This is a genomic window from Marinobacter sp. LV10R520-4, assembly GCF_002563815.1.
In the GTDB taxonomy this organism is placed as follows: Bacteria; Pseudomonadota; Gammaproteobacteria; order Pseudomonadales; family Oleiphilaceae; genus Marinobacter.
Window position 1 is genome coordinate 2,974,522 of the sequence record NZ_PDJM01000001.1, and the last position, 114,431, is coordinate 3,088,952.

105 protein-coding genes, 2 tRNA genes and 3 pseudogenes (2 of these 110 only partly in view) are annotated in these 114,431 nt (G+C 54.8%); 68 read left to right on the top strand and 42 right to left on the bottom strand.

All coding sequences use genetic code 11. The features are described 5' to 3' along the window. Positions 1-137: the end of a BCCT family transporter gene (locus ATG98_RS14495; RefSeq protein ID WP_098417865.1), read on the top strand. Its footprint begins 1,465 nt before the window's first position; 137 of the gene's 1,602 nt are visible here — the last part of the coding sequence; its start codon lies beyond the left edge, outside the window; it ends in the stop codon at positions 135-137. A 365-nt stretch (positions 138-502) separates the two neighbouring features. After that, positions 503-640: pseudogene (locus tag ATG98_RS22995) on the top strand (BCCT family transporter); the annotation flags it as partial. A 21-nt stretch (positions 641-661) separates the two neighbouring features. On the opposite strand, the gene ATG98_RS14500 reads toward ATG98_RS22995, so the two are convergent. The 3 genes from ATG98_RS14500 to ATG98_RS14510 are packed head-to-tail and all read right to left on the bottom strand — an operon-like array spanning position 662 to position 3,673. Then, positions 662-1,609, bottom strand: a complete 948-nt coding sequence (locus ATG98_RS14500) for an alpha-L-glutamate ligase-like protein (RefSeq protein ID WP_098423639.1) — start codon at positions 1,607-1,609, stop codon at positions 662-664. Between the two features lies 1 nt (position 1,610). Continuing rightward, the gene (locus tag ATG98_RS14505; RefSeq protein ID WP_098423641.1) at positions 1,611-3,128 is read right to left on the bottom strand and encodes an inactive transglutaminase family protein; all 1,518 of its coding nucleotides are present in this window, start codon (positions 3,126-3,128) and stop codon (positions 1,611-1,613) included. Then, entirely contained in the window at positions 3,125-3,673 is a 549-nt protein-coding gene (locus ATG98_RS14510) for an ATP-dependent zinc protease (RefSeq protein ID WP_228706150.1), read from the bottom strand. Before ATG98_RS14510 ends, ATG98_RS14505 begins: the two co-directional genes overlap by 4 nt. A gap of 563 nt (positions 3,674-4,236) precedes the next feature. Between ATG98_RS14510 and ATG98_RS14515 the strand changes: the two genes are divergently transcribed. Next, positions 4,237-5,580, top strand: coding sequence for a DNA recombination protein RmuC (locus ATG98_RS14515; RefSeq protein WP_228706273.1), 1,344 nt, complete (start codon positions 4,237-4,239; stop codon positions 5,578-5,580). A gap of 49 nt (positions 5,581-5,629) precedes the next feature. On the opposite strand, the gene ATG98_RS14520 is transcribed toward ATG98_RS14515, so the two are convergent. After that, the gene (locus tag ATG98_RS14520) at positions 5,630-6,955 is read right to left on the bottom strand and encodes an RNA-guided endonuclease InsQ/TnpB family protein (protein ID WP_228706151.1); all 1,326 of its coding nucleotides are present in this window, start codon (positions 6,953-6,955) and stop codon (positions 5,630-5,632) included. A 291-nt stretch (positions 6,956-7,246) separates the two neighbouring features. Between ATG98_RS14520 and ATG98_RS14525 the strand changes: the two genes are divergently transcribed. Beyond that, entirely contained in the window at positions 7,247-7,759 is a 513-nt protein-coding gene (locus ATG98_RS14525; RefSeq protein WP_228706152.1) for a hypothetical protein, read from the top strand. Between the two features lie 17 nt (positions 7,760-7,776). Here ATG98_RS14525 and ATG98_RS14530 read toward each other — a convergent pair whose 3' ends face one another. Then, on the bottom strand, positions 7,777-8,550 hold the full coding sequence (locus ATG98_RS14530) for an enoyl-CoA hydratase (protein ID WP_098423645.1): 774 nt from the start codon (positions 8,548-8,550) through the stop codon (positions 7,777-7,779). A 203-nt stretch (positions 8,551-8,753) separates the two neighbouring features. Here ATG98_RS14530 and ATG98_RS14535 point away from each other — a divergent pair, with 203 nt between their 5' ends. Next, entirely contained in the window at positions 8,754-10,274 is a 1,521-nt protein-coding gene (locus tag ATG98_RS14535) for a fumarate hydratase (protein WP_098423646.1), read from the top strand. Between the two features lie 36 nt (positions 10,275-10,310). Here ATG98_RS14535 and ATG98_RS14540 read toward each other — a convergent pair whose 3' ends face one another. Then, positions 10,311-11,768 carry a protein adenylyltransferase SelO gene (locus tag ATG98_RS14540; protein ID WP_098423648.1) on the bottom strand — a complete coding sequence of 486 codons (1,458 nt, stop codon included), beginning with the start codon at positions 11,766-11,768 and terminating at the stop codon, positions 10,311-10,313. Between the two features lie 202 nt (positions 11,769-11,970). Here ATG98_RS14540 and ATG98_RS14545 point away from each other — a divergent pair, with 202 nt between their 5' ends. Continuing rightward, positions 11,971-13,155: a tRNA-queuosine alpha-mannosyltransferase domain-containing protein gene (locus tag ATG98_RS14545; protein ID WP_098423650.1), complete on the top strand. Its 1,185-nt coding sequence runs from the start codon at positions 11,971-11,973 to the stop codon at positions 13,153-13,155. Positions 13,156-13,194: 39 nt separating this feature from the next. On the opposite strand, the gene ATG98_RS14550 is transcribed toward ATG98_RS14545, so the two are convergent. Then, positions 13,195-14,091 (bottom strand): DUF1853 family protein, encoded by an 897-nt coding sequence (locus tag ATG98_RS14550; protein ID WP_098423652.1) that lies wholly within the window; start codon positions 14,089-14,091, stop codon positions 13,195-13,197. Between the two features lie 112 nt (positions 14,092-14,203). Between ATG98_RS14550 and ATG98_RS14555 the strand changes: the two genes are divergently transcribed. The 3 genes from ATG98_RS14555 to ATG98_RS14565 all read left to right on the top strand — a co-directional run bounded on the left by ATG98_RS14555 (position 14,204) and on the right by ATG98_RS14565 (position 16,502). Beyond that, positions 14,204-14,644, top strand: coding sequence for a VOC family protein (locus tag ATG98_RS14555; RefSeq protein WP_098423653.1), 441 nt, complete (start codon positions 14,204-14,206; stop codon positions 14,642-14,644). Between the two features lie 59 nt (positions 14,645-14,703). Continuing rightward, on the top strand, positions 14,704-16,065 hold the full coding sequence (locus tag ATG98_RS14560) for a hypothetical protein (RefSeq protein ID WP_098417875.1): 1,362 nt from the start codon (positions 14,704-14,706) through the stop codon (positions 16,063-16,065). 62 nt (positions 16,066-16,127) lie between these two features. Then, positions 16,128-16,502 carry a hypothetical protein gene (locus ATG98_RS14565; protein ID WP_098423655.1) on the top strand — a complete coding sequence of 125 codons (375 nt, stop codon included), beginning with the start codon at positions 16,128-16,130 and terminating at the stop codon, positions 16,500-16,502. Between the two features lie 114 nt (positions 16,503-16,616). Here ATG98_RS14565 and ATG98_RS22860 read toward each other — a convergent pair whose 3' ends face one another. Beyond that, complete coding sequence (locus ATG98_RS22860) at positions 16,617-17,207, bottom strand: cold-shock protein (RefSeq protein ID WP_098417877.1); 591 nt, start codon at positions 17,205-17,207, stop codon at positions 16,617-16,619. A 122-nt stretch (positions 17,208-17,329) separates the two neighbouring features. Here ATG98_RS22860 and ATG98_RS14575 point away from each other — a divergent pair, with 122 nt between their 5' ends. Then, positions 17,330-17,548, top strand: coding sequence for a SlyX family protein (locus ATG98_RS14575; protein ID WP_098417878.1), 219 nt, complete (start codon positions 17,330-17,332; stop codon positions 17,546-17,548). A 56-nt stretch (positions 17,549-17,604) separates the two neighbouring features. Here the strand turns inward: ATG98_RS14575 and dapE are convergent, their stop codons facing one another. The 6 genes from dapE to map form a co-directional block, all read right to left on the bottom strand. After that, a complete protein-coding gene (dapE, locus tag ATG98_RS14580; protein ID WP_098423657.1) occupies positions 17,605-18,753 on the bottom strand; it encodes a succinyl-diaminopimelate desuccinylase in 1,149 nt (382 codons plus the stop codon). Between the two features lie 11 nt (positions 18,754-18,764). Beyond that, entirely contained in the window at positions 18,765-19,793 is a 1,029-nt protein-coding gene (gene dapD / locus ATG98_RS14585) for a 2,3,4,5-tetrahydropyridine-2,6-dicarboxylate N-succinyltransferase (protein WP_098423659.1), read from the bottom strand. Positions 19,794-19,866: 73 nt separating this feature from the next. Next, positions 19,867-20,211 carry an ArsC family reductase gene (locus ATG98_RS14590; RefSeq protein ID WP_098421603.1) on the bottom strand — a complete coding sequence of 115 codons (345 nt, stop codon included), beginning with the start codon at positions 20,209-20,211 and terminating at the stop codon, positions 19,867-19,869. Beyond that, on the bottom strand, positions 20,211-21,416 hold the full coding sequence (gene dapC / locus ATG98_RS14595) for a succinyldiaminopimelate transaminase (protein ID WP_098423661.1): 1,206 nt from the start codon (positions 21,414-21,416) through the stop codon (positions 20,211-20,213). Before dapC ends, ATG98_RS14590 begins: the two co-directional genes overlap by 1 nt. Next, positions 21,413-24,058 carry a [protein-PII] uridylyltransferase gene (locus tag ATG98_RS14600; RefSeq protein ID WP_098423663.1) on the bottom strand — a complete coding sequence of 882 codons (2,646 nt, stop codon included), beginning with the start codon at positions 24,056-24,058 and terminating at the stop codon, positions 21,413-21,415. The genes dapC and ATG98_RS14600 overlap by 4 nt, the downstream gene beginning before the upstream one ends. After that, complete coding sequence (gene map, locus ATG98_RS14605) at positions 24,059-24,829, bottom strand: type I methionyl aminopeptidase (protein ID WP_098417883.1); 771 nt, start codon at positions 24,827-24,829, stop codon at positions 24,059-24,061. A 269-nt stretch (positions 24,830-25,098) separates the two neighbouring features. Here map and rpsB point away from each other — a divergent pair, with 269 nt between their 5' ends. From rpsB to ATG98_RS14685, 16 genes are all read left to right on the top strand, one after another. After that, positions 25,099-25,842 (top strand): 30S ribosomal protein S2, encoded by a 744-nt coding sequence (gene rpsB / locus ATG98_RS14610; RefSeq protein ID WP_098417884.1) that lies wholly within the window; start codon positions 25,099-25,101, stop codon positions 25,840-25,842. 115 nt (positions 25,843-25,957) lie between these two features. Continuing rightward, the gene (gene tsf / locus ATG98_RS14615) at positions 25,958-26,827 is read left to right on the top strand and encodes a translation elongation factor Ts (protein WP_098423665.1); all 870 of its coding nucleotides are present in this window, start codon (positions 25,958-25,960) and stop codon (positions 26,825-26,827) included. Positions 26,828-27,016: 189 nt separating this feature from the next. Beyond that, the gene (gene pyrH, locus ATG98_RS14620) at positions 27,017-27,745 is read left to right on the top strand and encodes a UMP kinase (protein WP_098423667.1); all 729 of its coding nucleotides are present in this window, start codon (positions 27,017-27,019) and stop codon (positions 27,743-27,745) included. A gap of 102 nt (positions 27,746-27,847) precedes the next feature. Beyond that, the gene (gene frr / locus ATG98_RS14625; RefSeq protein WP_098423669.1) at positions 27,848-28,405 is read left to right on the top strand and encodes a ribosome recycling factor; all 558 of its coding nucleotides are present in this window, start codon (positions 27,848-27,850) and stop codon (positions 28,403-28,405) included. Positions 28,406-28,471: 66 nt separating this feature from the next. Further along, positions 28,472-29,239 carry a polyprenyl diphosphate synthase gene (gene uppS, locus ATG98_RS14630; RefSeq protein WP_098417887.1) on the top strand — a complete coding sequence of 256 codons (768 nt, stop codon included), beginning with the start codon at positions 28,472-28,474 and terminating at the stop codon, positions 29,237-29,239. 24 nt (positions 29,240-29,263) lie between these two features. Further along, positions 29,264-30,106 carry a phosphatidate cytidylyltransferase gene (locus tag ATG98_RS14635; RefSeq protein WP_098417888.1) on the top strand — a complete coding sequence of 281 codons (843 nt, stop codon included), beginning with the start codon at positions 29,264-29,266 and terminating at the stop codon, positions 30,104-30,106. Beyond that, a complete protein-coding gene (gene ispC / locus ATG98_RS14640) occupies positions 30,106-31,290 on the top strand; it encodes a 1-deoxy-D-xylulose-5-phosphate reductoisomerase (protein WP_098417889.1) in 1,185 nt (394 codons plus the stop codon). Before ATG98_RS14635 ends, ispC begins: the two co-directional genes overlap by 1 nt. Before the next feature lie 54 nt (positions 31,291-31,344). Continuing rightward, entirely contained in the window at positions 31,345-32,694 is a 1,350-nt protein-coding gene (gene rseP / locus ATG98_RS14645) for an RIP metalloprotease RseP (protein WP_098423671.1), read from the top strand. A 42-nt stretch (positions 32,695-32,736) separates the two neighbouring features. Then, the gene (bamA, locus tag ATG98_RS14650; RefSeq protein ID WP_098423673.1) at positions 32,737-35,073 is read left to right on the top strand and encodes an outer membrane protein assembly factor BamA; all 2,337 of its coding nucleotides are present in this window, start codon (positions 32,737-32,739) and stop codon (positions 35,071-35,073) included. Positions 35,074-35,122: 49 nt separating this feature from the next. Next, the gene (locus ATG98_RS14655; RefSeq protein WP_098423675.1) at positions 35,123-35,620 is read left to right on the top strand and encodes an OmpH family outer membrane protein; all 498 of its coding nucleotides are present in this window, start codon (positions 35,123-35,125) and stop codon (positions 35,618-35,620) included. A gap of 52 nt (positions 35,621-35,672) precedes the next feature. After that, on the top strand, positions 35,673-36,698 hold the full coding sequence (gene lpxD / locus ATG98_RS14660) for a UDP-3-O-(3-hydroxymyristoyl)glucosamine N-acyltransferase (RefSeq protein ID WP_098423677.1): 1,026 nt from the start codon (positions 35,673-35,675) through the stop codon (positions 36,696-36,698). Between the two features lie 11 nt (positions 36,699-36,709). Next, positions 36,710-37,147, top strand: a complete 438-nt coding sequence (fabZ, locus tag ATG98_RS14665; protein WP_098417894.1) for a 3-hydroxyacyl-ACP dehydratase FabZ — start codon at positions 36,710-36,712, stop codon at positions 37,145-37,147. Then, a complete protein-coding gene (gene lpxA, locus ATG98_RS14670; protein WP_098417895.1) occupies positions 37,147-37,938 on the top strand; it encodes an acyl-ACP--UDP-N-acetylglucosamine O-acyltransferase in 792 nt (263 codons plus the stop codon). Before fabZ ends, lpxA begins: the two co-directional genes overlap by 1 nt. A 15-nt stretch (positions 37,939-37,953) precedes the next feature. Continuing rightward, positions 37,954-39,120 carry a lipid-A-disaccharide synthase gene (gene lpxB / locus ATG98_RS14675; protein ID WP_098423679.1) on the top strand — a complete coding sequence of 389 codons (1,167 nt, stop codon included), beginning with the start codon at positions 37,954-37,956 and terminating at the stop codon, positions 39,118-39,120. Beyond that, positions 39,110-39,763, top strand: coding sequence for a ribonuclease HII (rnhB, locus tag ATG98_RS14680; RefSeq protein ID WP_098423681.1), 654 nt, complete (start codon positions 39,110-39,112; stop codon positions 39,761-39,763). Before lpxB ends, rnhB begins: the two co-directional genes overlap by 11 nt. Positions 39,764-39,850: 87 nt before the next feature. Next, a tRNA-Met gene (locus tag ATG98_RS14685) sits at positions 39,851-39,927 on the top strand. Positions 39,928-40,013: 86 nt separating this feature from the next. Here the strand turns inward: ATG98_RS14685 and cysD are convergent. From cysD to ATG98_RS14700, 3 genes and pseudogenes are all read right to left on the bottom strand, one after another. Next, positions 40,014-40,505 (bottom strand): annotated as a pseudogene (gene cysD, locus ATG98_RS14690) (sulfate adenylyltransferase subunit CysD); the annotation flags it as partial. Then, entirely contained in the window at positions 40,502-41,869 is a 1,368-nt protein-coding gene (locus ATG98_RS14695; protein WP_098423682.1) for a HipA domain-containing protein, read from the bottom strand. The gene ATG98_RS14695 and the pseudogene cysD, both read right to left, overlap by 4 nt. Then, entirely contained in the window at positions 41,866-42,276 is a 411-nt protein-coding gene (locus ATG98_RS14700) for a transcriptional regulator (RefSeq protein WP_228706153.1), read from the bottom strand. The genes ATG98_RS14695 and ATG98_RS14700 overlap by 4 nt, the downstream gene beginning before the upstream one ends. 459 nt (positions 42,277-42,735) lie before the next feature. Between ATG98_RS14700 and ATG98_RS14705 the strand changes: the two genes are divergently transcribed. Continuing rightward, complete coding sequence (locus ATG98_RS14705; RefSeq protein WP_098417898.1) at positions 42,736-43,704, top strand: ABC transporter substrate-binding protein; 969 nt, start codon at positions 42,736-42,738, stop codon at positions 43,702-43,704. 351 nt (positions 43,705-44,055) lie between these two features. Here the strand turns inward: ATG98_RS14705 and ATG98_RS14710 are convergent, their stop codons facing one another. Further along, positions 44,056-45,333: a glycerophosphodiester phosphodiesterase family protein gene (locus ATG98_RS14710; RefSeq protein WP_098423684.1), complete on the bottom strand. Its 1,278-nt coding sequence runs from the start codon at positions 45,331-45,333 to the stop codon at positions 44,056-44,058. Between the two features lie 246 nt (positions 45,334-45,579). On the opposite strand from ATG98_RS14710, the gene ATG98_RS14715 reads away from it, so the two are divergent. The 3 genes from ATG98_RS14715 (at position 45,580) to ATG98_RS14725 (ending at position 49,162) form a co-directional block, all read left to right on the top strand. Further along, complete coding sequence (locus ATG98_RS14715; protein WP_098423686.1) at positions 45,580-46,539, top strand: TAXI family TRAP transporter solute-binding subunit; 960 nt, start codon at positions 45,580-45,582, stop codon at positions 46,537-46,539. 179 nt (positions 46,540-46,718) lie between these two features. Beyond that, positions 46,719-47,117, top strand: coding sequence for a DUF1850 domain-containing protein (locus ATG98_RS14720; RefSeq protein WP_228706154.1), 399 nt, complete (start codon positions 46,719-46,721; stop codon positions 47,115-47,117). Between the two features lie 26 nt (positions 47,118-47,143). After that, positions 47,144-49,162, top strand: coding sequence for a TRAP transporter permease (locus ATG98_RS14725; protein ID WP_098423688.1), 2,019 nt, complete (start codon positions 47,144-47,146; stop codon positions 49,160-49,162). Between the two features lie 98 nt (positions 49,163-49,260). On the opposite strand, the gene ATG98_RS14730 is transcribed toward ATG98_RS14725, so the two are convergent. Then, on the bottom strand, positions 49,261-51,378 hold the full coding sequence (locus ATG98_RS14730) for a NosR/NirI family protein (protein WP_098423690.1): 2,118 nt from the start codon (positions 51,376-51,378) through the stop codon (positions 49,261-49,263). A 210-nt stretch (positions 51,379-51,588) separates the two neighbouring features. On the opposite strand from ATG98_RS14730, the gene ATG98_RS14735 reads away from it, so the two are divergent. From ATG98_RS14735 to ATG98_RS14750, 4 genes are all read left to right on the top strand, one after another. Next, positions 51,589-52,014, top strand: a complete 426-nt coding sequence (locus ATG98_RS14735; RefSeq protein WP_098417904.1) for a hypothetical protein — start codon at positions 51,589-51,591, stop codon at positions 52,012-52,014. A 274-nt stretch (positions 52,015-52,288) separates the two neighbouring features. After that, positions 52,289-53,398: a porin gene (locus ATG98_RS14740; protein WP_098417905.1), complete on the top strand. Its 1,110-nt coding sequence runs from the start codon at positions 52,289-52,291 to the stop codon at positions 53,396-53,398. Positions 53,399-53,642: 244 nt separating this feature from the next. Further along, on the top strand, positions 53,643-54,806 hold the full coding sequence (gene nosP / locus ATG98_RS14745) for a nitric oxide-sensing protein NosP (protein ID WP_416376579.1): 1,164 nt from the start codon (positions 53,643-53,645) through the stop codon (positions 54,804-54,806). Next, positions 54,778-57,003, top strand: coding sequence for a NahK/ErcS family hybrid sensor histidine kinase/response regulator (locus tag ATG98_RS14750; protein ID WP_098423694.1), 2,226 nt, complete (start codon positions 54,778-54,780; stop codon positions 57,001-57,003). Before nosP ends, ATG98_RS14750 begins: the two co-directional genes overlap by 29 nt. 57 nt (positions 57,004-57,060) lie before the next feature. Here the strand turns inward: ATG98_RS14750 and ATG98_RS14755 are convergent, their stop codons facing one another. Next, positions 57,061-57,738: a response regulator gene (locus ATG98_RS14755; RefSeq protein ID WP_098417908.1), complete on the bottom strand. Its 678-nt coding sequence runs from the start codon at positions 57,736-57,738 to the stop codon at positions 57,061-57,063. Positions 57,739-58,001: 263 nt separating this feature from the next. Between ATG98_RS14755 and ATG98_RS14760 the strand changes: the two genes are divergently transcribed. Genes ATG98_RS14760 through ATG98_RS14770 form a run of 3 tightly spaced genes read left to right on the top strand, consistent with a single transcriptional unit; the run spans position 58,002 to position 60,413 of the window. Next, on the top strand, positions 58,002-58,964 hold the full coding sequence (locus ATG98_RS14760; RefSeq protein WP_098423696.1) for an ABC transporter substrate-binding protein: 963 nt from the start codon (positions 58,002-58,004) through the stop codon (positions 58,962-58,964). Next, a complete protein-coding gene (locus ATG98_RS14765) occupies positions 58,961-59,752 on the top strand; it encodes an ABC transporter permease (RefSeq protein WP_098423698.1) in 792 nt (263 codons plus the stop codon). The genes ATG98_RS14760 and ATG98_RS14765 overlap by 4 nt, the downstream gene beginning before the upstream one ends. After that, positions 59,745-60,413 carry an ABC transporter ATP-binding protein gene (locus ATG98_RS14770; RefSeq protein ID WP_098417911.1) on the top strand — a complete coding sequence of 223 codons (669 nt, stop codon included), beginning with the start codon at positions 59,745-59,747 and terminating at the stop codon, positions 60,411-60,413. The genes ATG98_RS14765 and ATG98_RS14770 overlap by 8 nt, the downstream gene beginning before the upstream one ends. A 40-nt stretch (positions 60,414-60,453) precedes the next feature. Here ATG98_RS14770 and ATG98_RS14775 read toward each other — a convergent pair whose 3' ends face one another. Genes ATG98_RS14775 through ATG98_RS14790 form a run of 4 tightly spaced genes read right to left on the bottom strand, consistent with a single transcriptional unit; the run spans position 60,454 to position 64,168 of the window. After that, positions 60,454-61,257, bottom strand: a complete 804-nt coding sequence (locus tag ATG98_RS14775; RefSeq protein ID WP_098423700.1) for an ABC transporter permease — start codon at positions 61,255-61,257, stop codon at positions 60,454-60,456. After that, positions 61,254-61,979 carry an ABC transporter ATP-binding protein gene (locus tag ATG98_RS14780; RefSeq protein ID WP_098417913.1) on the bottom strand — a complete coding sequence of 242 codons (726 nt, stop codon included), beginning with the start codon at positions 61,977-61,979 and terminating at the stop codon, positions 61,254-61,256. The genes ATG98_RS14775 and ATG98_RS14780 overlap by 4 nt, the downstream gene beginning before the upstream one ends. Beyond that, positions 61,976-62,950: a YVTN family beta-propeller repeat protein gene (locus tag ATG98_RS14785; protein WP_098417914.1), complete on the bottom strand. Its 975-nt coding sequence runs from the start codon at positions 62,948-62,950 to the stop codon at positions 61,976-61,978. The genes ATG98_RS14780 and ATG98_RS14785 overlap by 4 nt, the downstream gene beginning before the upstream one ends. Before the next feature lie 42 nt (positions 62,951-62,992). Then, positions 62,993-64,168, bottom strand: a complete 1,176-nt coding sequence (locus tag ATG98_RS14790; protein ID WP_098417915.1) for an ABC transporter substrate-binding protein — start codon at positions 64,166-64,168, stop codon at positions 62,993-62,995. Between the two features lie 164 nt (positions 64,169-64,332). Between ATG98_RS14790 and ATG98_RS14795 the strand changes: the two genes are divergently transcribed. Together ATG98_RS14795 and ATG98_RS14800 are read left to right on the top strand one after the other, a co-directional pair. After that, entirely contained in the window at positions 64,333-65,562 is a 1,230-nt protein-coding gene (locus ATG98_RS14795; RefSeq protein ID WP_098417916.1) for a sensor histidine kinase, read from the top strand. Then, complete coding sequence (locus ATG98_RS14800) at positions 65,559-66,215, top strand: response regulator transcription factor (protein WP_098417917.1); 657 nt, start codon at positions 65,559-65,561, stop codon at positions 66,213-66,215. Before ATG98_RS14795 ends, ATG98_RS14800 begins: the two co-directional genes overlap by 4 nt. A gap of 9 nt (positions 66,216-66,224) precedes the next feature. On the opposite strand, the gene ATG98_RS14805 is transcribed toward ATG98_RS14800, so the two are convergent. Both ATG98_RS14805 and ATG98_RS14810 read right to left on the bottom strand, forming a co-directional pair. Further along, positions 66,225-66,767, bottom strand: coding sequence for a pentapeptide repeat-containing protein (locus tag ATG98_RS14805; protein ID WP_218925871.1), 543 nt, complete (start codon positions 66,765-66,767; stop codon positions 66,225-66,227). Between the two features lie 69 nt (positions 66,768-66,836). Then, on the bottom strand, positions 66,837-68,654 hold the full coding sequence (locus ATG98_RS14810) for a methanol/ethanol family PQQ-dependent dehydrogenase (RefSeq protein WP_228706275.1): 1,818 nt from the start codon (positions 68,652-68,654) through the stop codon (positions 66,837-66,839). 396 nt (positions 68,655-69,050) lie between these two features. Between ATG98_RS14810 and pedF the strand changes: the two genes are divergently transcribed. From pedF to ATG98_RS14870, 12 genes are all read left to right on the top strand, one after another. Next, positions 69,051-69,479: a cytochrome c-550 PedF gene (gene pedF, locus ATG98_RS14815; protein ID WP_098417920.1), complete on the top strand. Its 429-nt coding sequence runs from the start codon at positions 69,051-69,053 to the stop codon at positions 69,477-69,479. A gap of 77 nt (positions 69,480-69,556) precedes the next feature. Beyond that, on the top strand, positions 69,557-70,513 hold the full coding sequence (locus ATG98_RS14820; protein ID WP_098417921.1) for a substrate-binding periplasmic protein: 957 nt from the start codon (positions 69,557-69,559) through the stop codon (positions 70,511-70,513). A 212-nt stretch (positions 70,514-70,725) separates the two neighbouring features. Then, on the top strand, positions 70,726-72,501 hold the full coding sequence (locus ATG98_RS14825; RefSeq protein ID WP_098417922.1) for a PQQ-dependent methanol/ethanol family dehydrogenase: 1,776 nt from the start codon (positions 70,726-70,728) through the stop codon (positions 72,499-72,501). 192 nt (positions 72,502-72,693) lie between these two features. Continuing rightward, entirely contained in the window at positions 72,694-74,214 is a 1,521-nt protein-coding gene (locus tag ATG98_RS14830) for an aldehyde dehydrogenase family protein (RefSeq protein ID WP_098417923.1), read from the top strand. Between the two features lie 305 nt (positions 74,215-74,519). Beyond that, positions 74,520-74,591: a pyrroloquinoline quinone precursor peptide PqqA gene (pqqA, locus tag ATG98_RS14835; protein WP_007153157.1), complete on the top strand. Its 72-nt coding sequence runs from the start codon at positions 74,520-74,522 to the stop codon at positions 74,589-74,591. Positions 74,592-74,647: 56 nt separating this feature from the next. Continuing rightward, positions 74,648-75,580: a pyrroloquinoline quinone biosynthesis protein PqqB gene (gene pqqB, locus ATG98_RS14840; RefSeq protein WP_098417924.1), complete on the top strand. Its 933-nt coding sequence runs from the start codon at positions 74,648-74,650 to the stop codon at positions 75,578-75,580. After that, positions 75,577-76,332 carry a pyrroloquinoline-quinone synthase PqqC gene (gene pqqC, locus ATG98_RS14845; protein WP_098417925.1) on the top strand — a complete coding sequence of 252 codons (756 nt, stop codon included), beginning with the start codon at positions 75,577-75,579 and terminating at the stop codon, positions 76,330-76,332. The genes pqqB and pqqC overlap by 4 nt, the downstream gene beginning before the upstream one ends. Beyond that, positions 76,332-76,625, top strand: coding sequence for a pyrroloquinoline quinone biosynthesis peptide chaperone PqqD (pqqD, locus tag ATG98_RS14850; RefSeq protein ID WP_098423702.1), 294 nt, complete (start codon positions 76,332-76,334; stop codon positions 76,623-76,625). The genes pqqC and pqqD overlap by 1 nt, the downstream gene beginning before the upstream one ends. Beyond that, positions 76,622-77,779 (top strand): pyrroloquinoline quinone biosynthesis protein PqqE, encoded by a 1,158-nt coding sequence (pqqE, locus tag ATG98_RS14855; RefSeq protein ID WP_098417927.1) that lies wholly within the window; start codon positions 76,622-76,624, stop codon positions 77,777-77,779. Before pqqD ends, pqqE begins: the two co-directional genes overlap by 4 nt. 70 nt (positions 77,780-77,849) lie before the next feature. Further along, complete coding sequence (locus tag ATG98_RS14860) at positions 77,850-79,655, top strand: prolyl oligopeptidase family serine peptidase (protein ID WP_098424466.1); 1,806 nt, start codon at positions 77,850-77,852, stop codon at positions 79,653-79,655. Between the two features lie 49 nt (positions 79,656-79,704). Further along, complete coding sequence (ercA, locus tag ATG98_RS14865) at positions 79,705-80,868, top strand: alcohol dehydrogenase-like regulatory protein ErcA (RefSeq protein WP_098423704.1); 1,164 nt, start codon at positions 79,705-79,707, stop codon at positions 80,866-80,868. Beyond that, positions 80,852-82,600, top strand: coding sequence for an ATP-binding protein (locus ATG98_RS14870; protein ID WP_098423706.1), 1,749 nt, complete (start codon positions 80,852-80,854; stop codon positions 82,598-82,600). Before ercA ends, ATG98_RS14870 begins: the two co-directional genes overlap by 17 nt. Before the next feature lie 54 nt (positions 82,601-82,654). Here the strand turns inward: ATG98_RS14870 and ATG98_RS14875 are convergent, their stop codons facing one another. Continuing rightward, on the bottom strand, positions 82,655-83,080 hold the full coding sequence (locus ATG98_RS14875) for a GFA family protein (protein WP_098417930.1): 426 nt from the start codon (positions 83,078-83,080) through the stop codon (positions 82,655-82,657). Between the two features lie 174 nt (positions 83,081-83,254). Then, complete coding sequence (locus tag ATG98_RS14880; RefSeq protein WP_098417931.1) at positions 83,255-84,217, bottom strand: IS1595 family transposase; 963 nt, start codon at positions 84,215-84,217, stop codon at positions 83,255-83,257. Positions 84,218-84,325: 108 nt separating this feature from the next. Here ATG98_RS14880 and ATG98_RS14885 point away from each other — a divergent pair, with 108 nt between their 5' ends. Beyond that, positions 84,326-85,075 (top strand): CLCA_X family protein, encoded by a 750-nt coding sequence (locus tag ATG98_RS14885; RefSeq protein WP_098417932.1) that lies wholly within the window; start codon positions 84,326-84,328, stop codon positions 85,073-85,075. A gap of 38 nt (positions 85,076-85,113) precedes the next feature. Here the strand turns inward: ATG98_RS14885 and ATG98_RS14890 are convergent, their stop codons facing one another. Then, on the bottom strand, positions 85,114-85,464 hold the full coding sequence (locus ATG98_RS14890) for a hypothetical protein (protein ID WP_098417933.1): 351 nt from the start codon (positions 85,462-85,464) through the stop codon (positions 85,114-85,116). A 196-nt stretch (positions 85,465-85,660) separates the two neighbouring features. Here ATG98_RS14890 and ATG98_RS14895 point away from each other — a divergent pair, with 196 nt between their 5' ends. Next, a complete protein-coding gene (locus ATG98_RS14895; protein WP_098417934.1) occupies positions 85,661-85,951 on the top strand; it encodes a DUF6482 family protein in 291 nt (96 codons plus the stop codon). 162 nt (positions 85,952-86,113) lie between these two features. Here ATG98_RS14895 and ATG98_RS14905 read toward each other — a convergent pair whose 3' ends face one another. The 4 genes from ATG98_RS14905 to ATG98_RS14920 form a co-directional block, all read right to left on the bottom strand. Beyond that, a complete protein-coding gene (locus ATG98_RS14905; RefSeq protein WP_228706155.1) occupies positions 86,114-87,976 on the bottom strand; it encodes a sensor histidine kinase in 1,863 nt (620 codons plus the stop codon). Between the two features lie 58 nt (positions 87,977-88,034). Beyond that, positions 88,035-89,690 (bottom strand): FecR family protein, encoded by a 1,656-nt coding sequence (locus tag ATG98_RS14910; protein WP_228706156.1) that lies wholly within the window; start codon positions 89,688-89,690, stop codon positions 88,035-88,037. Beyond that, entirely contained in the window at positions 89,680-90,441 is a 762-nt protein-coding gene (locus ATG98_RS14915; RefSeq protein ID WP_098423708.1) for a response regulator transcription factor, read from the bottom strand. The genes ATG98_RS14910 and ATG98_RS14915 overlap by 11 nt, the downstream gene beginning before the upstream one ends. 114 nt (positions 90,442-90,555) lie before the next feature. Beyond that, positions 90,556-92,745, bottom strand: a complete 2,190-nt coding sequence (locus ATG98_RS14920) for a DNA topoisomerase 3 (RefSeq protein ID WP_098423710.1) — start codon at positions 92,743-92,745, stop codon at positions 90,556-90,558. A 260-nt stretch (positions 92,746-93,005) separates the two neighbouring features. Between ATG98_RS14920 and ATG98_RS14925 the strand changes: the two genes are divergently transcribed. Beyond that, on the top strand, positions 93,006-93,356 hold the full coding sequence (locus ATG98_RS14925; protein ID WP_098417938.1) for a BolA family protein: 351 nt from the start codon (positions 93,006-93,008) through the stop codon (positions 93,354-93,356). After that, entirely contained in the window at positions 93,353-93,973 is a 621-nt protein-coding gene (locus ATG98_RS14930) for an L-threonylcarbamoyladenylate synthase (protein WP_098423712.1), read from the top strand. The genes ATG98_RS14925 and ATG98_RS14930 overlap by 4 nt, the downstream gene beginning before the upstream one ends. Before the next feature lie 12 nt (positions 93,974-93,985). Here ATG98_RS14930 and ATG98_RS14935 read toward each other — a convergent pair whose 3' ends face one another. Then, complete coding sequence (locus ATG98_RS14935) at positions 93,986-94,639, bottom strand: hypothetical protein (RefSeq protein ID WP_098417940.1); 654 nt, start codon at positions 94,637-94,639, stop codon at positions 93,986-93,988. Positions 94,640-94,915: 276 nt separating this feature from the next. On the opposite strand from ATG98_RS14935, the gene ATG98_RS14940 reads away from it, so the two are divergent. Beyond that, positions 94,916-96,538, top strand: a complete 1,623-nt coding sequence (locus tag ATG98_RS14940) for a methyl-accepting chemotaxis protein (RefSeq protein ID WP_098423714.1) — start codon at positions 94,916-94,918, stop codon at positions 96,536-96,538. 17 nt (positions 96,539-96,555) lie between these two features. Here the strand turns inward: ATG98_RS14940 and ATG98_RS14945 are convergent, their stop codons facing one another. Next, positions 96,556-97,629, bottom strand: a complete 1,074-nt coding sequence (locus ATG98_RS14945; RefSeq protein WP_098424467.1) for a YeiH family protein — start codon at positions 97,627-97,629, stop codon at positions 96,556-96,558. Positions 97,630-97,729: 100 nt separating this feature from the next. On the opposite strand from ATG98_RS14945, the gene ATG98_RS14950 reads away from it, so the two are divergent. Next, positions 97,730-98,629 (top strand): LysR family transcriptional regulator, encoded by a 900-nt coding sequence (locus ATG98_RS14950; protein WP_228706157.1) that lies wholly within the window; start codon positions 97,730-97,732, stop codon positions 98,627-98,629. A 39-nt stretch (positions 98,630-98,668) separates the two neighbouring features. Here the strand turns inward: ATG98_RS14950 and rnk are convergent, their stop codons facing one another. Continuing rightward, positions 98,669-99,052, bottom strand: a complete 384-nt coding sequence (gene rnk, locus ATG98_RS14955) for a nucleoside diphosphate kinase regulator (RefSeq protein WP_018403333.1) — start codon at positions 99,050-99,052, stop codon at positions 98,669-98,671. Positions 99,053-99,526: 474 nt separating this feature from the next. On the opposite strand from rnk, the gene ATG98_RS23000 reads away from it, so the two are divergent. Next, positions 99,527-99,598 (top strand): hypothetical protein, encoded by a 72-nt coding sequence (locus ATG98_RS23000; protein WP_416376600.1) that lies wholly within the window; start codon positions 99,527-99,529, stop codon positions 99,596-99,598. On the opposite strand, the gene ATG98_RS14965 is transcribed toward ATG98_RS23000, so the two are convergent. After that, positions 99,579-100,220, bottom strand: coding sequence for a DUF938 domain-containing protein (locus ATG98_RS14965; protein WP_098417942.1), 642 nt, complete (start codon positions 100,218-100,220; stop codon positions 99,579-99,581). The two genes, ATG98_RS23000 and ATG98_RS14965, sit on opposite strands and share 20 nt — an antisense overlap. A 153-nt stretch (positions 100,221-100,373) precedes the next feature. On the opposite strand from ATG98_RS14965, the gene ATG98_RS14970 reads away from it, so the two are divergent. The 4 genes from ATG98_RS14970 (at position 100,374) to ATG98_RS14985 (ending at position 103,934) form a co-directional block, all read left to right on the top strand. Beyond that, positions 100,374-101,537 carry an ADP-ribosylglycohydrolase family protein gene (locus tag ATG98_RS14970; RefSeq protein WP_098423716.1) on the top strand — a complete coding sequence of 388 codons (1,164 nt, stop codon included), beginning with the start codon at positions 100,374-100,376 and terminating at the stop codon, positions 101,535-101,537. Positions 101,538-101,577: 40 nt separating this feature from the next. Next, on the top strand, positions 101,578-102,243 hold the full coding sequence (locus ATG98_RS14975; RefSeq protein ID WP_098423718.1) for a DUF2238 domain-containing protein: 666 nt from the start codon (positions 101,578-101,580) through the stop codon (positions 102,241-102,243). A gap of 106 nt (positions 102,244-102,349) precedes the next feature. Then, positions 102,350-103,312 (top strand): XdhC family protein, encoded by a 963-nt coding sequence (locus ATG98_RS14980; protein ID WP_098423720.1) that lies wholly within the window; start codon positions 102,350-102,352, stop codon positions 103,310-103,312. Further along, entirely contained in the window at positions 103,296-103,934 is a 639-nt protein-coding gene (locus tag ATG98_RS14985; protein WP_098417946.1) for a nucleotidyltransferase family protein, read from the top strand. Before ATG98_RS14980 ends, ATG98_RS14985 begins: the two co-directional genes overlap by 17 nt. Here the strand turns inward: ATG98_RS14985 and ATG98_RS14990 are convergent. After that, positions 103,912-104,487 carry a demethoxyubiquinone hydroxylase family protein gene (locus ATG98_RS14990; RefSeq protein ID WP_098417947.1) on the bottom strand — a complete coding sequence of 192 codons (576 nt, stop codon included), beginning with the start codon at positions 104,485-104,487 and terminating at the stop codon, positions 103,912-103,914. The genes ATG98_RS14985 and ATG98_RS14990 overlap by 23 nt on opposite strands. 335 nt (positions 104,488-104,822) lie before the next feature. Here ATG98_RS14990 and ATG98_RS21885 point away from each other — a divergent pair, with 335 nt between their 5' ends. The 3 genes and pseudogenes from ATG98_RS21885 to ATG98_RS15000 all read left to right on the top strand — a co-directional run bounded on the left by ATG98_RS21885 (position 104,823) and on the right by ATG98_RS15000 (position 108,127). Beyond that, positions 104,823-105,047 carry a hypothetical protein gene (locus ATG98_RS21885; RefSeq protein ID WP_179888176.1) on the top strand — a complete coding sequence of 75 codons (225 nt, stop codon included), beginning with the start codon at positions 104,823-104,825 and terminating at the stop codon, positions 105,045-105,047. After that, a pseudogene (locus ATG98_RS14995) lies at positions 105,044-106,716 on the top strand (ATP-binding protein). Before ATG98_RS21885 ends, ATG98_RS14995 begins: the two are co-directional and overlap by 4 nt. 340 nt (positions 106,717-107,056) lie before the next feature. Further along, positions 107,057-108,127, top strand: a complete 1,071-nt coding sequence (locus tag ATG98_RS15000; protein WP_098423722.1) for an RNA-guided endonuclease InsQ/TnpB family protein — start codon at positions 107,057-107,059, stop codon at positions 108,125-108,127. Between the two features lie 189 nt (positions 108,128-108,316). Here ATG98_RS15000 and ATG98_RS15005 read toward each other — a convergent pair whose 3' ends face one another. Both ATG98_RS15005 and ATG98_RS15010 read right to left on the bottom strand, forming a co-directional pair. Next, positions 108,317-109,066, bottom strand: a complete 750-nt coding sequence (locus tag ATG98_RS15005; protein WP_098423724.1) for an IS5 family transposase — start codon at positions 109,064-109,066, stop codon at positions 108,317-108,319. Positions 109,067-109,223: 157 nt separating this feature from the next. Continuing rightward, positions 109,224-109,300 (bottom strand) — tRNA-Arg (locus ATG98_RS15010). A 62-nt stretch (positions 109,301-109,362) separates the two neighbouring features. Between ATG98_RS15010 and ATG98_RS15015 the strand changes: the two genes are divergently transcribed. Next, positions 109,363-110,109: a TIGR04283 family arsenosugar biosynthesis glycosyltransferase gene (locus tag ATG98_RS15015; protein WP_098417950.1), complete on the top strand. Its 747-nt coding sequence runs from the start codon at positions 109,363-109,365 to the stop codon at positions 110,107-110,109. Continuing rightward, entirely contained in the window at positions 110,102-110,743 is a 642-nt protein-coding gene (locus ATG98_RS15020; protein ID WP_098417951.1) for a TIGR04282 family arsenosugar biosynthesis glycosyltransferase, read from the top strand. The genes ATG98_RS15015 and ATG98_RS15020 overlap by 8 nt, the downstream gene beginning before the upstream one ends. Before the next feature lie 54 nt (positions 110,744-110,797). On the opposite strand, the gene ATG98_RS15025 is transcribed toward ATG98_RS15020, so the two are convergent. Further along, positions 110,798-113,746, bottom strand: a complete 2,949-nt coding sequence (locus ATG98_RS15025; protein ID WP_098423725.1) for an insulinase family protein — start codon at positions 113,744-113,746, stop codon at positions 110,798-110,800. Position 113,747: 1 nt separating this feature from the next. Continuing rightward, a complete protein-coding gene (locus tag ATG98_RS15030) occupies positions 113,748-114,047 on the bottom strand; it encodes a hypothetical protein (protein WP_018403832.1) in 300 nt (99 codons plus the stop codon). A gap of 174 nt (positions 114,048-114,221) precedes the next feature. On the opposite strand from ATG98_RS15030, the gene ATG98_RS15035 reads away from it, so the two are divergent. Next, positions 114,222-114,431, top strand: the start of a protein-coding gene (locus tag ATG98_RS15035) for an SDR family oxidoreductase (protein WP_098417953.1). 1,776 nt of this gene lie beyond the right edge of the window; only the first 210 of its 1,986 coding nucleotides appear in the window; its start codon is at positions 114,222-114,224; the stop codon falls past the right edge of the window.

Consider the following 114,431-nt stretch of genomic DNA (forward strand, 5'->3'; position numbering starts at 1 on the left):
CCTTGAGCGCGCTGCAAGCCGGCGCGGTCAGTGTTGGTCTGCCGTTCACCTTCGTGCTGTTGGCGATGAGCTATAGCTTGATGAAAGGATTGAACCATGAGCGCCGCCTGCTGATTGCAGAAGGCAAAATGACGTAACCAAGGAAGGCCGACGATTAGCCGGCCCTTTTCACTGCTAATACCTTTAGCGTTTAAATAAAAAAGCAAGAAAAACAAAAAAGGGGCCTTCTTCAAAGGCCCCTTTTTTGTTGCAACCAGTTTTATTACAGCCCATTGCTATAAATATCCAAACGCCGCCGTAGCATACTTGACCCATTTCTCGGGCGAATAGTGCGGTCTTCGCAGCGCCTCCACTTTCTGCAACCGTGGCCTGAGACCCCGGCTCACCATCTGGATTGCCAACCCGGGGCGAGTATTGAGCTCCAGCAGCAGCGGTCCCTGCTAGACAATGGCAACATCAGGTGCACCGCCCAATGAATAGAGCCCGGCAAGAATATTCGAGAGGTGGCAAAACCGATGCACCCACAGCCCAGCGTGTATTCTGGGTGGTGATGGAAGGCGCAATCGCCGCGGTGTTGATATTCGGCGGCGGTGATGGTGCACTCGGAGCTATTCAGGCTGTTTCGATCAGTGCCGGGCTTTTGCACGAATGCCGATGTGCTCTAGCGCTTGTGAAATTCTTCCATTGCAAAGCGAGCGCGGTCACCGGGGGTGAAGTGGGGGCGTTTCAGATTTTCAATGGCACGCAAGCGCGGCAGTAGGCCGCAGCCGTTGGCCATTTGAATGGCCAACCCGGGGCGCGCGTTCAACTCCAACAGCAGCGGGCCTTCGTCCACATCCACCACCAGGTCTACGCCCATATAGCCTAGCCCGGTCGCTTCATAGCAGCGGGAGGCCATTTCCAGCATTTCATCCCAGGCGACAATATGGATATTGCCCAAAGATAAGCCGGTGTCCGGGTGCAGAAGAATGGGGCGATTGAACTGAACCGCGTTCAGACTTTTCCCTGTGCCGATGTCTAGTCCTACGCCTACAGCTCCCTGATGTAGGTTGGCCTTGCCGTCTGACGCTTTGGTGGCAAGCCGCAGCATGGCCATTACCGGGTAGCCTTGAAACACAATAATGCGGATGTCTGGTACGCCCTGAAACGAATAGCGCGCCAGATCCGGTGTGGACTGCACCAGGTTTTCGACAATGGCCACGTCAGAGGCGCCTGCCAGCGAATACAGCCCCGCCAGAATGTTGGTCAGGTGCCGTTCAAGCACATCTACGCCAATACGGGCGCCGGAGGCTTTGACGAATTCGTCGCCATCGCGCCCGGTGACGACGGTGATGCCCTTACCCCCAGAACCCTTGGCAGGCTTTATGGCAAAGCCGGCCAAATCCGCAGACAGTTCACGGAAGTGGGAAATTTCGTGTTGTTGGCTAACAATCTGCAAAAGGCGCGGTGTTTTTACACCGTATTCAGCCACCACCAATTTGGTTTTCAGCTTGTTGTCGACCAGCGGGTAGGAGGACCGATCGTTGTAGCGGGCAATATAGTCTACATTGCGCCGGTTCATGTTCAACATGCCCAGGCGGTTCAACGTAAACGGTGATATCCAGTCCATATTAGTCGTACACCTTCATCGGTGTGAAACGGCGCAGTTCGCTGAGTTTGTAGCCGGTGTAATTACCCATTAGCAGAATCAGGCCCAGAATAACCAGGTGCAATTCGGGGAAGTTGAAGGTCAGGTGTCCGGCTAAAGGTGCGCTCATCAACAGGTAGGCGCAAATGGCGACAAACAGACTGCCTGAGCCTTGTCTCATGACTTCCCGCGCGCCTTCTTCTTCCCACAAAATCGACATTCGCTCAATGGTCCAGGCGATAATAACCATAGGGAAGAAAGTCACCGTCATGCCGGTATTAAAGCCCATCTGATAACCTACAACGCTCAAACCGGCGGTAATGAATATCACCAGGATGATCAACGCCGAGATCCGCGAAACCAGCAGCAGGTTCAGGCTGGAAAGGTAGCTGCGCATCAACAGGCCAATGGCGACCACCGACAAAAATGCCACCAGCCCGGGTATCAAAGTGGTCTGCACAAACGCTACCGCAATCAGTACTGGCATGAAGGTGCCGGACGTGCGAATACCGATCAACATGCGCATGAAGGCCACCACCAGTGCCCCCAAAGGCAAAAGCAGCAGCATGCGGAACATGCCCTGTTCTTCAATCGGCAGTTCGTAAAAACTCAGAAAGCCGAGGCCGGTCTCTTTAGATTGCATGGCTGCCAGCTGGATGGCGGGAATGGTCTGGCGCAGCATAGAGAAGCTGATTTCGGAGTTGGCGCCGCCTACTACGTCCAACAGCGACGCGGATCCCTGGCGCCACAACAACAGATCTTCGGGCACGCCCTGTTCAGCGGTGCGGGGGTCAAAGGTTAGCCATTTTTCGCCGGTGTGAATTTGCAGGAACGCCAGCAGCGGTTGGCGCCGGCGAGCATCTTCCAGCTTCAGGCCATCGGCGGCGCGAGCGGGTATGCCAGAGAAGTTCAGCATGTCGACCAGTAGGTCGAGATAGTTTTCGCCGGCAATCAGAAGGGTGGTGTTCTGGGTGCCGGTGTCTGGTTGCATCAGCCGGATCAGCTCACGGGTCATGCTTTGTGGGTTACTGGAACGTTGCCTGGCCTGCTCCAGTATTTCCCGAACAGCGGTGGCTTCGGGTTCTTCCCAAAACACGGTGCGCGCCACCGGTTTTACTTTGGCGGGTAAGCTGCGCACGTCTGGGTCTGGTATCAACTGGACTTTGTAGTACAGCGTTTGTGGACCGGTCACATCCCGTTTAGTCCACTCGGCGCGGCGCATGCCACCTTGTTCTAGAATAGAAAAGCCGTAGCCAGGGGAGGCGGCTAGTTCGCTCAGGGTATGAAAACCCGGGGGCTGATCGGGCACGTTCAGTGCCGCCGTCACGGAGCCGCCTGTGGCGTCAAAATCCACCCGTGCCTCTACCATCCACACCGGCCGTTGTTCGCCGGTCAGCCAGGGAATTCCCAGTTCAATGTGGCGCCACACCGCCAGGGAAATGCCGGTGGCAATAATCAGAAAAATAGCGATGTAAAAGGGTGTGCGCGATCGGGTACTCATAATGTACCGCCGTTGACCATGGTGTCGGGCAGTTCGGTTGCAAACTCTTTGCCGACATCAATCAACATCACATCGCGCAGTACGTTGCGGCCAATCAGCACTTGATGGGTAAGGTGCGAACGGTCGGTCAGGGTGAATTCGGCCACTTGTGTGTGGTTACCTATAACAAATTGCAATTCCACCACCACACGGCGTTCAGGGTCCTCGACGTTTGATTGAAGAATTCTCACCCGTCGCGAGACTTCTTTTTCCAGTGTTAGCAGCTCTTCGCTGCCGGGCTCTTTGTCACCAGGCTCTTTATTTCCAGGAACCGGCACATCAAAGCGTACCCAGTTGCTGCCGTCGCGCTCGAATCGCACAATATTTCGCGCGTCAATAGAAGAAGTTTCGGCGCCGCTATCGATACGGGCGTTGTAAACGGTTTCCGCTGCGGTCAGGAAGAACTTTTCAACTCCGCCCACAATGAGTTTGCCTTTGAGCTGACTGGCCACGGCCTTGGCTGCGGTAGCCGCGGGGCAAGCCCGCTGTTTCGGCACGGGGGGCATTCTGGTGCTTTAACTTGGGCGCTTATGGCTTGCAGAATGGTTTCGGTCGATGCGGTTTGATCGTTGATTGCTTGCTCGAAGCGTACCTTGGCGTTGTTCTCTATGGTGACCAGCGTAGCCCGCTGGTTTTGCACCGAGGTGTTCACGGTTTCCAGATTGGATTTGGGTACCATAAAGTACTGATCTGCCGAACAGCCGGCCAGGCTAGTTAGTATCACCAACAATGGCAGCGCCAAGTGGACGTTGCCACCAGGCTTTGACCCCATGAAACCCTTGAAACCCATGAACTACCCCCGAAGGAAATGACAAAAAAGTGCCTGAACTGACAGGTCAGCGGCACGAAATGATTGTGTGATGGTGTTTCGGCGCAGTATACAGCAACTCACGGTAGCGATTTGTTTACAGATGATTAAGGCAACGTGTACCCCGCCAGCAACAATGGCAAACGAATAGGTTAAACTTGTCAGCGAACTGTACCAATGATAATACCGCAGGAGTAAACGCCCGTGCTTGAAACCTTCAGCCAATGGGTGGCTGACCAACCCGTGCTTGTACTCTCGCTGATGGCGGCGATTTCTATTCTGGTACTGATATTAGCCGGATTGCTGCTGCGTGCCGGGCAAAATAACCGCCACCTGCTCGCCGACTACAACGATTTGAAACTGGCATTAAGAGAGCAGCAGATAATGCTGGCCCATGAGCGCCAGTCGGCGGCGGAGAAACTGGCGCTTCTGGAGCATAACCGCGATGCGTTAAAACAGGAATTCGAGAATCTGGCGAACCGTATATTTGATCAGAAAAGCGAGCGCTTCAGTCAGCAGAACCAGAGCAGTATGGATACGCTGCTAAAACCGTTTCGTGATCAACTCAGCGATTTCCGACAGCGCGTGGAAACGGTACACACCACCGAAACTCGCGACCGCCAGGCGCTGCGCAGCGAAATAAAATCGTTGCAGGAGCTTAACCGCCAGATTACCGAAGAAGCCTCCAATCTGACGCGAGCTTTAAAAGGCGATAAAAAAATACAGGGTAACTGGGGCGAGTTGATTCTGGAGCGGGTGCTGGAAAGGTCTGGGTTGCGTAAAGGTATTGAATACGAAACCCAGGGCAGCTACCGCGACAGCGATAATCAGCTGCTGCGGCCAGACGTAGTGGTGCATCTTCCGGATAGCCGCAACCTGGTGGTAGATTCCAAGGTGTCGCTGGTGGCTTACCAGCAGTGGGTTATCAGCGACGAAGGCAGCGCCCGTGATGCGGCGCTGAAGCAGCATATGGACGCCGTGCGCAATCACATTTGCAGTCTGAGCGATAAAGATTACAGCCAGCTCAACGGTTTGCGTTCACCGGATTTTGTGCTGTTGTTTATGCCCATTGAACCGGCTTTTGTGGCGGCTTTTCAGCATGACGACAGCCTGTTTTCAGAAGCCTTCGAGCGTAAGATTATTGTGGTGACGCCCACCACCTTGTTGGCCACTCTGCGCACCATCGAAAACATCTGGCGTTACGAGCGCCAGAGCCAGAACGCCCGACTGATTGCGGAACGGGCGAGCGCAGTTTACGATAAATTACGGGTGTTTGTAGAAGCTATGGAACGCCTTGGCGGCCAGTTGCATACCGCTCAGGGCAGCTACGACAGTGCGATGAATACCCTGACCCGCGGCCGCGGCAACCTGATTTCACAAGCCAACCGCTTTGTAGAATTGGGAGTGCGGGTGAAAAAAGAACTGCCCAAAGCCGTCACCGAACAGGCCGAAGTCGACCCTGAAACCGACTCCGACCTTGATTCCGGTTTTGACTCAGAGCCCGCCCTTGGCCCTAACAAGAGCGTCTCCGATACGCCAGGGCACACGGAGCCGGACGCCGGCGAATCCATTAAGGAAAACAGTTATGGCAGCAACACCGTGTGAACTACCAACACTAAATCGAAGATTTTGAGTTGGCATCTGGGTAAACCTACTACGCGGCGTTCTGATGCGCAGTATTTTCCCTTCTAATAACGACGGATTTGTGTGGCATAAGATCCATCATTATGGGGTTGGACACACACCCCTTACAGGCTAGCCCTAAGGCCTCACCCGTTGCTTTTCTGAGGATATTAAGAGCGCCGTTGATGTCGGCGTTTATGATCCCGTGTTTGCTTTGATACAACCCTCGGCGGATTCGCTTTCCGCTGAACAGTGGTACGACGTTTTCAGGATTGTTGCCGTAAACCGGCATGAAATCATTATTCAAGGCGGAGGCTTTGGAGGTGTACGACTCCTCCTGAATGACGGTGGTTATGCCGAGAGCTTGGCACTTATATTGGATTTGAGAAATCAAAATTGAGTGCGGAATACCGACAAATTTCTGGTTGTTCACGCGGCCAATATTGACGTCTTGTTTCCAGTGTTTGTTATAACCGATAACCAGTGTGCCGATATTGTTTTCCAGGCAATAAGAGGCAACCTTGCTGGACGCTCTGTGCAGCAGGTCTTTTATCCGGCGAGTGCGCTTATTGGTCACGGCGCGAATGTGGGCGTATTTGCCTTGGGAGCGAAGTTTGGCCACACGTTTGTTGTACCAGGCATTGATCGATTTCAGCGCTTTACCGTTGATCAGAACAGGACGAACGCCCGGCTGATCGGTTGCGAGTGCGATAAGGTTGTTGATGCCTAAATCGATCCCAGCCTTGCGGGATTGGTCGAGAAGACGGCAAAAGTTGCCCGCCTCCACAATTTTTGATTCGTTGTAGATGATTTCGATAATGAAGCAGTTGCCCCTGGGTACAATTCTGACTTCAAGCGCAACGGTGTCGCCGACAGACGCGTTCCATTTTTGTGAAAACCGAAACTGCGTTTTGATCGGTGGCAATACACCGTTGGCAAAATACAACGTGCCGTCAACAAACTTGAAGCCGTTTCGTCTAATGTGCACGGTGGCCGCTTTGTGGGCATAACCAGGCTTCTTCGGCTTGGCCTTGAAGTTGGAAGGCATCTTCTTGTACGCCCGCAGAGACGCAAAATAAGAGGTCCATTCCTGGCCGACAATCTGCGTGCTTCGCTGGGCAATAGCCGCTGGAAGCTTGGTGTACAGTTCCGAGTTGTTTCTTTTGAGCCATTTGTCAGCGTCGCGATGCGACAGCCTCTGATCTTTGCCGTCAGGATGGTGCTGCATTAGATAAGAGGTGGCGTTCTTTATCCTGCGAACAATCTGAGTGCAAACGCTGGCCCCGCGAAACGCCTCGTGATTCCTCCGAATGAGGATTTGCTGGGTGCGAATGTGGGTTGATTTCTCGTTGTCCATGTTAATAATATTACGACCTGACCAAATTGGTGTCAATCATTTATACAGTCGTATTTTTCGATGAAAAGAAGTCGCAATTCGCGTGTATATCGAAAGCCAAGACCGTCCCAAATAATCGCTATCCATCCAACACTAAATCAAAGATTTTGAATTGGAATTCCGCTCATTTCGTTAAACGAGGCCCAGGCCTCGCTTGAGGCGTATGTCACCCGCGCAGGCAAAGAGGGCCAGTACTACACACAGTCGCTGGAGCGCATTACGGAGATAGAGAATCTGCGCAAAGATCGCGCTGTGGCAGCGGTGACCAATAATCCGGCCGTGTTGTCGCAGCCGCGAATAGCCACCATTGAAGCCGCTGAAGGGCAAAGTGCAGCTGATCTGAAAAAACTGTATTTGGCAGACAGCGAGGAGCAGGCGTTATTGATGCACCTGAACAGTGTTTTGCAGTTGTCAGGTTGGCGCGAAGACAAAACCTTTGTGCAGTTGGATCAACCAGCAGACATTCGCTACCAGGTTGAAAAACGCAACAGCAGCCTGCTGGTCCAGCAAATTACCCGTCAGCAAGGCACTATGCTGCGCAAAAGCCAACAGATTGACGTTTATGGCATTAGCCCGTTGGTAAAATGGGATTGCGAACCAAGCCTGGCCACTTGCTGGGTGTATGACCCAAGGGACGGCTCGCGGTTGTTTCAGCTAGGCGCTAATCAAGGCCAGGCGGAAGACATTGCCCGCACGCTGGGGCGTCTTATCCGCAACTTGCAGGCCGCCGGCAGGCAGGTGGCCTTGCCACCTGTGTCCGGTTAAGCGCTGTTTCAGCAGGCTCAGCTAAAGCGTGAGAAGTCTGGCTTACGCTTTTCTACAAAGGCGCGAAAGGATTCGGCCGCCTCCGGCGACTTCAGGCGTTCGCCGAACAGCGCGCCTTCTACCCGCATGGTTTCTTCCAGAGCCTCCCGATTTGGCCGTTTTAGCAGCTCTTTGGTAGCCCGAATGGCCGCTGGTGCCTGTGCCGCCAGTTTCTGACAGGCCTCCCAGGCTACCGCTTCCGTGTCTTCAGGTTCGCACACGCGATTGATGATACCCAGGCGTAAAGCCTCTTCCGCACTAAAACGACCACCCAGCATCAGCAGTTCAGCAGCCCGTACGCGGCCAATCCACATGGGCAGTAAAATGCTTGAGCCACCTTCGGGACAAAGGCCAAGGCTGGCAAATGGCATTTGGAAACCGGCGTTGGTGCCTGCCATCACCATGTCGCAGTGCAGCAACATAGTCGTGCCAATGCCTACCGCCGGCCCGTTAACCGCCACAACCACCGGTTTGGTAGCGTTAACCAGCACAAACAGGAAACGGCCCACCGGGGTTTCGCGGAAATCACCGGGCAAGCCCTTGGTGAAATCGTTGAGATCGTTGCCGGCGGTGAAACACTCATTGCTGCCGGTAAACAGAATGCAGCGAATGTCCTTGTCGGCTTCGGCCTGATCGATTGCGTCGGCCATGCTGGTGTACATAGCGTGGGTAAGGGCGTTCTTGCGCTCCGGGCGATTCAGGCGAACGATTAAAACCTGGTCCTTTTTCTCAATCAGAATAGGGTCTGTCACGGTGTCTCCCGATACTTCTTTGTTAGTTTGCAATGCATCTTAACCGCTTTTCATCGCATTCTTCACGAATTTTAGCGCTTTTGAGTAATCAACAGGCGCAACGAATTGGCCGACGGTCGGATCCCGCGCGTGGATGAATTTCTGGTAAACTTTGGCTTTCGATTTGCCAATATACTCTTATAACGACCGTTGATGAGGCGACTATGACCACCCTGATCCGCCAGGAAGACCTGATTGAAAGCGTAGCCGACGCGCTGCAGTTTATTTCCTACTATCACCCGAAGGATTTTATTCAGGCGGTGTACGAGGCCTATAAGAAAGAAGAATCTCAGGCGGCTAAAGACGCTATGGCGCAGATTCTGATTAACTCGCGGATGTGCGCCGAAGGCCACCGCCCGATCTGCCAGGATACCGGTATTGTGACGGTGTTTGTGAATGTCGGCATGAACGTGAAGTGGGATTTTGAAACCTCGCTGGACGATGCCATCAACGAAGGCGTACGTCGCGCCTATACCCATCCGGACAACATGCTGCGTGCGTCGATATTGGCCGACCCGGACGGCAAGCGCGAGAACACAAAAGACAACACACCCGCGATTATTCATTACAAAATTGTGCCGGGTAACACCGTAGACATTCACGTGGCGGCCAAGGGCGGTGGTTCTGAAGCCAAGTCCAAGTTTGCCATGCTGAACCCGTCAGATTCGGTGGTGGACTGGGTGCTGAAGATGATCCCGCAAATGGGCGCAGGTTGGTGCCCGCCGGGCATGCTGGGGATTGGTATTGGCGGTACCGCTGAAAAAGCCATGGCAATGGCGAAAGAGGCGCTGCTGGAACCCATTGATATTCACGAACTGAAAGCCCGCGGCGCGTCAAACCGCGCTGAAGAGCTGCGTCTGGAACTGTTCGAAAAAGTAAACGAGCTGGGCATTGGTGCCCAGGGCCTGGGCGGCCTGACCACAGTGCTGGATGTGAAAGTGAAGGATTTCCCCACCCACGCGGCCAACAAGCCGGTGGCGATTATTCCTAACTGCGCAGCCACCCGCCATGCGCACTTTGTGCTGGACGGCAATGGCCCGTCACTGCAAACCCCGCCGAGCCTGGATGACTGGCCGGAAATTACCTGGGAAGTGGGTGAGAACGTGCGCCGGGTGAACCTGAACACCGTGACTCCGGAAGACGTAAAAGACTGGCAGCCAGGTGAAACCGTTCTGCTGTCGGGCAAGATGCTCACCGGCCGTGACGCCGCCCACAAAAAAATGGTGGACATGATCAACAACGGTGAAGAGCTGCCGGTGGATATGAAAGGGCGCTTTATTTACTACGTTGGCCCGGTGGACCCGGTGCGCGAAGAAGTAGTTGGCCCCGCAGGCCCCACCACAGCGACTCGCATGGATAAGTTCACCCACACCATGCTGGAAAAAACCGGCCTGACCGGCATGATAGGTAAAGCCGAGCGTGGTCAGGCGGGAATTGATGCCATTCGCGAATTTGGTGCGGTGTATCTGATGGCGGTAGGCGGTGCGGCCTACCTGGTGTCAAAAGCCATCAAACACGCCGAAGTGGTGGCCTTCCCGGAACTGGGTATGGAAGCCATTTACGAATTCGACGTGGAAGACATGCCGGTGACGGTTGCGGTGGATTCCCGCGGATCTTCTGTACACCAAACAGGGCCGGCTGAGTGGCACAAGAAGATCATCGCCGCCAAGGCTGTCGAAATCTAAAAGGGGACAGATTTCAAATCTGTCCCGGCGTTACGCTCAGCTCGAACAGCTGATGCTCATGCCCTTGCCCCAATCCGGGGGCAGGGCAGCGTAGCGTTCTTCGTACTGGGTTTGTTCATCAAACGGCTTCTTTAATACCGCCAGCAGCTCCTCCAGCGGCTGATAATCCCCGTTTTGCGCCTCCAGAATCACCTGCTGTGCCAAATAATTACGCAAAATGTACTTCGGGTTTACCCGGCCCATTGCGTCTTCCCGGGCATCGTGAGCCTGAGTTTCCTGCTTCAGCCTTTGTTCGTAACGGCCCAGCCAGGCATCTGCAATGGCGCGGTCGGTAAACAGGTCGCGCACCGGCCCGTGGCCGCGGCCATACAGCGTCGACAGGCCGCGGAAGAAGCGGGTGAAGTCGACCTTCTGTTCTTGCAACATGCTGAAGGTGTCCATAATCAGGTTCATGTCGCTATCATCTTCCTGCTGCAGTCCGAGTTTGTCCCGCATGTTTTGCAAAAAACGCGTGTTGTAGGCGCTTTCATAGTGTTTTAAACCTTCGTGTACGGCGTCTTCACCCATCACCGGTAATAATGCTCGCGCCAGGTAATGACAGTTTTCGAAGCCCATCTGCGGCTGGCGGTTGTAGGCGTAGCGGCCGCGCTCGTCGGTGTGATTACAGATGTAGCCGGCGTCAAAATCGTCCATAAAGGCGTAGGGGCCGTAATCGAAGGTGTCGCCAATAATCGATATGTTATCGCTGTTCATAACGCCGTGGCAGAAGCCCACGGTTTGCCAGTCTGCGATCAGCCGCGCGGTGCGGCCCACCACGGTTTCGAGCCAGCGCTGATGGCGCTCGGGTTCCGGCAGTGTGATCAGCTCCGGAAAATGCAGCGATATTACGTGCTCCAGCAGGGTTTTTACGGTGTCGGGGCCCTGGTGATGAGCGGCAAATTCGAAGTGGCCAAACCGGATGTGGCTGTGAGCTACCCGCATTAGCGTTGCGGCGGTTTCAATGGATTCACGGCGTATCGGGTCTTTGGCTTTCACCATAAACAGTGCGCGGGTGGTGGGAATGCCCAGCCCGTGCATGGCTTCGCTGCAAAGGTATTCACGAACGGTAGAGCGCAGCACCGCGCGGCCATCGCCAAAGCGGGAGTAGGGCGTCATGCCCGCACCTTTCAGGTGCCAGTCCCAGCGCTGACCGTTTGGTGCGATGGTTTCCCACAGCAACAGTCCGCGGCCGTCGCCCAGATCCGGGTTGTACATGCCGAACTGGTGGCCGGTGTACTTCATGGCGACCGGTTCCATGCCGTCCAGCAGCTCTGAGCCACCACCGACCTTTTCCCACTGGGCAGGGTTGTTACTGTGAAAACCCAGTTCCCGCGCCAGGTCGTGATTAAAACACACCATTTTTGCGTCTTTAAGCGGGCTGGGTTGCACGCGGGTGAAGAAGCTCTCCGGGAGTTCCAGGTAGCGATGCTCTATGCGAAAACCGTTGCTACTCATAAAACTGATACTCCCGTCTGGCATGAATTCTGAAAAAATAAAATTGTGTGTTCATCATCGTATCAGCAACAGGAATCTTAACGTGGCTTCCCGTGCTTTTAAACCAACTATTGATGCCCTGACTGAGCGGGAAGGGCTGTCTCGCACGGAAGCCGTATCAGAGTGTCTGGTTGTCTAATCGCGAGTAGGGCAAAATGCCTTCATGCCCAAAACGCCTGCCCTTCGAAAACCCAGAATACTCCTGCTCTCGGCCTATGACGCAGGCAGCCATCGTCGCTGGAGAGAGCAGTTGGTGCTCAGCCAGCCGGAATTTGAATGGCATGTGCTTGCCCTGTCGCCGAGATTTTTCCGCTGGCGGATTCGAGGTAATGCGTTGACCTGGCTGAACGAACCGCTGTTGAAGGAGCCTTGGGATCTGCTGCTGGTAACGTCTATGGTCGACCTGGCGTCGGTCCGGGGTTTTCATCCGAACCTGGCCCATACGCCGGCGCTTCTGTACATGCATGAAAACCAGTTTGCCTATCCGGCATCCGATGGGCAGCACAACAGCATTGACCCCCAAATGGTGAACCTATACAGCGCTATTGCGGCCGAGGCTATTCTGTTCAACAGCGACTGGAATCGGCGAAGCTTTCTTGAGGGTATTCAACAACTCTTCCGGCGATTGCCCGATGGTGTCCCGAATGGAACCCTCGAACTCATTGCCGTGAAATCCCGGGTTCTGCCGGTCCCCATCGATGACCATGTGTTCCTCAACGAAGCGGAGCGCCAGAACCCTGAGGCGGGCGAGCGTTTATGGCGCAATGGCCTTGAGCTCGGGCCTGGTGAATCACCTCTAAGGATTGTGTGGGCGGCGCGCTGGGAATACGACAAGGGCCCTGACCGACTGCTTGCGATTCTGCAGGAACTTGAGCGCAGAGCGGTGAATTTTCAGGTGTGTGTCCTTGGTGAAAGTTTCCGCAAAGTCCCCGAAGCCATGACGACTATCCAACAACAGTTTGCCCATCGGCTTGTGCAGTTTGGATATGCCTCGAGTCGCATCGGTTATTACGAGTGGCTGGGGAGTGCAGACGTGATTCTTTCAACTGCGTTACATGAGTTTCAGGGGTTGGCGGTGCTTGAGGCTGTGGCGGCTGGTTGTGTGCCCATTGTGCCGGCAAGGGAAGCTTATCCGGAGTTGTTTGCAGCGGAATACTCGTATCCGGACTGTGGCGACGACATTCCGGCCGAGGCGGCTCATGCAGCGGCGTTGATTGAAAAGCAGGCTATGGATGGCCGTGGTGAGCGATTACGTGGTGAGCGATTAACAGTGCCAGATGTGCAGCGCTTCAGCCTCTGCACATTGAAGCCGATATATAAGGCGTTACTGTCAGAGGTTATCTTTTGAAGCCGTGAATATCGAGTTCTTGCGAGAGAATGCCGCCATTCACGGCCAGGTTTCCGGCACAACAAACACCCGGTCTGCTTCCAGCCAGTTTCCCGTTTGGTGATCTGGCCGCATTATGGCGAACAGCTGCGGAACCACTTTGCTTTCCACACGTTCCAGCGCTTCCAGAACATGTTCGATATCCGGCTGTTCGCTTTGACACCAGTTGCCAATCCAGTGAGGTTTGTTGAGTACAACCCAATGTGATGTGTTCAGGGCTCTTGCGTCATGGGCGTACATCCAGCGCCCGCGCAAATGGTCGGCTGGAACATAACCCGGCGTTACCACGGGCTGGTCGTCTGGGTAGAAAAGATACCCCGGCATAAATATTCGCGGAGTCAGTGGGCCTGTTATATGGGATTCTGTGAGCAGGGCAAGAGTTTCCGGTAGTTGTGTGCGGCGGCTCTGTTGTTCCAGCAGGCTGGTTGTTTTTATGTCCAGCCGGTCATGAGCATTGGGGCCGTACCAGAGCTTTGAGCCGGTGAGTTCTGAAACGCCGAGATAAAACTTGATAGCGATCTCGTGGTGCTCAATGCGGTCGTCTGCGTGGTTGCGCACCACGAAATCCAGTTCGCCAATGGTGCGCCCGCGTGACTGGATCTGCTGGTTTTTTAGCAGGACGGGCCAGCCGAGCAAGTCTTCCAGCAAAACCTGATACAGCCGCTCGAAATAGAAGCCTAATCTGCGCTGTGGTGGTTCAAGCAGCATGGGTGGTGCAGTTTCTGTTTCCTGATCCCAGGCTTTAAGAGTATCGGTATAGTCCGAGGGCAGATACTGTGCCGGTGCAAAGGTGATTGGTGAACTCATCAGTTGTGGGGTTTGGCACAGCCATGCGAGATGCCTGATTGCCGGCGTTCGGTAAGTGTTGATTAAATGAGAGACGAGGTTTGCATCCATTCGCCCAGAATACCGTAAACTGTTTATTAATAAAGGTGCGAGTGTTCTGCGGGGCGGCCGCCGAACCGAGAAGACTTGCTGCATTAAGCAATAGAAAAGAACGGGAGAAAGTATGCAATACCTTCACACGATGATCCGGGTGAGCAATCTGGATGACACCCTGCATTTTTTCTGTGACTTGCTGGGAATGAAAGAGGTCAGTCGAAAAGACAGCGAAAAAGGCCGTTTCACCCTGGTATTTCTTGCCGCGCGAGACGACGAAGATCGAGTGAAAGCCGATCGCGCACCGTCGTTGGAGCTGACCTATAATTGGGACCCGGAAGAGTACAGCGGCGGCCGAAACTTCGGTCATCTGGCCTATCGGGTCGACGACATTTATCAGTTGTGCGAGCACCTGCAAGCCGGTGGCGTCACCATTAACCGCCCACCCCGTGACGGTTATATGGCGTTCGTGCGCTCACCCGACGGTATTTCTATTGAGCTGCTGCAGAAGGGTGAAGCGCTTGCGTCACAAGAGCCCTGGGCCAGTATGGAAAACAGCGGCAGCTGGTAACGGATAAGATAATCAGCGCGGGAATGGACTCCTGCGCTTGGCATACAAGGAGAGTAAGAATGGACGATTGGCAAGGATGCCTGGCACCGCAGTGCCAGAATGCGCTGGCAAATGCTCGTGTGCTGGTATTACAGCGCGGCGGAGCGGCGATTACCGTTGAAGATTTTTTGCTGGCTCTGCTCGACAGTTGCCACACCCTCAGCCATTTTTTGACAACCTGCAGCATCGACCTCGACGAGTTGACGCGCACGGTGCAGTGCGAACAGCCGATTGTTACCGGGGTGTCTGTGGAAGGTTTGCTGTCTAGCCAGTTGGTGCACTGGTTTGCCAGAGCGCGCGAGTTGAACGACGCGCCCTGGTTAGACTGGCCGGTGCTGCTGCAAACCCTTACCCACAAAACAGAACGCTTGCAGGAAAAAGCGTACGTTGCGGTGTTGGAACGGGTGTCAGCCTGGCCAGCCGGCGTTGACGAGCTGACGATGAAGGCAGCGTCTAACGCCGGCGGTGTGCCCACGATGATGGCGCAGGTGGACTGGATTGAGCTTGCGCATACCGTAGCGGTAGAAGTCAGCACAAACCCTGCAACATTGTTGTGGGTGAAAGGCCCTCGGGGCGGTGGTAAAACCCGCTGGCTGGAAAGTGTATTGCCATTGCTGGGTATCGATTACAAGCGACTGAATTTGCGCTGCGAGTCAGACGTGCTGACGGTTGCCGAAGGCGCCCGGCACAGGCTGCGCTCACTTCAACACTCTGGAGGGTGGCCTCTGTTGGTGATGGATGGCCTAGCGCCGCAGGATCTTTTGCGGCTGGTGGGCCGGCCTGGCAGTGCGGTGGGCGATGTGCTGGCTGCCTGGGGCGGGCCTATGCTGCTGCTGGCTGATGAGCGCATGAAAGCCACGGTGCAGCATGTTGATCAACTACAGCTGTGCCTGGGTCGCTCGCTGACCAGCGTGATGCTGCCGCCCTGTGGCGCCGGCCAGCTCCACGCTATTGTGGTGGCCCATCAGCCGGCGATAGAGCGCCAGTGGAATATAGAGCTGGAGCCGGCGGCGATTGATTTCGCTGTCGCACAGCGTCACCGGTTTGAGTGCTGCCCGGGCAAGCTACTGATGTGGTTGGAGCGTGCGGCTGCACGCTTGAATCTGTTTGCCTTGCGTGGCAGCAGCGAGGCTTCGGCTCTGGCGGCGCAAATCCAAACTCTGGAGTGTCAGCGCCTGGTGGCCCATGCGCGGCAGAGCAGTATTGGCGAGCCGGATCTGGCGTTGGAAAAGCTGGTTTGGCAACAACAGGTCGCAGCAGGCGAGTGGCACCAGCGTGATGCGCGCGGAAGCTTGCGAAAGCTGGGCGTTGCTGATTTGCAGGCCGAGCTGAAATGTTGGCTTGCAGCGAATTCAGCGGGCGTTCACACTGTTCATCATTAGACGCAACGATGCAGGTGTTGAACCCTTGTCATCACTTCTAAAATTGTTGGGAGATTGTTTGGGTGCAGGATTTGGAAATTTATATACGCGACCTTGAAGCCGGGGCGGTATCGCGCTGGCTGTCTGATCAATTAGGCCAGGTGTCGCTGGATGACGAAGTCATAACCGGCTTTGTGAAAGGTCACGCCAGTTACAATGGCAACCCGTTGTCGTTGTCGCTTTATCCGGGTGCTTTTGGCAAACGTTTCACGTGTCTGGTGATTGAGGGACCACTGCTGCCCTGGAACAGCGATCTGGATTGCGCTCGAAGTGCCTGGCGCGCCATCGGAGGCGAGCTACGTTGCAGCCCGGGCAATTGGGCCGAAGGCGACGACGCCACTGAAGAAAGATGGTGGCGAATTGATGAGCGTGGTGAGCATCAGGCCATATGGAATTAACTGAGAGCGGAATTAATAGAAGAGCGGAATTAATAACATTATCAAACTAAAAAAGGGATGGAGCTTGTGGCTCCATCCCTTTTTTTCTAACAGCGAATGAAAACCTGGTGTGGGTTAGTCGCTGAGAATTGACACGTTATCGGCCTGCAGGCCTTTGTCGGCGTCAATCACGCTGAAGCGCACAAGTTGACCTTGGCGCAAAACGCGGCGACCACTGCCACGAATAGCGCGGAAGTGAACAAAGATTTCATCACCGCTGTCGCGAACAATAAAGCCAAAGCCTTTTTTCACGTTGAACCATTTAACGGTGCCTTCTTCGTCGCCCTCTGGAGTGCTGTCGTCGAAGTCGTCATCGTCGTCGTGGTGCATGTTACCGTTTTTTTGAGCCGGTACAGGGGCACGACGAGGCGCAGCAGGTGCGCGTGGCTGGGCGGCTTTAGCGGGCGCAGCTTTCGGTTGTTTGGCGCTGACCGCAACGGTGATAAAACCGGCAATGGCAAATATCACCACGGCAATCACGTAAGCGGCGATACCCTGGGCGCTGCCCAGAACGAAGGGGGTGCTGTTGGCCACGGAACTGGTTTCAGACTGGGAAAGAATCTGGAACAGCTCCGGGGTAAAGGAAGCCAGCAAAAAACCGAGAACAAAGGGAGCGGGAATCGCGATCAATAAAGCAGCAACGATCGCTTTGGCTGGATTACGCATGTGAATTGAAAATCTCCTGAATGATAACGCTAACGATAAATAACCGGATATGGGGTAAAATGACACTTCCGGCTGCATGAAGGCGGCATCTTAACAGATAACGGCAGGAACTCACTAAAACCATGACGGATAAACCACTTGAACACCGGCTTGACGAGCTGGAAATGCGGATTGCGTTTCAGGACGATGTAATAAACACGCTGAGCGAGCAGATGGCGACTCAGGAGCTGGAGCTGCGTCAGCTGTGGGAAGCCAAGCAGTTACTGCATAGGCAGTTGAAAGAAGTGTCTGGTTCTAACCTTCGCAGTGAAGAGGAAGAAACCCCACCGCCCCATTATTGAGGCAGCAGAGCGCTACCGCTTTACATGGCCCGTGTATGAGCCAGGCAAGGTACGTTTCAGGCCAAAAGCTCCACCAGAATTTCTTCGTAAATCTGCGATAAGGTGTCCAGGTCGTCTGCGCTGACGCATTCATTCACTTTATGAATGGTAGCGTTTATGGGCCCCAGTTCCACTACCTGAGCACCCGTAGGCGCGATAAAGCGACCGTCGGACGTGCCCCCAGATGTAGACAGTTCGGTTTCACGGCCGCAGACCCTTTCAATGGCCGTTTTTGACGCCGACACCAGCGCGCCTCTGTCGGTCAGGAACGGTCGGCCACTCAAATGCCACTGCAGGTCGTAATTCAGCGAGTGTCGCCGCAATACCGCCACTACCCGCTCGGCCAGACTTTCGGCGGTGTTTTCGGTGCAGTAGCGAAAATTGAAGTGCACCAGGCATTCGCCGGGAATGATATTACTGCCGGTGCCGGCCTCCACCTTGGTAATCTGGAAGGTGGTAGGCGGGAAATGATCGTTGCCGTTGTCCCAGAATTCCTGCGCCAGATCGTGCACCGCCGGTGCTACTTTATGTATCGGGTTTTCGGCCAGGTGCGGATAAGCCACGTGGCCTTGCACGCCGTGAACCGTCAGGTAGCCGTGCAGTGAGCCGCGGCGGCCATTTTTGATCACATCGCCCACCTCAACCGTGCTGGACGGCTCGCCGATCAGGCACCAGTCGATCTTCTCGTTGCGGGCTTCCAGCGTTTTAATCACTTTTACTGTGCCATCGCCGGCGGGGCCTTCTTCGTCGCTGGTAATCAGCAACGCAATGGAACCGCGGTGGTTCGGGTGCTTGCCCACAAAGCGCTCGCAGGCGGTAACAAAAGCCGCAAGGCTGCCTTTCATATCAGCGGCGCCGCGGCCGTGCAGCATGCCGTCTTTTATAACCGCCTCAAACGGGGGGTTTGCCCAGTTTTTCTCCGGGCCCGTGGGTACGACGTCGGTGTGCCCGGCGAAGGCCAGAACCGGCCCTTCCAAACCCTTTCGAGCCCACAGATTGTCTGTGGTGCCAAAGCGCAGGTTTTCTTCAGCAAAGCCCAGAGGCGCAAGGCGCGACATCATCAGTGGCTGGCAGCCGGCGTCGTCGGGCGTCACCGACCGCCGGCGAATTAGATTCATCGCCAGCTCGATGGTCGGTGACAGGGCCTTATTTGGTAAAGCAGTCATAAAAGCCCCGATCAGTTGTTGGCGTGCAGTTCGTGGTTCAGCTCGATGGCCGACTTGTTAGTTTTGCATTCCACTGCACCGTTTTCACTGTTACGACGGAACAGCAGGTCTGACTTGTTGGCCAGATCGCGGGCTTTGATGACTTCCACCAGTTTGCCTGCGTCGTCTAGCAGTGCCACTTTGGTGCCGGACGTCAGGTACAGGCCGGCTTCTACGGTGCAGCGGTCGCCCAGGGGAATACCAATACCGGCGTTGGCACCAATCAGGCAGTTTTCACCCACTGAAATAGTGATGTTGCCGCCGCCAGACAAGGTTCCCATGGTGGAACAGCCGCCGCCCAGGTCAGAGCCTTTGCCAACCATCACGCCGGCTGAAATACGGCCCTCGATCATGCTGGTGCCTTCGGTGCCGGCGTTGAAGTTGATAAAGCCTTCGTGCATCACTGTGGTGCCTTCGCCTACATAGGCGCCCAGGCGAACCCGTGCAGTATCGGCAATGCGCACGCCCTGAGGCACCACGTAGTCGGTCATCTGCGGGAATTTGTCTACCGATTTCACTTCCAGAGTGCGGCCTTCAAGGCGCGCTTGCAGCTGGCGCTCAGGAAGCTCGGCCAGGTCAATGGCGCCTTCGTTGGTCCAGGCCAGATTTGGCAGCAGGCCAAATATGCCGTCTAGTTTCAGGCTGTGGGGCTTTGTCAGGCGGTGGGATATCAGCTGCAGCTTAAGGTAAACCTCGGGCGTGCTGCTGGCGGCATCGTCGGTTTCCAGTAAGGTGACGACAACCGGGCGTTCGCTGCGGGCGGCTTTTTCGGCTAGCGCGGCCTGATCGGTCTGGCCGATTTGACGCAGGCCGCTTGCCAGCTGGCTAAGTTGCTCGGCGTTGGCGCTGATGGCCTGATTGCCGCCTTGAAAGTCCAGAGCGCTGCGAACCACGTCTAGCAGCGTTTTATCGGGGATCATCAAAGGCTGTTGATAAAAAACTTCCAGCCATTCGCCCTGATTGTTCTGTGTGCCAATACCAATACCGAATGCAAAGCTCATTAGACGCGTGTTCCTGTTTGTTATCAGTGAATCGTGTTGTCAGTGAATTATGTTTTGCGATGTCAGGCCAATGTCATTGCTTAAAGCGCGCTGCCCAGTCATCGGCATTAAAGCCGACCGTCACCGCGCCCTGAAACTCCACCACGGGCCGTTTGATGATGGAAGGGTTGTCCAACATGACGCGGCGGGCAGAAGCGGCATCAATATTCTCGCGAATGTCTTCTGGCAGTTTGCGCCAAGTAGTGCCGCGGCGGTTTAGCAGGGTCTCCCAGCCGGCCGAATGCTCCCAGGTGGCGAGCAGTTCGCTGCTCAATCCGTCTTTTTTGAAATCATGAAATTGGTATTCAATGCCGTTCTCGCCTAGCCATTTTCGGGCTTTTTTCACCGTGTCGCAGTTGCGAATGCCGTACAGTTTTATCACGAATTTGCCCTTACGAACGCTACGATGCGCTCCGCTGCTTCAACGCATTCTTGTAATGGCGCGACGAGCGCCATACGTATGCGGTTTTCACCCGGATTATAGCCATCCACTGTGCGCGACAGGTAGCGCCCTGGTAGCACGTGCACATTCTGTTGGGCCGAAAGCTCACGGGCGAAAAGTTCGTCATTCATTCCCGCCGGAGTTTGTGGCCATAAATAGAACCCGGCGTCTGGAAAATCGACGTCCATCACTTGGCGCAAAAGTGGCACTACGGCTTCAAATTTGGCGCGGTAAGCGCGACGGTTTTCTTTTACGTGTTCTTCGTCGCCCCAGGCGGCAATGCTGGCCAGTTGGTTGTGGATGGGCATGGCGCAGCCGTGGTAGGTGCGGTATTTCAGGAAGCCTTCAAGAATGCGCGCATCACCGGCCACAAAACCCGAGCGCAGGCCCGGCAGATTGCTGCGTTTAGACAGGCTGTGAAACACCACGCAGCGGGCAAAATCGTTGCGGCCAATGGCGGCGCAAGTTTGCAGTAAGCCTTCAGGCGGGTTGGCTTCATCCGGGTAGAGTTCGGTATAGCACTCGTCAGACGCCACAATAAAGTCGTGCTCATCAGCCAATTCAAGCACCCGGGCCAGGGTGGCGCGCGGAATGACTGACCCGCTGGGGTTGCCCGGCGAGCATAAAAACAAAACCTGGCACTGCTGCCAGACCTGCGGGTCAATCGCATTAAAATCCGGGATGAAGCTATTGCTGCCGTCGCAGGCCAGGTAAACCGGTGTGGCACCGGCCAGGAAAGCCGCGCCTTCATAGACCTGATAAAACGGATTGGGGCTGACCACGGTGGCAGCCTTACTACGGTCGACCACCGCCTGCACCAGCGAGAAAATGCCTTCGCGGGTGCCGTTCACCGGAACTATGTGGTGGGCTGCGGTTAGCGAACCCGGTGCCAGTGTAAAGCGCTTTGTGGCCCACTGGCTGATGGCTTCGCGCAGCTCGTCCGTGCCTTTTGTGGTGGGGTAGTTACCAAGCCGGGCTAAATTATCTGCTACGACCTGCTTTATAAACGCCGGGGCAGGGTGTTTGGGCTCACCAATGCCAAGGGAGATGGGCGCCAGGTGTGCGGGCCCGGTTACGCCGGCTTTCAGCTGTGCCAGTTTTTCAAACGGGTAGGGGTGAAGTCGGTCTAAATCGGGGTTCATCGAATGTTATCCAAAGTTTTACACAAGTCGTCCTGCAAGGCCTGGCAGGCAGCGGGGTCGAATAGCGCGTCACCGTTTTCGTCGGTCACAAAGAATACGTCTTCTACCCGTTCGCCTAAAGTGGCAATTTTTGCGGTTGTCAGGCGTACCCGGTGTTCCAAAAGAATCTGACCGATACGAGCCAGCAGGCCGGGGCGGTCGGGGGTGACCACTTCCACCACGGTGCGCAGGTTAAAGCGGTCGTTAGACAGCAGTACCTCGGTAGGAAAAGCAAAGTGCTTCAACTGCCTTGGCGTGCGCCTGTGGATAATGTCCGGGTAGTCCTCGGGGTCGTCCAGTTCTTCAATCAGCCGCCTTCTTACCCGTTCTTTGCGATCCGGATCTATGCCCAGGGGTTGGCCGTGGTCGTCCAGTACCACGTAGGAGCTGATAGACCGAGGCCCGTCACTAGAGCTAATACGGGCATCCACAATGTTCAGATTTAACTGCTCCAGCACCGCCGTTGTGGCGGCAAACGAAGCGGTGCGGTTTTTCATATAAATGATAATCTGTGAATAACCGTCAGTCGGGCCACCGCGGGTATCACGAATAAGCACCAGCGGGTCGGCATCATCCCCGTGGCGGATAATGGCCGCGGTTTGCCAGGCGATGTCGATGGTGGAGTCCTGAAGAAAATAATCTTCGTCCACCGTGTTCCATAGGTTATCAATCTGGGCGTCGCTGAAATGCTGGGCGCGTAAAATCTCGCGGGCCTCGGATTGCGTAGCGTTTACCCACTCCTGGCGATCTATGCGGGTGTCGGTGCCGCGGCGCAGGGCTCTTTCAGTTTCGACATACAGCTGCCTTAACAGCGATGCACGCCAGGTGTTCCAAAGTTTCGGATTGGTGGCGCTGATGTCGCACACGGTCAGAATGTACAGGTAATCCAGGTGCGCCTGACTCAGCACGGCGCGGGCGAATTCGTGGATGATGTCCGGGTCGGAAATGTCTTTGCGCTGGGCCGTCATGGACATCAGCAGATGATTTTCCACCAGCCAGGACGCCAGCTGGGTGTCGCGATCGCTCAGGTGGTGGCGCTTGCAGAAGGCTTCGGCGTCAATCGCGCCCAGCTCTGAATGATCGCCACCGCGGCCTTTGGCCACATCGTGATAGAGCCCGGCAATAAACAGGGTTTCCAATTTTGGCAAGCGATGAATCAGCCTTGAGGCCAGCGGGTAGTCTTCACTACTGGCGGCGTTGTGCAGGCGCACCATGTTGCGGATAACGCCCATGGTATGCGCGTCTACTGTGTAAATATGGAACAGGTCGTGCTGCATCTGCCCTATAATGCGGCCAAATTCCGGCAGATAGTGGCCTAGAACGCTGTATTTCTTCATGGTAACCAGAGTCTGGTCGAGCTTGTCTGGCGTGCGCAGCAGCTCCATAAACAGCGAGGTCACCGCCAGGTCCGAGCGGAAGGCGTCGTCAATCAGGTGGCGGTGAGCCCGCAGTGAACGAATGGTGGTGGCGCGAATGCCGCGAATGGCCGGATTCTGCGCCATCAGCACAAACAGTTCCATAATCGCGAAGGGCGCGTAGGCGAATACCTGGTTGTTGATGGCTTCAATGTAGTGATTGCGAGTCTGGAAGCGCTTGTTGATGGGCTGGATAATATCTTCCTGCCCGCTGCCCAGAATGGCCTCGTCATAATGTTGCAGAATCACGTCGGTTAGCTCGGCCAGAGCCAGCACTGCGCGATAGTAGGACTGCATCATCATTTCAACGCCCAGGCGCCCACCTTCATCCTGATAGCCCAGCATGCTGGCCAGGCCGCGCTGGTGATCAAAGAGCAGACGGTTTTCATTGCGCTTAGCCAACAGCTGCAGCCCGTATCGCAACTGCCACAGCAGGGTTTCACCCTTGCGCAGGACCTGGTACTCGTCGTCGGTCAATACGCTGAACTGGGTCAGGTCAGCAGTGCTGTGCAAACCGAAATGACGTTTGGTAATCCAGCCAATGGTCTGGATGTCGCGCAACGCGCCGGGGGCGCCTTTAATATTGGGTTCCAGATTGTATTCGGTGTTGCTGTACTTGGTGTGGCGCTCTTCCTGTTCGGCACGCTTGGCAATGAAATACTCGCGGTCGGTGCTTATTTCATCCGAGAACGCCAGCTCTGACAGCTCCCTGCGTAAATCGTCTGGCCCGGCGATGGTGCGGGTTTCCAGCAGGTTGGTCAGAATGGTGATGTCGCCCCGAGCGGCATTGGTGCTTTCGTTAATGCTGCGCACGCTGTGGCCAATGTCCAGCTTCAAGTCCCACAGCAGGGTAATGAACGCGCTAAGGTCATCGCGCCATTCGGGGTCGGTACCCGTGCGGGTCAGAATCAGCAAGTCAATGTCCGAGTAGGGGTGCAGCTCGCCGCGGCCGTAACCGCCTACGGCAATCAGCGCCACGTTGTTGGATTGCGCTAATGGATAGCGATTCCAGATATGGCGCAATACCGTATCGACCGTGTCAGAGCGCGCTTTTACCAGCGCTCGAACATCTGCGCCCTGTTCAAAAGCGGCTGCGTCTGCCTGCTGTCGCTCCTGTAACAGCGTGCGGGCGGCGGAAACCGGTGAAGCGTCATGGCTAATGCGGTGTTCCAGCTCGCCCGGTGCCATTTAGAGCGACTCTTCTTTGCGTTTGGTCAACACTTCATGACCGTCAGCAGTCACCAGAATGGTGTGTTCCCACTGCGCTGACAGCTTGCGGTCTTTGGTAACCGCAGTCCATTCGTCTGGCAGCAGTTTGGTGTGGTACTTGCCCTGATTGATCATCGGCTCGATGGTGAAAATCATTCCTTCCTTGAGTTCCAGACCAGTGCCGGGTTTGCCGTAATGCATTACCTGGGGCTCTTCATGAAACACCTGGCCAATGCCGTGGCCACAATAGTCGCGCACCACCGAAAACCGGTGCTTTTCAGCGTGCTGCTGGATTACGTGGCCGATATCGCCCAGGCGGGCCCCGGGCTTAACCAGGTCTATACCTTTATACAGGCATTCCTGGGTAATCTGGATTAGCCGCTCGGTACCGGGCTTGGGTTTGCCCACCGCCCACATCTTGCTGGTGTCGCCGTGGTAGCCATCTTTTATGACGGTGATATCAATATTGATGATGTCGCCGTCTTTCAGCACTTTCTGCTCGGTGGGAATGCCGTGGCAAACCACGTGGTTTACCGAGGTGCAAATGGATTTTGGAAAGCCATTGTAGTTCAGCGGCGCAGGGATAGCCTGCTGCTCGTTCACAATGAAGTCGTGGCAGAGCCGGTTCAGATGTTCGGTGGTCACGCCGGGTTTGACGTGCTCGTCGATCATCTCCAGAACTTCCGCGGCCAGCCGTCCGGCTACGCGCATTTTTGCTATGTCTTCCGGGGTCTTGATGGTGACCTGCATCAGCTTTCCTATTAAAAGAAATGAATCGAGCGTCTATTTTAAGGCCCATGGCCATAAGGTACAACTTCAGAGGACAAGCAGCTCCGGTACAAAACTAATGGCATTACGCACCATAAATATGATATAAACGCGCCCGCTGGAAACAAATCCAGCAAATTCACACACGGGTCGACACGTTGCTCCAGGGTGCCTGCGGTTGTTGAAAATCGCACATAGGTTGGTGCAATCGGATTCGTGGAGGTCTAACCCGAAGTTACAAGGTAACTATAATGGCTCAAGTACATATGCGTGACCTGCTTAAAGCAGGTGCTCACTTTGGACACCAGACTCGCTACTGGAACCCAAAAATGTCGAAGTACATCTTCGGCGCCCGTAACAAGATTCACATCATCAACCTGGAACAGACCGTTCCAGCTATGAACGATGCTCTTAAATTCGTTGCGCAGCTAACCGAGAACAAGAACAAGATTCTGTTCGTAGGTACCAAGCGCGCCGCTGCGAAAATCATTAAAGAAGAAGCAGAGCGTTCAGGTCAGCCTTTTGTGAACCACCGCTGGTTGGGCGGCATGCTGACCAACTACAAAACCATTCGTCAGTCGATTCACCGCTACCGTGAACTGCAAGGCCATAGCAAAGACGGTACTTTCGACAAGCTGACCAAGAAAGAAGCACTTGAGCGCAGCCGCGAAATGGACAAGCTTGAGCGTTCCATTGGCGGTATCAAGGATATGGGCGGCCTGCCCGATGCCTTGTTCGTGATAGACGTTGACCACGAGCGTATTGCTATTAAAGAAGCCAACAAGTTGGGCATTCCTGTTATTGGTGTGGTTGACACCAACAGTAACCCTGACGGCGTTGACTACGTCATTCCGGGTAACGATGACGCTATCCGTGCTATCCAGATTTACGTGAAAGCGGTTGCTGACACCTGCCTGGAATCGGCCAACGCTGGCGCAGACGAGTTTGTTGAAGTTAGCGAAGAAGCTCCAAGCGCAGCGCCTGCTGCAGAATAAGGCTTTAGAGAGAAGCTTGAGAGCAACGCTAGATTTGCTCTGAGATTCAAAGCGTGCCCGGACAGGTTCCGGGCAGGTTTTCCTACCGAATTCGGAAATATTAAGAGGACCCAACATGGCTGCTATTACCGCTGCAATGGTCAAAGAGCTGCGTGAGCGCACCGGCCTTGGCATGATGGAATGCAAAAAAGCTTTGGTTGAATCGGAAGGCAGTGTAGACGCCGCGATTGAAGAGCTGCGCAAATCATCTGGCCTGAAGGCTGCTAAAAAAGCCGGCCGTACCGCCGCTGAAGGCGTTTCACTGATCAAGATTTCAGACGACCACACCGTGGGCCTGATTCTGGAAGTGAACTCCGAAACCGATTTTGTTGCTCGTGATGATAACTTCATCAACTTTGCCAACGAGGTGCTAGACGTTGCGTTCGCCAAGAACGAAACCGACGTTGCTCTGTTGATGGCGGGCGATCTGGAAGCCAAGCGTGAAGCGCTGGTCCAGAAAATCGGCGAGAACATCAGCGTACGTCGTGTTGTGCGCATTGAAGGCGCGGTTGTGGGCGGCTACGTTCACAGCACCAACAAGATTGCTGCCGTGGTTGCTTTGACCGCAGGTGACGCAGAGCTGGCCCGTGATATCGCCATGCACGTTGCTGCGGTAAACCCGCGCATCGCCAAGCCTGAAGATATGCCGGCTGAAGAGCTGGAGCAAGAAAAGGCGATCATCAAGGCGCAGCCGGATATGGCAGGCAAGCCGGCTGAAATCGTTGAAAAAATGATGGGCGGTCGCATCAAGAAATACTTGGCTGAAAACAGCCTGATCGAACAGCCGTTCGTTAAAAACCCGGAGCAAACCGTGGGCCAGCTGGTTGCAGCGGCCGGTGGCGAGCTGATTGGTTTCCTTCGCGTTGAAGTAGGCGAAGGCATCGAGCGGGAAGAAGTCGACTTTGCTGCCGAGGTTGCTGCTGCATCCGGTATCAACAAAGGCTGATTTCAGCTTCTGAAGCTGCCTGATTGATCGGCGGCTTCGTTCAAGTCTGCCACGTTAGCCGGTTTTCCGGCTCTCGTGGCGGGCTTGTATCTGAGATGCCCCTTTTTTGCCGAGGGTTATGTCAAATACAAGCCTGCCGCATCGCGCCGCCGCTTTGCGCCGCAGCCAATAGACCAGAAGGGGATCCGCATGTCGACAACGTCCAAAACTCAGCCCAGATACAAGCGTATCCTGCTAAAGCTCAGCGGTGAGGCCCTGATGGGTGATCTTGGTTTTGGTATTGACCCCAAAGTTCTGGACCGCATGGCGCTGGAAATTGGTGCGCTGATCGGTATTGGTGTGCAGGTTGGCCTGGTGATTGGTGGCGGTAACCTGTTCCGCGGCGAAGCCCTGAGCGCGGCCGGCATGGACCGCGTTAGCGGCGACCATATGGGCATGCTGGCCACCGTAATGAACGGCCTGGCCATGCGTGACGCTCTGGAGCGTTCCAACATCCGCACCCGTGTGATGTCTGCCATTCCCATGAGTGGTATTGTGGAACATTACGATCGCCGCAGCGCCGTGCGCGATCTGAAAGACGGCGACGTGGTTATTTTCTGTGCGGGTACCGGTAACCCCTTTTTTACCACCGATTCTGCGGCCTGTCTGCGCGGTATCGAAATTGAAGCCGACGCGGTACTTAAGGGCACCAAGGTAGACGGCGTGTATTCAGCCGATCCCTACCTGGACAGCACAGCGGTAAAATACGATTCCCTGACCTATGATGAAGTACTGGATAAAAAACTGGGCGTGATGGACCTGACGGCCATCTGCCTGGCCCGCGACCACGGCATGCCGCTGCGGGTATTTGATATGAATAGCCCCGGGGTTCTGACCCGCATCGTGACGGGCGAAAAAGTCGGTACTATTATTGAATAACCGATTGAATAACCGATTGAATAACCGATTGACTGATCGATTGGATAGTGGGTTGAATAATCCGGCAGGGTCCGGTTTTACGAACAAATCGAGGATAGGCAAGTGATTAACGAGATCAAAACGGAAGCTGAAACCAAAATGACCAAGAGTATTGAAGCTCTGACGTCAGCGTTTAACAAAATCCGAACCGGCCGTGCGCACCCTTCCATTCTGGACAGCGTGATGGTGAATTACTACGGCCAGGAAACGCCGCTGAAGCAGGTGGCCTCGGTGAATGTGGAAGACAACCGCACATTGACGGTGTCACCTTGGGAAAAAAATCTGGTTCCGCTGATTGAAAAGGCCATCATGACCTCCGACCTGGGACTAAACCCGTCTACCAGCGGTGACCTGATTCGGTTGCCTATGCCGATGCTGACCGAAGAAACCCGCAGAAACATGGTAAAGCAGGCTCGAGCTGATGCCGAACACGGCCGGGTTTCAGTGCGCAACGCACGTCGCGATGCCAACAGCACGCTGAAAGAGCTGTTAAAGGATAAAGACATCAGCGAAGACGACGAGCGCCGCGGCGAAGAAGAAGTGCAAAAGCTGACCGATCGCTTTATTGCGGAAGTGGAAAAGTTACTGAAAGCCAAAGAAGAGGATTTAATGGCGGTTTGATGCCGGCATTTTGAGCATACAACACTCACGGCTGCCATAAGGCGCGGCGGCCGCACAGGGGATGTTATGACCGCAACTGTTTCCGCAGCAATTCCGGAATCGGCACCAAGCCGGCCGAAACATGTTGCCGTTATCATGGACGGTAACAATCGTTGGGCCAAGGCCCGGCGCCTTAAAGGCGTGGCCGGTCACAAGGCCGGTGTGGATGCCGTTCGTGCTGTGGTAGAAACCTGTGCCCGCGAGGGTGTAAAGGTAGTTACCCTGTTTGCGTTTTCCAGTGAAAACTGGCGCCGCCCACAAGACGAAGTCTCTGCATTGATGAAGCTGTTTGTGTTCGCACTGGAGCGCGAAGTGCGCAAACTGCATCGCAACAATATTTGCCTTCGCCTGATTGGTGAACGCTCGGCTTTCAGCCCCCTGTTACAAGACTTGATGGCGAAAGCCGAAACACTCACCGCCAACAACACGGCGATGACCCTGGTGATCGCCGCCAATTACGGCGGCCAGTGGGACATTACCGAAGCCACCCGAAAAATTGCTGCAAAAGTCGCTAGCGGCCAGTTGCTGCCATCGGACATTACCGAAGACCTGATTCAAAGCCACCTGAGCCTGGGTGATTTGCCCATGCCAGACCTGATGATTCGTACCGCCGGCGAACAGCGCATCAGCAATTTTATGTTGTGGCACCTGGCGTACACGGAATTTTATTTCTCGCCGGTGTTTTGGCCGGACTTCAAGCAACCGCAGATGCAGGAAGCGTTGGCCGCTTATGCCGCAAGGCAAAGACGTTTTGGCCAGACGGATGACCAGGTCGCGGCCCGATCGTCGCTCTGATAACACAACAAGAGCAGGTTCACTGTGCTTAAAACCCGGATAATTACTGCGCTGATTCTGGCGCCCATTGCTATTGGTGGCGTTTTTTTCCTGCCGCCTGTGGGTTTTGCAATTTTTACCGCCGCATTGATTGCTTTGGGAGCCTGGGAATGGGCCAATATGGCGGGGCTGACAACGCAGCCCACCCGTGTTTGCTACAGCGCGGCTGTATTGCTGGTATTGGCGGCTTTATACGCGATAACAGCGCAGGGTGTGCTCTGGTTAGCGTTGTTTTGGTGGCTGGCCGGCTTTGGGCTGGTGGCTTATTATCCAAAAGGTTCTGCCCGTTGGGGCTCGGTTCCGGCACGAGCGGCCATGGGCTTGTTGGTGTTGGTGCCCGCCTGGGTTGGTTTGAATTATTTGCGCAGCGGAGAGTTCAAATTTGCGCTGACCGATAACAACCTGTTGTTGATTCTGTATGTGTTTGCGCTGGTGTGGGTAGCCGATATCGGCGCTTATTTTTCTGGTCGGAAATTTGGCAAGGCCAAGCTAGCGCCGCGGGTCAGTCCGGGTAAGTCCTGGGCCGGCGTGTGGGGCGGTTTGACGGCGGTTGCGGTTTTTTCATTGGTGGTTGGCCAGACACTTGGCGCCGGGGCTGGGCAAACCGTTGCCCTGATTATTATTTCCGTGGTTACCGCCGCGGTGTCGGTGCTTGGCGACTTGTTCGAGAGCATGTTTAAGCGCTTTCGCGGCATTAAAGACAGCAGTCGGCTGCTGCCTGGGCACGGCGGTATTATGGACCGTATAGACAGTCTGACCGCGGCCATACCGATATTTACTCTGCTCGTTATTCAACTTGGTTGGCTAAATGTTGGGCCCTTATCTTGATGCAACGCCGCTACCTATCTGTGCTGGGAGCCACCGGCTCTATTGGTTTGAGTACGCTGGATGTGGTGCGTCGTCACCCTCAGCGTTTTTCAGTGTACGCTCTGACGGCCTGTTCAAGTGTTGAGTCGATGGCGGCTTTATGCCGCGAGTTTGAACCGGCCATTGCCGTAATGGCCGATGGGGTGGCGGCTGAAAAGCTGCGTGAAGCATTGCGTGACTTGCCGAATATTCAAGTGTTGGCCGGTGAGGCTGGTCTGAGTGAAGCGGCGACAAACCCGGCGGTTGATACGGTGATGGCGGCCATTGTGGGTGCGGCGGGTTTGCCGTCAACTCTGGCCGCAGTGCGCGCTGGGAAGCGGGTTTTACTGGCGAACAAAGAAGCGCTAGTCATGTCCGGGCGTCTGTTCATGGACGCTGTGGACGAGTCGGGCGCGGAATTGCTGCCCATTGACTCCGAGCACAACGCCATCTTCCAGTGCATGCCGGCGGGCCGTATTCGCCAGCCCGATGCCGCAGGGATTACCCGTATTTTGCTGACCGCTTCGGGCGGGCCTTTCCGCGAAATGCCAGCCGCAGATATGGCACAGGTAACGCCTGACCAGGCCTGTGCTCACCCCAATTGGTCCATGGGTAGAAAAATTTCTGTTGATTCTGCCACCCTCATGAATAAGGGGCTGGAGCTGATCGAGGCTTGCTGGTTGTTCAATATCTCGCCGGAAAAAATTGAAGTACACGTTCATCCGGAGAGTATCATCCACTCTATGGTGGAATACGCTGACGGCTCTGTGCTGGCGCAGATGGGCAGTCCGGACATGCGCACGCCGATAGCCAACGGCCTGGCCTGGCCAGAGCGTATCGAAGCTGGCGTAGCACCGTTAGACCTGTTTGCGATTGGCCGATTTCACTTCGAGCGTCCGGATACCGAGCGCTTTCCGTGTTTGCGCTTGGCCGCAGAAGCCTTTAAAACGGGTGGTACCGCACCGGCAGTGCTCAACGCCGCCAACGAGGTCGCGGTGGAAGCTTTTTTGCGGGGCAGGGTTCGCTTTACTGACATCCCCGTTATTATAGACCAAACCCTGGCCGCTGTTGCTGCCGTTCCGGCAGACAGTTTTGACATTATTTTTAGCAAAGATTCTGAAGCGCGGCAGTTTGCCAGCGCCCGGGTGGCTGAGCTGGCATGCTGAAGTCAGAGTCGTGTTTTTGCTGTCGCTGCGGCAGTCATTATTCCAAGAGGCGCTATGCAGATCATTGAGACCATTCTTTCGCTGGCGTTAACGCTGGGCATTCTGGTGACCATTCATGAATACGGGCATTTCTGGGTAGCCCGCCGTTTTGGCGTAAAGGTCCTACGCTTTTCGGTCGGTTTCGGTAAACCTATATGGTCCTGGTATGACCGCCACGGCACTGAGTTTGCTGTGGCTGCGATTCCATTGGGTGGCTATGTAAAAATGCTGGACGCCCGTGAGGGGACGGTGCCGCCGGAGCTGAGCGATCAGGCGTTTACCTCGAAGTCGCCGTATCAGCGCATTGCCATAGCGGCGGCCGGACCCGCGGCCAACTTTATATTCGCCATTGCTGCCTATTGGCTGCTGGCGGTGGTCGGCGTGACCACGGTTGCGCCTATTATCGGCTCGGTAGCACCGGGCTCGGTGGCCGAACGTGTCGGCCTTGCGCCTGGTATGGAATTGACGGAAGTTGACGGTCACGGTGTCAGCTCTTGGCGCAGCGTTAACATGCGCCTGCTGGAGCGTGCCGGCGAACATGGTACAGTGACCTTCGCCGTAATCAGCGGCCAGGGCCAGGGCTTATTTCAGGGCGAGCTGGGCGGATGGAAGCTGAGCACCGATACGCCCGATCCGCTCAGCGAATTTGGTATTGTGCCCGATCGCCCGGCTATACCGCCGGTGTTGGGGATGATCTCCGCAGATGGCCGCGCCAGCGCTGCCGGACTTCAACCGGGCGACCGAATAATCGCGGTAGATGGCGAGCCGATTGAGAACTGGTTTGGCCTGGTTGAGCGCGTTCGACAATCGCCAGAGCAAAGCCTGGTGCTGCGTTTTGAACGCGAAGGCGCCGAGCGCGAGCTGAGTATTGTTCCAGCGGCAAAAACTACAGACGATGGTGAAATAATTGGCTTGATTGGGGCCGGTGTGCAGGTGCCGGAATGGCCGGAAGGCAGCCTGCGCGAAATCAGTTATGGCCCGCTGGCGGCATTTCCGATTGCGGTTGAAGAAACCTGGGCCGATACTCGCTTGACGCTGGTGGCCATCAAAAAAATGCTGACCGGATTGTTGTCGCCCAGCAATCTGAGTGGGCCCATTACCATTGCCCGTGTTGCCGAAGCCAGCGTGAGTTCCGGATTTGAAGACTTTGTGCGGTTTCTGGCCTACCTGAGTGTCAGCCTTGGTGTGCTGAATCTGCTGCCGGTGCCGGTACTTGATGGGGGCCATATTTTGTACTACACAATCGAGGCGATCCGTCGTAAGCCGGTGTCTGAGCAAATACAGGCCGTTGGATTAAGAATTGGTATGGCTTTGATACTGACTTTAATGGTGTTTGCTCTTTACAACGACCTTATGCGGTTGTGAGAATTGCGGCTCCTTAGCGCATTAACCAGGCGAAATATTTGAATGAGACTTACTCTTCTAGGTTTAGCCGTTGGCTTGACAGTGGCCACACTCGGTATAAAGCCCGCGCTTGCGGACACATTCACGGTATCTGACATTGAAGTGGAAGGCCTTCAGCGCGTATCTGCGGGTACGGTTTTTGGTTCCTTCCCGATCAATATTGGCGAACAGGTTGACGGCACCGAACTGGCAGCGGCCATAAAATCGCTGTTCGGCACCGGTCTGTTCACCGATATCCAGGCAAGCCGCGATTCCGGTGCACTGATTTTGACTGTGCGCGAGCGCCCGTCGATCAGCGCTATCAACATTGACGGCAACAAGAATATAGAAACCGATATTCTTACAGACGCGCTTTCGGGCGCAGGCCTCGAAGAAGGCCAGGTATTCCGCCGTGCAACACTCGAACGGCTAGAGCTGGAAATTCTGCGCTCTTACATTGGTCAGGGCCGGTACAACGCCCGTGTGAAAGCAACGGCCAATGAGCTACCCAGTAACCGTGTTGACGTCAGTCTGGATATCAACGAGGGCAGTGTTGCCGCGATTCATCACATTAATCTGGTCGGCAACCAGGAGTTTAGCGATGAAGAGCTAAAAGACTTGCTTGAGCTGCAAAGCACTGGCTGGTGGAACTCCCTCACTAACTCTGATAAATACGCCCGTGAGCGTTTGAGTGGCGATCTGGAAACCCTGCGCTCTTTTTACCTGGACCGTGGTTACCTCGATTTCAACGTCGAGTCCAGCCAAGTGTCCATATCGCCAGACAAACAAAAGGTGTTCATCGTTATCGCACTGAACGAAGGCCGCCAGTACACGCTGTCTGACATTCGCCTGCGGGGCAACCTTATTGTGCCGGAGCAGGAATTGCGTGATCTGATCCCGGTAACAGTGGGTGACGTGTTTTCACGGGCCCAGATGACCGCTATTTCCGAAAGTTTGTCATTCCGCCTGGGTCGCGAAGGTTACGCGTTTGCCGATGTGAACGCGGTGCCTGAAACGTCCGAAGACGGCACTGCAGCGGTGACCTTCTTTGTTGAGCCGGGCAAGCGCGCCTACGTGCGCCGGGTAAATTTCTCTGGCAACGTGTCCACTCGCGACGATGTGCTGCGCCAGGAAATGACCCAGATGGAAGGGGGCATTGCTTCTTCTGACCGGATTGAATACTCCAAAGTCCAGCTTGAGCGCCTGGGCTTTTTTAAAGGCGTGAATGTGGAGACCGTGCCGGTACCCGGCACAGATGATCTGGTCGATGTAAACTACAGCGTTGAAGAGCAGCCCACCGGCAGCCTGTCCGCTTCTGTTGGCTTCTCTCAGGATTCTGGCATTATCCTTGGCGCCAGCGTGTCTGAAAATAACTTTTTCGGAACCGGTAAGCGAGTATCGTTTGGGGTGAACTTCAGCGACTCTGTCAAGAGCGCCAACGTGTCTTACCTCGATCCGTACTACACCGTTGACGGTGTCAGCCGCGGTTTCAGTGTGTTTGCCCGTGAAACGGACTACGAAGAAGAAGATATCTCATCTTACTTGCTGGATGAGTATGGTACGCGCGTCACCTTCGGCTACCCCATTGATAACATTACGCGCTTGAACTTCGGCGCCGGTTACACCCTGTCAAAAGTGAAAGAAGGCATCTTCAGCGCCCAGGAAGTGAGCGATTTTATTGACGAAGAGGGTGACGCCTTCAATAACTTTTTCCTTTTTGGCAGCTGGCGCCAAAGCACCCTGAACCGCGGTATTCTTCCTTCGGACGGCTATAGCCAGTCGTTGTCGCTGGACGTCGCGGTGCCGGGTAGTGATCTGACCTTCTATAAGGTTGGGCACAAAACCGACTTCTACTTCCCGTTGACTGACTCCCAGAATTGGGTTCTGCGCACCCGCACCGAAATCGGTTACGGTGACGGCTATGGCGATCGAACGGTCATGCCGTTTTACGAGCATTATTATTCCGGTGGTTTCGGTTCGGTTCGCGGTTTCCGCGCCAACTCGCTTGGGCCCCGCGAAACGCCCCGCGGAACGTCCAATGGGGGTCTCCGAGATTTTTCTGATCCCGATCCGTTCGGTGGTAACCTGCTGACTGAGGCTGGCGTAGAGTTGATACTGCCGACGCCTTTTGCTGGTGATACCCGGTCTATGCGTACCTCGATATTTCTTGATGGTGGGCAGGTATTTGATACCGACCGCGATTTTGGTCCGGAATTGGGTGAAGTGCGCTTTTCTGCGGGTATTGGCTTCCAGTGGATTACTGCGGTGGGTCCTTTGGCGTTCAGCCTGGCCAAACCGTTGAACGACAAACCCGGCGACGATACCCAAGTGTTCCAGTTCTCACTGGGCCAGACTTTCTAGCGTGTTTTCACACAAGATTTACCACAAAACTGCAACAAGGAGAAAATCGATGTCCCGCATAACCCTGATTGTGGCTGCGGCCATAATGGCACTGTCGTTTCCCGCCATGGCTGAAACTCGTATTGGTGTGGTAGACCTGCGACAGGCCTTGTTTGCTTCAAGCAGCGCAAAAACCTTTAGCGAAAAATTGCAGCAGGATTTCGCCGGCGACGAAGTGGCGGTTCGTGAAGCGCAGGAAAAGGCGCGGGCGATGCAGGACCGCCTGCAAAAAGACGGCGCCATGATGAACGACAGTGAGCGGGATAAGCTGGCCGGCGAATTTCAACAGACCGTGCAACAGTTCAATGCCTTGAAGCAACGCCTGGATACCACCGTGTCACAGCGCAAGCAGGCGTTTCTTGAAGCGGCCCGCCCGCAGGTGGATGTCGCGGTAAAAGAACTGCTGGACGAAAACGACCTTGACCTGATTTTACCGAGCGAAGCTGTGGTTTACGTGAAACCTGATTTGAATTTGACCGAGCAGCTCCTGGAGAAACTGAACCGTTAAGTCGGGTTGTTATGAACCCATACTTTAACGGCGTAGCGCCAGGAGGCCCACGATGACAGCATCGTCTTATCTGTTGGGTGATATCGCCCGCGAGCTGGGTGCAGAACTGAGGGGTGATCCGCAACAGCGCATCACCGGATTGGCCACTTTGCAGCGCGCAGGCCCCGAGCAAATCAGCTTCCTGGCGAACCCGTCTTACGGCAAACACGTTGCCACCAGCCAGGCTGGTGCCATTATTGTTTCGCCCGAATTTGCGGCGTTGGCCACCTGCAGCGCGCTAGTGATGGACAATCCCTATCTGGGCTACGCCCGTTTGAGCCACTGGTTTGATACGACGCCGAAAGCCCCTGTAGGGGTTCATCCCAGCGCGGTGATTGATCCTTCCGCCAGCATAGGGGTCGGGGTCAGTATTGGTGCTCAAGTAGTCATTGAAGCGGATGTAGACATTGGTGAAGGCGTGGTTGTTGGCCACGGCTGCGTGATTGGTGCCCGCACCCGTATTGGGCGCGACAGCCTTCTGAGACCCCGGGTGACCTTGGCGCACGACGTGGTTATAGGGCAGCGTTGCCACATTCTCAGCGGCGCGGTGATTGGTTCGGATGGCTTCGGTTTTGCCAACGAGCGGGGTGTTTGGCACCGCATTGCACAGATTGGCCGGGTAGTTCTGGGTAATGATGTAGAAGTGGGCGCTAACACCACCATTGACCGCGGAGCGCTGGACGATACGGTCATTGGCGACGGCGTAAAACTCGATAACCTGATTCAGATCGCCCATAACGTTCACATAGGCGATCACAGCGCGATGGCCGCTAAAGTGGGTATTTCCGGCAGCACCCGCATTGGCAGCCACTGCGTATTCGGCGGTGCGGCCGGCGTAGCCGGACATCTGACCATCAGCGATGGCGTGCAGCTCACGGGTATGACACTGGTCACCGGTGACATCAGCGAACCTGGCGTGTATTCGTCTGGAACCAGCGCAGAAACCAACCGGCAATGGCGCAAAAACGCAGTGCGTTTCCGTCAGCTGGACGCCATGGCCAGACGGCTAAAAGAATTGGAAAAGAAATCAGAGGGCTGAGGCCGATCAACATGATGTATATTAAAGAAATTCTTGAATACTTGCCTCACCGCTACCCGTTTTTGCTGGTGGACCGGGTAACTAACATTGAAAGCGGCAAGTTCATCAAGGGCTACAAAAACATCTCGTTTAACGAGCAGTATTTTGCAGGCCATTTTCCTGACAACCCGATTATGCCGGGCGTGTTGATTATAGAAGCCATGGCCCAGTTGTCCGGTATTCTGGGTTTTGTCACGGTAGGCCGCAAACCGACTGATGGGCTGGTTCAGTATCTGGCGGGTGCCAGCAAAGTGCGTTTCAAGCGCCCGGTGCTGCCAGGCGACCAGCTATGCATGGAGTCTGAAGTTATGTCGACCAAGCGTGGCATCTGGAAATTCGAGTGCCGCGCCCTGGTTAATAACGAAGTGGTCTGTATCGCAGAAATCCTGACCGCGGAGCGAGAAATTTGATGGCGCCACGTGATTGGTCCGGAGTGCATCCCCAGGCGATTGTTGATGCCTCAGCCAAGCTTGCAGATAACGTGACCGTTGGCCCCTGGAGCTACATAGGCCCGGGTGTTGAAATCGGGGAAGGCACCGAAATCATGTCCCACGTGGTCATCAAAGGACCGACCGTTATTGGTCGCAATAATCGAATCTTCCAGTTTTCCAGTGTTGGCGAAGAATGCCAAGACAAAAAGTACGCTGGCGAGCCCACCCGCCTGGTGATTGGCGACAACAACACCATTCGTGAAAACTGCACCGTGCATCGCGGCACCGTGCAAGACCAGGGTGAAACCCGCATCGGCAACGACAACCTGCTGATGGCGTATGTGCATGTTGCCCACGACTGCGTGCTGGGGGATAACATCATTTTGGCCAACTGCACTACTCTGGCGGGCCACGTGACCCTGGACGACTACGCCATACTGGGTGGCGGTACCATGGTGCATCAATTCTGCCACATTGGCGCCCACAGCATGGCGGCTGGCGGCAGTATCGTGCTGAAAGACATACCCGCTTACGTTATGGCCAGCGGCCAGTCTGCGCAGCCCTACGGCATGAATGTGGAAGGCCTGAAACGTCGCGGTTTTGGTAAAGACATCCTGGCCAGTTTGCGTAGAGCCTATAAGGTGATTTATCGCCAGGGGTTAACCACCGAGCAAGCCATCAAGGCGCTGGAAACCGACTTTGCCGACGTGCCAGAAATTACACCGTTGATTGAATCGCTACGCCGGGCCGATCGCGGCATCATTCGCTGAACGGGTAGGCTGACATTGCAAAATCCCGAATCCTGCATCACCTTTGGCATCATTGCCGGTGAAGCCTCTGGTGATATCCTAGGTGCAGGATTGATTCGCTCCCTGCGCAAACGCTACCCCAACGCCCGCTTTGCCGGTATTGGCGGCGAAGAAATGATGGCCGAAGGCTTCCAGTCCCTGGTGCCCATGGAACGCTTGAGCGTGATGGGTCTGGTGGAAGTGCTGGGCCGTATTGGTGAGCTGGTGCGCATTCGCCGCCGCCTACTGGATTTCTTCCTGACTACGCCTCCTGCAGTGGTCATCGGTATCGATTCCCCGGATTTCACTTTGGCGGTAGAACGCCGCTGCCGCGAGGCAGGCATACCGGCGGTGCATTACGTCAGCCCATCGGTGTGGGCCTGGCGTAAAAAGCGCATCTTCAAGATCGCCAAATCCGTCGACTTAATGCTGACCCTGTTTCCGTTCGAAACCGACATTTATCACCAGCATAATATACCTGTGGCCTTTGTTGGCCATCCTCTGGCAGACCGTATACCCATGCGGCCAGATACCGCCCAGGCACGGGCAGACTTGGGGCTGGAACTCGCCAAGCCCGTTCTGGCCATATTGCCAGGGAGCCGTGGGGGAGAAGTGGAGCGTTTGGGTACACTTTTTTTAGAGGCTGCGCGCTGGCTGCAGCAGCGCATTCCCGATTTGCAACTGGTAATCCCTTGTGCCAACCGTGAGCGCGAAAAGCAGATTCGTGGCATCACTGAAGCTCTGGCGCTGAGCTTGCCGGTGACCATTGTGAAAGGCCGTTCCCGGGAAGTCATGGCGGCCTCTGATGTGGTTTTACTGGCTTCTGGCACCGCGACCCTGGAAGCCATGCTGCTGAAAAAGCCCATGGTGGTGGGTTACCGACTTAGTGACTTCAGCTACAAAATACTGTCGCGCATGGTGCAGATACCCCACATCGCTTTACCTAACTTACTCGCTCGCCAGGAACTGGTGCCAGAACTGCTGCAAGACGCCGCTACGCCGGAAGCCTTGGGAGCAGCCGTACTCAGCCAGCTTGAAGACACCTCAGAGCGCGAGCAGCTGATTGAAGCCTTCACCGAGCTTCACCTGACCCTGCGGCAGAACGCTGATGAGCAGGCGGCCACGGCCATTGCGGCGCTGCTGGCAGGTGCTTATGGCCGTTAAAACTCCCTTACCGCTTTTTGTATGTGAGTACCAGGGGGTGCTTCTGGCCGGTGTGGATGAAGTAGGGCGCGGGCCTCTGATCGGCGCGGTGGTTACTGCAGCAGTGATACTAGACCCGGCTCGACCAATTGTGGGCCTGGCAGATTCGAAAAAACTCAGCGAGAAAAAGCGCAACCAACTGTTCGACGAAATCATCGAGAAAGCCACCGCCTGGAGCCTTGGCCGTTGCGAAGCCGAAGAGATTGATCGCCTGAACATCTTCCAGGCCACCATGGTGGCCATGACCCGCGCCGTTGAGGGTCTAAATCCGCAACCCGAGTACGTGCTGGTAGATGGTAATCGCTGCCCGGATTGGCGCTGGCCCGCCGCGGCTGTGGTGAAAGGCGATATGCGAATAGCCGCCATCAGCGCTGCATCGATTCTGGCGAAAGTAACCCGCGACAGAGAATTACAGGCGTTAGACCAGCAATACCCGGGCTACGGCCTGGCGCAACACAAAGGCTACCCAACTCCGGCTCACATGGAAGCGCTGGCACGCCTGGGCGCCACACCCCAACACCGCCGCTCATTTCGCCCGGTTAGAGAAGCCCTGAACACCGTCGGCGACTTTAATCCCGACGCACAAGACGATTTTTTTGTATAAGGCGTTGACAACCCATCAGTCGGGTATTAGTATACGCGCACATTGATTGAGACGAGTTTGAAAAGCGCCTCACCAATACCAGTTTGATGCGGGATGGAGCAGTCTGGTAGCTCGTCGGGCTCATAACCCGAAGGTCGTAGGTTCGAATCCTGCTCCCGCTACCATATAGTGAAAAGACAGATCAGTTACCAACTGATCTGTCTTTTTTTTGGCTTTTAGAAAAGCTTTATGACGGCCAAGTGGTACATATAGGGCGCTGGTTTTTTGGATCCCAGCGGTGTTGCGCTGTTCTGAACGAAAAAATGCGCTCTTTGGCTCGGGACTTTTCTTCATCGCGGCGGGCACCGCCGAAGGCCGCATCAAAACCGTATTTATCCAGAGCCTGCTTTAGACACTCAGTTTTCATGATATCGGTATGTATGGCCGAGCCGTGGGCAAACGGGTTGATGTCTTTTTCAATGCCTTCCGGGTTGATGTGCACCAGCAGGTCCATACCCATTTGTTCCGCCATCTTGTCGCGGAATTCATACATGGCCCGAAACTTCCAGCGCGTATCAATATGCATCAGCGGGAACGGCGGTGGCGAAGGCGCAAATGCTTTGCGCGCCAGGTGCAGCATAACCGCCGAGTCTTTGCCCACGGAATACAGCATAACCGGGTTTTCAGTTTCGGCGACCACTTCGCGCATAATCTGAATGCTTTCTGCTTCAAGCCGCTGCAAATGAGTAAGTGATGTTGTCATCTGTGCCAACGTAAGGTGGAAGATGTGTTTTCAAGCGCAGCACTAGCGCGAAGGCTCTGTTCCATGTCGTTTAGGACAATATGCAGGATAGATAGAATCAGCTTCTGCTCGATGCCCCAATGCTTTTTGGCCTCGGCCGGATCGGGCGACTTCTCAACCAATCTCCCATGCTCCTCACAAATTCTTTTATAAAGGTTGTGGGCAGTTGGAAGGATGGTATCAAGCTGACGGGTAATTTCCCGCGACACGGTACCCTTCGCCAACCCCAGTGCCAGACCGGCACTCACCAGATCTTTGAAAGTGACTGCGCCGAAGCTCTTGGAATCGTCACTGATTTGAAGCGCCAGTTCAGATGACGGCCATCGTGCATTTTCTGAGGCAAGGGCTCTCGTCTCATAAACAGCTGTCGCCAAAAGATCATAAGCGGGGGCCACACGAATGCCTTCCCAATCAACAATGAACGATATGTTCTTCAGATGATTGTCACCGTTGCCCGTCAGAACATTAAAAATTAACCAACGGAATAATCCCAAACGAGCAACAGCTTTGCCTCGGCATTTCAAAATTGCTTTATTGAGGGACTCTGTATTTGCGCCGGTGTATTTGAAGGTCCTGTCTCTGTTTAAGAGCTGGCAAGTGTCGATCACATGAATGCGATGAACCACGCCCGCCACATCGGACCACCGATCAAACCGCTCAATGATGTACACAGGTTCGGGCACATAACGCATGCTGACATCAGGGACATCCAGCTTCATTTCCCGATCAAGTCGCATAATAAAATATTCATTCATTACCGAGGCTGGATAGTCTGGCCCCGGATGATTGGGCTTCAGAATATGTGTGGACGGCGTGCCCGCTTCCGGCTCATAGATTTCGTCCCCGTCCAGAACGATCAACATCTTGTGTTGAGCGCCGGCCAGCGACATCCGCTTTGGAGAGTCTTTCTGTAGAGAGGATCTGGAAAGATTTCCGATCCGTTGACTCAGCTGGTTGTTGGTTAGCTTCCTGCGCCCAGTTGGAAGATCTAACGAACATTCGTGTTCGAGTAAAACCAGAGCGCCGGCAGACTCGGCGCCGTAGTACTCCAAAAGACCAAAGGAATCTTCCCACTTCAGCCCTGCTTCTTTTGCGACGACCTGGCGCAAAGTCTCTTCTGGCAGAAGGTTGTCAAAGTACCACTGGACGGGGCGCGTTGATGAGCCATCTTTGATGGTTTTTTCATCTCTAGATAGTGCCGGAGAAAGATCGAACCCATCCACGAATGACAACCAGTCGTCAGCGTATGAAAATTCCCAGATGTTTTCTTGCTCAGACAGGAGGCCTACCGTTGCTCCGTTGTGATAAACCACCAGGCTTCTCATGTTTTACGGCTCGATGAGATTGGGCTTGAATCCTCTGCTTCTCGTTTTCTTTCGCGAGGTGGGAGTGGCTTCATTCCCGTCGCTTTCAGTTGTTCGTATTGCAGCAAAGCTGACTCGGGTATGTCGAACGTCACGCGGATTCCTAACTCGTCGAGTAAGCGTAGAAAACGACCGAATTCAATGGTCTCCTTACCTCGCTCGGCATCACGCACGAAGACGTGACCGACACCGGCACTTCCTGCCAGGTCATCTTGCCTCAGGGATTGGCTTTTTCGCACTGCCCGGACAAGCATTCCAGCCTGCTCAACGCTAGACACGGTCATTTTCATCATAAAACCTATATTCGATGCGCATGCATAGAATATAGCGCAGCCTGGCAAATTAAGCCAAAATTCGATGGGTTCCATTCGTTTCATGCAATAAACAAATCAAAATATACAAAATCGATTTGACCGATTCGATTCCGACACAGGAATTCGGTGGCCAGCAGCGCGAGCGCAGTTGGAGCGCCTTCTCAGATATAAACGTATGTACTCGGCGTGGATTGGGCCCCCTGTGACCCGATAGGTCGGTGGTTAAACGCTCAAAAGCCTGACGTGCAAACGCGGACGCGTCAAGCTGCAACGGCCGCTCAATCCGGCAAGAAATACGGCCCTGATATAGACTTTTCAGCGACATTTATCATGAATTGCTTGTAACTCCTGCTCAAATCGTTACCGTTAGGGTAAGTAGTAACCGAGGTTTCAACGCTTGTCTTTTCCCTTGAACACGCGCCAATAGCGCGTATTCACCTCTCGGGAGGTCTTCCGGACCTCCTCAGCGGCCCCCGCGCCGCGTACGTTCAAATCCAAAATGGAGTACCAACCATGCGAAAATTAATGCCCGTGGCGCTTTTGTGCGCCCTGTCTGCACCCTCGCTCGCTTCCGCCGAATGCGGTGAAGTATCCATCACCAAAATGAACTGGGCCTCGAGTACTGTCGTAACACGCGTCGCCGAATTCATTATGGAACAGGGTTACGGCTGTGACGTATCGGTGATTCCTTCTGACACGGTTCCTGCCGTCACATCGGTCGCCGAAAACGGCAAACCGGATATTGTAACCGAGCTGTGGCTGAACGCTGTCAGCGAGGCGCTCCTGCAACTGGAAGAGCAAGGCAAGATCAAACGCGTGGCCGAAGTACTGGACCCGGGTGGTATCGAAGGCTGGTGGATTCCCACGTATCTGGCCGAAAAACACCCGGAATTGAAAACCATTGAAGGCATTATGGCGAATCCGGACTTGGTAGACAGCCTCTTTAACAACTGCCCGAGCGGTTGGGGCTGCCGTGTCCAAAGTGACAACCTGATCCGCGCTCTGGACCTGGAAGCCTCAGGTATCGAGATATTCGACCACGGTTCTGGTGAAACCCTGGCGACCTCCATGGCATCCGCTGTCCAAAGCGAAGAGCCCTGGTTTGGTTACTACTGGGGTCCGACTGTGCCACTTGGCAAGTACGACATGACGCGTGTAAGCCTGGGCGAGTACAAGGCAGACGTTCATACCCGTAATCAGACCCAGGATGCCGACAACCCCGGCGTTTCCGATTTTCCTGCGGCCACTATCCTGACCGCGGTCACCACCAGCTTCGGTGAGCGCGAGCCGGAAGTCGTTGAGATGCTGAGCAAAATGACCTTCAAGACCAATACCATGAGCGCTCTGCTGGCCTGGATGGATGAGAATAACGCCTCCGCCGAAGAAGCTGCGGTTTACTTTCTGAGCAACAACAGCGACGAGTGGTCCAGCTGGCTGAATGACGCAGCCACAAAGCGACTCACCAACGTGCTTGGATCTTAGGCTTTACGGCCTTCCGGGAAATCGCTGCGCCGCAGAGTCCTGCGTTCAATATGCTGAGCCCAACAGGTAATCTGCATACGCGGTGATGGTTGTGGCTCCAGATAGAGGGGAAACAGCTGAAGCGTCAATTCCCTAGTGTAAGTTGGGATAAACCGCAGGGTAAATTTACCGTCGTTAAAGGGAATCAGCAGGTTGAGTTGGTAACAATCTTGTTGCCAACCAGATCTGGCTCAACTGAAGCAGTCAACGTGTCTCTTAAGTTGTGACCAGATTCAGTTGAACACCACACAGTGAGCTAAGGTACAAGAGCTCTAATGATGGGTACCCCTTAGTTCACTGAAAGAACCGCTTTTAAAGCCCCATGCAGTTGGCGTAGTAGGTAGTGGTAGCAGGCCAGTCCGAGAAAATCCCGATTACACCCACATCCTGAGCCAGCACATCAATCACTGTGAAGGTGTCACCATCATTGTTAATGGCATCGGTGATGCTTTGATGGTACCAGCCACCGCCGTTATTGAGCGGCCCGCTGCGCTCTACTGACCAGGCAATCAGATTAAGGCCTGCAGCTTTGGCATTGATTGCGTACTCGGACGGTACGATCTGTTGGTTGTCATCTAAAGTCAGCATTTTCCAGAGCGCTGGTGCCAGAATGGGAACCCCTTGCCGGGCTAAATCTTCCATGTACGCCATTGATACGTTATTCGGCTCGTTCGGTTTTTCATCCAGAAATACGGCCTGTCGACCAAATTCGGGCATTTGATTGATCCAGAAGATAACGTCATCCAACAGGAAGGACTGTGGCCATACGTCCTCGGGGCTGATTCCAGCCTCGATGTACTCATTGATCATCTGGCGGGCATAATCTTGTTGTGAATAGCCCTGTTGTGAATAGCCCCCTTCAAAAGGCATATCAACCACCGGTGTTTTCAGTTCCGGGGTGAACTTGACGCCCAGCTCCCTGAACAGTTCGATACTTTCACGATGGCTTAACAGTGTGCCCCGAGTTGAATACAGGTCGGTACGCCAATCGGCGGTGCCGCCAAGATACGCCTCTGGCGTGGTGGCTTCAGGGTCAAATGCATCCATTTTCCCCCTGAGCGACTTGAATTCAGCCAATGTAATGTCGCTAGTGCGGCATTCGGCCTGGGCCTGTATGCCGGTGGTCGAATCGGCGGGCACAAACGGCTGGGTGCATTTGGCGTTTAACTCCGGCACGGCCACGATGTTGGTGGTGGTGTGCAGATCATTCTGGGCGTGACGGCAGACTAATTCCCGGTCTTTGGTAAAGGCGACGTCGCACTCGATGATACCGGCCCCCATTCTGGCGGCTGCTACATAGGATTCGCGGGTATGTTCAGGAAACTGTAAGGGCGCACCGCGGTGGGCAATAGAGAAATCTGACGGTGCCAACAGCTTTGTTTCACAAGCCTGCAGCGTGCTTTTCAGTGTGCCGGCGTCCATGTCGTTGATCAGGTAGTAAGGCCGGGGGCCAAGCTGAACCAACGTTTGGCTGCTTTCGGTGGTCGCCGCTTGACTGGCGTTAGCCTTGGTATTGGTATTGGTGGTGGTGCAGCCGGATAGCACCGCTAGCGAACCGATGAGCAGGGGAAGGGTACACGCGAGTTTCATCTCAGAGTCCTTTTATTGTTTGGTTGTGTGCCGTTAGTTTGAAGTTACCGACACCATCGCGATCACGAATGCGCGGTCATTTTGAATGATAGGTGACTTTTCATCAGGAGACACTCGCACCCAAGACGTGCTAGTTTCTCAATCGTTGCTTCTACGTACCCGTTGATGGCAAACAGAAGCCGGGAATTTAACACCTTCTTTATCGTCAATCATAACTATAAGTCCAATAGGGCGGAGGAAACGTTCATGCGAATTTTAAAATATGCAGTTGCCGTATCCATGCTGGCTGTTGCGCTCCCCTTGAGCGCACAACAACTCTCGATCGCTACCGGCGGCACCGGCGGCGTTTACTATCCTATCGGCGGTGGCTTCGCCGAAATGATCAATAATCATATCGAAGGCGCCAAGGCGACGGCTGAAGTAACCGGCGCGTCGGTTGAAAATATGGGTCTGATCATGCGCGGTGATGCGGATCTTGCGCTTGCACTGGCAGATACGGTCTATCAAGCGTATACCGGCACTGATAACTTTGAAGATCGCCAGATCAAAAATATTCGCGCGCTGGCTTCGGTTTACCCCAATGCCGTGCAGTTGGTGACTCTGGCGGAATCGGATATTAAGTCGATTGCGGATCTGGCAGGTAAGAGGGTGTCAGTGGGCGCACCGGGCAGCGGCACAGAGCTCAATGTGCGGGCATTACTGGAAGCGAATGGCATTAGCTACGACGATTTCGCGCCGCAGCGTCTTAATTTCAATGAAACGGCTGATGCGATTCGTGATGGCGATATCGACGCCGGTTTCTGGAGTGTCGGCCCGCCGACCAGCTCCATTCTTAACCTTGCCGCAACACGCGATATCCGCCTGATTAGCCTCTCTGGCGAAGAAGTCTCCAATGCACAGAAAGAAGTGGCGGTTTTTGCGCCGTTTGAGCTGGCAGCAGGCATGTATGACGGTATGACTGAAGCGGTTCAGACCATTGGCATTCCCAATGTGCTCGTTGTTAATGCGGATATGGACGAAGAGTTAGCCTATCAGTTGACGCGATTGCTGTTTGAAAATACGGATGAGCTGATTGCCGTTCACCCCGCGGCGAACGACACCACCGTGAAATTCACTATGGACTCCACGCCGGTGCCTCTGCACCCGGGTGCACTTCGTTACTTCGAAGAAGTTGGCGCTGTTATCCCGGATCGTCTGCGCCCTTAACTGTGAATGGTGAACTAGCTGTACAAAGGCAATGCGGCACTGTTCTGTCACGCTTTGCGTTCGCCAAGCATTTCGGAACTGCTTTGTTGCTGATGTGTTTGCCGCTCGCCGGGGCCGGGGCATCTCCCGCTCCGGCGATTTCGTCTGACCGCCTTCAAGTTGTTACTGAGCAAGGCGAAATGCTGGTTGATATCGCTGTTTTACCGGGAATGCGCTGGTGCATTGAGTGGAACCACTCGGTGCAAAAATTTGCCGTGCTGGATTGTTATCGAAACGTTGCCGGTGTGATGCAGTTAGAGCGCAGTCACCAGCCCGATTTTGCGGCGGGTTTAGGCCATACGGTAGGGCGGGGTGAGCAAGTCTCTGACGGAGAAGGCGGCTACTGGATCAATGAAATTGACGAACCAGTGGTCAATAATCGATACGTTTTGCGTGTGGGCGCTGATGCGGTGAATCACCGCGTGGTATGGCTGGCAGGCGATCACCGTCGAGAAGTGAGTCTGAGCGACCTCGCTTCAGGACAACGCGTTACTGTTCAGCTAATCAAACCCGCACCGCCCAGCGTGAATTATAAGTAAGCCAGACAACGTCTGACGAGGACTTCATGAACGAATCCAAACAACCGCCGACCACAATGCCGAGGGAAAATGTGATTCAACCTCGCACGGTGTTATGGGCCATCACCTTTGTGGCGGTGGGTCTTTCCCTGTTTCAGCTTTATTCCGCCGGTCTTCAGCCCTTAGGGCTTTTTTATCAGCGCAGCATCCACCTGGCACTCATCATGGTGTTGGCATTTTTAATGTTTCCAGTCTTCGGCCCAACCCGTAAACGCGGGGTAATAGGATGGGGCCTGGACGCGCTATTTTTAGCCGGTGCCTTACTGACGGGCGGCTATCTGGTGCTTAATCTGGACGAGATTTTCAGCCGTGCGGGTTTTTGGAACAATACCGACATTCTGGTTGGCTGTATTGCCACGGTGACCGTGCTGGAAGCCAGTCGCCGTGCAGTGGGTTTTGGAATGACTGTGATTGGCCTGCTGGCGATTGTGTACGCGTTTGCCGGCCCGCGAGGCGAGCTGCCTTGGTTGGGCCAATGGATGCCGGGAATTCTGGAGCATCGCGGCTATAACATTGATCGTGTTGCCGGCCAGCTTTATCTTGGGCAAGAAGGTATCTTTGGCTTGCCGCTGGGCGTGGCGGCGACCTTTATCTTTATTTTTGTACTGTTTGGAGCCTTTCTGGAGTGCACCGGTGCCGGTAAATTCTTTATCGATATGGCTTACGCCGCCACCGGCCGCCAGCGCGGTGGGCCCGCCAAGGCGGCGGTGTTAGCCTCGGCGGGCATGGGGTCTATTTCCGGTAGTGCCATTGCCAACGTGGTCACTACGGGCGCCTTTACCATTCCGCTAATGAAGCGGCTGGGTTATCAGGCCAAACAGGCAGGTGGTATCGAAGCCGCGGCCTCTACCGGCGGGCAGATTATGCCGCCGTTGATGGGCGCAGGTGCCTTTTTGATCGCCGAGTACACCAATACGCCGTACCTGGAGATCGTTAAGGTTAGTATTTTGCCGGCGATTATGTATTTCGCCACGGTTTATCTGTTTGTGCACATCATTGCTCTTAAGCAGGGTATGCAAGGGCTGCCCAAAGAAGAACTGCCGCAGATGCGTCAGGTAATGAGGGATGGTTGGCACTTTCTGCTTCCGCTGGCCATGCTGGTTTGGCTACTGGCGATGAGTATGTCGCCGATGCGGGTGGGCTTCTATGCGGTGGTGACAATAGTGGCGGTAGCCGTGTTGCGCTACTCGCTGTGGTTTTTTGTGCTGGCGCCCCGGCAGGGGCAACCGGTGACCGTTACAGCCGTCAAAGATATTATACGTGCCGGCTTGGCCAAGCTTGTAGAAGGCCTGGAGCTAGGTGCGCGCAACGCGGTGGCGGTGTCTATGGCGTGCGCTGTTGCCGGGATTATCGTCGGGGTGGTTGGCCTGACCGGTTTAGGCCTGAAATTCTCCGCCATGATGCTGGCCTTCTCTGGTGGTAACCTTGTTCTAGCGTTGGTGATGGTGTTGTTGGCCAGCCTGGTTCTGGGTATGGGGCTGCCGGTAACCGCCAGCTATATCGTATTGATTGTGCTTGTCGGGCCTGCATTGACGGCTGAGTTCGGTGTGCCACTGCTGGTCGCGCACTTGGTGGTGTTCTGGTACTCCCAAGACTCCAACGTAACGCCGCCAATAGCCCTGGCAGGATTTGCCGGGGCGGCAATTGCGGGCAGTAAACCGATGGAAACGAGCTTCCAGGCGTGGAAGTTTGCCAAGGGGCTTTACTTGATTCCGCTGTTTATGGTTTTTAATCCAGAAATCATCATGGGCGGCCCCGTACTGTTGGTGGCTTGGAACGCAATCATTGCCATTCTTGCATTGGGTGCCTTTGCGGCAGCCTTGGAAGGGTATTTGTTTACCAGTATGTCCTGGCTGCCTCGTCTGGCTATTACTGCGGGAATTTTTGGTGTGTTTTACCCCAGTCTGATGACTGAGATTGCCGGTGTGGTGGTGATGGTGTTTGTCATTTCTGCTAACTGGCTTGCGAGCAAACGCGAAGCGACGGCGATAGCCGTCAGTGGTTAATCGCTGGTCGGTAATGAGTATGTAAGACAGATCTATTGCCTGAAAAACCCAGACCCGCAATGAAGTTGATTCATAGCATTCAGGCCTTCCCCGGCCTGTTAAGGATTGCCAGCGTCGGTGGCCAGTATGTGGGCTTGGCGCTGGCGTTTTTTACTCTGCAGGCGCTTGTCTACGCACTGTTCTTCGTCGTTGAGTATCACCACGCATTCCAGGCATTGAATGCATTCGTCGTAATCAATCCTTCCGTCTTTGCGAATGGCGTTAATGCCGCAGGCGTTCTTGCAATGCTGGCAAGGGGTGCCGCACAACTCCACCCGGTCCAGCCAGCTGAACAGCCTTAGCCGGCCGATGATCGCCAATCCGGCGCCCAATGGGCATAGGTAGCGGCAATAGAATTTGTTGATAAACATCCCGATCACCAGCAGCCCGACGGCGTAAACCACAAACGGCCAATGACGCACAAAAAGCAGGGTGATGCTGGTTTTGAAGGGTTCCACTTCGACCAGCTTTTCCGCCAGCGTAAGCGAATAAAAAGCCGTGCCTACCAAGCCGATCAAAAGAGGGTACTTGATAAGAATCAGGCGGCGATGCCATCGCTCTGGCACTTTGATCTGACGCAGGCGAAGCTTTTCGCCCAGCCAGGCGGCCATCTCCTGAAGTGCACCAAACGGGCACAACCACCCACAGAACAGGCCGCGGCCCCAAATGAACAGGCTGATAAAGGTATACACCCATAGAATGAAAATAACGGGGTCGAGTAAAAACACATTGAGAGAAAAACCATCCCAGATCGCCAGAAAAAGCGTGTAGATATTAACCACCGACAACTGGCCCTGAGCGAAAAAGCCAATGTAAAACAGGGTAAAAAACAGAAAACCCCAGCGAAACCGGTGTACCAGTTTTGGGTGGCGGCTCAATGTTTTTTGGCGGGCGAAAAAAACCGTCAATACCGTGAGAGCTGTTAGCAAAATGGCGATTTGCCACCAGCGCTGCTTCCACAGACCAATCCATATAGGCTCGCGTTCATCCATAAACGAATGGGCAGGCTCTACCGTTTCAAACAAATCCGAGTTGAAGCGAACAGGCACTTTCATAATGGTGCTGTCGATTACCAGATGGTTACGGGCAAGTTCGATGTGAAAATTCAACGTCGCATCGGCTCCGGGACTAAAGCCAGCGCTTCCGCCCATGCGGAAGAAATTCTGTGCCGCCAGATCCGGCATGCCGGCGGCCTGAAGTTCCAGACCTTGGTCGGATAGGTTCAGGTCGCGCATTTCCACGGCCAGCCCGTTCTGAATCAGGCTAATCCGCTCTGGATTACTGCCGGGTATAAAGCTTTCGGATACATGGGGAAAGGCTCCGCCGGACAGCACCAGCATCACCTGCGCGCCCGGGTCTATGTAAGCCATCAACTTTTCGTAGCCCTCGTCGCCCAACAGGTTGCGGCCCACCATAGGGGCGTTGATATAGCCAAAGAACAGCTCGCTGAAAGGGTCGTTGTCAGTACCCTCAAAATCCTGGGGATAGTCCGCAAGTGGGCGGCCAAGCTCAGATTCGATGGCCTCTCGGCTTAGCCGCCAATGGCCAATGTAGCCGCGTTCAAGCAGCTGTTGCCAGCTGAGCCTTTCAAAGAAGTCTGGTTTTGCCCGTGTTTGTGCGGCCTGTACAAAACCCGCCAGTTTGTTGCGGGCTACTTTTAAGGCCGATGAAAGTAGAGTGTCATTGATGATTAGCACAGAGACGGTGGCTTTGCTGACACCGTCAAAATACACCGTGTTTCCGTCACTGGTCCGTCCCGGCCGGCCGGTATTGGATGTGTTTATAATGATCTGTTCCCGCAGTGACTGCCCTTTGTATTGATTAACAAAGTCGAACAGCGGTTCTTCTCCCAGGCCGTGTAAGAACACCGGTTCGTGATGATTCAGCACTTTTACGCCGGTAAAGCGGCCACGGGTGTCCATGCCTACCAGCATGCTGATGGGCTGGCCGGCGAATCCCTGCAGCCTGCTTAAGTCAATGGACTCGTAGGCATAGCCCAGTAGCTCTTGCAGCTGGTAAACGGGATACACCGAAAAGTCTGCTAATTTATCTTCAATAACCGTTGCCGACGGAAACAGTTCCTGTATCAGTGCCTTTTTGTCTTCGGCGAGTTCGGCCTGAGCTACGGAAAAACAGGCAACAAAGCAAATAATAAGGAGCGTGATGCGCCCGATCATGGGTTACTCCTGTTATTTTTCTGGTGATAACTCCTATGCTATTGGATTTGCGTTCTGGCTCAATGCGACCTCAGAGCCAGCCATCTGCTACTTTACGACTACTTTTACGGGATAATTTTTCTACCTTGGGTCTTAAGGCTTGCATGGTTACCTGCTGCTGGAGTTATGATCAAGAATTCCTAAGATGTTGGTCAGGCAACTAATGGTGAAATGATGACCAGTCGCTCCGAACAAAAGGTCAGTTTGACAGGCGATTTTGTTGCATTGCTTGGATTGATTTTTGTTGTCTGGACATGGGTATCCGTCGCCCTTCCAGAACAGGGCAAACCGGTCGTAACCGACGTTACGCTGGGCGGCTGGCAGGGAACGGTGGAATCAACCGAGGGGACATCCTCTTCCGGGGACGCGATACCGCAGCCTTCGATTATCGGCTTTCCGCCTCTGGCACTCAATTTCCATGCCCTGCACCTGTTGGCTTTTGAAAGGCCTCCTGCACGACTTCTCGGTTACCCCGGCCAGTCACAGGCGCCGCCCTCACTGCTTCCGACATTTGCAAATGCAGGATTTTACTTGCCTGTATACTGGCAAGTTGTGTCTGACAAAATGATTTTAAGCAAAGAGGAAACCCTGGGGTAAAACGTCCCATGGTGGTGAAAGTCGCGACAGACTTATTTAACGGCTCTTTGCCCCTTCGGGGGCTTTTTTTTGGGGCTCGTGTGTACTGGTCGAAATGCTCTTATCCCAAAGTGCAGATTTCTAAGCCCTCCCAAATAAGCATGAAACCGACTCCCCCGGCGGATACCTCGGTTATCAGCGTTCGCCGATTATGGAGCTCAAGCGAAAGATCTCGCTTGCGGCGCCGCTAAATCAGCGCCTCGTTCTGAATGTCCAAACATACCCCGGGGGAATTATGAACAATAATAAAATCAGACGGTCAGGCCTGGTCATTGTGATGGCGGCTGCAATGGGAGCCAGTGCGGCGGCGAATGGGGCGGTGGAGTTGTATAACGAAGACGGCACTTCTTTTTCTGTTGATGGTTATTTCAACGCCTTTTACGTAAATCGTGACAACAATGTAAACAATACCCGCGACTCCCGCGTGAAAATGGGTTTCTTGCCCAACACCATCGGCTTTAACTTCAGCAAAGAGATGGGCGATCTGACTCTGGGTGGTCGTTCGTCATTCTGGACGTCGATCAACGACAGCTTGGACGACGGCTTAGCAACTGATACGGCTATTGATGTGCGTCAGTTCTACGCCACCGTTGATGGCAGTTTTGGCCAGGTGTTGATTGGTAAAGATTTTGGTCTGTACGCCCGTTCTAACATTTTTCTGGATGAAATCCTGATGGGCTTCGGCTCTCCGGGCGTTGCGGGCGGTGTGTCATTCGGAAATATTCGCGCCGGCTACCCGTACCCGACGCCGTCAGCCCAGATAACCTACCGCGCTCCGGAAATGTCCGGTTTTAACATTGCTGTTGGTGTTCTGGATCCTGCAGACACGGTGACCGGTACCGCAGCTGATGAAAACGCTGCACCGCGCTTTGAATCTGAGGTGACTTATGCCACCACTTTGAGCAACGTAGCGCTGACCGGCTGGGTGAATGGCCGTTATCAATCTGCGAAAAATGGTAGCACCACCGTCGACAGCACTGGCGTTGGTTACGGCCTTAAAGCAACCGTTGCGGGGCTGACTCTAGCGGCGTCTGGCTTTACGTCAAAGGGTGATAATCCGGTGTTGATTGGCAACACGGCGGTGACCGAAGACGATGCCGACGGATTTTTAGTGCAGGGCGCCTACGCTTTTGGCGCTAACCGACTGGTGCTGTCTTACGGCGATACGGATGCCGAAATTCTGGACTTTGAAACCGAGAGCACCACCTTAGGCTTCTTCCACGATGTGAACAGCAATTTCAAGCTGGTGGCGGAATACAACATGTTCGAACAGCAGAATCGCACGACCGGTGCTACCACCATCGACGCCGACACCATCGCCCTTGGCGCGATTGTAATGTTCTGACGAAGCGTTATCACAAGCGGTGAAGCCATGGCTTTGCCGCCTTGTTTGCTTTGCCGGCTAGAACTAAAGTGCTGGTTTTCTGATGGGTGTACCGACCTTGCTGTTTGGCATTGATAAAGGAGTTTTCTAATCAATGGCTTACGAACATTTTGGTGCGCCTATAAAAAGCACTGAAGTTGCATTGGCGAACCGCCCGCAGTCCGTAGAATATTGGAGAAGATCTTTTTCTGCGGAATTACTCCCTATGCAGTCAGTAACGACTCAGCCCGCTGTTGGTGTAGCCAGTACCTGCCTTCGCGAGCCGTTTTTGGCAGCGAACAGTCTGGCCAGTCAACTTAGCCACTCGCACTTGGGCTGTGTCCTGTTTTTCTGTTCCGCAGAGTATGACTTGGAGAGGCTTGGGCCGGCTTTGCAGCAGGTGTTTCCGAATGTGCGCCTGTCAGGTTGTACCTCGGCAGGTGAAATTACCACCCGTGGTTATGATCGCGGGTGCATCACCGCCATCGGCTTCGATAGCCGCTTTTTCGCGATCGACTGCGCGCTGATTCGTGAAATGGACCGGTTTTCGCTCCTTGATGCGCAAAATGTTATTGACGGCCTGCTAACGAATTGTCGTAACGCGCGCCTGGCACCCATCAAAGGCAATACGTTTGCCATCACCCTATTGGATGGGCTTTCAAGCCGTGAAGAGTTGGTACTTGCCACGCTGAATGCGGCGCTCGGCAGCATTCCGCAATTCGGTGGGTCGGCTGGCGATGATGAGCGCCTTGCTAACACCCATGTATTTCACGACGGCCGTTTTCACGCTGGCGCAGCCACGGTGATGTTGGTGAATACGCCTTTAGACTTCCGGGTATTTTCCAGTCATCACATGACAGAAGGGCAGGAAAAGCTGGTGGTCACCCGTGCCTGTTCAGACAGCAGAACGGTGTATGAACTAAACGCCGAGCCTGCCGCAGATGCCTACGCCCGAGCGGTTGGCGTTGCTACCAGCGAGCTAGACCGCACTGTATTCGCGCTGCGCCCGTTGGGCGTGAAAGTTGGCGGTCACTATTTTGTGCGCTCCATTCAATGCGTTAACCCTGACAAAAGCCTGACGTTTTATTGCGCGGTCGAGACCGGGATTGTAATGACGTCTATGGAGCCGCAGTCGCTGTTAGACAGCGTGCGTGAACAGCTTGAAATTTCAGAGAATATTATTGGACCGCCATTAGTTACCATCGGCTGCGATTGCTTTCTGCGCCGCCTTGAAGCCGAAGTCACCGGTAAGGCAGAAGAAGTGTCGGCGTTTTTACGGCAGTACAAGGTGGTTGGTTTTAACAGCTACGGCGAGCAGTTTAACGGTATGCACATCAACCAGACATTTACGGGGGTGGTTATTGGCCAGCCTGACGCCGGTTCCTTTTAACGATCAGGCGCACCTGAGCGCGGCGCTGATTCGACGTATTGATCTGCTGGAAGCTGAAAATGAACGCCTGCGCAAAATTCGCGATGCGTTGATTGTCAGGGTGGAATCGGGAGCGGCCCAAAAACCTGAACCTTATGCTGCGTTTGAGCACTCGGTGGTGCTGGCGGAACAAGTGCGTGAACGCACAGAAGCGTTGAACGACGCCATGGACGAGCTCCGTGGCAGCAACAAGGCGCTGAATCGGGCCCGCGAGGAAGCGGAAACAAGCCGTCAACGTCTTAGCGACGCTATTGAAAGCATCGCGGATGGTTTTGTGTTGTTTGACCACCGCCATCTGCTGGTTCAGAGCAACAGCCGCTTTCGCAGTTACTGGCGCCACGCCGGTGTTGCCATGCCCGCTGCGGGTACCAGTATCGAAATCGTTCGAAATCTGGCGTTCGCGTCGGGTTTGGTTGTGGAGGAACACCGCGAGCCTGATTCAGACGGCGTGGTGTTTCTGCTTTCAAATGATCGATGGGTACAAATGACCGAAAGACCTACCCGAGAGGGCGGCTTGGTGGTGCTGTATTCCGACATCACCGATGTAAAAAACAGTGAAATGGCGCGCCGAATCAAAGCGCTTGAGGAGAGTGAGCGCTGGATTCGCGTGGTCACCGACCATGTGCCGGCGCTGATCGCGTATGTGGGCGCCGATTTGACCATTCAGTTCTGTAACCAGGTTTACGAAACTTGGTATGGCCGTGACGGCGAGTCACCTCTGGGCAAGCGTCTTGACTATGTGCACTCTGAGGAACTGTATCAGCGGCTACTACCGCAGATGCTGGAAGTACTGGCCGGTCATAATGTCAACTTTGAATTTGAAGAAACCGGCGAAGAGGGCCAGGTGCGGCATATGCTGCGCTCTTACGTTCCGAACTTCGACGAACAAGGTGATGTTGTCGGCTTTTTTGTGCTCATTCGAGATATTACCGAACGTCGTAAAACGGCACTTGCCCTAGAGCAGGCCTATGATGATCTTGAATGCCGCATCAAGGAGCGCACGTCGGCTCTGACCGAGGCGAAGCAGGAAGCGGAACAGGCTAACCTGTCAAAAACCAAGTTTTTGGCCGCGGTCAGCCACGATTTACTGCAACCCCTGAATGCCGCCAGGCTATTTACCAGTGCTTTATTAGAGCAATCCTTTGGCCCAAGAGCCGAGGGCCTGGTGCGTTCGGTCAGTACCTCTTTGGATGATGTGGAAAATCTGCTGGGCACTCTGGTGGATATTTCCAAGCTGGATGCCGGTGTCATAAAACCAGACGTGACCGCGTTTGATCTGCGTGATTTGTTGAATAATATCGCCCGTGAATGCCAGCAAATGGCCATTGCTGTAGATCTTATTCTGGATTTTGTGCCGTCTTCGGCCATCGTGGAGTCCGACTCCCAGCTGTTGGCCCGCATTCTGCGAAATTTTCTGACTAACGCAATCCGCTACACTAGCAGTGGCCGAATTTTGCTGGGCTGCAGGCGACAAGCGGGGCACGTGCTGGTGCAAGTTTGGGACACCGGGCCTGGCATCCCGCACGATAAACTCGGCGAAATTTTCCAGGAATTCAAACGAATTCGCCCGGAGGGATCACGCCCCGACAAAGGTTTGGGCCTGGGCCTTGCCATTGTGGATAAAATTGCGCGGATGTTAGATCACGATATTACGGTGTCGTCGGTGGAAGGCAAAGGGTCGGTGTTCAGTGTGCGGGTGCCCTTGGGGCAATTGCAGCCCAGGTGTGCAGCAACAGAAGTGCAGCACGTGGCGGCGAGGCACGGCATGGAAGGCGCAAGGATTTGGGTGATCGATAACGATCGCGCTATCTGCGAAGGTATGAAAACTCTATTGGAAGGCTGGGATTGCCGGGTAACCTGCGCCATTTCACTGGCGGATCTGGAACGCCAGCTTGATCCGGTGACCAGCCCGGTGGACCTGATACTGGCGGACTATCACCTTGATAATGACGAAACCGGAGTGGATGTGGTGGCCAGCGTTAATGGTCGACGGCATTACCCCGCTCCGGTTGTGATGATTACCGCCAACTACACCAACGAACTGAAGCAGCAAATTCGTGACTTGGGCTACGTGCTGATGAACAAGCCGGTCAAGCCATTGAAGCTCAGAAGTACGCTTAACCATCTGATTGGCGGGCCAGAGTGGATGAAGCGCTGAACAACCACCCAAGTGGAGCGATGCCGGCCCTGTAAACTCTGTAAAGCGGGTGGTTAGTTAGCGCTTCAAATATTGACTGAAGTCCACATCGCTGGCGGACAAAATAGCCTGCACCCGGTTGTGTACGCTGAGTTTGCGCAATATTGCAGAAACGTGAGCCTTAACGGTGGTTTCGGCAATGTTCAGGTTGTAGGCAATCTGCTTGTTGGATTCACCCTTGGACATTCGCTCCAGTACCAGTAACTGGCGCCGGGTCAGGGAGTTGAGCAGCTCGGGGGAAACCGGGTTGTCATCGTTACGTCGGCGGCGCCCAGCGCTTTCTTTGCCGGTACGGATGATGTCAGAGGGCAGATACACGTTGCCGTTGAGTATTTGTTGAATAGCTTCTGTCATCTTAACCCGGGGCGAAGATTTGGTGATAAAGCCCACGGCGCCGTAGGTAATGGCTTGCAGCACTACCTGTTTTTCTTCCTCGGCTGACACAATCACCACCGGAATGGTGGGCGCTTCGTTGCGCAGGGTAATCAGCCCGTTCAGACCGTGCATGCCGGGCATATTCAGATCCAGCAGAATCAGATCGAGATCGTCGTTTTCCTTAGCAATTATCAGCGCACTGTCCAGATCGTCGGTTTCGAGGATCTCGCTGCCTTCAAAGCCTGATGCGATAACACTGCTAATCGCTTCGCGAAACAATGGATGATCATCGGCAATCAGGATCTTGTAGACTGGCTCCATGAACGTTTCTACCTGTTTTTTTCATTATCGAGGATTGCTGCGGGCTTATCATAGCCGGTTTCGGGCGAATGTGCGGCCTGCGGACCTCTGGTTGTTATTGTAATAAGTCTATTACACGTTATATCGGGGTTGCGTTGAATGCGACCATCGCACCAAAAAACAGACACTAAAGTACAATTCTTACGCGTCGCCTTGGTTCGTATTGTGTAGGAATGAATCAATCACAACGAATTTTACGTTTTCCTGTCCTTGCTGGCATCGCTATGTGGGTTGCGATTCAGTGTTTTGGATCTACTGCTCTGGCAGGGTCAGACACGCCAGACCCAGAACTGCCGGAACTGTCGGTTAGTGTGTTGCAGTTTGGTACGGCGCACTGGGAGCTGGACCACATCGTACATCAGCAGCTGGACCGCAAGCATGGCTACCGCCTGGCTTTGAGGGTGGTTGCTAACCTTTCGGCATCGCACCTTGCCGTTGTCAGTGGCTCAGCGAATGCTGCTGTTGCCGATCTGCTTTGGACTCAGTCACGGTATCAGGCCGGCAGCCCCTATCTGTACCTACCTTTTTCATCCCGGATTGGCGACATTGTGGTGCCGGAAAGCTCTGGCGTGCGTAACCTGGCCGACCTTCAAGGGCTGCGTATTGGCGTAGCCGGAGGCCCGGACAGCAAGGGCTGGGTGTTGCTACAAAAGGTGGCTTCCCAGCAGGGTATCGACCTTGCAGGTTCGACAGAGGTCCAGTTTGCCGCACCGCCGCTGCTGAGTCAGGGGCTTAAGCGGGGGCAAATGGACGCCATCGTTACCTACTGGCATTTTGCCGCGCGCCTGAAGGGAGAGGGCGGGGGCGAGAGTGGCTGGCGTTCGGCTTTTGGTATGACCGATTTGCTGATTGCTATGAACCTGGACCCTGATTTGCCCGTGCTGGGGTATGTGTTTCCGGAAAAATGGGCAAACGAACACAAAGAGTTGATTGACCGTTTTGCCGGTTCGGTTGCTGAAGCAAAAGCAGAGCTTGCAGCCCGGCCGTCTGACTGGCAGCGATTACGGCCACTGCTACAGAATCCGGAAGTTGGAGTGTTCAATGCCCTGCGCGACGGTTTCATTGCCGGAAATCCGGAACCTCTGACGGACGATCGCGTTGCTGACTTGAGGGAGTTGTTGGTTCTGACGGCTGCCGACGCGGGTTCGCTTATGCCCGCGCGACTGTTTTACCGGCCGCAGCCATGACCAAAGGCGGAGGCGCCTCGAAACTGGGGCGGCCGCCGGTATGGACCTACTGGATTGTATTGCCATCGGTGCTTGTGCTTTGGGCGGTGGTGTCGTGGCTGCTTCAGTCACCGCTGCTACCATCGCCATCGGATGTGCTAAACAGCCTGATGCGGGAAGCCAGTTCCGGTGATCTTTGGTACCATCTGTCAGCAACCCTGCGCCGAGTTGTGCTGGCGTTTTTTCTGGCGATGTCGCTGGGCATTCTGATTGGCGTGGTAATGGGGAGGTCAACCTTCATCAACGCTCTTTTTGATCCACTACTCGTTCTGCTGCTGAACCTGCCTGCACTGGTTACCATCATTCTGATGTACGTCTGGTTTGGCCTCGTTGAGTCGGCAGCGATCATGGCGGTGGTCATCAATAAAGTTCCCAACGTTGCCGTAACAGTGCGCGAAGGCGCCCGCAGCCTCGACTTCCGGCTTGAGAACATGGCAACGGTGTATCGATTCAGCCGTTGGCAGCGATTCCGCGACGTCTGGGTGCCGCAACTGTTTCCCTACCTGATGGCTGCCACCAGGGGTGGCCTGGCCCTTATCTGGAAAATCGTGCTGGTGGTGGAATTGCTCGGCCGCTCCAGCGGGGTGGGTTTTCAGCTCCAGATGGCTTTCCAGATTTTCGACGTGGCCACTATTCTTGCCTATAGCCTGGCGTTTATTGCCGTGGTCCAGCTGATAGAGCTCGCCATTCTGCAGCCGTTAGAGCGCCGATCCAGCCGCTGGCGCCAGCCGGAGCAGGCTCATGCTTGAGCTGCGCATTGCTGGCCGCGATTTTGCTCAGCCGGTGTTGGGCGAAATCACCACGGTGGTGAAGCCCGGCGATCGCATTTGCCTGCTTGGCCCCTCCGGCATCGGCAAAACCACCTTGCTGAACGCCATTGCCGGCCTGGATTCGAAGGTGCCGGAAAGCTCCATTATCGGCCGCCGATCGGTTCGAACGGGGTATTTGTTCCAGGAACATCGCCTGTTGCCCTGGCGCAGCCTGAGAGCCAATCTGGAACTTGTGGGGGCCTCGGCGTCAGAGGCTGACGACTACCTTGCCCGGGTAGGTTTGGTCGGTTACGGCCATTATCTGCCAGATCAGCTATCTCTGGGTATGGCCCGTCGCGCCGCATTGGCTCGGTGCCTGGCGGTGAAGCCCGAGTTGCTGCTGTTAGACGAACCCTTTGCGTCTCTTGACCCGGTTATGGCGGGTGATCTTAAACGGCTGATCGTGGGAATTCTGGATGCCAATCCCGCCATGGCGATGATCTGCGTGACCCACGATGGAGGAGACGCCGTAACTCTGGCCAATCGACTGTGGTATCTCGATGGCCAGCCGGCGCGACTGCAGTGGGATGGCTCGATTGAGGAGCCCGGTCAGATTGAGCGTCTGTTAGGAAAACTAAGAGAGTCTGAACGAGCGGGCTAGAGAAAAGTCCGGGCATTAAGCGTTGAATACAGCCCAATATTCAGGCCGGCTTAGTGCCCAATATTTTGGTTCTCTGTGGCCGAAAGCCCGCCGTGGCCAGAATAACCAGTACCACGGTAACCCCCGCACTCACCCCCCAGGCTAACGGACTCCACTGCAGGTACAGCGAGAAACGAATGGTTTCCACCGCATGGGTAAACGGGTTGAACTGGCACACCCAATACAGCCAGGGGCTGGCTTCGTTCATGCGCCACAGCGGATAGAGCGCTGAAGACATAAAAAACATCGGGAAAATGACAAAGTTCATCACCCCGGCAAAGTTTTCCAGCTGCTTGATCCAGGTGGCTATTAACAGTCCCAGCGCGCCGAGCATCAAACTTGTCAAAATCAGCGCCGGCAGTACGGCAAGGTAACCCCATGTAGGCGGTTCTACATCCACTAACAAAGCGATAAACAGGAAGATATACACCTGAATGACCGACACCACGCCCATGGCCAACAGTTTTGTGACCAGCAGAAAGGGCCGTGGCAGCGGGCTCATCAATAACACCCGCATGCTGCCTAGCTCGCGGTCATACACCATCGACAGCGCGCCCTGCATGCTGTTAAACAGAATGATCATGCCGCACAACCCGGGTGCAATGTAGGTTTCGTAGGTGATGTAGGTTTGATAAGGCGGAATAATCGAAATACCAAGGACTGCGCGAAAACCGGCGGCAAACACCACCAGCCAGAGCAGCGGGCGAACTAGCGCGCTGGCAAATCGGGTGCGCTGTTGCCAGAAGCGCAGCCATTCACGGGTTTGAATGCCGGCAAAGCAATGCCAGTAGGCCGCGGGTTTCATGAGCCAACTCCGGTGAGCAATTCAAAGGTTTCAGCCAGGGTAGTAGTGCCTGCTTGGCTGCACAGTTCTTGCCCGGGGCCATCTGCCAACAGTCTGCCCTGATGTAAAATCATAACCCGGTCTTGTGCTGCAACCTCCTCAATCAAGTGAGTGGCCCAGAGCACCGTCAGATTGTCGTCAGCGCACAGTTGGCGAACGTGGTCGTTCAGAGCCTTGCGACTGGCGATGTCCAGCCCCGCGGTGGGTTCATCCAGCAGCAGCAGTGTCGGTTGATGCAGCAAGGCGCGGGCAATTTCCACCCGGCGCCTATGGCCTCCATTTAGCGCCCTTACGGGGTCGTTGGCCCTGTCCAGCAAACCGAAGCGCTCCAGCTCCTGGTCGCCCCGCAGCCGCGCCTGTTTGCGCGAAAGTCCATGCAGCGCGCTGTGATACATCAAGTTCTGGCGCACCGATAAATCAAGGTCTAGCGCATTTTGTTGAAACACCACGCCAATCTGGCGCATGGCCTCGGCAGGGTGTTTTTTCAGTGATTGCCCGGCGAACAGTATGTCACCTTGCTGCAGCGCCAATAGCCGGGTCAGCAGGCCGAAAAGGGTCGACTTTCCAGCACCATTGGGGCCCAGTAGGGCGTGGAAACGCCCGCTGTCGAGGGCAAAGCTGATGTCGGTCAGTACCGGTTTTCTGCCGTAGCAAAAACCGATATTCCGTGCTGTCAATGTCATGAGTTTGGGTCGATAACCACACCCCACGGGTAGCGGCCTACCTTGATGGATTTGATGACTTTCATATCCTCAATATCAATCACTGACACATCGCCAGACACACCGTTGGTGGTGTAAAGCTGGGTTTCGTCTTTGTTTAAATCCAGCTGCCACACTCGGCTGCCCACCAGCAGGTAGTCCAGCACTTCGTAAGTTTTGGCATCTACCACAGCCACGTGATTAGAGGGACCCAGGGCGACAAAAGCGTATTTGCCATTAGATGTTAGCTCAATCCCCACGGGCTGCACCCGGTCTTGATTTACGCCGGGCACTTTGAACGACATTTCATGAATTTGCTCGAGTTTGTCCACATCAATAATGTGCACGGAGCCGCCGATTTCGGCGGAGGCCCAGGCAATTTTGCTGTCATCGCTGAATTCCACGTGGCGCGGGCGCTGGCCAACCACAATGTTCTTTTCGATTTCAAACGTCTCGGTGTTGATCCAGTGCAGCATGCTGGTGGTTTCTGACGTGTTCACAGCCCACTTGCCATCCGGGCTTACGGCCATGCCTTCGGGTTCAATGCCGACATCTATCTGGGCCAGAACCACTTTGGTGGTTACATCCACCACGGTCACAATGGCGTCGTCTTCGTTGGCGATGTACAGATGCTTGTTGTTAGGGTGCAGTGCGAACTGCTCCGGGTCTTCACCTGAGGGCAGGGTGTCGACAATCTTGCGGGTAGCCAGGTCTAGCACCTGAACGGTATCGTCGTCGCTGGCGCAGATGTACAGCTTGGTGAAATCCTTGGACAACAAAATGCCCCGTGGCCGCGCGCCAACATCAATGGTGTCAACAACCTCCATGGTTTCTGTGTCAATAACAGACAGGGTGTTGTCCTTTTCATTGGACACATAAGCCAAGCTTGCCATTGCGGGCGCGGACAATCCGATCAGGGTGGCCAAAGCCGTTTTTCTGAGCAGCGATTTCATCGAAAAACTCCTCTTTATTCTGAATGGCGAGCGCTCAGGCGATCAGCCGTTAATACGACACGTGCTTTCCGGCTCATCAAAGCCGAGAGTATCCATTTCTGTTAGCGGGTGAATAAAGCCTTCAAACGGTGCGGTTGCCACCAGCCCCCGTGGGTGCACCAGCGGAATCGGCTGGCGTAGCTGACCATTCCACTGACGATAGTTCAGCTTCCGGCCTTTAAAAGCCGCCAATTGAAAGCGGTCACTGAAGATAAGCTGGCGAACGCTGCTGGCGTCGGCCTGGCCGATCTGGGTAACGGCGGTGCCCACAGAGCGCACGGCGGCCCAGACTGCGTAATCGGCGCTGTTCATATCGCGGCCCGCCAATTCTTGAAAACGGCTTTGCAATTGCGCCGCACCCCAGCTTTCAACCACCCGGTGCCAGGCTACGGGCGACATGCCTTGGGTGCCTACCACCGGCCTTGGCAGCCAGGTGTTAAACGGCACGTACTCGCCAAAATCACCGCGCACGTCGGCCACCACCACCGCATCGTACTCTCTGGCCTGGGTGAACAGCGGTAATTCTTTGGAGGCTGTGCGGCGCAAATCGGCGTCGAAGGTCCAGGGTTTGTCTTCAATAATGTCTATGCCAAAGCGCTTGGCTGAGCGGCGAAAGGCGTTGGCCCAGGCCACATCGGCCTCGGTGGGGCCGGTGATCAGGAACACCTCGTTCCAGCGCCGCATTTGCAGCCATTGACTAAGGGCATCTGTCAGCATGGCGTAGCTGGGAATGGTGTGCAGCAGGTTGTTGTGGCACTCGCTGGTGCGCAGTGCATCATCTGCAGCTCCTGCGTTGAACACCAATGTATCGGACGCGGCTTTGTCCATAATGGCGGTCAGTGTGCTGGCGGGTGCGTTGACCACAAACAATTGCACACCTTCTTGCTGGAGATTTTCAAACGCAAGAATGGCGGCCTGTTCCGAATCCGCCACGTGAGTGGCCAGTTCATAGCGATGGCCCATGAATTTTCCGGTGGTGCTGTTGTCAGCCATAGCAAGTTCGGCACCCCGCAGGCCAGCGTCCGCTGGCTCGGGAAGCACGTTTGACAGAACTGGACCTGAGTCTGGCGTCCACTGCACGTAGCCGACTTTTACATCCACAGTGTCTGCCGCAACGGAAGGCATCGCAGCCAGGGTGATCAATAGAAACGTGGCGGTCAGGGATGCAGATCGAAACATGAGGCTCTCCGGATTTTTATTGTGTAACCAGCTTAGTGAAGGGTAAAAGTCCCGGGAATATTCAGAAAGTAGGAAACTGCCAGTACTAAAGGACTATTCCGCTCTCAGGCAGCCTGTTTAGCATAGTAGAAAGTTCTTTCCACGCCCTGAGGCGGACAATAACAATGACGGCTTTCCGAAGAGTTTCATTGCTGATGCTGACGCTGTTTACGATTATTTATGTCATGGGTGGCGTGTTGTATGTGCAGCAGGCCCGCTTTGATATTGAGCGAGAGTTGGCGGCGGTATCCGGCCTTGCGAAAACGCTGGGCGCAGCGGAAAACGTGCATCCAGAAGTGGTACAAAGTCTTCGCCACATGCGCCCTGCTAAGGGCCCGGAGTTGGCTGTCGACCACGAAGTACCTCGCTGGTTTGCCAATGCGGTTACCGGCGACCGCGCTTATGCTGTGGTTAATGGTTGGCGCATAGATCCGGCTGACGAAGTGGAAGAAGTGTGGGAAGGCTTTGTGTTGATATCCGCCTCTTACACTGTGGGTATGCTTCTATGTTTCCTGGCGCTGTTCTGGATGGTAAAACAGGGGCTGCGGCCGTTGACTAATCTGGCCGGTGCCATGGCGTCCGTTGCCGACGGTTGCCTGGCGTCGCGTTTGCCTGGCCAGCGTATTGTCGAGCTGGACACTTTGGCGCAGCGCTTTAATCAGATGGTTTCGGCGCTCGAAAACGAGCAAAAAACCGTTAGCCGCCTGCTCAATGAGTTGTTGCAACTGCAGGACAGGGAACGTGAGCATATTGCCAGAGTGTTACACGATGACCTTGGCCAGTACCTGACGGGTATTCGTGCCCAGGCCAGAAGCTGGGTTTATGATCCGGAACTGAATGAGCGCCAGAAACAGCAGGCGCGGGATCTGGCCGGGCACTGTGAAACCGTGCAACAGCACTTTCGTCATTTACTGCAGGATTTACACCCGCTGGTGATGGAACAGCTGGGCTTGGCGGGCGCTATTCAGCACCTGGCCGAGCAGTGGCAGCACCTGAGCGGGTTGGACTGCCAGCTGACCATGGATGAACAACTGGCAGAACTGTCCGGCGAACAACAAACGCACCTGTATCGATTCTTACAGGAAGCCCTAAACAACGTATCGCGTCACGCCAACGCAACCCGAGCTACTCTGGCGGTCAAGCAAAATGCGGATGAGCTGCACATTGAGCTGTGTGATAACGGCGCGGGCGCCGACAATTTTCCTGAAAAAGCCGGACTTGGTTTGCGCTCTATGCGCGAGCGGGCGCGCTGCATGGGCGGTCGCGCAGAGTTTCTGAGCCGGGTAGGCGAGGGCACACGCATACAACTGACAGTGCCGTTGAATTTACCCTGTGCCACGGGAGGCATGTTATGAAGCTGATGATTGTAGATGACCATCAGGTGGTTCGCCAGGGCATTGCGAACCTGCTGCGTTCGATGATTTCCGGCATTGCCATTACCGAGCTGGAAACCGGGCAGGAGGCGGTGAGTCAATATGGGCAATGTCAGCCAGATGTACTGCTGCTGGATATGGGGCTGCCGGATATTTCCGGGCTTGAAGTAGCGCGGCGCATTCGCCAGCGTTGGCGCGGTGCCGCTATTCTGTTTTTTACCATGCACGATGAGCTGCCCATGGTGCGCCAGGCGTTGGATGTGGGCGGCATGGGTTTTGTATCGAAAAGCTGTGCGCCGGAGGAGTTAGCCGAAGCGGTCAAACGGGTGGCGGCGGGTCAGCCTTATATTGAGCACCCCATTGCCACGCGTTTGGCGATGAATCGTGAGCGACCTGTGGATCACCGCTTGAAAGACATGACCCAGCGGGAAATGGAGGTGCTGCTGATGTATGCCCGCGGCGAGAATATTGCGGGCATCGCTGAACGGCTTTGTATCAGTAGTAAAACAGTGTCTAATCATTTGGCGTTGCTGAAAAACAAGCTACAAGTCAACTCCTCTGTGGAGCTGATTCACCTGGCTGTAGACGCTGGCCTGGTGCGCTATGGCCAGCGGGGTGCTGGCCAAAGTCAATGATTTTACCAGTCAAACGGACAGCCCGTGCATCCCTCCATATAAGTGCCCTCGAAGGTAGCGTAATGAATGCGGCTGTCGGTCAGGTTGGCCAGGCCAAGTTTTGCTTCCTTGCAGTTTGGCCCCGGCAAATCGTGAAAAGTCAAAATTGGCGCCGGTCAGGTCTGATCCGCTAAAGTCTGTGCCCTGTGCAAACAGATATTCGCCTTGCATGCCTTGGAGTTTGGCGTTTCGCACTTTTGCACCGCGCATGCTGGCCCGGTAAGCCTGCAGCCGGTAACCCGTAATGTTGTCAAGGTTGGCACTATCCAGGTTCGCAGCACGCAGGCTGGTGTGGTTAAGATTGGCGCCGCTCAGGTCGGCACCTTTAAAATTGGCACCGCGCAGGTCCATGTTCGACAGATCGGCGCCTTGAAGATTTGCGTCAACGCATTGTGTTTGGGGTTCCAGTACGCAGCCGTTAATAACCGGCGATTGGTCTTCACCCGCCATGTAATCGCCGGCTATTACCGGTGCTGTGAGTAATAAAAGCGAAGCGCTGATAAACGGTTTCATGAGGCAGACTCCACAATAAAGGGATTGATTTGGGCCTAGTGCAAACACCCGGCCCAAATGGCTGATAACTTATCGCGAAGCCTGTGCCCATGAGGGAAGTTTGAACACCCAGAACGAACCGCCCTGGGATATAGGCTTGGTCAGCTCGGCCATATCGCCGCCCCACAAGGGAACAGCACCGCCGTAACCGGAAGCCACACCAACGTATTGTTCGCCGTCCATTTCCCAAGTGATAGGCGATGAAATAATTCCAGAGCCGGTCTGGAACTGCCAAAGCACTTCGCCATTTTCCGAGTTGAACGCTTTCAGATAGCCATCGCCGGTGCCGGTAAACACCAGCCCGCCTTTGGTGGTGAGCACACCGCCCCACAGTGGCATATTTTCTTTGTGTTCCCACTCAATCTCGCCAGTGACCGGGTCCATAGCGCGCAAGATACCGACGTGATCGTCGTACATGCGCTTGATACGGAAGCCCTGGCCCAGGTACGCAGCGCCTTTGTTGTAGGTGACTTCCTCAGTCCAATAGTCTTCTTTCCAGTGGTTAGCCGGAATGTAAAACAAGCCAGTGTCTGGGCTGTAAGCCATCGGGTTCCAGTTCTTGCCACCCAGGAAGGGCGGCGACACTTCAATGGATTCGCCGCGGGTTTCGCCATCCTTTACCGGCGGTGGGCGTTGGTTTTTATTTTCCACCGGGCGGCCATCCTCGCCGATGTGTGAGGCCCAGGTGATGTTGTCGACAAACGGGAAGCCCTTTTTAAATTCGCCGTTGGCTCGATCGACCACATAGAAGAAGCCGTTGCGGTCCGCGTGGCCTGTGGCTTTTACCGTTTCTCCGTCTTCGGTGTATTCAAACAGAACCAGTTCGTTGTTGCCGGAGAAATCCCAGGCATCATTAGGCGTATGTTGGTAGAACCACTTCACTTCACCGGTGCTTGGGTCTACGCCCATCTGGCCCGAGGTGTACAGGTTGTCGTAATCGGCCGGATCGCCGCCGGGAGACGTGCGGTGCCAGGTGTTCCACGGGGCCGGGTTACCGGCGCCAATGATGATGGTGTTGGTTTCAGCATCAAAACTGGCGCTCTGCCAGGGTGCTCCACCGCCTTGGCTCCAGGCCGCGACCTTTCCGGTTTCGGTGCTAGGGTCGTCAGGCCAACTGGGTGCACTGGCATCGCCGGTGGGCGTGCTCTTTTCGCCGTTCAGCCGCCCGTAGTGACCTTCTACAAAAGGCCGCATCCACACTTCTTTGCCGGTTTCCGGATCGCGGGCATAGAGCTTGCCGACAATGCCGAATTCATCACCAGAGGAGCCGTGAATCAACAACACCTTGCCGGTTGTCTGGTCTTTCACCAGCGTTGGCGCGGCGGTCATGGTGTAGCCGGCTTCGTGATCGCCGAACTTCTCGCGCCACACGACTTTACCGGTGTCTTTGTTCAGGGCAACAACGCCGGCATCCAGCGTGCCAAAAAATACTTTGTCGCCATAGATAGCGGCGCCGCGGTTTACTACATCACAGCATGGACGAATGCCTTCAGGCAGGCGGTGGGAGTATTCCCACAGGCGTTTACCGGTTTTTGCATCCAGGGCGAAAATTCGCGAATAGGAGGCGGTTATATAAATAATACCCTCGTGAATGATTGCCTGGGATTCCTGTCCGCGCTGTTTTTCGTCACCAAACGAGAAAGACCAGGCCGGCACGAGACGCTCTATGTTTTTTCGATTCAACGTGTCCATCGGGCTGTAACGCTGGGCCTTTGGGCCAATGCCGTAGCCTAATACGTCGTGGGTGGTTTCGGCATCGCTGGCGATGTCTTCCCAGGTAACGCCAGTAGCGTGACTTTGGGTGGCAACCAGTCCGGTTGTTGAGCTCAGAAGAAGGGCCAGGCCCATTCCGCGGATCAGTGGGTGTTTTTGGCTTGTGATGTTCATGTGTATTCCTCACGTTTTTGTTGTGATGTCTTCGTTGCTGCTGTCGACCCACTGAGTATTATCCTGAGGCGCCGCTCGCGGCGACGGCAAAACCCACCCAAGAATCAGGAAAAAGCCATAAAAATTCGGGAAAAATGCCCTTACGTCCGCTTTGTTGCTGATAAGTGGTCAGTTTCAGCAGACTTGTTGAGGTTGTCGTGCTTTGGCCTTCGCTCTGACTGTCTACTACCAAGGAACTAAGCCGAAACCTCCAAAGTGGCATTCGGATTCGCTGACACGTTTCTTACAATGGTTGCAGTTACTGGCGTCTCATGAATCCAATAGCCAGCGCACGGGGAATCAACAGAGGTAAGAATCATGGCAATCTCTTTTTCATTCAAAGCACTGGCAGCGGCCGTCTTACTGGGCACGGCGGGTTTGGCGATGGCGCACGGCAATGTCACCCCACAAGCGGTAGATACCGGCAACCTCCCGGTATTAGGCGCCGATCTTCTGCTTGAAAACCCGTTCCGTGAGGGTGGTTCCCACGGTGATGCGAACGCTCTGGCTGTGCAGATTGGTGAAAGCGCCTACGCGGGCAACTGTGCTGCTTGCCACGGAATTCGGGCAATGTCTGGCGGCTTAACGCCAGATTTGCGTGAACTTGAAGCATGGGACGATGAGTACTATATGGGCCGGGTACAGAATGGCACCGACCGAGGCATGCCGTCTTGGAAAAAAACGTTGGATCAAAACGCGATATGGGCCATCAGAACCTATGTTGAATCCTTGCCAAAGCCTGAGTGAATGGTGCTGGCCAAAATTATTTTCGGTTCGTTACCGGGCTGGCATTGTGCCGGCCTTTCGCCGTTTGGGAGAAAACAATGAAAGCGCTGTTGCGATGTTTGGTAATGATGCTGGTGTTTCAAACGGGCGTGGCTCAGGAAATGAATGACGGTGACGAGCTGTTGAACCGGCCCGCCGAACGTTCTTACGACATCATTCTGGAGTCCGGTTATCTGAAAGTAGGGGTGTACCAGAATTTCCCTCCTTACTCTTACTTGGTGGATGGCGAACCGCAGGGTGTAGACGTGGAACTGGGCAAACGTATTGCTGCTGCTATGGGTGTGGAATTCAAAGTGCATTGGATTGTACCGGATGAGAATCTCGGGGATGACCTGCGCAACAACGTGTGGAAAGGGCACTATCTGGCCAAGCAACGTCTGGCCGATGTGATGATGCGGGTGCCTTACGACAAACAATACGCCTACATGCAGGATTCTACCGGCGAGTACATGAACGAGCAGGTAGTGCTTTTTGGTCCTTACCAGCAAGAAACCTGGCAAATCGCTTACAACCCGCAAAAGATGGACTCCGTCGAAACCATTGCTATGTTCCAGTACCACCCGATTGGCGTGGAAATAGACACCTTGCCGGACTTTTATCTGACCTCTGGCCTGAACGGTCGTCTTCGCGGTCAGGTTCGCCATTACACCAATGTTCACGAGGCGTTCAGTGCCATGCGCGATGGCGACGTCAGCGCCGTTATGGGCATGCGTGCTGAAATCGATCATGAGTTATCGAAAGCCGAAAACAGCGGGTTCAGGCAGGCTGGCAATGCTTTCCCCAGTATTGGCAAGCAGGTTTGGGATGTGGGAATGGCCATCAAAAGCACACATCGACAACTGGGTTATGCCCTTGAAGAGATTGTGGGCAAGATCGTTAAATCGGGGGAGTTGGAAGGGATGTTTGCTGACGTTAACCTGCGCTACAGCGTGCCCCAGTATTATCGGGCGTTCCTGAGCGAAGAGGCGATTGCGCAGGCCGAGGGTAAACCCTAACGCCCGTTGCAGATGACCTACCATCGCAATTTTTGTTTAAACCCACGCCTTTGACGTGGGTTCTTTTGTGAGGGTAGTACGACCAAGTGATGAGAAAAACACGCCCGGGGAATCATTGTTGATTACACCGGTAAAGCGAAGAATCTGTACAGAGGCGGGAAAACTTCCCGATTCACCGAAAACTGATAACAAGAGACTCGGAGAGCGCAACCATGAGATCGAATAGATTCGGCATTCGCATTGCAGTCAGCGCCTTGGCTTTGGCCGTTTCCTACGGCGCCCAGGCGGTAACCGACGAAGACATTCTGAACGATGCCAACACGCCAGGCGACATTGTCAGCTATGGCATGGGCACTCAAGGGCAACGATTCAGCACCATTGAAGATTTGAACACTGACAACATCCGCTATTTACAGCCCGCGTGGGCGTTTTCTTTTGGCAGTGAAAAAATGCGCGGCCAGGAATCCCAGCCAATGATTAAGGATGGCGTAATGTACGTTACCGCCTCCTACTCCCGCGTTTATGCGATTGATGCAAGAACGGGCTTAGAAATCTGGCAATACGATGCCCGCCTGCCAGATGGCATCATGCCCTGCTGTGATGTGGTCAACCGAGGTGTTGCGCTTTACGGCGATAAAGTCTACTTCGGCACTCTGGACGCTAAGCTGGTCGCGCTGAACAAAGACACCGGCAAGCCGGTTTGGATCAAAACAGTCGCGGATTATCAGGCCGGCTATGCCATCACCGCTGCCCCGATTGTGGTGAAAGGAAAACTGATTACTGGCGTGGCTGGCGGTGAGTTTGGCGTAGTGGGTAAAGTGGAAGCTTACGATCCGGAAACCGGCGACCTGATTTGGACCCGGCCTACGGTGGAAGGACATATGGGCTATGTCTATAAAGATGGCAAGCCCGTTGAAAACGGTATTTCCGGTGGCGAAGCAGGGAAAACCTGGCCCGGCGACATGTGGAAGAACGGCGGCGCGGCCCCGTGGCTGGGCGGCACTTATGACTCCGACACCGATTCGTTATTTTTTGGTACTGGCAACCCGGCACCTTGGAACTCGCACTTGCGACCGGGGGATAACCTGTTCTCCTCTTCGCGCCTGGCCATTGATCCAGATGACGGCAGTATCAAGTGGCACTTCCAAACCACGCCCCACGACGGCTGGGACTACGATGGTGTTAACGAGCTGATTTCATTCAACTACGAAGAAGATGGTAAAACCGTGATGGCTGCGGCTACCGCGGACCGCAACGGCTTTTTCTATGTTTTGAATCGTGAAAATGGCGACTTCATTCGCGGCTTCCCGTTTGTGGACAAAATTACCTGGGCCACCGGGCTTGATCCAAAAACCGGCCGGCCGATTTATGCCGAGACGGGGCGCCCGGGTGACCCTTCTTCAGTCGACGGCATGAAAGGCGAAACGGTTCTGGCGCAGCCGGCCTTCCTGGGTGGTAAAAACTGGATGCCGATGGCGTTCAGCCAAGACACCGGCCTGTTCTACGTACCCTCAAATGAGTGGTCAATGGACATTTGGAACGAGCCCGTATCCTACAAAAAAGGCGGAGCGTATCTGGGCGCAGGTTTCACCATCAAACCAACAAATGACGATTACATTGGCGTTTTGCGGGCTATGGATCCGAAAACCGGCGAGGAAGTGTGGCGTTACGAGAACCCGGCACCTTTGTGGGGTGGGGTAATGGCTACCGCTGGTAACCTGGTGTTCACCGGTACTCCGGAGGGCTTTTTGAAAGCGTTTGACGCCAAAACCGGCGAAGAGCTCTACAAATTCAACACCGGCTCAGGCGTGGTAGGCACCCCGGTGACCTGGATGATGGACGGCGAGCAGTTCGTTTCTGTATCGTCAGGTTGGGGCGGAGCGGTTCCGTTGTGGGGCGGCGAAGTGGCTAAGGTGGTCAAAGACTTCAACCAGGGCGGTATGGTCTGGACCTTCAAACTGCCGAAGGATCGTGTCGCCAGCAAGTGATTCCTGAATGCGATGAAAGCAGGCGCCAGAGGGCTGGATTTGATGATCAGCCGGCTGGCGCCGACTAGTACTAAGGGATGAGTTTTTCACCCCTATCGCATCATTCAACCATAAAGGTTTAGTATTTACATTGGGTGGGTGAATACGAAAGCCCACGTTGGCGAGCAACAAACACAAAAAGAGGTCGAAACCATGATCTATGCACAACCAGGAAAGGAAGGCTCTGTCGTTTCTTTCAAAGCGCGTTATGAAAACTACATTGGAGGCGAGTGGGTTGCCCCGGTAAAAGGGCAGTATTTTGATAATATCACGCCGATTACCGGTAACGTGATTTGTGAAATTCCCCGTTCTACAGCCGAAGACATCGAGCTGGCACTGGACGCGGCGCACAAAGCGGCGCCGGCCTGGGGCCGAACGTCGGTGCAGGAACGTTCCCGTATCCTGTTGAAAATAGCGGACCGTATAGAAGAAAATCTGGAATTGCTGGCGGTTGCAGAAACCTGGGACAATGGCAAAGCCGTTCGTGAAACCCTGAACGCTGACATTCCACTAGCCGCTGACCACTTCCGTTATTTTGCCGGTTGTATTCGCGCCCAAGAAGGCCATATGGGTGAAATCGACCATAACACCGTGGCTTATCACTTCCACGAGCCTTTGGGTGTGGTGGGGCAAATCATTCCCTGGAACTTCCCGATTCTAATGGCAGCCTGGAAGCTGGGCCCATGCCTTGCGGCCGGCAACTGCACGGTATTAAAGCCGGCGGAGCAAACGCCCGCGAGCATACTGATACTGATGGAACTGATTGGTGACCTGCTGCCGCCGGGCGTGCTTAACGTGGTCAACGGTTACGGTATTGAAGCCGGCCAGGCACTGGCGACCAGCAAGCGCATTGCTAAAATCGCCTTTACCGGCTCTACACCGGTAGGCACGCACGTTTTGAAATGCGCCGCTGAAAACCTTATTCCGTCCACGGTGGAACTGGGTGGAAAATCGCCAAACATTTATTTCGCAGATGTGATGAAAGCCGAGCCTGAATTCATCGACAAGTGCATTGAAGGCCTGGTTTTGGCGTTCTTCAACCAGGGTGAAGTGTGTACCTGTCCGTCCCGCGCCCTGGTGCAGGAAGACATGTACGACGAGTTTATGGAAAAAGTGGTTGCCCGTACCAAGGCAATCAAGCGCGGTAACCCGCTGGATACCGACGTTCAGGTGGGCGCCCAGGCCAGCAAAGAACAATTCGACAAGATTCTGTCATACCTTGAGATTGGCAAGCAAGAAGGCGCTGAAGTGCTCACCGGCGGCGGCCGCGAGCATCTGGAAGGCGAGTTTGCTAACGGCTTCTACATCCAGCCCACGCTGTTTAAGGGCGACAACAAGATGCGGGTGTTCCAGGAAGAGATCTTCGGCCCGGTTGTGGGGGTAACTACTTTCAAAACCGAGGAAGAAGCGCTGGCCATCGCCAACGATACCCAGTTTGGCTTGGGCGCTGGTGTCTGGTCCCGTGATACCAACCTTGCTTACCGCATGGGCCGCAACATTCAGGCCGGCCGGGTATGGATGAACTGCTTCCACGCGTATCCCGCCCACGCAGCTTTTGGTGGTTATAAGAAGTCCGGTATTGGTCGCGAAACCCATAAATTGGCGTTGGATCATTACCAGCAGACCAAGTGCATGCTGACCAGCTACGACGTAAACCCGTTGGGCTTTTTCTAGCCCCGGGCTTGCACACTGATCGGGTGTTATTTTTGCCCCGGCGTTTGCCGGGGATCTTTCTTTGTGAGGGGCAGTCATGTGTTGCTCTTCTTTGGCCCCCCGTGGGCCTTTTTTGTTTTGCCGCGCTAAAACGTGCTTGGGCATGTTGGCGAGGCTCCGCCTTTACAACACAAGGTGCCCTAAAAACAGTGCGAAAGTACCATATTGGTCATTTGCTGCTACCTTTACGATGGGTTTTAGGGAAGAGGTGAAAGCGCCGATATTCCCTTGATGCGCAAACAATCACGATAAAAGAGGTATGCATTATGTGGACAAAGCCAGCTTATGAAGATCTGCGTATTGGTTTCGAAGTCACTATGTACTTCGCCAACCGCTGAAGTCTGAAGTAGCCAGCGCCTCGGCGTTGGCTGTTTTACTTCCGGAGCTTCTGCTTATGTATATTCAGGTTCTTGGTTCAGCGGCAGGCGGCGGTTTTCCCCAGTGGAACTGCAATTGCACAAATTGCGACGGTTTGCGAAAAGGCACTGTTAACGCCCACGCACGCACCCAGTCATCCATCGCGGTCAGTGAAGACGGCGAACGCTGGATTCTCTTTAACGCCTCTCCCGATATTCGCGCCCAGCTGGCGTCGTTTCCTGCCATGCAGCCGGCTCATGCGCTGCGCGACACAGGCATTGCAGCGGTACTGTTGATTGACAGCCAGGTGGATCACACAACCGGCCTGTTGACTCTGCGTGAAGGTCTGCCGCTGGACATCTGGTGTACCGCACAGGTGCACGAAGACCTTAGTTCCGGCTTTCCGCTGTTCCCTATGTTGAAACATTGGAACGGCGGCCTGAACTGGCAGGAAATTGCCCTTGGCGATGGCGCCCAAGCTTTTGTTATTCCCTGTGCGCCGCATCTGAAACTCACCGCTATTCCCTTGCTGAGCAATGCGCCGCCTTATTCGCCACGCAGGGACCAGCCGCACCCCGGTGACAATATTGGCGTGTTCATTGAAGACACGCGCACAGGGGTCACCGTGCTTTACGCACCGGGGCTTGGCAAGCCTGACGAGCACATACTTCAATGGATGCGCCAGGCTGATGTGTTGATGGTTGATGGCACGGTATGGCATGACGACGAAATGATTCGCCAGCACGTCGGCACAAAAACCGGTCAAGACATGGGGCATCTAGCTCAAAGCGGCCCCGGTGGCATGATTGAAGTGCTGGACACTATGCCGGCCAGGCGCAAGATTTTGATACACATCAACAACACCAATCCGATTTTGAACGAGGACTCCGCCGAGCGGGCGCAGCTGGCGCAGCACGGAATTGAAGTGGCCTGGGACGGAATGCACATTGATCTGTCGGAGGCGCCATGAACGCCATTGTGAAAACCACCCTGAATCACGCAGACTTTGAACAGGCGCTACGTAATAAGGGCCGGCTCTATCATATCCATCACCCCTATCACCAAGCCATGTACAGCGGGCAATGCAGCCCGGAACAAATCCGTGGCTGGGTGGCCAACCGCTATTATTACCAGGTGATGATTCCGCGCAAAGACGCGGCGATTATGGCCAATTGCCCAGATGCCAGCGTGCGCAAACAATGGCTGCAGCGTATTCTTGACCACGATGGTCACGACGGCGATGTGGGCGGCATTGAAGCCTGGCTGTGCCTTGCAGAAGCTGTCGGGCTGACTCGCGAAGAAGTGATCGACCAGCGCCATGTGTTGCCCGGCGTGCGGTTTGCGGTGGACGCCTATCTGAATTTCGCCCGCCGCGCGACCTGGCAAGAAGCCGCCTGTTCTTCGCTGACCGAGCTGTTTGCGCCGGAAATTCACCAGTCTCGTCTGGACAGCTGGCCAGAACATTACCCGTGGATTGACGAGGCGGGCTACAGCTACTTCCGCAAGCGGCTTTCGGAAGCCCGCCGCGATGTGGAGCATGGCCTAGCCATTACGCTTGAATATTTCACCAGCGCAGCCGATCAAGCTCGCGCCCTGGAAATTCTACAGTTTAAGCTGGATATTCTCTGGAGCCTGTTAGACGCCCTGACTATGGCTTACAGTCACAAAACGCCGCCGTTCCATACGGTTACCGATCAGCAAGTCTGGCACAGGGGTCTGTGATGGCAGACTCGGCAGAGGTTGGGGGAACAGATGGAAACATACCCCGTTTCCGCCGTGGTTTCCGGTTTCAGTGGGAGCCGGTACAGAACGGCTATGTGTTGCTCTACCCCGAGGGCATGGTGAAGCTTAACGAAAGCGCCGGCGCTATTCTGCGCGAAGTGGACGGCCAGCGCTCCGTGCAGGACATTGTTAGTGCGGTGGAACAGGCCTTTCCCGAGGCCGGGTCGCTGGCGGGCGATGTTAACGAGTTTCTGCAACACGCCTGCGAACAACATTGGATTGAACTTTCATGAATATGCCTTTATCCACGCTGACCGGCCAGAAAGCGGCCACCATTGGGCCACCGTTATGGTTGCTGGCGGAGCTGACCTACCGCTGCCCGTTGCAGTGCCCGTACTGTTCAAACCCATTGGATTTTGCACAGACCGAGCGTGAACTCAGCACGGAAGACTGGGTGAAAGTGCTACGCCAGGGGCGGGAGATGGGCGCGGCCCAACTAGGGTTTTCCGGCGGTGAGCCGCTGGTGCGTCAAGATCTTCAAGAGCTGATTGCTGAAGCGCGGCACTTGGGCTACTACAGCAATCTGATTACGTCTGGCCTGGGCCTGACTAACGCCAAAGTAGAGGCGTTCGCCGGTGCCGGGCTGGACCATATTCAGGTGAGTTTTCAGGCCTCAGACCCGGAGCTGAACAACGCTTTGGCAGGTTCGCGCAAAGCGTTTGAACAAAAATTGGCGATGGCGCGGGCGGTGAAAGAAGCGGGCTACCCCATGGTTCTGAATTTCGTGATCCACCGCCACAACATTCATCAGATGAACGACATTATGGCGCTGTGTAAGCGCCTGGGGGCGGATTTTGTCGAGCTGGCTACCTGCCAGTATTACGGCTGGGCTTTTAAAAATCGCGAAGGGCTAATGCCTTCAAAGGCACAGCTGGAGAAGGCTGAGCGGGAAGTGAATCAGTATCGTGCGCGCCTGTTGGACGAGGGTTCGGCCATGAAGCTGATTTTTGTTACCCCCGACTATTACGAGGAGCGCCCTAAAGCCTGCATGAACGGTTGGGGCAGTCTGTTTTTGACGGTGGCACCGGACGGTGCTGCCTTGCCATGTCACAGCGCGCGTTTGTTGCCTATCGATTTTCCCAATGTGCGCGACAATGATCTGAAACACATCTGGTACGACAGCCCGGGCTTCAACCATTACCGCGGCGATAGCTGGATGCCGGAGCCGTGTCAGTCCTGTGATGAAAAAGAAAAAGATTTTGGCGGCTGCCGCTGCCAGGCCTTCCTGCTGACCGGTAACGCCGATAACGCCGACCCGGTGTGCAGCAAATCGGCCCACCACGACCGCGTCCTGGCTGCACGCCAGGCCGCCGACCATGCCACAGCAGGCATTGAGGAACTGACCTATCGCAACGCCGGCAACTCCCGCATGTTCTTCCGCAGTTAGTCAGCCCGCAGCCAAAGGCTTACTGAGCGCCACCGAAGCCTGCGCTGGCTACACCCAGCGCAGCGGTTTGGTGGCGTCAGGCGCTGGCGTATTCTGGCTGCAAAACGAACCCGAAACCGGCGCCAGCCGGATATGGCACCTGGATGACCAAGGGGTAGCGTTGGCGTTGGATACCAATCTGCGCAATCTTCGCAGTCGGGTGAATGGCTACGGGGGCGGTGCCCTGGCTGCCGCACCGGATGGCGTGTTTGCCGTTAGCGACGATCAACGCATTCACTTTATCCCCTTGGGTGCAGAGCAAAGCCAGGTGCTGACGACCGATACCGCCGCTTATGGCGGATTGCGGGCTGATCCATTGCGGCAACGGGTGCTGGCGGTACGTGAAACCGGGCAGGGCGTGGTGAATGGCCGCCAGCAACTGGTCGCGGTGGCTCGCGATGGCACGCTGACGGTGCTGCACCAGGGCGAAGATTTTTACAGTGCGCCCGCGTTGTCGGCAGACGGCCGGCACATTGCCTGGGTGAGCTGGCAACTGCCCGATATGCCCTGGCTGCAAACCCGTGTGTGGACGGCGAACATAACGGGTGATGGCAAACTGGAGAATTCTCGGGTGCATACTGCTCCCCAGCCAGCGTCTATTCAGCAGCCGGTGTTTGCGGGGCAGGACCTTTGGGTGCTGTCCGACCATGAGGGCTGGTGGCAACCCTGGCAACTCGACACCCGGAACCCCGCGAGCATCTGGACAAAAGCCGCGGTGCCCGAATGCGACCATGCCAATGCACCCTGGCAACTGGGTGAAGTTCACCACTGCCCGCTACCGGGGGGAGGTTGGGCTCGCGCTCATTACCACCTCGGCCGTGGCGAGTTGTGGTTGTCGGGCCCTGGCCATCCAAACCCTGCACGGATTGCGCCGGCGTTCAGCGATTTTCGCAGCGTGTGCAGCTGTGGCGATTTTCTTTATGCCATTGCTCGTTCCCCGGACCGCCTGGATGCGGTGCTAAAAATAGACCCGCAAAGTGCTGAGGCGAGTGTCGTCGCTGGTGGCGAACCAGCGCTGCCCGGGCACGGTCTGGCGCAGCCAGTCTCGTTTCGAGTTCCGGCCCTTGCCCAGGAAACGACCGCGCCCCAAGGCTTTTTATATGTGCCTCTGACACCCGGCACCGAGCCACCGGCCCTGATTCTGGTGGCCCACGGTGGGCCAACCTCGGCGGCCTATCCGGTATTCAACCCCCTGGTTCAGTTCTGGTGCCAGCGCGGCTTTGCCGTGGCGGAAGTCAATTACCGCGGTAGCAGCGGGTATGGCCGTGCATTCCGGCTTGCACTGGCGGAGCGCTGGGGCGAGATTGATGTGGAGGACATGGCGCGGGCTGCAGATTCCCTGGTTGGCGCTGGCCAGGCCGATGGTAATCAGGTGTTTATTCAGGGCCGCAGTTCTGGCGGCTATACCGCGTTGATGGCATTAAGCCAGGATCAGCGCTACCGCGCCGGCGCCAGCCAGTTCGGCGTGACTGACCCTATGCAGTTACGGCGTATGACCCATCGCTTTGAATCCGGCTATCTGGACTGGTTGTTGGGGTGTCCCGACCGTCACCCACAACGTTGGCAGGCCCGTACACCCCGGTTACGTGCGGCGGCAATGGCCGCGCCGGTGATTTTTTTTCAGGGTGGGCAAGACAAAGTGGTGGTGCCCGAACAGACCCGCATAATGGTCGCGGCCATGGAGCAAGCCGGGCACAAACCAGAGCTTCACTGGTTTCAGAACGAAGGCCACGGTTTTTTACAACAGGCGAATCAGGCGGCCATGCTAGAGGCACTTTTCAGCTTTTATCAACGGCATGGTCGAAACACCCATGAATGCATAGAAAGCTTGAGTTAAACTCTCGGCTATTACTTACAAAAATAAACTTAACGTCGAGTGCTTGTTCATGGGTCACGACATATCTGCTTTAAGAAAATTTGTCTCGCCAGAGATCGTATTCGGAGCCGGATCAAGGAAGTCTGTCGCTAACTTCGCCAGTAATTTTGGCGCAAAACATGTGTTTCTGGTGTCGGACCCAGGCGTTGCAGCCGCAGGCTGGGTGGCTGAAATCGTTACCTTGCTGACCGATGCCGGCATACGTACTACGGTTTACACGGGTGTTTCGGCGAATCCCCGTGTAGATGAGGTTATGGCCGGTGCCGAGCTCTACAAATCCTCCGAGTGCGATGTGATTGTGGCCATTGGCGGCGGCAGTCCGATGGACTGCGCCAAGGGTATTGGCGTTGTGGTCAGCGATGGCCGCCACATTGTGGATTTCGAAGGGGTAGACACCATTGTAAACCCGCCGCCACCGATGATACTGATTCCGACCACGGCCGGAACCTCGGCTGATGTGTCACAGTTCGCCATCATTTCGGACCCTGCGCGCCGCTTCAAATTTTCCATCATCAGCAAAGCGATTGTGCCGGATGTTTCGCTGATCGATCCCGAAGTGACCGAAACCATGAGCAGCTATCTGACTGCCTGCACCGGCGTTGACGCCTTGGTGCATGCTATAGAGGCTTATGTGTCTACGGGCAGCGGGCCCTTGACCGATTCCCACGCGCTGGAAGCGATCCGCCTGATTAACCGCAATTTGGAACCCTTGGTGGCTAATACCGCCGATGCGTATTTGCGCGAGCAGATCATGTTGGCGTCCATGCAGGCCGGTCTGGCGTTTTCCAACGCAATCCTGGGTGCGGTTCACGCTATGTCCCACAGCCTGGGTGGTTTTCTGGATTTGCCCCATGGATTATGCAACGCGGTGCTGTTAGAACACGTGGTGGCTTACAATTTCCACTCAGCGGAAGAGCGCTTTCGTCGTGTTGCAGAAGCCATGAATATCGACACTCGTGGCATGAGCCAGGCCGAAATTCAGAAACGCTTGATGAGTCGCATTATTCAGCTCAAGCGCACCGTGGGGCTAGAGGCCAAGTTGTCAGAGTTGGGGGTCAGGGTGTCTGATATTCCGTCTCTCTCTGGCTTTGCATTGCAGGACCCGTGTATTTTGACCAATCCTCGCAAGTCGTCACTCAGAGATGTTCAGGTTGTGTATGAAGAAGCCCTTTGATGACGACCGTGGCTATGAGGTGGGTGATTTGTTGGGGCTGGGTCGCCAGTCTGTGCGCAAGAACTATTACCTCACGCTGCAAGAGCGCCTGGAGGAGTTAGAGCGGGAGCGTAATCGCTATAAGTGGCTGTTTGAAAAGGCACTCCACGGTATTTTTCAGGGTGATTTACGGGGTGGTTTTCTGGCTTGCAACCCGGCCATGGCCAAAATCTGCGGTTACCTCAGTGCTGAAGACTTGCAATCCCGGGTTATCCGCTTGCGTGAACAGCTTTTTTGCAGCGCCAATGAGTTTGATGCATTGCGCCAGGAGCTATTAGATAGCGGCAGCCTGAGCGCTCGCGAAACCCGCCTGCGTCGCGCCGATGCGACGCCGGTTAATGTCGCTATCACCCTGCTTAGGCGGCCAGATCTGGGGCCAGAGGTGGTTGAGGCGTTTGTGGCAGATATAACCGAGCGGGTGCAGGCGCGGCAGAAGCTAGTGCAGGTTAATGCTGACCTGGAGCGCCGGGTAGAAGAGCGCACCCAGGCGCTGCAGAACGCCAACGTTGGGCTGCATTTTCAGATTGCCGAACGGGAAAAAGTCGAGCGCGAACTGGTTATCACCGCCCAAGCCGCGCGCGATGCGAACCGCAGCAAAGACAAATATCTGGCAGCGGCCAGCCACGATTTACTGCAACCCCTGAATGCCGCGCGCCTGACCATATCGGCGCTGCAAGAAAGCGCGCTGCCGGCGGAAGAGGCGAGGATGGTGCACCAGGTGCATCGCGCGCTTGAAGGTGCCGAGGACTTGCTGGCGGATTTGCTGGATATTTCAAAACTGGACCAGCAGGCCATGGTACCGGATCTGCTATTGACCGACGTTGCTGCTCTGGCCAAAAGCCTGGGTGAAGAATTCGAAGCGGTGGCGACCAACGCCGGCGTGCGGTTCCACGTTCGTACTATTCCGGCGCTGGTAAAAACCGATCAGCGTATGCTCACCCGCATTCTTCGTAATTTACTGAGCAACGCCTTTCGCTACACCCTCAGCGGCCGTGTTCTGCTGGCACTGAGAGCCCGCCGCGACAGCCTGCGTATTGAAGTGTGGGATACCGGTGTGGGTATTGACGAAAGTAAGCTGAAGGATATTTTTACCGAATTTCATCAATTGTTGCCGCAAGGAACCGGCGGTCGCCAAGGTGCCGGGCTGGGGCTGGCGATTGTTGAGCGAATGGTGTCGGTGTTGGGCTACCGGATAGACGTGGTTTCGCGGCCGGGCAGAGGTTCGCGGTTTGCGCTGGTGCTGCCGGTGGACATGCAATCAGCCCGTCGAGCCGCGTTGCCGGCCACTGAAATTGTGCCCAGCTTTGTTCACGGCTTCGCTGGCATTTGGATAATGGTGATTGATAACGAGCCGGCCATACTCGCAAGCATGAAGCTGCTGCTAGAGCGCTGGGGCTGTTTGGTGATCACCAGTCCTGACGAGCATCAGGCTCTGGAATACCTGCGCCAGACCAATAACGTACCTGCAGCGGTGCTCGCCGATTACCACCTGGATGATGAAAAAACAGGCTGGCAGGCCATTTCAGCGATACGGACGTTATTGGGCGTGCCGGTACCAGCCGCCCTGATTACCGCAGACCGGGGCGATGAATTGCGTAAGCTGATGCGAACGCAGGAGGTGCCGATTTTAAACAAGCCGGTAAAACCCAACCGTTTGCGGGCATTGCTGACGAGTTTGCTGTCTGTGAAATAACGCAATGCCCGTGGTGATTTACAACACGGGCTTTGTGCCACGAACGAGCCGCTGCTATTCAGGCAGGGTTTCCCCGGAGCCACCCATTTCAGCGGGCATGTCTTTCATCTTGGGCAGGCCGTCTTTAATCGGTAACACCGACTCTTGATAATGCACATGCAGGGCCGGTTCAAATTCCAGATCCGGCAGGTTGGCAACGTATACATCCACCAGGCCCCAGGCAGGGTGGTCGGTAAATACATGGCCGCCGCACTGCTTGCACCATTTGCGGTGACTTTGCTCGGTCAGATGAAATTCAGCGACCTGATCAGCGCCCGAGAGCACTTCAAGCACGTTCGCGGGCCACAGCGAAAACGCATTGACCGGCCCTGCAGACCAGCGCCGGCAGGAATCGCAGTGGCAAAAGCCCATTGCTTCGGGAGTGCCGCTGACTTGAAACTGGACTACGCCACAAAAACACGCGCCTTGATGCTGATTCATTGCTTCACCCTCGTATTATTGTTCTGCTGATACAGTCTCAAAACAGCGATGGTTCTGTACATAAGACCAAATTGGTAATTTAAAGCGACTTTAGTTGTAGGCCACCTTCACCGGGTTTTCATTTTCAGATTTGACCCATCCGCTATTTCACTTCAGGATACTGTATAAATAAGGCTATGTTGGTATCTGCTGTTGTTTTATTCCTATCGCAGAACGAAGCCATGCCTCTTCTGATGAATCTCCGTTTTCAAAAAGCCGCCGCCAAGCTAGGTAGTTAGGCAAATATGCTGTACCCACGCCACGAAAGCGCGCTATCCAACCCTTCAGTCGGCTGATATAAGCGTTGACGTTCTGAATGTGGTATTCCTTGCCAATCACTCGCTGATGATCGAGTGTGATCAGTCGATGATGCGCGATGTCATGCTCGGCAGAGAAGGTTTTATACCAGCTGTGCCCGTCCGAACACAAAATCGAATCATGGTCTATGATCGGCTCCAGAAATGCGTGGACAGCTGATTTATTAAGCGTCGGACCTACCAGATCACTGATATGGCCGTTGCGATCACGAACAATAACGACTTGAACCTTATCCGCTTTCTTCTTTTTGCTGCCTTGCCCACCGCGCTTCCGTGCCATCCGATGCGTGAGGCGACGCTTTCCCTTACAAGATTCGAGAAACCACGTTTCATCGACTTCAATGATCCCCGATAAGGCGTTGGCATTGGTTTTGGCGGCAGAGGCTAAAAACCGGTGCCGCCAGCGAAATGCGGTTTTTAGATCGATGCCCAAGCGCTTCGCCGTGATGCGTAGCGTTAAGCTATCCAGCATGCAGCCCAGATACGCAAACCACTTATCACGGTGATGCAGTTTGGCCAGGGGCGTACCGGTGAGGGTGTTGAATGTTTTGTGGCAGACTGGATTGTGGCATCGATACCGCTGCAAGCCACCAGAACGCCCCCATTTGACGGGGTGTTCATTGCCGCAGTGAGGGCATAAAGGATGAGGTCTAGCCGTTTCGATTAGGGTGTCAGCCTGAGCGTTAATCTGGCCAAGAATTTGATTCGCGAGGTATTTTTTGAGTTCAACAGGGAGGCAGAATAGTAACTGTTCAATGGCGTTGATGTCTGTTCGCTTCATGACGTACTCCAGGGAAAACTGGATATACAGTATTTTATACAGTAATGTATAAATACGCCAACAGCAGATACCAACATATCCACATATAAACAGTAATCGGTGAAAATGATGATGACCGCCACCGCGACATCGTTCGTCACGATCAGACGCCAGTTTGATTTCCGCAGTATTGAAGTGGGTCGCTGGGTTACGCCAGAAGAGCGTGATTTTGCAGCGGTGCGTTTCTACCAGGCGCTGTGCGATTTAATGGCAATCCTCAAGAGCCCAGAGCTACTGATCTCGTTACGGAGCACGCTTAGTCTTCAGTACGGCATTGGTGGCAGGCCCGGTGTGGCCGCACACTACATTCCGGCGACACGGCAACTGGCGCTGGCCAAAAATGCCGGTGCGGGCAGTCTGGCTCATGAGTGGTTCCATGCCTTTGATCACTATATGGGCAATAAGGCCTTCCACAACCCGGTCAAGCATGGCTTTGCGTCCAGCGCATGGCTTGATAGTAAAAAACAGAAACAGCATCCGTTAAACGCCCGACTCGATCACTGCTTTCGCACTATCTTACTGAACGAGAGCGGCACTGAACCCAGTGATCAGTTTCAGTGTTCGCAACAAGCAGACAAGAAACTGAAAGTACTGTATTACGCTCGCCCCGAAGAGCTCTGCGCACGGGCCTTTGAAGCTTTTGTTGAAGACAGCAAGCCCAGCAATAGCTTTCTGGTACGTGGCACTGTTTATTCGGATGAGGCAAAGACGGGGCTATACCCAAGGGGCCAGCACAGAGAAGCGATTAACGAAGCTTTTGAAAACTACTTCCAGGCCTTGGGTAGGGCGTTATACCGCGAGCAGGCCCAAGCTGGATGAGAGGGGTAATCGCTCTCGTTGAGCCTGTATCAGCTCTCTTAAGAAAGGCGTTTTGAGTTAGCGATAGTACGTTCATGAAGAGGTTCAAGAATGCGCAAGCTGGTTGTCCACCAAGGCGTGTGGTCGCCGGACAGTATACCTAACCACGCCATTTGCACCTCAAGCCCCGTGTTCCAAAGCGCAGCGAGTTTTTCAGTGACCATGCGGCGATTTTCCAAAATCATTTTTGGATTTGAGGGAGCGTGCGTCGCCAGCATGCCAACGCGTAAATTTATGGTTAACAGTGCGGCAGGTCCGGCATCTATGAGAATGCTGCCCAGCTTTCGAACATCGGATCTAGCGTCGGATGTCATCGGAATTATTGCGGATAGGCAATTATGTTTAGACATTGTGCTTTCCAGAAATGAATGATTGGTAATGCGGCTGCTAATCGCTCGAAAATTCATACCAATCGCGAAGTATACGACAATGGTTACTCAACCGATTGCCTAGATTAGCATGCTATCACTATTATCAGGCTGCGGAATGATCTGCACATCACAACTTGGCGTAAGATTTAAAACACCCAATGCGAGAATAAATCCAATGCACATGACACTTAGCGATTTGAAATCCCGCAAGCACGAACCCATCAGCCTGGTAGAGATCGTGTCCATGGAGGGTCGTTATTACATGGTCCGCTTTTACATGGGGGGCTCAGGCTATGTTCTGGTGAATGATCAGGACAAAGTGATTATGTTTTTAGGTGCCAGCGCAGCACGTGAAGCAATGCGTGATTTTATTGTGGCGGATTTTGACTTGATTCCGCCGACCGGAACTGACGAAATGATCGGTATGCCGGATTCCAGCTCCGAGCCCATGCGGGTCCAGTTTTAGCGTATTGCCAAATGGTCTTTGCCAGGTTTCGGCTTCTTAGCCATCTGTCTGCTGACACTTGGTACTTCACCATTCAAGCCAGGGATGACAATGGGCTGCTAAGTTCGCCTTCAGACGTAGTAAGCAAGAATATTCCCAGCTAGCCGATCACCCCCTTGTGTTTCAGGGCAGAGGGTTGGTTAGTGGCAATGTGATGGTAAAGGTAGAGCCGATACCAGGGGTTGAGTTTACGTTGATGTTGCCGCGGTGCTTTTCGATGACGGTTTTGACGACAAACAACCCCAGGCCGGTACCGTAGTTACCAGACAGTTCGCTGCTTTTCTGGCGCTGAAAACGATCAAACAGGCCAGGAAGTTCATTGGCGTCAATGCCGTTACCCTCGTCTGCAATGGCCAGGCACGCCAGATGGCCCGCCCGGAATACCTGAATAACAATCTTCGACCCTTCCTCGCTGTACTTGATGGCGTTGCCAATCAGGTTGATGACAGCCCGCTCCAGTAATTCCGGATTACCCCTTAGCCAAAGGTCTTCGGTACCCTGCAAATAAATCTGAATCCGTTTGCCAATGGCCTGTTCAATCACGCTGTCGCGGGCATTTTCGACAATGGCCAGCAGTTCGCATTCGTAAAATCGTGCTTCGGTTAATTGCTCGGCCCGCGCCAGCTGCACGAACTCTTCCGCCAGGTGATAGCTGCGGCGGGCCAGTTTTCCCAGCTGGTCCAGTTCTGCGGGCTGGATTTGTCCCGGCCCCCGGCGTTTAAGTTGTTCAATCAGCGCCAGTTGTGACACCAGTGGCGAACGTACGTCGTGGGAGATAAAGTCGATGGCTTCACGGTGCTGTCGCTGCTGTTCGCGCAATTCTGAAATATCGGAAATATTGGCGATAATTCCATGCTGATCGCTGTCTGGTAAGCGGAATGGCGCAAAGTGAATGAGAAAATCACGGCTGCGAACGCTCAAATCTGTGGTGCGTGCCTGCCTCACAATCAGTGTGTCAGATACGATTTCGTGCCAGGGCGCAGCGGGCTCTGGGTCGTGGCCGTTCAGCAGGCGAGTCAAAGACAAACCGAAAAGGCTGGGCATGGGCTCGCTAAACCAGCGTTCGATGTGGCCGTTGGCAAAGCGGATCATTCCCAGTTGGTCGGTTACGATAATACCGTCTGGCATGTGTTCAAAACTGTGGCGGATGAATCCGTGCAGGCGCGCCAGTTTTTGATTGGCCAGCTGCGCCCGCTCGAGCCTTGCGGTAAACAGTTCGGTGGGCCTGCTCCGCTTTAGAATGTGTAAATGTGCTGAATCGCCGTTTTCCAGATTTAAACGCTGTAGGTATTGCTGGATCATTTCGCGGTTGAGATCGTCGGGCAGGATCAGACCCAGGTGGTAGTTATCATCGCCTCTTTGTAAGCGTATCCACGCGCGATTGTCGTTGAAGCTCCAGCGTCCTGTGGCCAGGTTTTCCGGGATTTCATCGCTGCCCAGCTTTTCACCTGTCAGCTTGCTGTGTCCGTTTGTGAGTAACCAGCCTCTTGGGTGAAACAGGGTTTGCAACTGTTGTAACAGTAACGGCGGATAAAGGTCGGCGGCTTCGGGCAGTTCAAGGTGAGGGCCGTCAGAGAGCTTGTCGAGCTGAAAGTTCAAAAACTGACCGGTTATAGTGAGGCGTAAACCGCTGGTTACCGGCATTGCTAGCAATGGCATGATGGCGGCATTGGTGATGGGCAGCCAAACATGCCCGATGAACAGTAACGCCACATGCAGCAATAAAAGCGCCAGTGTAATGGCGATGCAGGTAACAATGTTGAGTGACGTTCGCAATCGTGGGAGTGCCAGCGTGATAACGACGATTATCACAAGAACGTCGCTGCTCCATTCAGGGATCAGGGCGATGGCAGGGTTGCGCTCAGTGTTCCAGGCTGGATTCAGTGCCAGCTGGTTTAGCAACCAGCTGTCCAGGCGGTCGGGTAGGGTGGTGAGCTTTATGATGAACGCCAGGGGCAGCAGAATGAGCCCAAGCGCCCAAGGCATTGTTGTGATTTTTAGCCAGTCCCGAGTCATGCTTCCTGCACTAATGTCTGTTCAGCGGTTAATCGATATATAGCTCCGTTGCCGGACCCCAGCGGCTGGCCAGTGGCCCGTCGGAGAGTGCCTTTAGGCGCACAAAATACCGCTTTCCGGGAATCAGGCGCAAGCCTGCCGTATTTCCCGGTATGTCTGCTTCCTTGATGACCGGGTAAAAATCAGGGTCAGCAGACAGCTGCATACGATACTTGCTGGCTGTTTCCACCGATTCCCAGAATAACCGCACCTGTTGGTCCAGGTAGTTAACCGAGATAATGTTTACCGGTGGCAAGCTGCCGTCAATAATCAGGCTGTGGACGTTGCTGGTGGCGCTGGAGTCGCCGCCGGCTTCGGTTTTAACCCGCCAGTAATATTGGCCGGGAGACAGCGATTGCGACAGTTTTGCCTCGCTTTGTTGTGCCCACTCGCTGGTTGCGACCAGGTTTTCGAACTGCGCCGTGGCTGAGATCTGAATTTGGGCGGTTTCGCTGTCGCCGTTCAGGCTCCAGCTAAATTCGGGCTGATTTGTGGTGGTGGTTGCGCTGTCGCCAGGTTCCAACAATTTGGCGGCGCGAGCTTGAAGGTCAATGCTAAATGGCACAAGCGCAGGCAAACCTTTTATGCCTTGATAGTCTAACGCCGCAAGCTGAATTTCATAACGGCCGTTGTTCAGCCGGCTTATGTCAAAACGGTCACCGGCCAGTGTGCGGCTGTCTACCCATCGCCCGCTGGCGGTGTCAAAAATATCCAGCTTGTGCATTTTCGCAAGGCTTTGCCATTGCAGTTCGGCGGGCAGCTTACGCAGAACGGCCGGCAGACCGGTAACCATGGGTGGCGGTGCAAGTTTGTGCAGGCGAACATCGCCGCCGGGCTGTGCGGCAACGTGAGCGCCATAACCTGCGGGCACTTCTACGGAGCGCCCCTGTTGGCCAAATTTAACCTGGCCATTCATCACCTGCAAACCCGTGCCCCCGGCGTTTGCCTGAATCGCAAACTGAGTGCCATCCACCGCGGCCGTTGCCGAAGGAGTCTCGATTTCGAAACGGCTGCCCCCGCTGACCACATCCTTTACGCGGGTGAAAACCTCGCCACGATTCAGCCGCAAGCGGGTATCAATCATTCCCGGTTTGCCAAACTGGGTCATGCGGCTAAAGGCCAGTCTGGAATTGGGTGACAGCCGGATTTCAGAGCCTTCAGCGAGGGTAATAGTGGCGCTACCGGAGCCGGACAGTAGTTCGTCGCCAGCGCGAATCAGTGTGTTTACGGTCAGCGGCCGGCGCTGGCCGTTGCCGGTTAGCAGTTGCACCAGGCCAGATACAGAGGTCGCTCGGGCAGGCTGGGGTTGGCGCTTAAGCCAGTCCATAGGAATACGCACTTGCTCGCCTGCGACTGGCAGCAGAGCGTTGTTCAGGCTGTTGTGTTTTAGCAGTTGCTGGGCGTTGTGGGGTGGTGCCAGCAATTGCGTGGCCAACTGTTGAACGCTATCGCCTTTTTGTAGGGTGTAAACCCATTCTGCGAGTGCCATGCCCGAGCTGCTTAGGTGCACGCCCGAGCCCATCGCAAGTGGCAATTGGGCCTGTGCAGACGTGCTGTGAAGCAGTGCGATTAAGAACAGTAGCAAAATGCGCACTGTCAGAATACGCACTATCGGGGTACGGCTAGGCCGTGCTTTATCTGCCATTGGCCGCCTTCACTTGCGGTTGCTTCACGCCCTTGTCTGGTTCTGGGGATTTATGGCTTAACGCTTGCTGGCTGAGCGCTTCCAGTCGGTACCCGCGCTGATAAATGGTTTTTATGCGAAATCCGTTATCTGGGTTAAGTCCCAAACGGCGTCGCAATCGGCTCATATGCGTGTCGACAGTGCGGGTGTTGATGCTGCGGTTAAGACCCCAAACCCTTTCTAGCAGGGCCTCGCGGGTTAACAGCCGGCCCTGATTCTGAAACAGAAAAAGAATCAGCTCGTAATCTTTGTCGGTGAGAACCAGTGCTTCGCCATGAAGCTCCACGCTGCGCTGCTGAGTATTGATAACAAAAGGGCCAAAGCACAACTGTGCGGTGTTTTGGGCAGACTGGCTGCGCCGCGACAGGGCGTTGATGCGCGCTATTAGTTCCGCTGCACGCGCCGGTTTGGCAATATAGTCGTCGGCGCCGGCGTCCAGAGCGCTGACAATGTCGGTTTCGCTGTCGCGCTGGGTTAGAAACAGCACGGGGACCGGCCAATTAATCTGGGCGCGCACGTTTTTAAGCACGTCGATTCCGGTCTTGTCCGGAATCTGCCAATCCAGCACCAGTAAATCGTAATTGTTGTGCAGTACAGCGCTCAGAAAAGATTGACCTATTCCAAAAGCATCGCAGCTGTGACCGCTTTCGCAAATTATGCCCTGGACATATTGGGATTGCTCCGGCTCATCTTCAAGCAGCGCAATGCGCATCTGGCTCTCCTGAAACAAGTAAGTGGCTATTCAGCGTGGGTTCGCCCGGTTACGTTCGTTTTAACACTTATACGCATAATCACATTGTTGCAAAATTCGGCATCGGATTCCATTTCATTTTGTAGTCGTTTTAACCGGCAGGTCGGGTTTTCCGTTTACATCGTTCACTGTTTGACGGCAGGCGGGGAAAGAACTGCAACCCCAAAACCAACCTTTTTTACTTTTACGCCTGACCAGGGGCGAAAAGCAGAATGGGCAGGGGACCGGTTTTTGGCTGCTGCCATCTTCCGGGCTGTGGTCTTCCAGCGGGCGGGTGCCTTTGCAACCCGGGTAGCGGGTGCAGGCGTAAAAAGCACCGAATTTGCCTTTGCGCTCAACCATGCCGGCGCGGCACTTGGGGCAATGGGGGGCATCCGGGTTGGTTGCTATCTCGACAGCGTCAGGTGCCAGGGGCGCGGGGTGCCCGATAAATCCCTGAATTTCCTGTTTAAGGGAATCCAGAAACTGTCGCGGCTGGGCTTCGCCGCGCTGAATGGCTTCCAGTGTGGCTTCCCAAACGGCGGTGCGGTCGGGTTTGCTAACAGAGTCTGGCAGCGCGTTTATCAAGGTTTTTCCCTTGTCGCTGGCGCGGATATGGCGGCCGTCGCGGGACAGGTAGTCGCGTTTGAACAGGGTTTCCAGAATGGCAGCACGGGTAGCTTCGGTGCCCAGGCCATCGGTCTCGCGCAGGGTTTTTCGCAGTTCCGGGTCGTCAACGAAGCGCGCGATGTTGGTCATTGCGGCCAGCAGCGTGGCGTCTGAAAAGTGCTTTGGGGGTTGGGTTTGCTGCTGCAACACCTGGGTGCCGTCGCACAGCACCGGATCGCCAGTGCCCAGCCTGGGCAGTGCCGGTTTTTCCGGTTTGGCTTTGGCGTCGCGCAGTTTCAGTTCAAGCGCTTTCCAGCCGGGCTGTAACACAGCAGTTTCTGAGGTGCGGAACAGGTGGTCGCCGACCTTTACGCCCAATTTGCCTTCGCGATGGATGGCATCTGCTGCAAATTGCATCAGGTAATAGCGGCTGATTAAATTGTAGATCTGGGCTTCTTTTCCAGATAACGCACCGCCTGCGCGACTCCGGCTAGTGGGAATGATGGCGTGGTGGGCGTCCACCTTTTTGTCATTCCAGGCTGCGGTTTTCCGTTGCAAATCGGCTGTATTGCTGGCTTCGGCAAGGTCGATATCGACCTTGCCGATAGCGCTAATAACCTGTTGACGCTGGTTGTAATGTTCCAGCGGCAGGTAACGGCTGTCTGATCGAGGGTAGGTGATTAACTGGTGGCGTTCATACAGGCTTTGCGCGGTATCCAGTACTTTTTTGGCGGCCATGCGGAACAGTCGGCCGGCTTCGATTTGCAGCGCCGAGAGTGACAGGGGCAGCGGTGGCGGCTCTGAGCGGTCGCGAAAGCGGGATTCGCAGATTTTGCCTGGCCTGCCTTCAACCGCGGCTGCGACCTGGTCCGCCGCGCTGCGGTCCAGCAAACGGTTTTCGCTGTCCAGCAGGTGCTGGTAGTCCTCACCGGGTACCCAGCGGGCGCTGAAAGTGTGGGTGTCAGAGTCTTCTTCCATACCGTGAAAACGGGCTTCCAGCGGGAAAAAGTCCTGGGCTTGAAACTGCTCAATGTGCTGGTCGCGCTTAACCACCAGGCCCAGTACCGGGGTTTGCACTCGGCCAACGGAGTAAACGCCCTGCTGGCCTTGTTGTTGGCCTTTTGTTTGATAGAGCAGAGTGTAAAAGCGGGTCAGGTTCAAGCCGTAAAGCCAGTCTGCGCGCTGGCGTGCGAGGGCCGAAGCCGACAGCCGGAGGAAGTCACGGTTATCGCGGGTCTGTTTGAGTGCTTTTGCTACTGCGGCCGGGGTTAAATCGTTAATCAGCAGGCGCCTTACCGGTGCGTCTGTGCCCACATAGCGAATCACCTCATCTACCAGCAGCTGGCCTTCGCGGTCCGGGTCGCCTGCGTGGGTAATTTCACTGGCTTTGCGGATCAGCGATTGCAGTACTTTAAGCTGGGCGGCAACGCCGGTTTTCGGAGTGAGCTGCCACTTTTCCGGGAACATCGGCAGCTGGTCGGCGCGCCAGTTTTTCCAGGCAGGGTTATAACTGGCGGGTTCGGCGGGCTCCAGTAAATGGCCGATACACCAGCTGACCGTCACCGCAGTGCTGCCGCTGCCGCAGCGAATCCAGCCCTGGCCTTTTTGTTGGGGCTGGGGCAATGCAGCGGCTATGGCGCGGCCAAGGCTTGGTTTTTCGGCGATATAAAGGTGCATTGGTGTTCCCGTTTGGCTTAAAACTGACGTGGAGTGCGAATTTAAGATTGAGTTCAAGAGTGAATTTAAGAGTGAATTTAAGAGTGGCTGGCGAGCAGATTAAAGAGCGCCCCGGCAAAAATCTGGGTGTCAGGGGTGGGGCCCGCTACCCGTGCCCGCTGCGAATGTGGCGTTTCATCGCAACGCTGTCAAGGTTGTCGGGTTTTGCGATTACTATATAGTAGACTGTTAATATACAAGCAACGAAGAGTGAGTGTGTAATGGACGTGCAGAAAAAAATTGAGGCAAAGTTGCATCAGGCTTTTAATGCCCAGGTGATGATAGTCGAGAACGACAGCCACAAGCACAACGTGCCGCCCAATTCGGAAACCCATTTCAAGGTGACCCTGGTGTCACCGGCATTTGTGGGGCAATCAAAGGTGAAACGCCACCAGGCGATCTATCAAGTGCTGGCTGCAGAACTGGCCGCTGGTGTGCATGCGCTGGCTATGCACCCCTTCACGCCTGAGGAATGGGCTGCGCAAAATCAATCCACACCCGATTCCCCAAACTGTCTGGGCGGCTCGAAAAACGACCCCGGGGCAAGCTTTAACAAGAGGGCTGATTCATGAGTCAGTTTTTTCAGGTTCATCCGGATAATCCGCAAAAGCGCCTTATTAATCAGGCGGTGGATATTCTTCGCAAAGGCGGCGTTATTGCGTACCCGACCGACTCGGGCTATGCGTTAGGCTGCCATTTGGGTGACAAATCTGCTTCTGACCGCATCAAACGCATTCGCAAGTTGGACGACAAACACAACTTTACCTTGGTCTGCAGAGACTTGTCAGACATTGGCACTTACGCCAAGGTCGACAACTCCACCTACCGCCTGCTGAAAACCTACACGCCCGGTGCTTACACCTTCATTCTGGACGCCACCAGCGAGGTGCCGCGGCGTTTGTTGCACCCCAAGCGCCGTACCATTGGCGTACGTGTTCCTGACAACGCGATCGTGCATGCACTTTTGGGGGAGTTGGGCGAACCCATCATGAGCAGCACGTTGATACTGCCCGGCGAAACTGAGCCGATGACTGATCCGGAAGACATCCGCGATGCGCTGGAGCACGAGCTGGATTTGATTATTGACGGTGGCTTCTGCGGCATGGAAGCCACCACGGTGGTCAACTTCACCAGTGGCAGCCCGGAAGTGACACGGGTAGGCAAGGGCGACCCGTCGCCGTTTGAGTAAGTTTATTCCACATCAGGCCCGAGCGTTGAAGCTTAAGGCGTAATCGCGGGCGGTGTTGACCGGGGCCGCTGACACGGCTCCGGCGTTGCGGCGCAGCGAGTCGTAGCGGTGCACCAGGTCTTGCAGGCCGTTGAACTGCTGGTTCTCGCTGACCAGTGTGTTCAGTAACGAGTTGTTCACGCCGTAGGCCTGTCCCAGCTTCAGAGCGTTGTCCATAAAGTGCAGCGTGGGTTCGTTCACACTCATGCGCCGGAACGCATCCTGAAACGCGGTGTTTACGTTCAGGTCCCCAGCAATGCGTGCAAACGCCGGGTTCTGGCCTTTGCCTTCGACCGCGATGTTTCCCTGCCCGTCATTTTTGATGTGAATCGCCGTTGCCGGGGGCATGTTGTACTCGGCAATTTTGTGCCGCAGTGTTTCTCTGATAAAGGCAAGATCCTGCCCGACGCTTTTTTTGTAATCGGTAATCGCGAGCTTGCTTACCTTGCGTGTCGAGTCGTCTTCTTTGCTTCCGGAAGGGGTGAACCTGTCTGCCCCGGGCTGCGCATGCAGCTCTGCTTTGCCCTGAGCACGGCTGCCATTGCCAACTGGCGGAGCAGGTGGACGTTTTTCCAGCGCCGTGTGTAATTCGCTGCCGGCACGAAGCAGGGTAGACAGTAGTGACATGACGGTGCCCTCCAGCAGCAGTGTCGAGTTTGGCGTACGAGGTTTGTAGCCACTGTAATCATTTAAGCAAGTAGCGGGCCAGCTCGCGTTTGACGTGATCGCACGTCAAATTGACTTGGATCCAATGAACTCCAAGGGGTTTTGCGGTAAAGTTCGCCGTCTTTTGGCCGTCACCCTATAACAAGCAGCGCCGGTTGAAGTTCCTGATTCGCGCCCCCGCGTCTTTGCGGCTTGAATGCCCGTTGTCGTCAAAGCCATCTACAAGCCAGGTTAACTATGAAAAAACACTATTCCATTCGCTTTATGCTTCTTTTGGCACTCGCGACGGCGTTTTCACTGGTGCTCGCGTTCACCGTATTTTTTAGCGCACAGTCCCAGCGTGAACACGTGGAGGAATTCAGCCATAAATATGTAGACGGCTTGGCGAAATCTTACTTTGATGCGCTCAACACCATGATGGTGACGGGCACCATCAATAATCGTGAAATTCTGCGTGAGAAGACGATGGCGCCGGAAGACGTGCTGAACGTGCGAGTGGTGCGCAGCGATCACCTGAACCGGATTTATGGCAGCGGTAACAGCACAGAACAAATGCGTGGCCCGCTTGACGAGAAAGCGCTGGCCGGTGAGCGTATTGAGCATTATTCCAGCAACGAAAACGGCCGGGTCTACACACTGATTGAGCCGGTGGTTGCGATGGCAGATTATCAGGGTGTGAATTGCCTGGGGTGCCACCAGGCTCAGGAAGGTGATGTGCTGGGAGCTATCCGTATCGAATATTCCCTGGCTGAAACCGATGCACGGTTGCAGGCGCAATTGCTAACCAGCGCGGGCATTCAGGCAAGCCTCTTTTTGGGGGTATTTGCGATTACCGCATGGGTGTTGGGGCACTTGGTGTTTTCGCGCTTGCGCCGCTTGCGGGACCGCATGGATGAGATATCCAGTAACTCGGATCTGACCCTTGAGCTGGATGTGGTGCGCAACGACGAAATTGGCTCAGTGTCCCGCGCGTTCAACCGCATGATCAGTAAAATGCGAGACAGCATGAACCAGGTTATGCTGAGTGCCGAGCATGTTGAACAAGCCGCGCGTGATATTGCCAGCAAGGCCGGCGCCAGCGAACGGGAGGTGTTGAGCCAGCGCGACAACACCGACCAAGTGGCCAGTGCGACCACGGAAATGGCGGCATCAGCGCTGCAGGTGCGGGAAAGCGCCATCACCACCACGCAAAAATCGGCGGCTACGGCCGAAGCAGCCGGGCTGGGCGAGGAGCTTGCACAAAGTGCGGTTGGCGGCATTGAGGCATTAAATGCCGAGGTGCAAAACGGTGCCCAGCGTATTGAAGCTTTGAACCAGCGCACCGCGAAAATGACGACGATGCTGGAGACCATTTCCAATATTGCTGATCAAACCAATCTGCTGGCATTGAACGCGGCCATTGAGGCAGCGCGAGCTGGCGAAGCCGGCCGCGGATTTTCTGTGGTTGCCGATGAAGTGCGGGCTCTTGCGTCGCGGACCCAGGTGTCTACGGCTGATATTCGCGACACGATTGACGGCCTGAAAGAAGAGGTTACGGATTGCTTGTCGACTATGCGCGGTGCGTCAGACCGGGCCAGCCAGCAGGTAGATGCCATTTTGAAGGTACAGGCCGAGCTGAAAATTATTGCCCAGGCTACCCGTGAAATTACCAGCCTGAACCAAGAGATGGAAAGCGCGGCTAACGAGCAAAGCAACGTGTCTGATGCCATCAATCAGAACGTGATTGAAATCAGCCGGTCTGCCGAGCAAACCACACTAGAAGCTCAGCAAACCGCGCAAATAGCGGCTGAATTGCTGGTAATGGCCGAAAACCTGCGCCAGACAATTGATCAGTTCAAGCTGACGCCAGGGGCTATTTAGCCTAGGTCAGGAATGACTTAACCGATCAGCAAGCGGTTGAGGATATAGCCGCCAACGGTCAGGAAAGCAAACAGACAGCCCGCCAGTATCAGCGGGCGCAGCCCGGCACGGCGTATCGCAGACACCTGTGTGCTCAGGCCCAGAGCAGTCATCGCCATGGATAGCAGGAACAGGTCAACATGGCGAATGACATTGGTGGCCATGGCGGGCATGGCAATCACAGAGTTAACCGCAGCCGCCGCCAGGAACAGAGCGGCGAACCAGGGAATGACCAGCTTCTGCCGTTCCTTTTTGCCACCGCCGGCGTTTGTTTTGCGATTTGGCAGGCGTACGTTGGCCAGAATAAGCAGGAAAGGCGCCAGCATCATTACCCGTACCATTTTTTCAATGATGGCGCTGTTAGCCGCTTCAGTGCTGATAGCTTGGCCCGCCGCAACCACCTGCGCAACCTCATGAATGGTCGAGCCCACGTAAATACCATACTGGTGTTCTGTCATGCCCAGTAGCGGATACATCAATGGGTAAAGAAACATACTGATGGTGCCAAAAATCACCACCGTTGCGATAGCAACGGATACCTGATCGCTTCTGCCTTTTACCACGGGCTCTGTCGCCAAAACTGCAGCCGCACCACAGATAGAAGCGCCTGCGCCGATTAAAATAGCCGTTTCTTTTTCCATCTTCATCCAACGCCGGCCAATCAGCTGCGCCAGCGCAAAGGTAGAGGCAATCATGATGGCATCCAATAGCACACCGTTAGCGCCAACTGCGCTGACTTGCTGAAAAGTGATGCCAAAGCCGTAAAGAATAATTCCGAGCCTTAGCAGCGAGCCCTTTGCCAAAAATATGCCATCGGCCAGAATAGCGGGTTGATTGCGCAGCACCGTATTGCCCGCCACAATGCCAAGAACGATCGCCAGCGTAAGCGGGCCCATGCTCATACTCTGAAACCAGGATTGTTGGGCCAGAACAAACGCGGCGCCAGCCATTAGGGCCACTAGCGCAAGGCCCGGCACAATCTGCTTTTTGGGGGTTCCTGTTGTTATATCTTTGGTGTCTGTTAGTGCTGTGTGTTGCTCTGCAGTATTCACCTGCATTCTCCGGATAGCGTTGAGATGGCGCTACTTTACGCCCACGTTATGACGTGATCGAATATGCTTTTATTAAACGCTTATAAGCTGAGGTTATATAGTGCTGAATCTGCATCTGATGAGGATTTTTTACACGGTGGTGCAGGAGGGCAGTTTTTCCGGCGCGGCGACTGTCTTGCACATCAGCCAACCTGCGGTGTCTCAGGGCGTGCGTGAGCTGGAAAGCCAGCTGGGGCTGACGCTGGTGGACCGTATCCAGTCGCGCAAAAGCCAACATGGTCAAAAAATTCAGCTGACCGCCGGTGGTAGCGCGGTATTTGATCACGCTCGCGGTATTTTTGCCTTGGAAAAAGCCGCCGTGGATGACATAGAAGCTCGGGTAGGCGCACACATTGGCAACCTGACGTTGGGCGCGAGCACCACCGTGGCCGGTTATTGGCTGCCGGCGGCAATGGCCGGGTTTGCGCGCCGGTATCCCGGCATTAAAGTGAACGTGCGCGTAGCAAACACCCGGGTAATCAGCGAGTGGCTGTTGGATTGCCAGTTGGATCTGGCGATCGTTGAAGGCGATGTGGAAGACCCACGGATTGAAAGTCGCCATTGGCGTAACGAAGGCTTACTGCTGGTGTCCGGTGCAGAGTGGGCGCAGGGCGAAGGCGTACTGGAGCGAATGAACAGTGGCTGCTGGATTCAACGGGAAGAGGGGTCTGGCACGCGCTCGGTGTGCGATCGCTTGCTCGCAAGCCTGGGCGTTTTACCAAAAACCACCTTGCAGATAGCGTCAAACGAGGGTATCGCCCGGTGTGTTACCAACGGTATGGGGTTTGCGCTCTTGCCCAGGGTGGTCGTCAGCGAACTGCTGGAATTAGAACGGTTACAGGAAGTGGTACTACCCGGTGCTGAACATTTGAGCCGGTCACTTTGTGAATTGCGATTCCGTGACCGCCCTTTGTCGCCATCGGCCCAGGCGTTTGCTGACATCTTGCACAACAAAGCCTAGGCGATAAACGGGCGCTGGTTAGTAAGGCGCGGGGCAGGCTTATTTCTGGCGCTGGACCGAAATGATCTTCAAGTGCAGGTTTTTGCGACCGCGCACCGGCCATTCGATGGATTCGCCCACGCTCAAACCCAACAGCGCCGAACCCGCGGGGGCCAAAATGGAGATTTTACCTTCGCCGTCGCCCATTTCGTGGGGGTAGACCAGGGTTAACTGGTGCTCTTTTTTGCTGTCTTCGTCTTGAAAACGCACAGCTGTGTTCATGGTAACCACTGTGTCGGGCATATCTGCCAGCGGCACCAGGGTTGAACGGCTGAGCTCTTCATCCAGCGCGGCAGCGGTTTCTGAGTCACCCTGTTTTTCAATCATGCTAGACAGTCGGTTAAAATCTTCTTCAGCAACCAGAATCGCTGGCAATTCAGACATCGTAATCTCCAGAAAATAAAAAGTGTAAAGCAATGCAGAGATAAAACGCCAAACCCGGCGTTAAAAAGCGGATTCAGCGAACAGTAACACGCACAAAAAATAGCCCCACACATCAGCCTGGCGGAAGATGTGAAAGTACGAATAGTTCAACTTTAGAAAGAATTTGCTCCCAACAGGGCCTTTTACGCGGGAAAACAGTGAAATTTTGGGCTAGAAAAGCTCTCAATCAATCTATAACCTTTTGCCAATTTCCACAAGCCTTGCACGGTTGAATTTGTGACTGGTTTTTGCGGGAAATATCGGTAGCTTATTGCTCGGCTCCAAAACACAGCGAAATAATTCAGATATCTACATTATGATCGAACTCATTATTCTAGCGTTGGCGCTCAGCATGGACGCCTTCGCCGTTGCTATTGGCCTGGGCTCGAAACGAATGAGGAGCAGCGCCTCGTTGGCGCTGATTGTGGAACCTGGCTGGAAAGCAAAGCCGAGTTCTTGGGAGGCGTTGTGCTCATTCTGATCGGCTTTAAAGTGCTTCTGTTTTAGTGGTTGTGTGCCACACCAACAGCTGATTGTTGGCGGGCATGGTGTGGTCTTGCGCCAGAACCATACCGTGGCTTTGTGCCAGTTCGATCAAGGTCTCAATATTGCGAATGCCCATGTGCGCCGCGTGGCTTCGAAGGTGCTGGTCAAAACTCTGATTGCTGGCGCTGGTAAAATCGCCGTTGTATTTGAACGGGCCGTAAAGACAGAACTGCCCGCGTTCTTCGTTCCCCAATGGGGCTGAATCCGCCAGGCCTTTGCCCACGCCCGCAAACATCGCTTCGACTTCGTGCCAGGCCATAATGTGGGCGGTGTTGGCCGAGAACACACCGTTAAATTCCGGCACCGGCCAAGGCTCCTGACTAACGTTCAGTGCGATGGGATTTCCAATATTGGGCAGCCTGGCATCGTCCAGCCAGGGCTGGCACAGTTGGTAATGACTGGGGTGGTCACTGGTTTGCCAATAAAGATGGGGCAGGTGAGTGGCGAAGTGCACTGCGTGTTGCCCGGTCCCGCTGCCTATCTCCAAAACGTTGGCTGGTGTTTTGAAAACCCGTCGCAGCACGTCGAGTATTGGCCATTTGTTGTTTTCGCAGGCTTGCGAAAAAGGCTTCTCCGGATGCATGGCGTGTCCTTGTGAGCGTTGGGAATAAAGCGATCTGACCAATGTGTAAAGATACATCGCAGAGCGAAGGGCGTAAAAGCACTATGCGCACTCTACAACAATGCCACTTATCTTTTTCACAGCAATGGCACCTAACTGAAGGAACCCGATTTGATGACCTCACCCCAGCTTTCTCTGACGCAAGAACGCGCCCGCGCGGCACTTCAAAATTTGTTTGTGGCTGACTCCCTGGCCATGCCTGTGCACTGGTATTACCGGGTGGGCGATATCTTTGCTGCGTTTTCAAACGGCGTTGGCGCTTTTGAGGCGCCGCCAGAATGGCATCCGTCGTCTATTATGTCTCTGCACTCTACCGCTCAGGGTGGCCGCAAAGCCTCGGCCAAAGCTGCGCCAGATGTGGTGGGTGACGTCATCCTGAAAGGCCGTCGCCAACACTGGGATCGCGCGAACGTGCATTATCATGTGGGCATGGCTGCGGGCGATAATACCCTGAACGCCCACTGTGCCAGACTGCTGATGCGCACCTTGGCAGAGGCTGAACAGAGCCGTGGCCATGCAGAGGGTGTCGCAAGTGGCTCAGAGAATGACGGTAAAACGCAGGGCAGTGTCTACAGCGTGGACGATTTTGCCGCTCGCTATATCGATTTCATGACTGCGGATGTGCCACAACATCCGGACACTTACGCTGAATCCTACCATCGCGGATTTTTTCACAACTACGCTCAAGGATTGCCACCGCGCAAATGCGGAGCAGTAACCCACGACACCGCATCGGTTGGCGGCTTGGTCACCATCGCGCCGCTGGCGCTGCAAAGCCTGTTAAAAGACCTGCCAGTAGAGCAAGTGCAAGCACAATGTCGGGAACACTTGTTTCTAACCCACCCCAGCGACGAGCTGGGGTGGGTCTGTGATGCTTACGTAAGCCTGATAGCGCAGCTGTTGCTGAGGCCGGACGGTGAACAGCCCACCAATGTGCAACTGCTGCAATCTGTTGCGGCGCGTACGTGCAAAGCGCTATTGGCCGCGATTGAAAAGCAGGCGCCAGATTCCGACGTGGTGGGCCGCATGCTATCCCCCGCGTGCTATATTTCCGATTCCTGGCCCGCGTTGTTGTACTTCTTGTGCCGCTACCGCGATCAACCCCAACAAGCATTGCTGGCCAACACTCACGTGGGTGGCGACAATGTTCACCGCGGGGCTGTGCTGGGCGTTCTTCTGGGTTTGTTGCACGGCCAAAGCGAGCACGTGTGGTTTTCGGACCTAGTAGATGCGCAAGCCATTGATCAGGAAATTCTGCAATTAGTGACCGCGAATTGATCTCATCGCGGTTAAAAAGTCATAATTTTCAAGGTTTTTAATGCAAAAGCGACTGATTCACCGACGCCTGACAATTTTTCTCCAGATTATTCTGGTTGCCGAAGTAGTGGCCGCCATCTGGCAGCAGCAGTGGATGGCCATGGTGCTTACCATCGGCATTTTGCTGATTACTCTGGCGCCACTGCTTATCAGTCGCTTTTTTCGCGTTTTTATACCGCCTGAATTTGTGCTTCTCGCCATCATATTTGTGTTCGCGTCGCTGTTTTTAGGGGAAGTACGCGATTACTACACCCGCTATTGGTGGTGGGATATTGCCTTGCATACTTGTTCCGGCTTCTTGCTCGGCATTGTCGGCTTTTTGCTGGTGCACGTCATGAACGAAGTGGAAGACATTAATCTGCACATGCGTCCCGGGTTCGTCGCCTTTTTTGCTTTTCTGTTCGCCGTAGCCATCGGCGCCCTGTGGGAAATCTTTGAATTTGCCATGGACACCTTGTTTGGTATGAATATGCAAAAACCCATGCTGGGCGACCCCTCGGGCCTGACCGACACCATGTGGGACCTGATCGTAGATACCTTGGGTGCGCTGGTCATCTCGATTTTGGGCTATCGGTATGTTAGAACCGGCAAGAACGAATCGTTTCTGGAGCGCTGGATACAGGATTTTGTAAAAGGAAATCCCAACATGTTTAATCGGGACGAATAGCATCCGTGTGACCAGCGCTTTGACGGCATGGTGATAGATTACCGTTTTAAATCACCTGCACAGCAAAGCCTAAGCGGCGCAGTTAAACCGGAAAAACAGGGTAATCATGCAGCACCTTGATCTTGATGTCATTGATCATGCTTTTAACTGGAGTAAGTGCGGAAACACTGTTTGGCTGTGCACCGTACTGGCGACTTATGGCTCCTCTCCCCGCGCTCCGGGCGCCATGCTGGTGGCCCGTGAAGATGGCCGACATGTGGGTTCGCTTTCTGGCGGTTGTGTGGAAGAAGACTTTTTAGGACAGCTGCAGGCCGGACGGTTTTCTTCACCCAGCGAGATTATTTGTTACGGTGATAATGAGGCAGACAAAGAGCGTTTAAAGCTGCCTTGCGGTGGCGTACTTGAGGTTCTGGTTGAGCGCTTGCGGCCCTCCGAAGAACACCAGCAACAGTTGTATCAACTGCAACAATCGTTGCTTGGGCAGCAGCGTTGCATGCGAACAGTCAACCTGGACACGTCAGACGTCAGCCTTCTGCCAGACACGGGCGAGGGTCCCCGAGTAGAGAGGTCGGGGGCCATTGTGCGAGTCAGAATCGGCCCGGTGCGCCGACTGGTGATTGCGGGTATTTCGCCAGTATCAGTAGCCTGTGCGGATTTTGCCAAAACATTGGGTTTTGAGGTGGTTGTTTGTGACCCCAGGGAAGATGTGTTGTCTACGTTTGATGTTTCAGATGTGAATGTTCAGCCGGTGTTAGCGTCTTTATACCTTGCGCGGCATGGCTGCCATGCCGAAACGGCTATCGTGGCTTTATCCCATGATCCGCGCATTGACGATTTAGCGATGATTGATGCGGTAAAAACGCCTGCTTTTTATATTGGGGTTATGGGCTCTGAGAAAACCTCGGCAACCCGGGCTGAGCGATTACGCCGATCCGGAGGGCTTAGCCAACAGGAAGTAGCCCGCATTCACATGCCGATAGGGCTGAATATTGGCAGTAAAACACCCGCCGAGATCGCGCTGGCCGTGATGGCCGACATTGTTCGGATTTATTATGGCCGGGATAAATAATATGGAGACGCCTATAGGGGTAGCCAATGACGATGTGATTGCCATTGTGCTGGCCGCGGGCCGTTCAAAACGATTTGGTTCTGATAAACGCCTGACACCTTTCGCGGACGGCGAGACTTTGTTGAGCCAGACCCTGTCTGCCGTGCTTCCTAACTTTTCGCATACTTATGTAGTACTGAAAGCAGAAGATGACCCGAAGGCGTTGTTATCTCCGACGTATTTACAACAAGTGCAGATCCTGCGAGCCCCTCATGCCGACTGTGGCTTGGGCAGTAGTCTTGCCGATGCCTTTCAGGTGCTTCAAGATGCTCACGGACTTGCGGCAGCCATTTTTCTGGGCGATATGCCCTGGTTGTTGCCCGCAACATGCCAGAACTTAATCGCTGTCGCGACAGCAGAAAACATTGTCCGTCCACGGTATAAAGGCCAGGCAGGGCACCCGGTTATCTTTGGCCGCAATTTTTGGTCAGAGTTGCAACAGGTAAAAGGAGAGGAAGGGGCGCGTGAGTTGTTTAAACATCGTATCCAACACTGCATCTGGGTGGACGTTGATGATCCTGGAGTGGCATTGGATATTGATTACCCCGCTGATCTTCCACCTAAAGAAATCGCGCCAACCTGACGGCGCCCCGGGAGCCTCCGCCCACCGTGGTCGTCCAAAGGTTCATGCTGGCCGTCGGTTTCCCGGTACGCCTTTGGGCTGCGTCATCTCTGTGTGCCACCTCATCTAGACGGCAGGTTTCAAACAGATCCAGTACCGCCTGTTCGGCCTCGCGATGAGCGCACGTGCTGAGTGATTGGATCTGGGCCTGATAATGCAGATCAACAAACGTTTCGACGGCTTCAATGGTGGCAAAAACGGCGTTTTTGCCCGCTAAAGAAGGCAAAAATCCAGTCAGAAACCCTGCAAATCGCCATAGCGGCAATATAAGGCTGCGGCGGTAGCAAACACTGATGTCATCGAACATACCTAGGTGTTGCTGTTCGGTCTGCAGATGTTCTTTCGCGAACTCCAGTAGTGCACCGGTCGGCCTTGCGGCCAGAATGCCACGATATATCCATACAGCACCGGTTTCGCCCGCGTGACTGCAGCGCAGCTCTTGCTGGAATTGGCGGCTTACGCCGGTCCTCGCGAGATTGTCCTTATGCTTCTGATCAATTCGTAATGGGGTCATGAGTGTGTCGTTTTGTTGATGTCCAGGAGATTACGAACGAAGCTTGCCGGGCGATGACTCTACTTTGATTGAGGCGCTTATATCTGGGCCATGGGCGGCGCTAGCGCTCTTGCGCCAGAGTAAGCCATCAAAACCACTAACTGGGCACGGCACGCTGTTTGAGCTGGTCGATTGCGCCATTTGGTAGCGGTTGACCCGGTAAAACCTGGCATGCGCATAAGTAAGTCGGGGAATAATTTGAGGTTTGCTACTCGCATCGTTACATTGGGGTTGTCGGAAATTCGGGCTATTTTGTGTAAAGTTTAGAGTCGATCCGCTCAAATATTGACCATCTTTTGAGTGGAGTACACAAGAGCGCGCAAATAGAATGGAAGGCAGTAACAGGTATCGAATCTCTTTCACCTCTGGCAGCCTTTATTATCGTGAATCGATTCTTCTGGCCGGCCGATGAAAATGATGTAGATCGTTACTTAGCGTTCCTGTGTAAAGCTTTGCTGCAAAAAATCCAGCAAAGCCGCAAGCCGCAGATATTGAGTGGTAAATTTAAAGGGTGGCTATGAATAGCGCAGAGCGAGATATTCTTGAACTGATTCACCGAGGTGAAAATCTGACTGTCGAGTTCAAGAGCGACGTAAGAAGCCTGCCTGATCGGGATCTGGTCGCGGCTGTCGTGTCCCTTGCCAACACGGAAGGGGCGACCTGTTCTTGGGCGTAGAAGACGACTGCTCTATTACTGGCCTGCATGCCAACCACCGAAACGTGACCGGGCTGCCCGCTCTGATCGCCAACAAAACCATCCCGTCGATGGCTGTTCGTGTTGAGTCTGTCGAGCTGGAGGGGCAGTTAATTGCCAGAATCCACGTACCCAAGTCCCGACAGTTGGTATCCACTTCAGATGGTTTGCTACAGAGGCGCCGCCTGAAAATGGACGGCAGCCCAGAGGCAGTACCTTTCTACCCCCACGAATTTGTCCAGCGCCAATCCAGCCTTGGCGTCACCGACCCCTCCGCGCTGCCACTGGAAAACCTTGCGGTTGAAGACCTGGACCCAATTCAGCGTATCCGCATCCGCAATGCCATCAAGAAATACGGCGGCGACCAGAGCCTGCTTCCGCTGGCGGATGAAGAGCTGGATGGCGCTCTGGGGCTGACCATGACGGTAAGCGGTAAGCGTCACCCGACGGTGGCGGGTTTACTGCTGCTGGGCAATGAAATGCAGCTGCGGCAACACCTGCCGTCCCATGAGGTGGCATTTCAAGTGTTGCGTGGCACCGATGTGCTGGTCAACGAGTTCTACCGCAAGCCACTGCTGGAGACCTTTGAAGAGGTCGAGCTGCTGTTCCGGGCGCGGGTGGAAGAAGAAGAAATCCAGATTGGCTTGTTCCGCGTGCCCATCCCCAACTTTGATCGGCGAGCTTTCCGCGAGGCCTTTGTAAACGCGCTTGTGCATCGCGATTACAGCGCTCTTGGCACGGTACACGTTAGGCTGGATGACGATGGCCTGAGCATCAGCAACCCCGGCGGCTTTGTAGAGGGTGTCAATCTGGATAACCTGCTGGTAGCCGACCCCCGTTCCCGCAATCCGTTACTGGCCGACATCATCAAACGCATCGGCTTGGCCGAACGCACCGGCCGAGGTATCGACCGGATCTTTGAAGGCATGCTCCGTTATGGGCGCACCGCCCCGGATTACTCCATGTCATCCGCTTATACCGTTGGCTTGCGCATGAGCGCCGTGGATGCAGACTCCGATTTTCTGCGCATGATCGTTCAACGCGAGGAACAAACGGGCACCGCCATGCCCATCGATAGCCTGATAATCTTGTCTCGGCTGCGGAATGAACGGCGGTTGCGGACGGCGGATTTGGCCAGATCCGTGCAAAAGCCAGAAACTGTGGTTCGGGGCACTTTGGAGAAGCTGGTGGAGGCCGGCATGGTGGAAGCCCATAGCACGGGCAAAGGCCGCACTTACACCCTGAGTGCGAAGGTGTATCAGGGCGCTGGCCAAAAAGCGGCCTATGTGCGCCAAGTCGGTTTTGACCCCATCCAGCAAGAACAAATGGTGCTGAGCTTTATCGATACCCACGGTAGCGTAAAGCGAGCGGATGTGATTGAACTTTGTCATATCAGCCCAGACCAGGCTTATAGGCTATTAGCGAAGCTGAAGAAAAAAGACTGGATTAAGCAGGCTGGCGAGCGCAAAGGAGCGATTTACGAGCGCACGCGTTAATTTATGCGCTGAGCGCATATATATACGCATATTTTATGCGACAGCGTAAATAAGCCCCTCTATTAGAATGAATCAGAGCTAAGTTAAGCATTACTGGAAATCGTATAAATTAAAAAAAATCGTTCAGCTCGCCCGTCGCAGTCTGATCGGACAGGTCAGCGCCAAACTTAAGATGGTGGTAGCCTTTATATAACGCTTTATTTATCAACGTAGTCGCGAAATACCCCATCCAATTGACTCAAGTGGAGCGGGAGCGACTTCTCTAACATTTGGGTGGGGATGGATAGCGTGACCTCGACAGAGGTCTTGTCTTAGCAGAAACGCTGTGGTTATATACAGTATGACTGAGTTCACCAAAACCCTCAAAGTCCGAGTTTGGGACAAACACGCTAATGTGCTGCGCTGTCAGGCCGCGGCTGTTAACCGTGTGTGGAATTTTGTGAATGAACTCAGTCATCGCAGCATTCGGGAGAGAGGACAGTTTCTGTCGGCCTTCGATCTTCATCCTTATACCAAGGGTGCCGGCAAGCTTCTAGGCCTTCACAGCCAAACACTTCAGGTCGTTGCCCAGGAATACGTCACACGCCGCAAGCAGTTCCGAAAATCCAAACTCGCGTGGCGTAAAACCCACGGGGTTCGCCGGTCGCTCGGCTGGGTGCCAGTGAACACCGGCGCCGCGGTTTGGAGCAACGGGCAGGTTCGGTTCCACGGTCAGCATTATCGGGTCTGGGACAGTTACGGTTTGTCTCAGTACAAATTCCGCTCTGGCTGCTTTTCTGAGGACGCCCGAGGTCGGTGGTATTTCTGCGTGGTTGTCTCGGTAAAACCCGATCGCCGGTGTGGCACTGGCAGCGTGGGTCTGGATCTGGGCCTGAAGACCACGGCTACGCCCAGTTCGGGCGAGCCGCTGCAAGCGGGTCGCTTCTATCGGGATCAGCAGCAAAAGCTGGCGGTGGCCCAGCGAGCGAGAAAAAAACAGCGGGTGAAAGCGATTCACGCCAAAATCCGCAATCGCCGGTACGATGCTTTGCACAAATTCAGTCGTGAGCTGGTCAATAACAACGGCCTGATCGTTGTCGGCAATGTGTCCAGCTCCGGCCTGGCAAAAACCACTATGGCCAAGTCGGTGCTCGACGCTGGCTGGTCCACATTGAAAACCCTGTTGTTATACAAATGCGAGAGCGCAGGCGGGATTTTTCTGGAAGTTGATGAACGGTACACCACCCAGACTTGCTCGTGTTGTGGCTCTTTGAGCCCCAACAGTCCGAAAGGTAGAGCAGGCCTTGGAATAAGAGAATGGACCTGTGAGTGCGGTGTCACTCACAACCGCGATTCCAATGCGGCCAGGAACATTCTCGCGCTTGGGCATAAGCGTCTAGAGGTAGGAATCCCCTTCCAAAAAGCCGGTTAGGCGGTTTGGTGGGGGAGGATGTCAATTGGTTGTCGGTAAGTTTGTTTAGAGCGCGGCGCACTGAGTAACGCCTCGGTTTTAGCTACCCGGTTTGGCGCAAATGTCTAGTAGCCACAAAAAGCGTGTATAGCCAGCTAGCGTTGAAGCGTTCAAAGAAAATGCTAGGATTTGCTAGGGGCTGTTGACAATTCACATCGGCAGCCAGAGAAATGCACAAGCCAATGACACAATGCTCTCATAGTTACGAGTCAGTTTGTCATATCGGGTGGCGACGGCCCGATACTGCTTGAGCCTGGCAAACGCATTCTCGACCAGGTGTCTGAGCTTATACAAATGCCAGTCGAGCCCCTTGTTTCCCTTTATCGAGTTTTTCCTTCTGGGGATAATAACGCTCATTTCGAGGGCTTCTGCCTCAGCGCGTATCGTCTGACTGTCGTATCCTTTATCGGCTATGAGTATCTGTGCACCTTCAACTTTTTTGATGAGCGCGGGCGCTTCTGTACAGTCATTGATGTGCCCGCCTGTGATGGTGAATACGTGTTGCAGACCGTAAGCATTGATGGCCAGATGGACCTTGGAGGTGTTGCCAGCCCTGCTTTTACCGATATTCTCGTCGTAGCCACCCGCGGCTCCGGCACTGTGCTGGTGTGCTTTCACATAGCTGCCATCAATGAAGACCCATTCCAGATCGGAGTCTGTTTTCAGCACGTTGAAGAGCTTTTTCCAGATGCCTTTTTTCGACCAGTGATTGAACGCCTTGTAGATGGAATTCCACTCGCCGAAATGCTCTGGCAGATCTCTCCAGGGTATGCCAGTACGCATTCTGAACAGAATGCCTTCGACTGTTTTGCGCAGACCTACCTTGTTATACAGACTGAATTGAAGCAATATTTCTCTTAGCTTGGACCACAGCTCCTCTGTGAGCATGTATCTGGGCATTGCGGGCTCGTATGATTATTGTTTCGGAACTTCATTATACGAGCTTGCTCTTACCTTTCAAAAGACTTACGAGCAATTGTCAACAGCCCCTAGGGGCACTTAACTTGATTAAGAACAGGCAATTATGGGGCGGTGTCGTTTTTAGCGAATTTGCAAATGGTGCCCTCGGCAGGACTCGAACCTGCTACCTTCCCCTTAGGAGGGGGACGCTCTATCCAGATGAGCTACGAAGGCATAATGCCAAGAAGGGCGGTATGATAACGGGCTGAGGCGTGTGGCTCAAGGCTTTGCGCGGGTTGTTTATTTTTGGAAGCGGTGCGATCAATACTGTGATGACGGATTTGAAAGCGGATGTAAGGTTGAGTGTGATCGTGCCGGTGTGGAATGAGGCTGCTGCGATTGGCGCTTTGTTGCAGTCGCTGCAGCCGCTGCGGGCTGAAGGCCACGAGGTGATTGTGGCAGATGGCGGCAGCACCGATGGCACGCAAGACTTGGCTCGGTTTGGCTGTGACCAGCTGGTGAGTTTGGAGTTGGGGCGCTCGGCGCAGATGAACGCGGGTGCTGCGGTCGCCCAGGGTGAGGTGTTGGTGTTTCTGCATGCCGATACGCAGTTGCCTGCGGATGCCTTGCAGCAATTGCAGGCGTTTTGGCCAAGGCCGAACGTGTGGGGGCGATTCGATGTGCGTTTAAGTGGCTCGCGACCGTTGTTTCGTGTGATTTCCTGGTTTATGAATAAGCGTTCGCGGTTGACCGGTATCTGTACCGGCGATCAGGCGATGTTTGTGCGCCGCGATACTTTTGAAGCCCTCGGCGGTTTTGCACTCCAGCCGTTAATGGAAGATATCGAGTTGTCGCGGCGCCTGCGTGATGTGTCGCGCTCTTTCTGCATAGCAAGCCCGGTAATTACAGACAGCCGGCGCTGGCAACAACAAGGCGCCTGGGCAACGATTTTGCTGATGTGGCGGCTGCGCTGGCGCTATTGGCGCGGTGAGTCTGCTGAATCTTTGGCCCAAACCTACCGATCGGATGTCCGTAATGCCTAATAATGAAAACAACTCTGCCCAGCCGCTGGTAATGCAGTTCGCCAAATGGCCTGAAGCCGGCAAGGTAAAAACTCGTTTAATACCCGCACTGGGCGAGCAGGGGGCTCTGGCGGCGCACTGCCAGTTAACTCTGGCGGTGCTGGATAATTTGTTGGCGACGGCTTTACCACTGCAGCTGTGGTGGGACTGTGATCGTGCGCCCCCGGCAGAAGCAGCTCAAGTGTTGAAAACATTGCAACAGCACTCCGTGCAGCAACGTTTCCAGAGCGACGGCAATCTTGGTGATCGCATGGCCGCGGCTTTGAGCGGTGCTTTGTGTAGCAACACAGTCGCTATGATTGTAGGCAGCGATTGCCCGTCAGTAGATGCCGATTATGTTCTTCTGGCGGCTGACAAACTGTTTCACGTTGATGTGGTGTTGGGGCCATCGGAAGACGGCGGCTATGTGTTGATTGGCGCGCGCAAAGTGGTGCCTGGCATGTTGGATGGCATTCACTGGGGTAGCGAGCATGTTCTGCGGCAAACCTGCGAGAAACTCGAAAGTGCGGGGCTGAGCGTTGGTTTGTTACCCATGCGCTGGGATGTGGATGAAGCTGAAGACTGGCAGCGATTTCAGCGTGAGTTTGTTGGCTGAAATCGCTGCCAGTTTTAGTACAAGCGCCCGCGGCTTCTCTCAGATAAAGAGCTGTTAGCCCTCGGTGACCGGCGGCTGGGCTCTGAGTTTTTGCATTTGTTCGTCTGCATTGTCGTGATTTGCTGACGCGGTCTTGTCTGCTTCTGAATCTACGTCTGCGCTTACGTCTGTAATCTGGCCTTCCGAGGTGACCAGTAACGCCCGCTCACGTTGTTCCAGGGCGGTGTGGAAAGTGCTTTGCAATTGCGCCAGGCTGACATTTTCAATCGCCGTAACCAATTGCTCGCGGGAGTCGAAGTTGCTGTTGCCGCGATCAATTTCATGCCAGAAGCGCCCGGAGATATCGCCCAGCTGGCGGTCTTGCTCCAGTATGCCGCTGATAACGGCCTGCTTTTCCTGCTCCAAATCCTTGCTCCCAAGACTTGCCAGGGTACTGGCAAAGCTTTCCATAAACTCGTCCACAGCGGCATTGATAGCCTGCGGGCGAGTGTCTGGAGATTGCACGACTAATGCGATCGCCGGGGTTTCCAGCATTTCAAATGACGTTGCGTACACAATGTAGCCCAGTTGGCGCTGGGTGCGAATGTTCTCGTAGAACGGGCTACGGATAATTTGAGTGAGTAGCCGATATTGCGCGCGCTCTGCCAGGCTGGTACTCGGGCCTTGCAGGTACAAGGTGTAGCCGGTATCCGGGTGGCTTATGTCCATATTCACGCGGGTTTCGCCTGCGGGAATCTGGCGTATGCGGCTGCGTTCTACGTTCGTGTACTGGCTGTTGGCCATGATCAGACCCCGTGCCTGTTGGGCCATGTTCAGCGCAGACGCGGCGCTGAGGTTGCCGTGAACCAGCATGACAGGGTCCAGGCCGGTCATTAGCTGTTGCTGGAAGGCTTGAAGGTCATTCAGGGTGACTTCTTGAGCGGCTTTTAGCTTGTCTTCGGTCTGCCAGGCGCCCTCAAGAAGTGCGGTTTGAATATAGTCGGCAATCTGTTCGCTAGGGCGATTACGGGATTGATTCACCAGGCTGTCCACAAGGTTCTGGCGCGCGATGTCAAAGCGTTGTTGGGTCAGTTCCGGGTTAGCTACCTGTTGCAGAATCTGGCGTAGCAGCGTGCTTGTTTGGTCGCTGTAGCCACCCACCCTCAGTGTTAATCCACGTAGATGGGGGTAAATGCTGTAGTCCAGCCCGGCCAAGCGCGCGGAATAGGCCCAGGCGTTCAGGTTGGTATTCAGGGCGTCGGTCAGCAGTCGCAGCAGCACCGCGTTGCGGGCGGACTCCTGTGCCAGGGGCGTGCGCAGGCTCAGGTATACGTTGGCTTTGGGAGTGCCGAAACGGGTATCGCGCGCGTACCACAGTTCAATTCCGCCACCATTATTGGCACTATTATTGGCACTATCATCGCCACCAGCACTCAGCAGCTGTTCGGGCTGGTTCATGGTGTTGCCACTGAGCATGGCAAGGTTTTCCGGTATGAAGGGGTTGGCTTGCGGCAGCGCAAGCTGGCTGGCCAGGGCGTCATTGGCTGGCTGGTTCAATTGTTGGGCGCTCAAGGGCGCCTGCTGCCACTGGGCGTTATACCACTGGGTAGCGCGAGCCTCGCCCAGATCGGGTTCGGGTTGCAGCACAAACAGCAGCAGGTTATCTGGAGTGAGTTGCTCAAGAATTTCGCGGTACTGGTCGGGCGCGTAGCTTTCCAGCAACCAGGGCGCGCGCAGTATGTCGGCTGCCGGATAGTGTTGCAGTTGCCCGGCCAGGCGCATTACCTGGTGTACGGGGTCGCTTTTTTCGTTAAAGCGGAAATCAATGTCGGCCAGCTTGCGCATTTCTTCAAAACGTTGCTCGCTGAGGCCGCTGTCGCGCACTTTGTCGATGTAGGCGAACACCAGCGGAAGAATGGTGTCTTGCTGCTCCAGGCCTTGTTTGGTGAGGGCCATGGAGATTTCCAGTGTGGCGCCATCGCCAGTGTCCATGCCCAGGCCCGCCGACAGGCTTTCGGCCAGTCCCGCGCGTTTCAGCACGTCAAACAGGCTGCCCGGGCCCTCATGGCCCAACAGGTTGGTCACGTAGCGCGCGGGCTTGGTGCGGAATTGGTCCTGCTGTGAGGCAATAGGGAATACCAGGGACATGTTGCGGATGTCTTTCAGCGACGCCACGGTCACTTTTGTGGGTAGTTGCTCACGATCAACCAAAGGCGCGCGGTGGCGCTTCTGCATCAGTTTGCGGTCTTCAATAGCGTCAAAGCGGCCGCGCACCAGTTGTTCCAGACGATCCAGCGATTGCGGTCCGTAAACCGCAAGGTTCATCAAGTTGGCAGAGTAATGTTGCTGCCAAAATTTGACCAGGTCTTCACGCAACGGCCGTTGTTCGCTGTTTTCCAGTGTGGTCAGATTACCCACGGCAAACTGGTGAAAGGCGTGCTCGGCAGGTGTAACCGCTTTGCGAACTGAAAAAAAGCGCCGGCCGTCTTCTTTGAGTTTGGAACTGTATTCCGAATGCACCGCGTTGCGTTCGCGATCTACCAGTTCAGCGGTGAACAGGGGCGCGGAGAATTGCTGGGCGAAACGGTCCAGAGCCGGCTCTAGAAATTCGGCCTGTATGTCAAAAAAGTAGTTGGTGTCCTGAAACGCGGTGAAAGCGTTGTGGCTGCCGCCGTGGCTGGCGATGAACTGCTGGTACTCGCCGGGTTCAGGATATTTCTCGGTGCCCAGAAACAGCATGTGTTCCAGGAAGTGAGACAGGCCCTCACGATCGGCGGGGTCGTCACCGCTGCCAACGGCTACATTCAAAGACGCAGCGGCTTTGTCTGCACTTTTGTCTGACACCAATAACACTCGCAGGCCGTTATCTAATTGCAAATAACGATACAGGTTGGCGTCGTTGGGGCTTTTTGTTGGTTCCTGGGCGGCAAGGCTGAATGAACTGGCGAATAACAGACATAAGAAGGTCAGGGCTGCTGGCCAGAATCGGTTTCGGCGTGGTAGCCGCATCAGGGTAGGCATCATTTCAGTGCATCCTTGTTTTGCCGTGGGTCTGGGGTTGCTGATTTAAGGTTTTTCGCGCCAGGTCAGCGGCTTTGTCTGCGCTGAGCTCGCCAGAAGCAATGCGTTCCAGTACTGTTGCCATAACCGCAACAGTCTGTCGCTGGCTTTTGAATTCGGCCTGAAAAGCGGTGTCTATGGCTTCGTAAACGGCCTGAATTTTTTGCTCCCGATCGCCCGCTTTGGCGGCGGTGTCGTTGATGGCTTTCAGGCAGGCGCGTGCGATGGCAATGTAGCGCTCGGCGTTGGGGTTTTTCTGGGACATGAAGTTATTCCAAACAACAGATACGATGGATAACAGACGCGGGTGTGCGTCGAAAGTTCCCGATTATCGCATTGATGGCCGCGGGTTGCTAAAACCTCAATGCCTTGGGTCTTTATACGCAAATACTGCTATAACTTATTTTTACAATAACGTAACCATTAGGGCGGATAATGCATGAATTATTTTGTAACAGGCGGCACCGGGTTTATCGGTCGGTTTTTGATAGCCAGGTTGCTGGCGCGCGGCGCCATCGTTCATGTGCTCGTGCGTGAGCAGTCGGTGCAAAAGCTGGCGGACCTGCGGGAGAAGCTGGGCGCTGATGAAAAACAGATCAAGGCGGTGGTAGGCGATTTGACGGCCCCGGGCCTTGGCCTTGATAAAAAA

Bases quoted from the DNA above. Each gene is read 5' to 3' on its own strand.
- ATG98_RS14500 (WP_098423639.1), bottom strand. From the start codon at position 1,609: ATGGACTGGATATCACCGTTTACGTTGAACCGCCTGGGCATGTTGAAC.
- ATG98_RS14505 (WP_098423641.1), bottom strand. From the start codon at position 3,128: ATGAGTACCCGATCGCGCACACCCTTTTACATCGCTATTTTTCTGATT.
- ATG98_RS14510 (WP_228706150.1), bottom strand. From the start codon at position 3,673: ATGCCCCCCGTGCCGAAACAGCGGGCTTGCCCCGCGGCTACCGCAGCC.
- ATG98_RS14515 (WP_228706273.1), top strand. From the start codon at position 4,237: ATGGCGGCGATTTCTATTCTGGTACTGATATTAGCCGGATTGCTGCTG.
- ATG98_RS14520 (WP_228706151.1), bottom strand. From the start codon at position 6,955: ATGGACAACGAGAAATCAACCCACATTCGCACCCAGCAAATCCTCATT.
- ATG98_RS14535 (WP_098423646.1), top strand. From the start codon at position 8,754: ATGACCACCCTGATCCGCCAGGAAGACCTGATTGAAAGCGTAGCCGAC.
- ATG98_RS14540 (WP_098423648.1), bottom strand. From the start codon at position 11,768: ATGAGTAGCAACGGTTTTCGCATAGAGCATCGCTACCTGGAACTCCCG.
- ATG98_RS14545 (WP_098423650.1), top strand. From the start codon at position 11,971: ATGCCCAAAACGCCTGCCCTTCGAAAACCCAGAATACTCCTGCTCTCG.
- ATG98_RS14550 (WP_098423652.1), bottom strand. From the start codon at position 14,091: ATGGATGCAAACCTCGTCTCTCATTTAATCAACACTTACCGAACGCCG.
- ATG98_RS14555 (WP_098423653.1), top strand. From the start codon at position 14,204: ATGCAATACCTTCACACGATGATCCGGGTGAGCAATCTGGATGACACC.
- ATG98_RS14560 (WP_098417875.1), top strand. From the start codon at position 14,704: ATGGACGATTGGCAAGGATGCCTGGCACCGCAGTGCCAGAATGCGCTG.
- ATG98_RS22860 (WP_098417877.1), bottom strand. From the start codon at position 17,207: ATGCGTAATCCAGCCAAAGCGATCGTTGCTGCTTTATTGATCGCGATT.
- ATG98_RS14575 (WP_098417878.1), top strand. From the start codon at position 17,330: ATGACGGATAAACCACTTGAACACCGGCTTGACGAGCTGGAAATGCGG.
- dapE (WP_098423657.1), bottom strand. From the start codon at position 18,753: ATGACTGCTTTACCAAATAAGGCCCTGTCACCGACCATCGAGCTGGCG.
- dapD (WP_098423659.1), bottom strand. From the start codon at position 19,793: ATGAGCTTTGCATTCGGTATTGGTATTGGCACACAGAACAATCAGGGC.
- dapC (WP_098423661.1), bottom strand. From the start codon at position 21,416: ATGAACCCCGATTTAGACCGACTTCACCCCTACCCGTTTGAAAAACTG.
- ATG98_RS14600 (WP_098423663.1), bottom strand. From the start codon at position 24,058: ATGGCACCGGGCGAGCTGGAACACCGCATTAGCCATGACGCTTCACCG.
- map (WP_098417883.1), bottom strand. From the start codon at position 24,829: ATGCAGGTCACCATCAAGACCCCGGAAGACATAGCAAAAATGCGCGTA.
- rpsB (WP_098417884.1), top strand. From the start codon at position 25,099: ATGGCTCAAGTACATATGCGTGACCTGCTTAAAGCAGGTGCTCACTTT.
- tsf (WP_098423665.1), top strand. From the start codon at position 25,958: ATGGCTGCTATTACCGCTGCAATGGTCAAAGAGCTGCGTGAGCGCACC.
- pyrH (WP_098423667.1), top strand. From the start codon at position 27,017: ATGTCGACAACGTCCAAAACTCAGCCCAGATACAAGCGTATCCTGCTA.
- uppS (WP_098417887.1), top strand. From the start codon at position 28,472: ATGACCGCAACTGTTTCCGCAGCAATTCCGGAATCGGCACCAAGCCGG.
- ispC (WP_098417889.1), top strand. From the start codon at position 30,106: ATGCAACGCCGCTACCTATCTGTGCTGGGAGCCACCGGCTCTATTGGT.
- rseP (WP_098423671.1), top strand. From the start codon at position 31,345: ATGCAGATCATTGAGACCATTCTTTCGCTGGCGTTAACGCTGGGCATT.
- bamA (WP_098423673.1), top strand. From the start codon at position 32,737: ATGAGACTTACTCTTCTAGGTTTAGCCGTTGGCTTGACAGTGGCCACA.
- ATG98_RS14655 (WP_098423675.1), top strand. From the start codon at position 35,123: ATGTCCCGCATAACCCTGATTGTGGCTGCGGCCATAATGGCACTGTCG.
- lpxD (WP_098423677.1), top strand. From the start codon at position 35,673: ATGACAGCATCGTCTTATCTGTTGGGTGATATCGCCCGCGAGCTGGGT.
- fabZ (WP_098417894.1), top strand. From the start codon at position 36,710: ATGATGTATATTAAAGAAATTCTTGAATACTTGCCTCACCGCTACCCG.
- lpxA (WP_098417895.1), top strand. From the start codon at position 37,147: ATGGCGCCACGTGATTGGTCCGGAGTGCATCCCCAGGCGATTGTTGAT.
- rnhB (WP_098423681.1), top strand. From the start codon at position 39,110: ATGGCCGTTAAAACTCCCTTACCGCTTTTTGTATGTGAGTACCAGGGG.
- ATG98_RS14695 (WP_098423682.1), bottom strand. From the start codon at position 41,869: ATGAGAAGCCTGGTGGTTTATCACAACGGAGCAACGGTAGGCCTCCTG.
- ATG98_RS14700 (WP_228706153.1), bottom strand. From the start codon at position 42,276: ATGGAACCCATCGAATTTTGGCTTAATTTGCCAGGCTGCGCTATATTC.
- ATG98_RS14705 (WP_098417898.1), top strand. From the start codon at position 42,736: ATGCGAAAATTAATGCCCGTGGCGCTTTTGTGCGCCCTGTCTGCACCC.
- ATG98_RS14710 (WP_098423684.1), bottom strand. From the start codon at position 45,333: ATGAAACTCGCGTGTACCCTTCCCCTGCTCATCGGTTCGCTAGCGGTG.
- ATG98_RS14715 (WP_098423686.1), top strand. From the start codon at position 45,580: ATGCGAATTTTAAAATATGCAGTTGCCGTATCCATGCTGGCTGTTGCG.
- ATG98_RS14720 (WP_228706154.1), top strand. From the start codon at position 46,719: ATGCTGGTTGATATCGCTGTTTTACCGGGAATGCGCTGGTGCATTGAG.
- ATG98_RS14725 (WP_098423688.1), top strand. From the start codon at position 47,144: ATGAACGAATCCAAACAACCGCCGACCACAATGCCGAGGGAAAATGTG.
- ATG98_RS14730 (WP_098423690.1), bottom strand. From the start codon at position 51,378: ATGATCGGGCGCATCACGCTCCTTATTATTTGCTTTGTTGCCTGTTTT.
- ATG98_RS14735 (WP_098417904.1), top strand. From the start codon at position 51,589: ATGATGACCAGTCGCTCCGAACAAAAGGTCAGTTTGACAGGCGATTTT.
- ATG98_RS14740 (WP_098417905.1), top strand. From the start codon at position 52,289: ATGAACAATAATAAAATCAGACGGTCAGGCCTGGTCATTGTGATGGCG.
- nosP (WP_416376579.1), top strand. From the start codon at position 53,643: ATGCAGTCAGTAACGACTCAGCCCGCTGTTGGTGTAGCCAGTACCTGC.
- ATG98_RS14755 (WP_098417908.1), bottom strand. From the start codon at position 57,738: ATGGAGCCAGTCTACAAGATCCTGATTGCCGATGATCATCCATTGTTT.
- ATG98_RS14760 (WP_098423696.1), top strand. From the start codon at position 58,002: ATGTGGGTTGCGATTCAGTGTTTTGGATCTACTGCTCTGGCAGGGTCA.
- ATG98_RS14765 (WP_098423698.1), top strand. From the start codon at position 58,961: ATGACCAAAGGCGGAGGCGCCTCGAAACTGGGGCGGCCGCCGGTATGG.
- ATG98_RS14770 (WP_098417911.1), top strand. From the start codon at position 59,745: ATGCTTGAGCTGCGCATTGCTGGCCGCGATTTTGCTCAGCCGGTGTTG.
- ATG98_RS14775 (WP_098423700.1), bottom strand. From the start codon at position 61,257: ATGAAACCCGCGGCCTACTGGCATTGCTTTGCCGGCATTCAAACCCGT.
- ATG98_RS14780 (WP_098417913.1), bottom strand. From the start codon at position 61,979: ATGACATTGACAGCACGGAATATCGGTTTTTGCTACGGCAGAAAACCG.
- ATG98_RS14785 (WP_098417914.1), bottom strand. From the start codon at position 62,950: ATGAAATCGCTGCTCAGAAAAACGGCTTTGGCCACCCTGATCGGATTG.
- ATG98_RS14790 (WP_098417915.1), bottom strand. From the start codon at position 64,168: ATGTTTCGATCTGCATCCCTGACCGCCACGTTTCTATTGATCACCCTG.
- ATG98_RS14795 (WP_098417916.1), top strand. From the start codon at position 64,333: ATGACGGCTTTCCGAAGAGTTTCATTGCTGATGCTGACGCTGTTTACG.
- ATG98_RS14800 (WP_098417917.1), top strand. From the start codon at position 65,559: ATGAAGCTGATGATTGTAGATGACCATCAGGTGGTTCGCCAGGGCATT.
- ATG98_RS14805 (WP_218925871.1), bottom strand. From the start codon at position 66,767: ATGAAACCGTTTATCAGCGCTTCGCTTTTATTACTCACAGCACCGGTA.
- ATG98_RS14810 (WP_228706275.1), bottom strand. From the start codon at position 68,654: ATGGGCCTGGCCCTTCTTCTGAGCTCAACAACCGGACTGGTTGCCACC.
- pedF (WP_098417920.1), top strand. From the start codon at position 69,051: ATGGCAATCTCTTTTTCATTCAAAGCACTGGCAGCGGCCGTCTTACTG.
- ATG98_RS14820 (WP_098417921.1), top strand. From the start codon at position 69,557: ATGAAAGCGCTGTTGCGATGTTTGGTAATGATGCTGGTGTTTCAAACG.
- ATG98_RS14825 (WP_098417922.1), top strand. From the start codon at position 70,726: ATGAGATCGAATAGATTCGGCATTCGCATTGCAGTCAGCGCCTTGGCT.
- ATG98_RS14830 (WP_098417923.1), top strand. From the start codon at position 72,694: ATGATCTATGCACAACCAGGAAAGGAAGGCTCTGTCGTTTCTTTCAAA.
- pqqB (WP_098417924.1), top strand. From the start codon at position 74,648: ATGTATATTCAGGTTCTTGGTTCAGCGGCAGGCGGCGGTTTTCCCCAG.
- pqqC (WP_098417925.1), top strand. From the start codon at position 75,577: ATGAACGCCATTGTGAAAACCACCCTGAATCACGCAGACTTTGAACAG.
- pqqD (WP_098423702.1), top strand. From the start codon at position 76,332: ATGGCAGACTCGGCAGAGGTTGGGGGAACAGATGGAAACATACCCCGT.
- pqqE (WP_098417927.1), top strand. From the start codon at position 76,622: ATGAATATGCCTTTATCCACGCTGACCGGCCAGAAAGCGGCCACCATT.
- ercA (WP_098423704.1), top strand. From the start codon at position 79,705: ATGGGTCACGACATATCTGCTTTAAGAAAATTTGTCTCGCCAGAGATC.
- ATG98_RS14870 (WP_098423706.1), top strand. From the start codon at position 80,852: ATGAAGAAGCCCTTTGATGACGACCGTGGCTATGAGGTGGGTGATTTG.
- ATG98_RS14875 (WP_098417930.1), bottom strand. From the start codon at position 83,080: ATGAATCAGCATCAAGGCGCGTGTTTTTGTGGCGTAGTCCAGTTTCAA.
- ATG98_RS14880 (WP_098417931.1), bottom strand. From the start codon at position 84,217: ATGAAGCGAACAGACATCAACGCCATTGAACAGTTACTATTCTGCCTC.
- ATG98_RS14885 (WP_098417932.1), top strand. From the start codon at position 84,326: ATGATGACCGCCACCGCGACATCGTTCGTCACGATCAGACGCCAGTTT.
- ATG98_RS14890 (WP_098417933.1), bottom strand. From the start codon at position 85,464: ATGTCTAAACATAATTGCCTATCCGCAATAATTCCGATGACATCCGAC.
- ATG98_RS14895 (WP_098417934.1), top strand. From the start codon at position 85,661: ATGCACATGACACTTAGCGATTTGAAATCCCGCAAGCACGAACCCATC.
- ATG98_RS14905 (WP_228706155.1), bottom strand. From the start codon at position 87,976: ATGCCTTGGGCGCTTGGGCTCATTCTGCTGCCCCTGGCGTTCATCATA.
- ATG98_RS14910 (WP_228706156.1), bottom strand. From the start codon at position 89,690: ATGGCAGATAAAGCACGGCCTAGCCGTACCCCGATAGTGCGTATTCTG.
- ATG98_RS14915 (WP_098423708.1), bottom strand. From the start codon at position 90,441: ATGCGCATTGCGCTGCTTGAAGATGAGCCGGAGCAATCCCAATATGTC.
- ATG98_RS14920 (WP_098423710.1), bottom strand. From the start codon at position 92,745: ATGCACCTTTATATCGCCGAAAAACCAAGCCTTGGCCGCGCCATAGCC.
- ATG98_RS14925 (WP_098417938.1), top strand. From the start codon at position 93,006: ATGGACGTGCAGAAAAAAATTGAGGCAAAGTTGCATCAGGCTTTTAAT.
- ATG98_RS14930 (WP_098423712.1), top strand. From the start codon at position 93,353: ATGAGTCAGTTTTTTCAGGTTCATCCGGATAATCCGCAAAAGCGCCTT.
- ATG98_RS14935 (WP_098417940.1), bottom strand. From the start codon at position 94,639: ATGTCACTACTGTCTACCCTGCTTCGTGCCGGCAGCGAATTACACACG.
- ATG98_RS14940 (WP_098423714.1), top strand. From the start codon at position 94,916: ATGAAAAAACACTATTCCATTCGCTTTATGCTTCTTTTGGCACTCGCG.
- rnk (WP_018403333.1), bottom strand. From the start codon at position 99,052: ATGTCTGAATTGCCAGCGATTCTGGTTGCTGAAGAAGATTTTAACCGA.
- ATG98_RS14965 (WP_098417942.1), bottom strand. From the start codon at position 100,220: ATGCATCCGGAGAAGCCTTTTTCGCAAGCCTGCGAAAACAACAAATGG.
- ATG98_RS14970 (WP_098423716.1), top strand. From the start codon at position 100,374: ATGACCTCACCCCAGCTTTCTCTGACGCAAGAACGCGCCCGCGCGGCA.
- ATG98_RS14975 (WP_098423718.1), top strand. From the start codon at position 101,578: ATGCAAAAGCGACTGATTCACCGACGCCTGACAATTTTTCTCCAGATT.
- ATG98_RS14980 (WP_098423720.1), top strand. From the start codon at position 102,350: ATGCAGCACCTTGATCTTGATGTCATTGATCATGCTTTTAACTGGAGT.
- ATG98_RS14985 (WP_098417946.1), top strand. From the start codon at position 103,296: ATGGCCGGGATAAATAATATGGAGACGCCTATAGGGGTAGCCAATGAC.
- ATG98_RS14990 (WP_098417947.1), bottom strand. From the start codon at position 104,487: ATGACCCCATTACGAATTGATCAGAAGCATAAGGACAATCTCGCGAGG.
- ATG98_RS15000 (WP_098423722.1), top strand. From the start codon at position 107,057: ATGACTGAGTTCACCAAAACCCTCAAAGTCCGAGTTTGGGACAAACAC.
- ATG98_RS15005 (WP_098423724.1), bottom strand. From the start codon at position 109,066: ATGCCCAGATACATGCTCACAGAGGAGCTGTGGTCCAAGCTAAGAGAA.
- ATG98_RS15020 (WP_098417951.1), top strand. From the start codon at position 110,102: ATGCCTAATAATGAAAACAACTCTGCCCAGCCGCTGGTAATGCAGTTC.
- ATG98_RS15025 (WP_098423725.1), bottom strand. From the start codon at position 113,746: ATGATGCCTACCCTGATGCGGCTACCACGCCGAAACCGATTCTGGCCA.
- ATG98_RS15030 (WP_018403832.1), bottom strand. From the start codon at position 114,047: ATGTCCCAGAAAAACCCCAACGCCGAGCGCTACATTGCCATCGCACGC.